This is a genomic window from Novipirellula herctigrandis (genome assembly GCA_007859835.1).
In the GTDB taxonomy this organism is placed as follows: Bacteria; Planctomycetota; Planctomycetia; order Pirellulales; family Pirellulaceae; genus Novipirellula_A; species Novipirellula_A herctigrandis.
The window spans coordinates 4,915,104-4,998,141 of sequence record SJPJ01000001.1 but is presented as its reverse complement, the minus strand read 5'-3'; the positions used below and the strand labels follow the sequence as shown (position 1 = coordinate 4,998,141).

47 protein-coding genes and 1 pseudogene (1 of these 48 running past the window's edge) are annotated in these 83,038 nt (G+C 52.5%); 22 read left to right on the top strand and 26 right to left on the bottom strand.

Translation table 11 applies throughout. From position 1 onward, the window contains the following. From CA13_RS18165 to CA13_RS18155, 3 genes and pseudogenes are all read right to left on the bottom strand, one after another. A pseudogene (locus tag CA13_RS18165) lies at window positions 1-16,646 on the bottom strand (hypothetical protein); the annotation flags it as partial. A gap of 442 nt (window positions 16,647-17,088) precedes the next feature. Then, window positions 17,089-18,522 (bottom strand): sigma-54-dependent transcriptional regulator, encoded by a 1,434-nt coding sequence (locus tag CA13_RS18160; RefSeq protein ID WP_146398978.1) that lies wholly within the window; start codon window positions 18,520-18,522, stop codon window positions 17,089-17,091. Next, a complete protein-coding gene (locus CA13_RS18155; RefSeq protein WP_419194526.1) occupies window positions 18,519-19,874 on the bottom strand; it encodes a sensor histidine kinase in 1,356 nt (451 codons plus the stop codon). The genes CA13_RS18160 and CA13_RS18155 overlap by 4 nt, the downstream gene beginning before the upstream one ends. A gap of 267 nt (window positions 19,875-20,141) precedes the next feature. Here CA13_RS18155 and CA13_RS18150 point away from each other — a divergent pair, with 267 nt between their 5' ends. Continuing rightward, window positions 20,142-20,999 (top strand): sugar phosphate nucleotidyltransferase, encoded by an 858-nt coding sequence (locus CA13_RS18150; protein ID WP_146398976.1) that lies wholly within the window; start codon window positions 20,142-20,144, stop codon window positions 20,997-20,999. Further along, window positions 20,996-24,313, top strand: a complete 3,318-nt coding sequence (locus CA13_RS18145; protein ID WP_146398974.1) for a UTP--glucose-1-phosphate uridylyltransferase — start codon at window positions 20,996-20,998, stop codon at window positions 24,311-24,313. Before CA13_RS18150 ends, CA13_RS18145 begins: the two co-directional genes overlap by 4 nt. Window positions 24,314-24,322: 9 nt before the next feature. On the opposite strand, the gene CA13_RS18140 is transcribed toward CA13_RS18145, so the two are convergent. From CA13_RS18140 to CA13_RS18125, 4 genes are read right to left on the bottom strand one after another with little or no spacing between them, the layout of a single operon-like run. Next, the gene (locus CA13_RS18140; protein ID WP_146398972.1) at window positions 24,323-25,486 is read right to left on the bottom strand and encodes a hypothetical protein; all 1,164 of its coding nucleotides are present in this window, start codon (window positions 25,484-25,486) and stop codon (window positions 24,323-24,325) included. A gap of 41 nt (window positions 25,487-25,527) precedes the next feature. Continuing rightward, window positions 25,528-26,436, bottom strand: coding sequence for a ThuA domain-containing protein (locus CA13_RS18135; protein WP_146403745.1), 909 nt, complete (start codon window positions 26,434-26,436; stop codon window positions 25,528-25,530). A gap of 26 nt (window positions 26,437-26,462) precedes the next feature. Next, window positions 26,463-27,407 (bottom strand): universal stress protein, encoded by a 945-nt coding sequence (locus tag CA13_RS18130; protein ID WP_146398970.1) that lies wholly within the window; start codon window positions 27,405-27,407, stop codon window positions 26,463-26,465. Between the two features lie 15 nt (window positions 27,408-27,422). Next, on the bottom strand, window positions 27,423-28,802 hold the full coding sequence (locus tag CA13_RS18125; protein WP_419194525.1) for an ArsB/NhaD family transporter: 1,380 nt from the start codon (window positions 28,800-28,802) through the stop codon (window positions 27,423-27,425). A gap of 197 nt (window positions 28,803-28,999) precedes the next feature. On the opposite strand from CA13_RS18125, the gene CA13_RS18120 reads away from it, so the two are divergent. Further along, window positions 29,000-30,160: a lactonase family protein gene (locus CA13_RS18120; protein WP_146398968.1), complete on the top strand. Its 1,161-nt coding sequence runs from the start codon at window positions 29,000-29,002 to the stop codon at window positions 30,158-30,160. Window positions 30,161-30,306: 146 nt separating this feature from the next. Further along, on the top strand, window positions 30,307-30,762 hold the full coding sequence (locus CA13_RS18115; protein WP_419194524.1) for a Crp/Fnr family transcriptional regulator: 456 nt from the start codon (window positions 30,307-30,309) through the stop codon (window positions 30,760-30,762). 26 nt (window positions 30,763-30,788) lie between these two features. Here CA13_RS18115 and CA13_RS18110 read toward each other — a convergent pair whose 3' ends face one another. Next, entirely contained in the window at window positions 30,789-31,847 is a 1,059-nt protein-coding gene (locus tag CA13_RS18110; protein WP_146398964.1) for a GGDEF domain-containing protein, read from the bottom strand. A gap of 1,006 nt (window positions 31,848-32,853) precedes the next feature. Between CA13_RS18110 and CA13_RS18105 the strand changes: the two genes are divergently transcribed. After that, complete coding sequence (locus CA13_RS18105; protein ID WP_146398962.1) at window positions 32,854-35,763, top strand: bifunctional fucokinase/fucose-1-phosphate guanylyltransferase; 2,910 nt, start codon at window positions 32,854-32,856, stop codon at window positions 35,761-35,763. 85 nt (window positions 35,764-35,848) lie between these two features. Here CA13_RS18105 and moaA read toward each other — a convergent pair whose 3' ends face one another. From moaA to CA13_RS18090, 3 genes are all read right to left on the bottom strand, one after another. Further along, window positions 35,849-37,198 (bottom strand): GTP 3',8-cyclase MoaA, encoded by a 1,350-nt coding sequence (gene moaA / locus CA13_RS18100; protein ID WP_419194523.1) that lies wholly within the window; start codon window positions 37,196-37,198, stop codon window positions 35,849-35,851. A gap of 224 nt (window positions 37,199-37,422) precedes the next feature. Next, on the bottom strand, window positions 37,423-37,809 hold the full coding sequence (locus tag CA13_RS18095) for a hypothetical protein (protein ID WP_146398960.1): 387 nt from the start codon (window positions 37,807-37,809) through the stop codon (window positions 37,423-37,425). Window positions 37,810-37,824: 15 nt separating this feature from the next. Then, entirely contained in the window at window positions 37,825-38,247 is a 423-nt protein-coding gene (locus CA13_RS18090) for a metal-dependent hydrolase (RefSeq protein ID WP_146398958.1), read from the bottom strand. A 236-nt stretch (window positions 38,248-38,483) separates the two neighbouring features. Here CA13_RS18090 and CA13_RS18085 point away from each other — a divergent pair, with 236 nt between their 5' ends. Next, complete coding sequence (locus CA13_RS18085) at window positions 38,484-39,416, top strand: universal stress protein (RefSeq protein ID WP_146398956.1); 933 nt, start codon at window positions 38,484-38,486, stop codon at window positions 39,414-39,416. Between the two features lie 3 nt (window positions 39,417-39,419). Further along, complete coding sequence (locus CA13_RS18080) at window positions 39,420-40,394, top strand: universal stress protein (RefSeq protein WP_146398954.1); 975 nt, start codon at window positions 39,420-39,422, stop codon at window positions 40,392-40,394. A gap of 31 nt (window positions 40,395-40,425) precedes the next feature. On the opposite strand, the gene CA13_RS18075 is transcribed toward CA13_RS18080, so the two are convergent. After that, entirely contained in the window at window positions 40,426-42,114 is a 1,689-nt protein-coding gene (locus CA13_RS18075) for a hypothetical protein (protein ID WP_146398952.1), read from the bottom strand. Window positions 42,115-42,301: 187 nt separating this feature from the next. Here CA13_RS18075 and CA13_RS18070 point away from each other — a divergent pair, with 187 nt between their 5' ends. Together CA13_RS18070 and CA13_RS18065 are read left to right on the top strand one after the other, a co-directional pair. Further along, on the top strand, window positions 42,302-45,514 hold the full coding sequence (locus CA13_RS18070; protein ID WP_146398950.1) for an amidohydrolase family protein: 3,213 nt from the start codon (window positions 42,302-42,304) through the stop codon (window positions 45,512-45,514). Then, a complete protein-coding gene (locus CA13_RS18065; protein ID WP_146398948.1) occupies window positions 45,511-46,824 on the top strand; it encodes an amidohydrolase family protein in 1,314 nt (437 codons plus the stop codon). Before CA13_RS18070 ends, CA13_RS18065 begins: the two co-directional genes overlap by 4 nt. A 14-nt stretch (window positions 46,825-46,838) precedes the next feature. Here the strand turns inward: CA13_RS18065 and CA13_RS18060 are convergent, their stop codons facing one another. Then, a complete protein-coding gene (locus CA13_RS18060) occupies window positions 46,839-48,002 on the bottom strand; it encodes an SGNH/GDSL hydrolase family protein (protein ID WP_146398946.1) in 1,164 nt (387 codons plus the stop codon). A gap of 149 nt (window positions 48,003-48,151) precedes the next feature. On the opposite strand from CA13_RS18060, the gene CA13_RS35350 reads away from it, so the two are divergent. Continuing rightward, entirely contained in the window at window positions 48,152-48,313 is a 162-nt protein-coding gene (locus CA13_RS35350; RefSeq protein ID WP_419194522.1) for a hypothetical protein, read from the top strand. On the opposite strand, the gene CA13_RS18055 is transcribed toward CA13_RS35350, so the two are convergent. The 4 genes from CA13_RS18055 to CA13_RS18040 all read right to left on the bottom strand — a co-directional run bounded on the left by CA13_RS18055 (window position 48,302) and on the right by CA13_RS18040 (window position 54,145). Then, window positions 48,302-49,087 carry a 3-keto-disaccharide hydrolase gene (locus CA13_RS18055; protein WP_146398944.1) on the bottom strand — a complete coding sequence of 262 codons (786 nt, stop codon included), beginning with the start codon at window positions 49,085-49,087 and terminating at the stop codon, window positions 48,302-48,304. The genes CA13_RS35350 and CA13_RS18055 overlap by 12 nt on opposite strands. A gap of 203 nt (window positions 49,088-49,290) precedes the next feature. Then, window positions 49,291-50,574: a glutamyl-tRNA reductase gene (gene hemA, locus CA13_RS18050; RefSeq protein ID WP_146398942.1), complete on the bottom strand. Its 1,284-nt coding sequence runs from the start codon at window positions 50,572-50,574 to the stop codon at window positions 49,291-49,293. Next, complete coding sequence (ccsA, locus tag CA13_RS18045) at window positions 50,571-51,446, bottom strand: cytochrome c biogenesis protein CcsA (protein ID WP_146398940.1); 876 nt, start codon at window positions 51,444-51,446, stop codon at window positions 50,571-50,573. Before ccsA ends, hemA begins: the two co-directional genes overlap by 4 nt. 140 nt (window positions 51,447-51,586) lie before the next feature. Then, entirely contained in the window at window positions 51,587-54,145 is a 2,559-nt protein-coding gene (locus CA13_RS18040) for a ComEC/Rec2 family competence protein (RefSeq protein WP_146398938.1), read from the bottom strand. Window positions 54,146-54,296: 151 nt separating this feature from the next. Between CA13_RS18040 and CA13_RS18035 the strand changes: the two genes are divergently transcribed. Next, window positions 54,297-56,441, top strand: coding sequence for a prolyl oligopeptidase family serine peptidase (locus CA13_RS18035; RefSeq protein WP_146398936.1), 2,145 nt, complete (start codon window positions 54,297-54,299; stop codon window positions 56,439-56,441). An 11-nt stretch (window positions 56,442-56,452) separates the two neighbouring features. Here CA13_RS18035 and CA13_RS18030 read toward each other — a convergent pair whose 3' ends face one another. Further along, complete coding sequence (locus CA13_RS18030; RefSeq protein WP_419194521.1) at window positions 56,453-57,424, bottom strand: hypothetical protein; 972 nt, start codon at window positions 57,422-57,424, stop codon at window positions 56,453-56,455. 71 nt (window positions 57,425-57,495) lie between these two features. After that, complete coding sequence (locus tag CA13_RS18025) at window positions 57,496-57,993, bottom strand: hypothetical protein (protein ID WP_146398934.1); 498 nt, start codon at window positions 57,991-57,993, stop codon at window positions 57,496-57,498. 123 nt (window positions 57,994-58,116) lie between these two features. On the opposite strand from CA13_RS18025, the gene CA13_RS18020 reads away from it, so the two are divergent. Then, window positions 58,117-59,142: a lysylphosphatidylglycerol synthase transmembrane domain-containing protein gene (locus tag CA13_RS18020; RefSeq protein ID WP_146398932.1), complete on the top strand. Its 1,026-nt coding sequence runs from the start codon at window positions 58,117-58,119 to the stop codon at window positions 59,140-59,142. 95 nt (window positions 59,143-59,237) lie between these two features. On the opposite strand, the gene CA13_RS18015 is transcribed toward CA13_RS18020, so the two are convergent. Both CA13_RS18015 and CA13_RS18010 read right to left on the bottom strand, forming a co-directional pair. Then, window positions 59,238-60,650 (bottom strand): PQQ-binding-like beta-propeller repeat protein, encoded by a 1,413-nt coding sequence (locus CA13_RS18015; protein ID WP_146398930.1) that lies wholly within the window; start codon window positions 60,648-60,650, stop codon window positions 59,238-59,240. A gap of 185 nt (window positions 60,651-60,835) precedes the next feature. Continuing rightward, window positions 60,836-61,576 carry an alpha/beta hydrolase gene (locus CA13_RS18010; RefSeq protein WP_146398928.1) on the bottom strand — a complete coding sequence of 247 codons (741 nt, stop codon included), beginning with the start codon at window positions 61,574-61,576 and terminating at the stop codon, window positions 60,836-60,838. 134 nt (window positions 61,577-61,710) lie between these two features. Between CA13_RS18010 and CA13_RS18005 the strand changes: the two genes are divergently transcribed. The 6 genes from CA13_RS18005 to CA13_RS17980 all read left to right on the top strand — a co-directional run bounded on the left by CA13_RS18005 (window position 61,711) and on the right by CA13_RS17980 (window position 70,806). Next, entirely contained in the window at window positions 61,711-62,364 is a 654-nt protein-coding gene (locus CA13_RS18005; protein WP_146398926.1) for a tetratricopeptide repeat protein, read from the top strand. 337 nt (window positions 62,365-62,701) lie between these two features. Next, window positions 62,702-65,278: an ATP-dependent Clp protease ATP-binding subunit gene (locus tag CA13_RS18000; protein ID WP_146398924.1), complete on the top strand. Its 2,577-nt coding sequence runs from the start codon at window positions 62,702-62,704 to the stop codon at window positions 65,276-65,278. A gap of 237 nt (window positions 65,279-65,515) precedes the next feature. After that, a complete protein-coding gene (locus CA13_RS17995; protein WP_146398922.1) occupies window positions 65,516-66,967 on the top strand; it encodes a DUF3108 domain-containing protein in 1,452 nt (483 codons plus the stop codon). A gap of 12 nt (window positions 66,968-66,979) precedes the next feature. Further along, window positions 66,980-68,917: a sensor histidine kinase gene (locus CA13_RS17990; protein WP_419194520.1), complete on the top strand. Its 1,938-nt coding sequence runs from the start codon at window positions 66,980-66,982 to the stop codon at window positions 68,915-68,917. After that, entirely contained in the window at window positions 68,914-69,600 is a 687-nt protein-coding gene (locus tag CA13_RS17985; protein WP_146398918.1) for a response regulator transcription factor, read from the top strand. Before CA13_RS17990 ends, CA13_RS17985 begins: the two co-directional genes overlap by 4 nt. A gap of 192 nt (window positions 69,601-69,792) precedes the next feature. Next, on the top strand, window positions 69,793-70,806 hold the full coding sequence (locus CA13_RS17980; protein ID WP_146398916.1) for an acyltransferase family protein: 1,014 nt from the start codon (window positions 69,793-69,795) through the stop codon (window positions 70,804-70,806). Window positions 70,807-70,809: 3 nt separating this feature from the next. Here the strand turns inward: CA13_RS17980 and CA13_RS17975 are convergent, their stop codons facing one another. After that, window positions 70,810-71,544 (bottom strand): 3-keto-disaccharide hydrolase, encoded by a 735-nt coding sequence (locus tag CA13_RS17975; protein ID WP_146398914.1) that lies wholly within the window; start codon window positions 71,542-71,544, stop codon window positions 70,810-70,812. 148 nt (window positions 71,545-71,692) lie between these two features. Between CA13_RS17975 and CA13_RS17970 the strand changes: the two genes are divergently transcribed. After that, window positions 71,693-72,268 (top strand): esterase/lipase family protein, encoded by a 576-nt coding sequence (locus tag CA13_RS17970; RefSeq protein WP_146398912.1) that lies wholly within the window; start codon window positions 71,693-71,695, stop codon window positions 72,266-72,268. 57 nt (window positions 72,269-72,325) lie between these two features. Here CA13_RS17970 and CA13_RS17965 read toward each other — a convergent pair whose 3' ends face one another. After that, window positions 72,326-74,968: a BatD family protein gene (locus CA13_RS17965; protein ID WP_419194519.1), complete on the bottom strand. Its 2,643-nt coding sequence runs from the start codon at window positions 74,966-74,968 to the stop codon at window positions 72,326-72,328. Window positions 74,969-75,033: 65 nt separating this feature from the next. Further along, window positions 75,034-76,140 carry a hypothetical protein gene (locus CA13_RS17960; protein WP_146398908.1) on the bottom strand — a complete coding sequence of 369 codons (1,107 nt, stop codon included), beginning with the start codon at window positions 76,138-76,140 and terminating at the stop codon, window positions 75,034-75,036. Between the two features lie 183 nt (window positions 76,141-76,323). Between CA13_RS17960 and CA13_RS17955 the strand changes: the two genes are divergently transcribed. Genes CA13_RS17955 through CA13_RS17945 form a run of 3 tightly spaced genes read left to right on the top strand, consistent with a single transcriptional unit; the run spans window position 76,324 to window position 79,162 of the window. Next, window positions 76,324-77,307, top strand: a complete 984-nt coding sequence (locus CA13_RS17955; protein WP_146398906.1) for a prenyltransferase/squalene oxidase repeat-containing protein — start codon at window positions 76,324-76,326, stop codon at window positions 77,305-77,307. Further along, window positions 77,304-78,338: a DUF362 domain-containing protein gene (locus CA13_RS17950; protein WP_146398904.1), complete on the top strand. Its 1,035-nt coding sequence runs from the start codon at window positions 77,304-77,306 to the stop codon at window positions 78,336-78,338. Before CA13_RS17955 ends, CA13_RS17950 begins: the two co-directional genes overlap by 4 nt. 17 nt (window positions 78,339-78,355) lie before the next feature. After that, entirely contained in the window at window positions 78,356-79,162 is an 807-nt protein-coding gene (locus CA13_RS17945) for an SDR family NAD(P)-dependent oxidoreductase (RefSeq protein WP_146398902.1), read from the top strand. A gap of 55 nt (window positions 79,163-79,217) precedes the next feature. On the opposite strand, the gene CA13_RS17940 is transcribed toward CA13_RS17945, so the two are convergent. Both CA13_RS17940 and CA13_RS17935 read right to left on the bottom strand, forming a co-directional pair. Next, window positions 79,218-81,131 carry a DNA gyrase/topoisomerase IV subunit B gene (locus CA13_RS17940; protein WP_146398900.1) on the bottom strand — a complete coding sequence of 638 codons (1,914 nt, stop codon included), beginning with the start codon at window positions 81,129-81,131 and terminating at the stop codon, window positions 79,218-79,220. Window positions 81,132-81,137: 6 nt separating this feature from the next. Next, window positions 81,138-83,038, bottom strand: partial view of a DNA gyrase/topoisomerase IV subunit A gene (locus tag CA13_RS17935; protein WP_146398898.1) — the 3' portion only. The gene runs 556 nt beyond the window's last position; 1,901 of the gene's 2,457 nt are visible here — the last part of the coding sequence; its start codon lies beyond the right edge, outside the window — the gene reads right to left on this strand; the stop codon is at window positions 81,138-81,140.

Sequence of the window (83,038 nt, the reverse complement as noted above, 5' to 3'; positions counted from 1 at the left end):
GGCGCTCCGACGATCAGATCATCGATCCGGTCGCCAGTGATATCGAATGCCGTGGGCGCTAACCATCCCAGTGCATCATTGGTTCCCAGCCGAGTCAACCGCATTACGTCGTGGCGAGCATCACCGATCGGATCATTGATGTCACGGATTGCCGGTCCCGCCATCACGTCATAGACAATCGTTATCGAACTGTCACCGCCACCGGCATTGGGCTGGCCAATCGCGAGATCTATCTCTCCGTCACCATCAAAGTCACCTGCCGAGACATCAACGCCAAACAGACCAGCAAACCGATCCGTAACACCGCGCAGTCGTTTATCGGCAGTCGCTGAATTATCCGCCTTAACCGAATCACTCGACAGTGTTTCGCCGCGATAGACCAACAACGCATCGTGGAACAAGTCGCCGTTCTCGACTTCGCGTGCGACGATCAGATCATCAATACCATTGCGGTCTAGATCCGCAACCGTCAGCGGCGTGGTGGTGCTGATCGCTCCGAAGCCGCCACCTGTATTCACTTCGTAATGCTGTAGCACAGTCGGTGCGGTGTTGCTGCGACCAAGCGACAAATCCAAGTCGTCCGCGCCAGCGGTATCCAACAAATACGTCCGCGACACGATCAACGGTTCCCCTACCGTCACGGAATCGAACGTCCAACCGCGTGGTTTTGTCAACGCGATTTCATCCATGCCATCGCCATCAAAATCGCCCGCGACAGCGTAGATGTCGTCCGAAAATGGCGTTGCACTATCGAGGTCATTGTCGATCAAACCGCCAATCGCAGCACCCGATTCTCGGTCATCGTTGATGAACACCAATCGGTTGTCACCACTCGGCGCACCGACCAAGTCCTCGGCAAGCAGAGCACCATCGTAAATGTATCCGTACCCCAAATTTGCGGATGATACGGGGCTTTGCACGATCGGTGTTCGGGAAATCGCCATCAGATCAGGCGTCTGGTCGTCGTTGAAACGCAGCCAAGCAAAATCAATCGCGGTGATGGTTGTGTCTGTTCCAAACGAAACCACGCGGCGAGACAGGGCGTTGGCATCCAAAACTCGATCTCCTGGGTCGATGCTTGGGAAAATCGTCGGCGCATTCACAAGATCGTTACCGAGCAAAATCTCGATGTCTACAAATCCGCCGGAAGGACTTTGCATCCAAAACGCCAAATCGTTCAGTCCGTCGTCATCCAAATCGACCACGCCAGGAATCGGCCTCAGACCATCGCTGATATCCAACACAAAGTCCGCGGTGTCACTTGCCGTCACCACCGTGGCCATTGGGTCGAGATCACCCAAAAATACGTAAGCCGTATCATTTCCGACCAACATGAAATCATTACGCAAATCTCCATTGATGTCGCCGATCGAGAGTATCTCGCCAAGTTGCTGCTGTGAAGTGTCACCTTCAATCCGCAGCGCATCATTCAAGTCGGGATTCGGCAGCGAAATATCAATCGGTGTCGCCGGAGCCACATAGCTAATGTCCGCGGTTGCAAGTTCATACTCATACGGAATCGCATCTAGCAAAACGTCTGTGCTTGGCGGCGGGAATGCAACGCGTGTACCAATCGAATACTCACCCAACGGGCCTGCCGGGCGGTCGTTGGTTTGCCCATCACTGAAACCCAAGAACCGTAGGTTACTGGCGAAATTACCTTCGACAATCAAATCGGCGTTATTGAGCGATTGCAATATCAACCGATCTCGCCCTTCGTCATACGCTGCGAACAGCCGATCGTCGATATTGGCATCTCGGATCTCGGTTTGCAAAAGATCCGCGATTTCTGCGCCCGACATGCCGGGTGCAATGCTAATGCTCAGCTTCTTCGGCAGCGAAAACGGTCCATCCAAACGCACAAACGCATCGACGTTGACGGGGTTGCCCAAGAACTGTGGATCCGTTCGCGGTCGAGTGTCAGCGATGATCGCAGCGTCAAGCGGATTACGAACATGCAGCAAATAGACATCCGGTTGGCCCGATGTTGGTACATAATACCGACCGCTTGCATCGGCCACGGCAGGGAACAGTTCGAGTGTTGGTTGGTCGTATTGCAAATCGAACAGCGTCTGACCGATCGAGTTGGAATCGTCGAACTGAATCCCGATCGAGTCTACATCGAGCGGTTCGCTCGGCTTCGGCAAGATATACCAATCCCCTTCGTCGCCGTCGTGCAGCGTCAAACCGGTCGCGATACCACTGCTTAAGTCCAACCAAACGGCCGCAACGGAGGAATCGTTCGATTGGGGCACTCCATCGATGCTTGTCACTTCCAATGGGTCGAACAGCGGCACGTTCGACGCCGGTTCGCCGCCAATCAACAAATCGCGACCACTATCGCCGCGAATTGAATCGCTACCGCCGTTGCCAAGCACCAAGTCAAAACCGCTGCCGGCGTCGATCGTGTCGGCATACGGCGAACCAAAGATGCGGTCGTTTCCATTGCCTCCGGAAACAGTAAATGAAATCGCCTGGCCACCCGCTTGTTTATCGCCAAGATCAATGCCGTAAGTTTCGGTCGTATCGACCGTGCCATTGGGCAACGGGAAGTTGTAGCCTGATTCCAAATGCAATTCATCATCACCGCTGCGCAGATCAAACTCAGTCGCTTCGACATTGCGTGCACGATAACTCGCCGTATGCATTAAAAATTCATCGCCGGCGTCGTTCGTCATGAACCGCTGGTTGGCCGTATCCCAAACCAAGGCCGCCAATTCGTAGCGAGCTAAGTTCGCGTTGTAGCGAAGTGCAACATGATCGTTCACCGGCCGACCGAACGAATCAAGGTTACCACCCAAAAACAGCACTCGGTCATAGCCCTCGCTGCCATCCATCTCATCGGCAAGCGTCAAATCCATCTCTTCCATCGCTGACGGAATGACTTGGAATACGTCATCACCAGCTTCCCCGATCAAGATGTCGCTGGCGTTTCCGTCATCGCCGCCGGAGATGACATCGTTGCCACTACCGCCTATCACCCAATCTTCGCTCGGTCCGCCGCGCAGCAGATCCGCACCCGCACCGCCAACAATCACATCCCGTCGGAGGAACGTATCGGATTGGACGCCTAGATTTTGCGTGATCAACCCCAACGGTGAGCCTTCGCCCAAGTCGATGCCCAGGTCGTATTGGGTCGGAATTTCCGCATCGCTGGTAACACGGATGAAGTACCGGATCGAATCGTCGTCGGTGAACTCAATATCTCTATCGAACTCAATCGAAACTCGAGTCGACTTGTTAGGATCAATCGTTGCTGTCTCGCTCGGCTTGCCCGTTTCGATCAATTTCAAAACATCGTCACTGAGTTGATAGAAGTCGAGCGTCAACGCATCATCCGCCGAGATGGAATCGACCACGATCGCGCCGCCTTCTGCGATGGTTTGTCCAGCGAGATCCAATTCATACCAATCCACATCGCGAGGATTGTCGATCGTCAAATTTGCGAACAATGTGGTCTGTTCAAATGTTGGCAATTCATAAGCATTCGACGGATCGTCCGCGTCACCCGCCACTTCGTTGCGACCTTCGGTATCGGCCAAATCGACCAACAACGGTGTGCCAGTAGAGAATTCAACTCGGTCATCACCTTCCCCCGCAGCGACCCAAACGCTCCGCTGAACAGTCGGTCCTACGTAAACTTGGTCGTCCCCCTTACCTGCGTTAACAATAATCGCCAAATAGTCGCCTTCAGGCGGTAAGAGACCGCCTGAAAGTGCAAGCGTTTGCGTCGCGAGTTCTCGCTGGTCCTCATCTTCGATCGACTGAACTTCTTCCAACTTGTACACCAAATCGGATGGATCCCAGACCAAGGAACCGTCGGGGTTGGTGGCGGCGAAATCAAGTTGCACTTGCGCGTCGAAGGTGAACAGACCGTTGTTCTCAGTAAGCCGTGTGATCAAGTGGTGATCGCCCAGTGCGCCCGGTTCGGTCACATAGTCGACGGTGATGATGTCATCCGCACCACTGCCGCCGTAGTACCAAACCGAATCCGTCTCGCGAGCATATTCGAGCCATTCGTCTTCCTGGGGCACGCCAATTCCAAACTCGATCGGCACACCATCGACTCCGTGCAGCGTATCATCGCCATCGCCGCCATACATAAAGTCCAGCCCCGTGCCGGCGTACAACAAGTCATCGTTATCGCGGCCCAGCATCCGGTTCAATCCCGTTTGCTCCAATGGACCATTCGGTGTAAAGATGCCGTAGTTCGGTCCAGGATCGCCTGGAAAATCGGACCAAGCGTACAGGTGATTGATGCCGACACCACCGAGCAAATCATCGTTACCCGGTCCCGCGAACAGAATGTCCAAATCGCTCGACGCACCGATTCCCGAATCACCCCAAAGTCGATCATCACCACCAAAACCTTTTAACGTATCGCTACCGCGTCCACCGTCGAGCCGGTCACGACCGGCGGCACCAAGCAGCGTGTCATCGCCTGCGCCGCCGTTAAAGACCCCGACCCAATCGCGGCTACGCTGGGCCAAATCGCTCAAATCCAACGAAGGTAGAAAACCGATCATATCGTTTCCGTCAAAGCCATCGATTTGGAATTGTTCGACCAGCGTGTTACCTTCGCTGTCACGAATGATTGCCGGCAATTCGATTCCGTTGTAGTCCACAACTAAATTGCCTGCCGAGTCACCGCCGAGCAGAATCACGTCATCTTTCGCAGTCCCAATTGTTCCAGGAATCACTAGAATATCAGTGGCAAGATCATCGGGCGTGCGAATCGTCTCCTCAGGCGAATTTCCAAAGTGCCCGTCGATCGTATCGTTACTTGGACCGTACAGCACATCGAATCGGACAAAGTCGATTCCGCCACCACCGTAAATCCGATCCGTCCCAGCGTGGCCTTCAATTTCGTCGCTGTTGCCGCCGCCCCAAATCTCGTCGTCACCGCCGCCGCCAAGCAGAAGATCGTCACCAAACCCACCAACGAGAAGGTCGCCGCCGCCAGTCGTAAATGGACTCTCATTTGCACCATAGTTTGGCCCATCAAGCCCGTCGCCTTCTATTCGGTCATCGCCCATCCCACCTTCAATTCGTTCGCGACGCACATTTCCAAACAAATCATCAGCACCCGAGCCACCGTCCAGGAAATCACCCAGCAGCTGTGATTCGTTCGAAGCATTGCCCGCGTACGCGTACAGCATGTCGTTGCCCGAGCCACCGAACAACTTTTGGCCATAGAGAATGGAACCGACACCGGCATCACCGCGAACCTGATCATCACCGCCGTCGCCATAGATGAAATCAAGATGTCCGCCGCCGCGCAGGTCATCGTCACCGTCGCCGCCACGAATCACATCTTGATCGGGTCCGCCACGAACGATGTCGTTTCCTCGTCCCGCATCCAAATAGCCCGCTCCCGCACCGCCATCGATATCGTCATTGCCGCCGCCACCGAAGACAATGTCGAATCCATCGCCGCCGCGGAGCAAATCGTCACCGTCTTCGAGTGAGCCTTCGACCGGCCCTCCTGCGACGGCGCTCGGTACGAGTGGTATTAGCGAAACTTCCGTTGTCGCTTCGTCATATTCGGCTGGATAGACCAAGCTCGAAAACAACGTCGCCGATGCGGCTTCTTCGCGTCCGCCCCAAATCACATCGTTGCCCGCTTCGCCGCGAACCGTATCGTTACCGATGCCTGCTATCAGAATGTCGTCGCCGTCGCCGCCGCGCAGCTGATCATTACCGCTGGCGGTATCGACAAAGTCGTTGCCTCCGCCTGCGGAAACAACATCATTACCCGCGCCGCTGATCGCCACATCATCGCCACTGCCCAGGCGTACGCGGTCATTGCCGATGCCGGTCGTAACCACATCATTTCCCGCTCCGGATGACACGTCGTTGTTTCCGTCGCCGGCGCTAATCACGTCGTTGCCGCCACCGGTGCGAATTGTATCGCTGCCGCCGGCGGTCGTGACAATGTTGAAACCTTCACCAATGTCGATAAAGTTATTGCCGAGTCCTGTTACCGTAATAATGTCATCGCCGCTATCGCCCAAGATACGATTGTTGCCACCACGGTCGGTCACTTGCGAACCAAACGAATTACCAGTTCCGATCGCTTGCGGACGTAGATCAATCAAGTCCGTGCCGACACCGGCGATGACGATGTCAAAACCAGCGCCAGTGTAAACTTCGTTCAACCCGTCGCCGACATCAACAATATCTTCACCTGCACCAGAGAAAACAATGTCGTTTCCATCACCGAGCGTGATCGAATCGGCTGATTCATAGGTGCGCACGATATTCAGTCCGAACAAATCGTGGACCGTATCGATCCCAGCGGTTCCGGAAATCCGGTCGTTCCCTTCGCCTCCGTCAAACGTGTGGCTATTGGTGTCCAGCGTCGGTTGCAGCAAGTCAAAATCAGGATTATCGCGAGTCGTCGTTGCACCGACGAGCAAGTCGTTGCCTGGTCCACCAAATAGATCATCTGCACCCGGACCACCGAAAAGTTCGTCGTTTTCGGCTCCGCCATCGAGTCGATCGTTGCCGATGCCACCTTGCAGAAAATCGTTTCCGCTGCCGCTGCCGTCCGCTGCCTCGCCGTACAGAGTATCGTTGCCATCATCGCCAGTAAGAACATCGTCGTCGTCACCGCCATAGAGCAAATCAGCACCTCGACCACCGCCGAGGTAATCGTCGCCACCATTGCCGTGGATTTGGTCATTACCATCGCCACCTTGCAATTGATCGTTTTCTTCACCGCCAAAAATCTGATCGTCACCCGCACCTCCGTCGATCAAGTCAACGTCGGTTGTCACAATCAATATGGGTGGCTGTCCAGGAATCTCGACCAATTCGCTGCCGATGGTGTCAGTTCCATTGCCATACAGCCGATCGTTCCCGCTGCCGCCAAAAATTACGTCGTTGCCGCCACCACCATAAGCCGTAAGCGGTCCCGCACCACCGGTGATTTCGTCATCGCCCGTTCGGCCATAGACGGTTACCGGCAGCGCATAAGCTTCTTCGACGTAGATGTTGTCGTCGCCCCGTCCCGAGTCAACGTAAACGCTTGTTATACCGCTAAAGCGTTGGTCGGTTCCGTAGCCGGTGATGATGGTTTCACCAGTGTCTTCGTCCTCACTGATAAAGATTATGTCATCGCCATCGCCCAAATCACCCTCAACCCGCAGCGATGCGTTTGGCCCCGCATGAACCACCAATCGCCCATCCGCTTCGACATGCCCCAGTTCTGGGTTGGCCGGTTCGGGACGGGGGAAGTCAAAATTCACGAGCACTTTCGGGCCGAGCGTCGTCTGAACCCGAATACCGAACGCTTTGGCGTAGGCGGTCAAGAACGCGTCAAGCTGGCCCGATGCATCAAAAATCCACAGTGGCCCAAGGCCGGGTGCGTTTCCTAGTTGCAGGTTCTCTAGCACTTCGGCAAAACGAATCTTGCCGTCCTCGTTCGGATCATTCAAGTCCAGCAGCAGTGAGGCACCGATGCCGACTTCCACGCCCGCTTTCGCAACTTGCAAATCGATCTCGCCACCCGCGGTCACTGCAAAGCGGAATGTCAACTCCGCGACATCGCTTTGTTTCACTCCGTTCGCATAAACCGCTCGGTCGTCAAAATAGAATCCGTCCAGCAAATCCAACGCACGGCCTGTGTCGGCAAACTTAAAGATCCCCGATGTATCGTAGCCAAACGCGAAATCGATAATCGCTTGGAATTGGCCACCGAAGACAATACTGAATGCCGGGAATACCGGTATCGACGCACTAAATTGAAAACCAGCCTCCAACTTCGGAGCCTGGTACTTCAAAAGATCCACGTCGTTCCCGAACAGCAACCCAATCGCACTAGCCGGGTCTTTCAGCAACGGGATGCTGAATTTGCCGGGCGTCGTCATTAATTGACCACTCGAATCAAACTCCGGTTCCTCTTGCGGGATGTTTTGCAAGTAGTCACGCATCTCGGCTAAATCTTCATCGACGCCATCGAGAAAATCGTCCAAGTTGGTTTGCCCGCTGATCGGCATCGGCTGCAGCTTGCCGGTGACCGAGTCAACCACCGTCTCGAAATTCCCGAGCGGCAAGATGATCGAATCGGCGTTCGTGGGAATGTCGATCAAGGTGACTATGTTGGAAACCGCATCGACAAACTCGACCACCGTATCACCCCCTTCGCCAAACAGCCGGATGAAGTCGACATAGGTGGTCGGCCCAATCAGATCACTGAGCACTGGAATCGGTGAAGTAAGCTGCTTTAGGATCGGACGAATCGGCTCCAAAAATTCGTTAACAGGTTCAAGCACCGGTGCCAGCACGTTGCTGACGAACGAACCGAGATCCAGCCCCACGTTCGATAGCGAAATGCGTGGCGCCGTGATGCTGGTTAGCACGTCCGAAAACGAACCGGTCGCTCGATCGAAGTTCAAATGTAAATCACCGACGATGGTCGGTATTCCGTCGATCGATGTATTGATTCCGGTATCGATATGAGCGTGAATCGAACCGACAAAATTCACATCGACATCAATTAGCGAAAAAGCACTACCGATATTGCCCAACGTATATCGACCCGCGGGGAAATCGATTCCAAAGTTGCCGCGAATCGCATTGACCGCTTCGGTTGCAACGTTGTTCTCGTCAATACGAGCATCCTTGCGCTGCTGTAAGGTCAACTGATCGGCGTCGATCGTCGAGACATTGATTGCTAGTGGCCCCAGCACTGCTTCGCCCACAAGATCGTCGACGCCTGCGTAGAAGTCGATGGCAATTTCATTACCGTCGCCGAACTCGACGAATGGTCCATCGTCCAGGTTGAATCCCACAACCATGGCGAGTCCATAACCTGCGTTGATGGCGACATCCCCAGTCAGTTCCAACCCGAGAGCATTGCCGCCGACATCCAGGTTGATCGGCGTTTGCCGAGCAATGCCATTTCGACCAATGTTGATCACATAGGCAATCTCGTTTTCCGCATCGATGGAAATACCAACATCGGCCAGCGTGATCGAGCTGTCGCCGTTGGCATCGCGAAGTACGTTCAAGCCGTTTCCGCCTATCCCCGGACCAAGCGTTTCAAATAGAATCCGTTGACCAGCGGCCGAGATCACTTCGCCTACGCCTGCACCCTGGCTCAGTCCATCAGAAAGCGGTGCGACAAAGGTTTCCACAAAGCTAACGGCTCCGTCCAACGCATCGCCGATCAACGGCATCGGAATCCCCAGCACTTCATCGCCTAAGAAATCGTCGATATAGCCGAACAATCCTTGCAGGCCTTCGGCCAACGCGATCAAACCATCGGCGAGTGTCAAGTTGCCAATCGCGGCTTGAAGATCAGGCACAGCGATGATGTTCGGCGCGGTACTCGTCGAATCTCCGATTGTCTCGCCGGCGCTGAGCACATCGAAGGCGAACGAATCGAGATGGTTCCATTGGACTTGCAGTGTTTGCGTATCGCCCAGGAACGTGATCGGTAAATCGACACCAAGCGATGCCGAGTCACGGTCAAAGTTCAATTCAAAATCTTCCGCCGTTAGCGACGTCAGCGGCTTGCGACCGCCGGCCCATTCCCCGCTGGCTGCAATGCTGATTTCCGCATCTTCTTCGTTTTCAGGCGTGCCATCGAAATTCAATCCGTCACGATCCAATGTGATTCGGCCTGGGCCGACATCGACACCAAGTGACAAGATCGATGTCGAGAAGGCGATATCATCCGCTGTAATCTGCGCACCGGCAAACAAACCACTGGTGTCATAGACGAACACAAGCTCATCAAAATTAGTGTCGGTCAAGGCAGCAAAGTCGAGCCCAAAATGAGCCCGCAATTCAGCTGACGCACCGATGTTGACATTGCCGCTAGTCGTGAGATCGACCAAGCCATCCAGTTGGCTCAAGTCTAGATCGGCGAGGTCCAAGTTGAACGAAGCGTTGGTATCAGCGTCGAGTCCCAAATTCAATTCGATTCGCAAGGTTTGCGTTTGCAAATCCAGCAACAATTCAAACTGATCGGGTTGTAGCCCCAACAAACCTGCGATCTCGGTTTCCAGTGTATCCAGCGTACCATTGGGATTTTCCGTGATTCGATCGACAATCTCATTCACTCGGTCGACCGTATCAAGCACCTCACCGAGTGACGTGTTGACTAGTGGCAACGGTTTGTCGAGCAAAGTTTCACCCGCCAAACTCTCAACAAAATCAACCACTTTCCGAATCAAATTGGTGATGTCTTGAACTGACAACCGACCGATATTGATCAGATTGTCAAAGTTCTCGGTCACGAACATGAAGTTTTCGGGTTGTAGACGCAAGCTGGGATCGGTTGTGATGAGGTTGTCCCATGTCACATCAATTCGTGGGATTGCGTTCGGATCGGCTGGCTGGTCATTCAGCCCAGCCAGATCGACGAAGAGCTCGCTGCCGAATGCCAAATCGGCATCAATGTCGATGTTCAACGATTCACGCGGATTGATGATCGATCGTGCGAGGTCCGATAGCGTTAGATAGTCCTTGCCGGCGGGTGTTTTGAACGACAAATCGATCGACGCTGATCCACTGGCGTCGCCATCTTGAAGTCCGACTGCCAACAATTCCCCGATACGAGCCGATGCGTTTAAGTTCGACGCTTGGAATCCGATGGCGGCGTGCAGCGTCGGTGGTTCGGTCAGCTTGATACGAACACGGTCGTCAATCGATTGGTTCGTCGTATTGAGATTCGAGCCGGTCAGCGTCCCGTGATCACTTTGGTCTATTCCGGTTAGCCCGAGCATCAACGCGATCAGCGCCTCGGGTGGCGGATCGGATGCGACATCGGCGACAACACTGAAGAAAAAATCTCCAGTCGGGTCGGATAGATCCGTCATTACGAAACGAAGTTCATCACCGCCGATGAGAGTTTCTTTTTGAACGAGTACCACGTCCATAATCAGGTTGCCGTTGTCATCGTAAACATCGAAATTCTCAGCGAGTTCTGCCAGAGTCATGCTGTCGGTCATCCGAACGAAGAACGTGTCGATCGTTCCATCTCGTAGCGTGTATTCGGCTTGGTATCGAATCGGGTCCGCGATCAGGTTGCCCATGCCTTGCAGACGCAGATAGTCGCCGAGGGTTGTCGAAGGGTCGATGCGACGAGCAGCGTTCTGGAGCGATACGGGTGCGGAAAAGAGCTGGCCATCGCGGTCGCGGTCAAACAGTTGGTCGAACCATCGCGAGATCAGCGGTTGTCGCGGGTGGATTTGCATCGAGAACGGTTCCGCATTGATGGCGACATCGGTCAGGTCCGACAAAATGAACCGGCCGTCCTCGAATCGAGTCGTGATTTGCTGTCCCGGTTCCGTCCCTATAAACGAGAAAGCGTTGGCAACATCTTGCAGCGTCGAATCGGGAGTGAAATCAGGTAGATCCAAACCGAAGTACATTCCGTCACCGAACGACATCAAGCCACCGCCCGTCCCCGCACCGTCGATGATGTCAAACAGCGGCGAATCGTCACCAACAATTGCACCCAGCGTCGCCTCTGGCGTCAGCGACTGCACCGTCAATGAACCACTTTGAACAATCCCGTCACCATCGAGATCGCGCGGCACGAAATCTTCAAAATCGATGACGTCCATGAAACGGAAAAACAGGCCGTTGTCATCTGCAATGCCTTCTTCGTCGAGCGTAAAGATGTTACCGTCGATTGGATCGGAAAGGTCTTCGAGCCGAAGTGCATCGCCATCGAGCGACGCCCGCAACAGCCGTTCGCCGTCATCACCGGCGATCGACAATCGGCCAAGCAACTCACCCCATGTTGTCTCGCCGGTAATCTCGCCGGTACTGAGTGTCATGACCGTGCCGTCACGAAGACTCATGCGTGCGGAACTCGTCCGCGTATCGTTTAAGTTGCCGCTCAGTCGTGGTGTATTGAGTACCAGTGTGTCAGGCGTAAGCGGCGGTATGGATAGGCTCGGGAGACTTGGGATGAGCGGACGCCCGACCGTCTTGTGTCCATTGCTGCTGCTCGACTCGCCGATCGGCACAAATTGTCCCAGCCACGCCAAATCGCGGGGATTGGTCGATGGGACTTGCTGGATCACCAACGCACCTTGGGCGTCACCCAAATAGGTCACTTCGATCCGTTCGTTGACGATCTCCGCCCGAGTCAACATTTTGCCATCGCGTCGGATCGTCAACGATTCGAGTAATCGATCCAGTGTTAGCTCTTCTGGACTGGGTGCCGAAACGCCAGTCGATTGCCCATCCGGTATCGAAATAATCAAACCGGCCGATGGCGTGCCGCGAAACGGACTATCGATGGGCATGAACTGATCGAGCGTCATCGAGCCACCGAAATCGAGCCGGCTGAAATTGAGTTGTCCCGGCAGAATCACACCTGGCACGTCCGCTGGCAAAGTGTCGTCAGCAATTCCAATCGCTCGCGCCCAGAACGGCCCGACGGCGGAAACAATCGCGGGTGTTTCAGTTCCGGTTGTGTAGTCAACGAACGTCAAGCCGTCCTCGTCGAATTTCAACTCTGCTTTCAGTTCACTCGCGGACGTAATAAATCGATTTTGGATCACCGCGTCAGCCAGTGTGACACTGCGAGGGTTGCTGACACGCAAGGTGACTTCGGAACCGTCTCGCAGTCGCACCACAGCGGTTTGTGGTTCCGACGGATCGCCACCGTTTCGCTCGACGATCGTACTGACACGAGTCCACGAGGGAACCGACTGGGCGGTGTCCACGTAGATGGCCGGTGCAGCGAGTGGTTCAATGCGGTTGCCGGGAAGGTTTGAAAGCGACGGCCCCAGAATTCGCCCGTCGCCATCGGCATCCACGACCGGTTCGACAAACGAATCCCCGCTGCTTTGGCCAAACAACACGCCGTAGAAACCAAAGTCGTCCGTTGTATCGAGAATCGAAAACGGACTGTCCCCTTCGCTAGAGGCGATGTCCACCAGAGTTACGCGATCCGAATCGGAATCGATCCAGGCGCTCACGCGAATGTTCTCACCCGATTCATCTTCCACCAACAATGTGTCGAGAACGTCGGCAAGCGTGCGGTTGGGCGTCAGTGGCCCCGAGGTGATATCGAACGTTTCACCGCTGGGCATCGTCACTGTCGCGGTTGATTCAAAACCAAGCAGCGATTCATAGGGCGTGCCATCGAGTAAACGCCCTAGCGTCGTTGTAGGGTCGATGGGCGATTCACCATCGTAGGGGACCGGCACAAAGATTCGATCGGTGAGCAATTCGGACACGCCGTCAGCTGCCGCGCCGATCGGAACCAACTGACCAATCTCACGCAGGTTCGGACTGCCCGAATCCACCCAGGCGATTGAAAACACGCCATCGCTTGCAGGCGTTGATTCGTCGATGAACCTCAAACCGCCAACGGTGAACCCGATCGACAAATTAGGCGTCGCATCGGCAAAGTCGAACAAGTCGCCCAGGGTTGCGTCGTCAATCGTGCCAAGATCAAGAAACGCGGTGGTTCCATTGCGAAATTGAAACTCCAGTGTTTCAAGTGGTCGATCAAATTCAACCGTATCGGTAAACACAAAGTTCTTTAGCGGAACCGAATCATCCCGCAGAGCCGCCTCCGCATTAAGCCTAGGTGACTGTAACCCATCGGCAGTGGTATCGAAGAAGCGGCTCCAAAATTCGCTCGTCTGGAGTTCGTACAATGACGTCTCAGCAGGCGCGATTGGCGTGTATCCGATGTCTTGCAAAACACCTAGCGTTGTCGGTGTGATCGCCGTTGGTTCGGGCGCTAGCGGACTCGGTGCTGGCAACAACAATTCGCCGAGTGAGTTGTAGTCGGCCGGTGCAAAATGATCGATCGACGAAAGTTCCTCATAAGGCACCGGAGTGTATATCGACGGAGCGGGATTGCCCGAGACAACATTCGCCGCTTTGGCATGACTGCCATCGAAGGAAACCAAGTAGTTCCCATCCAGAACATCCAACCGTTCGGCTGGCGTCAGATCGACATAGGGAGTCCGCTGACCGAACCCACGGATGTCCTCGACAGTCAAGAACGTATCGTAGACGGCGGGATGCTGGTCAAAACGGAAGTTTCCATTGCGATCAAAACCAACGAGCGCACCAGAGCCGTCAAAGATGGCTTGCCCCGGTTTACTCTCGCTGCCGACGCCTAGCCCGTGGACAATCTCGTGTAGCATCGTGGTAAACAACCGCTGACGCCCTGGCACGATCTCTGCCGCGACGCCGTAATCAAAGTTGGCGTTTAGATTGTTAAAGTACGCCAAAACATCCGGCTCGGCCGCCTCTCGGGGCTTCAGTTCGAGCTGTTTCGCCAGCGTCGGCGGATAAACCACCGAAGCCGGATCGGTGCTCGCGGGGAACACAAGATTCGGCTCGGCCGATCCGGCGAAATCGGGGTCCCCGATATCATTGAACTCCGCACGAATGATCCATTGCTCGCCATCGTACGCTCGAGCAAAGGTTGACTCCAAATAGTTTTCGACTTGCCCCATCACCCAGCGACGAGCTTGGCCAACCGTTTCGACTTCGGCTGGCAAATCCGCACTCCGCTCGTCAGACGTCAATAGTCGTGGGTCATCAAATCCGGTGTCAGGCGTTGAAACAAGGTAATCGACCACCACATCAACCGGATCTTGGGCGACAACCGGTGCGGTTGTGTAATCGCGCACCTCGACGCGGTCTGTCAAATCGAAATCGTTCGCAGCTGGATTAAACGCGTCAAACTCCCTCAGCACTAACTCCATCACGACTTCGCCATTGCGGACGACGCGGCCTCGCTCGAGCCACTCGCCGACTGAAGTCGTTGCATCGACCGTGCCCATATTCGCCGACACCACACTGCCGTCGCGAAGTTGGACTTGTAGGATCTGCGTCTGATCCGACAAATGTGCCACTCCTAAACGCTCGAGCACGTCGAGCATCGAAGCCCACGAGCGAATGTTCTCGCGCGGGTCGGAGACGAGTTTGTTGTTCTCGTTCACGTTGACGATTTTCTCGGACTTTACATTTCCCGAAAAATCAATCTGTAATTGCAAACCGAACGACAAATCGCGTGTGACTTCTAAGCGGTTGTTGATCCCCGCTTCGCCCGGCGTTATTTGCACCGAGGCGATTGGCGAAGCGTCAGCGCCCGCAATCAGAGACAAATTCGCTTGAGTCACGATCGGATCAGGACTGCGGAAGAAATCAAGCGACAGCGTAATCAACTTCGTCTCGGGATCGTATGTGAGCGCATCGCTGTCGGTCAGACTACTCACGCCTGGGATCAGTTCAGCGAGTTCCTGAATAGAATCGAACGAGGGCAAACCGTCACCATCGGTCAAAAATTGCAGCACCGCACTGCCGTAGCCCTCGGCCAATCCGAACGCTTCGCCGAGCGTCAAATCGCTGGCAAGCGGAACAGGGAAATCCAATAGCGACCCTTGTTCCCAGGCTCCGAAGACGCTGCCAAGTTGGTCGAGCGAACTAAGCACGCCCGTCCCATCAATCGAGTGAAAGCCAAGAATCGACTCAGCTGAGTAGTCCGCACCATCCGGAATCCGCAAGCCAAATTGGGGAAAGACATCGTCGAGCGGATTGTCGTCACTGAGTGTGAAGATTGGTAACAGATCGCCCGGATCAAAACCGGATAACGAAAAATCAAACGGCAACTCAACATTCAAACCGTCGCCAATCATTTTCAGGTCAATCGCATCGCTAATGTCGATTGCTGAAATCTCACTGAGCGTTTCCAGTGAGATTAATCCTGCCAAATCGCTGGTGTCGAGCGATGGGTCGCTAAACAATCCACCAAAGTCCAACTCGAAGCCGATGTCTAACTCGATCGCTCCGCCGACGACGCCGCCGGACAAAAAGCCGACATTAGCCGCAAAGTCGATCGGCGGTAAATCCGATCGTGACAAGTCCAACGAAAACTCCGGAATCGAAATCCCCACTTGGTCAGCAGCATCACGAATCACATCGAGTGAAAAATTGTCGAGTGAGAGATTCACTGGCAGCTCTGTCGCCAATGCATCACCATCGACCGCATCGATCAATCCACCAACCCTGGCCGTGATTGGTTCCAACAGTGCCGCCACGCTGCTTTCAAATTGCTGAGCCAAATCTAAATTCAGCCGCACTCCTTCAAGTCCACCGGCAATACCCGGTACCGGATCTAAAAAATCGAATCGTGCAACCAATTGCGACGGAGACGCATTTGGCACCAAATCCAAAAATGCTCGCAGCGGCTCAGCCACGTCCTCTTCAAACCGATCAGCTAGGTCAAACAACGCACCAATCGAAGCAGTATCGATGACGGCTGAATTCCCAACATCCACCGGCAGCAGCGACCCGAGATACGGAATTTCTTGCCCTAGTTCACTCGACGCACTAATCGCTCCCACGACTCGAGAGATATCATCAACCGCCGCGCGCAGCGATTGTCCAAACGAATCGATGCTACTGAGGTTGCCTGTCAATTCACCTTCAGCGAGTCTCGCGATTGAGGCGGGACCTTCATCGAATTCTGATGCGAGAGGTTGCTGGTCGAAAGTCTCCTCGACCGACCCTAAGTCGCCGGCAAGCAAGACACGTTCTTCGAGTTTTTCTGTTAGGTGCCGACGTTGATGCGCAGCACGGCGTTTTGCTTTTGAGATTCGACTGGATCGACCACGAAGGTTACGACAAGTTGTTGAGCCTGAGTTTCGCATGATGAGTAGCTTGGCTGAGAGAACTTGATGAGTTGCGATCACCGTGAATCTGCGGCGATCAGGTAAAGACAATCGTCCGAGCGAACCGCGAACCAGGAAATCCAACTATCCCTAGATAGAACAGGAAGACAACGCATCAACCATTGATGGTTCATCGCTCCGGTCCAAAGTCGGTTCTACTCACCCCCCCATACTAACCAATCCACCCACACATTTGGGTTAAGAAGAATCCTTACACGGCGTTTTTTTGAGCCGAAATAACGGTGTTTTATGAAATCGGCGTGATAGCGTGCAAGCGAAGCGATCAAGACTCAAATCGACGCGACTCGTAAATATTGCTTTGGCAGAGTTCGCATAGCCTGCCGGTGTTCGCATAGCCAGCCGGTGATTGCCCGTCTCGATTCAAGGTATCTAAAACGCCAATGCAGATGATTCTATATCGCTAATTTTGCGTCTTGGCGGATTCATCGATACCGTAACTTCGCAAGCGATCTCGTAGGGTCCCTCGGTGAATGCCCAAAAGTTCTGCAGCTTTGGCGCGATTGCCGTCGCTCGATTCAAGGGCGACTTCGAGAAGCGCCGGTTCTGCAGCGGCTAGGAACTGGGCGTGTAGTGGCTCGGATTCGGGTGTTCGATGTTGAATTCTATCGAGTCCCCATGCTCGAACTGCGGCTGCGAGCATGGATGCGTTCGACTGCGTCTGTTCGCCACGAGATGGTTTTGGTGGTGGAAAGTCGCTCGCTTGCAGTACTCGTCCACGAGCCACGACGGCTGCGTGTTCAAGGGCGCTTTTGAGTTCGCGAATGTTGCCAGACCAATCACGCGATTGAAGCATCTCAAGAAGCGATTCATCGATTGCCAGATCGGCTGCGGGGTAATCCATTTCCTCAAGAAAGTGATCACATAGTAGTGGGATGTCGTCACACCGCATACGCAGTGGGGGCAAATGAATTTGGACACCCGACATTCGATGAAACAAATCTTCGCGAAAATCGCCTGCAACAACCGCGTCATGTAGATCGCAATTGGTCGCGGCGATAATTCGGACATTGGCTTGTCTTGGCCGCACGTCTCCAACGCGAAAATATTGCCCTTGTTCGAGCACTCTCAGTAACTTTGCTTGAATCGCTAGCGGCAGATCGCCGATTTCATCAAGAAGCACCGTGCCACCTTCGGCCTGTTCGAACAATCCCGCTCGATCGTCGCTAGCCCCGGTAAACGCGCCTTTCACATGCCCGAACAGTTCGCTTTCGATCAAATCAGGATTCAAAGCAACCGGCGCTATCGGAATGTATGGCTGTTGTGATCGTCGGCTGTGTCGATGAATAGCCGCAGCCACAAGCTCTTTGCCCGTACCGGTTTCGCCTGTAATCAAGACAGACAGGTCACTATCGGCGACCAAAGCAATTTGCCGAAACACAAACTGCATCGCCGGTGAGCCGCCGACGAGCACATGGTGACTCCGTGCGGTCAATTGAGTGGCGGCCGGTGCGAGACGAGGCGTTGATTCACGAAGCGTTTGCCGGCACGTCCGCAACGCATCTTCGAGCTTGAACGGTTTCGTCAAGTAATCGGTCGCTCCATTTTTGACCGCGGCAACTGCGGTCTCGAGGTCGCCAAAGGCTGTGATGATAATCACCGGAGCGTTGTTGGTTGCTTTCAGATACTTCGGTAACGCCGTGATACCGTCCTCTTTGGGTAAACGAACATCCAAGATGACCATGTCCGGTTTCTGTTGTTCGACCTGCTGTAACCCTTCTTCGGCCGACGAAGCGATCGCAACCGAGTGGCCCTCTTGCGTCAACATTTTTTCTAATGCCCAACAAATGGACGGTTCATCATCGACGACAAGAACATGTTGTGTGGAATGTTTCATTGTTGTGTCTTATCAATGGTGAGCGTTGGAACCGTCAATTCAAACTCCGTTTGCTGGCCTGTGCGTTTCCAATTGACCGCTCCGCCGAACGACTCAGCGGCTCGGCGAACCACGGCTAGGCCTAGTCCCATTCCTTCGGGTTTTGTCGTGACAAATGGTTCAAATACATCGTCAATCATCGTCTCCGGAATTCCTGGTCCATTATCGGATACGGTGACTCGAATCTGTTGATCAATGAGTCTCGCGTCGACGCGAACCTTGTCACCCGCTTGCATTGCGTTTTGAATCATATTCGTTATCGCGGCTACCCAAGTCGGCCCATCCCTGATCGAGTGATCTGCGATGGCCTCATCGAAGTTCCAAGTCAGTTCAATTCGCAAATGTTTGGCGATGGGCGAGAGACTTGATTGGAGGTCGTGAAGACAAACCAATCCGGCCATCGGACGATCCTCGTCTTGTCGCCCCGATGCCACAAGCAGCAAGCGTCGCACGTAGTCCTCAGCCGATTCGATTTGATCAATTGCGATACGGAGTCCTTCATCGTCACGGCTTGGGCAATCAGCCGCGTGAAGTTCCACTGCCATCCGAGCGCCCGTAAGACTGTTTCGAAGTTGATGTGCCATGCCCCCGGCGACTTGATGTAAGAGTTTTTCGCCCTGTTGACGATTCACTTTCTGCCACAAAACACTCAGTTGCCGAGCCATGGAATCAACCGCGTTACCGAGTCGTCCAATTTCATCGCCCCCTGCATCGGAAACTACCGAGTGAAAGTCACCATCGGCGACCTGTTCGACCCGTTGCTGCAATCGTCCGATGCGTCGAACCAAGCGGGAAGTCAACAACAGCGTGACCGTGCTGATCGCCAAAATCGTTGATAAGCCGGTGACCAGCGGCAAGACAGCCGCACGTTTACGATCGGCCTCGATTTGGATCCGGTCAAACAATACGATGACTTCAAACACACTGTCGGGTCGGGTCTCTGCTCCAACGGTGGAAAACGAGCGTGCGAAGAAACGCCTGCCCTCGATGGTGATCGACTCGCCTGCCGGCCGTTGATCCGGAATCGTCCCTTCGAGCGTGCTTTGTTGTGGTTGCCCCTCTCGATCAAGGGTGATGAATTCCGTCTGAGTCAGTTCAGCGAGTGATTGCAGTACCACTTGATTGAGCGGGAAACGCGAATCGGAAAGCGTTTGCTCAATTCCTAGGAATCTGGCTTCCAATTCATCCGATATCCAACGAGATGCCAATTCGTTCGATACCAGCGCAACGACGCCCGCCGCCACAAGTGCCGTGGCAATGATCGGAGCAAGCAATCGCAACCGGAGCGATCGGAAGGGACGAGATTGTTTCAAAGCGAGCCCTGAATGGCAAAGGAATAACTCGGGAAGCTTCCATCGTATTGAAAATTTGGTGCTGGGGAATCCGGTGCGTTAGCAAACCGAGCCACAGAGGACCGTTTTGTTGAGCTTCCACGATCCTCGGAACTGGACAATAGCCTCGGAACCGGACAATAGCCGCGGAACCGGACAATAGCCGCGGAACCGGACAATGGCGCGTCATTTTATTTCTGCTAAGCTACTGAACAATTCACTTACATTCACCTAAAACGTTCCATTGCTATGCAGGTCCAAAAAGCAGTCATTACCGCAGCATCCCCGAGCCAAAACACGCTCCCGCTGCAACAATTAGTTGATCGCCGCGGCGATGTCAAAACCGCTTTGCAGTTGATCGTAGAAGAAACGCTCGCCGCAGGCGTTGAAGAAATCTGCGTCATCATTCGACCGGGCGATCAGGAGGCCTACGAGCAGGCCGCCGGCACTCATCTAGGCAGCATTGAGTTTGTCGAACAGCCGGAACCCAAAGGGTATGCCGATGCCATTCATCAAGCGAAAGCGTTTGTTGGCAACCATCCCTTCCTGCACCTCGTAGGCGATCATTTGTATCTCAGTTCGACCGAGGTGCCGTGTGCAAAACAATTGATCCAAATCGCCAACGAGTTTGAATGCTCGGTGTCCGCAGTTCAATCGACTCGCGAGAACAAATTGCCATATTTTGGAATCGTCAGCGGTCCGCTGGTTCCTCGACGAAACGATGTGTACGAAGTCGAGTGTGTGGTTGAAAAACCGACACCAACATTCGCCGAACAAGAATTGGTCACCCCCGGGTTGAGGGCTGGACATTATCTTGGTTTCTTCGGCATGCATGTCTTAACCAGCGAAGTGATGACCGCCATCGAACAGCTTCTCGCCGAGCCTTCCGCCGAGAAAGCGACGTTGTCCGACGCCCTTGCAATTCTTTCTTCCCGCCAGCGTTATTTGGCGTATCAAGTCGATGGTACGCGGTACAACCTGGGTCTGACGTACGGACTTTTGAACGCCCAATTAGCAATTGGTTTATCTGGAAAAGACCGCGACCAAATCCTAACCGAGCTCGTCGAACTGCTCGCCAGCCGGACCGAAGGAGAACGCGTCAAGTGAACCGGCTCATTGAAATCATTCAGTCCGACGAAGACTCCGTTCGCGATCAGTCACTCGAATCAGTATGCGGGAACGCTACACTCGATCAACTGCTCGGACATGCATCAGAACTAGACGCGTTTCGTCGACAAGAAAGCAATCTTTATCGACGCGTTCGAGCGTTGTTTTTCATGTCCGCGATCTATCGGTATCATTTGCCTAGCCAGTTGCCTGTACGACAAACGGGTCATATCCCGTTCGAAGGATACGAACATCTGCTGTCACGGCGTTTCAAAGAAGCGATCGATTGTTTTCTAGCGGCTCAAACAACCGATGGCCCAAGTGATGCGCTCGCCAGTGCACTTGCCCAAGCTTATCATCAACTTGGTTTTCAAACGTTGGCGGATCAAGTTCGCCATAGTGTTCGAACGGTGCGCGGCAACCAGTGGATGTTCCGCGTTGGCCATCCTGATGATCATCCACTGCGAATTCGACCGGAATTAACCCAAGTCGATCCGGCGACCAATACGACGCCACTGCTAAAAGAAACGACTGCCGTGCGAATGGATTTTTCGCACAGTGCATGGAGTGACATTTTTTTCCTTGGGATGGACTTTCCCGAAGGCGCACGCGTGCTGAATGTCTCGGTCGATCTCGGCGTTCGCGGTCGCGACTCGCAAACCAAACCACCTATCGAAACCTATTTGCGAGTGATCGATGAGCCGGTGATTCGTTTAGCCAGTGTGGATCTCGGCGCAACGACGAGATTGGAATCGATTTCGGACACTTTTGATTTTGCTCGCGATTATTTGGGCCTATTAAAGGCAGCCTTGATCGCATCGGGGATCGTCCCACCGGGACTGGAGGGATGCCGTGAATCGATCGCGGATCTTCTCGGCGTGATGCTTGGCCCAGGGCGGGGGTTGGAATTGGTTAGCAAAATCAATGACATTCCCAAAGGATCGCGACTTGCCGTCTCGACCAACTTACTCGGCTCGCTGATTTCGATCCTGATGCGAGCGACCGGTCAAGTTCAATCGCTCACCGGATCACTGGGTGAAAACGACCGGCGACTGGTCGCAGCACGCGCGATTCTCGGCGAATGGATCGGCGGCAGCGGCGGTGGTTGGCAAGATTCAGGAGGCGTTTGGCCCGGTATCAAGCTGATATGCGGAACGACCGCCGAAAAGGGGGACCCCGAATTTGGCATCAGCCGCGGACGGTTGATGCCGATCCACCATGTCCTCGACCATGAAACGATCAGCGACGAGACGCGCGAAAAAATTCAAAAAAGCCTCGTCCTCGTGCATGGCGGGATGGCCCAAAACGTTGGTCCCATTTTGGAAATGGTCACCGAGCACTACTTGCTGCGAAGCAAAAAGGAATGGGACGGTCGCAAAGAAGCGATGGAAATTCTTGACGAAGTGGTAGACGCCTTGAAGGCAGGCGACATTAAGCGCGTGGGCGATGTTACGACGCGTAATTTCGAAGGACCACTTCAAACGATTATTCCTTGGGCCACCAATCGTTTTACCGATGCACTAATCGAACAATGCCGCGATGCCTACGGCGACAAGTTTTGGGGATTTTGGATGCTCGGCGGAATGGCGGGCGGTGGCATGGGATTCATCTTTGATCCCAAGGTGAAAGATGAGGCGCAGCAGTGGCTTGGCCAAAGGATGCTGCAAACGAAGAAGACGCTCGCAACATCATTGCCATTTGCGATGGACCCGGTGGTTTATGATTTTTCGATCAACGACAAGGGAACCAGTTCCGAATTATTGACGGGAAAATCGGCGATGTTGCCGGATCGCTACTACGCATTGGTCTTGCCCTCACTACTACGTACGCCACTGCGTGACTTATCGCTTCGAACACGAAGTGAACTCGAACGCATTAGCGAGCGATGCCGCCATCACGAATCGGGAAGCGACACAGCGGGACTGCTGTTGGGCAGTGTGTTGCCGTCAATATCGACCGACGTGCAGAAAGAATCGTCCCTGCAAAAGGTACTCTCGGAGATTGGTTTTGATCGTGAACAACACGAACAGATTCGAGCCGATTTGCTAAGTGGTCGTATCGGCTTGTCTCAAAATCGGTTGCCTGCGAACACCATGATCGAGGATGTCCAACCTGGACAGGTCGTAGAATTGCGAGAAGGAATTGAAACGAAATACGTCGATCTCGGTAAAAAAGCGATCCAGGATGGCTCCGTCGCCGTGGTCACGTTGGCGGCAGGCGTGGGCAGTCGATGGACCGAAGGAGCCGGCGTTTGCAAAGCATTGCACCCGTTTAGCCGGTTCGCCGGCCGCCACCGCAGCTTCATGGAAGTCCATTTGGCAAAGAACCGCGCGATCACGGCCAAACATGGTGGCCGCATCCCTCATGTCTTTACCACCAGTCATCTGACGGACCAACCGATTCGCGAATTTTTGGACCGAAACGATTTCTTTGGCTTCGGCGGAGACGTGATTGTGTCGACCGGTCGAAGCGTGGGCCTCCGGATGATCCCGACCGTTCGGGATTTGCGATTTCTATGGGAGGAAACATCTCAACAAATTCTCGATGAGCAACAACAGAAGGTCCGCGAAAGTGCAAGAACCGCGTTGATCGACTGGGCCAAATCAGCGGGAGAAGCGAGCGATTACACCGACAATGTGCCGAGCCAGTGTATTCATCCGGTGGGACATTGGTATGAAGTTCCTAACTTGCTCCGTAGCGGTGTGTTAAAACAATTGATCGACCGAGAAAAGCATCTTCGTTATCTGATGCTTCACAACATCGACACCCTCGGGGCGAACGTCGATCCCGGTGTTCTCGGGCGACACATCGACGGTGGCACCACGCTCTCCTTTGAAGTCATCACACGCCGACTCGAAGATCGTGGTGGGGGACTCGCCATGGTCAACGGACACCCGCGGTTGGTCGAAGGTCTGGCGATGCCCAACGAGGAAATCGAGTTTGAATTGCCTTTCTACAACACCATGAATACGTGGATTGATATTGATGGATTGCTCAAAACGTTCGGGTTAACTCGAGCCGATTTGTCGAACCAACAACGTGTTGATGAAGCCGTACGAAAGATGGCGTTGCGTTTGCCAACCTACATTACACTCAAAGACGTTAAAAAACGTTGGGGCAATGCCCAAGAAGATGTTTTCCCGGTTGCCCAATTCGAAAAACTATGGGGCGACATGACGGCACTTCCCGAAGTGAGTTGTGCCTTCTTTGCCGTCCCGCTGCGCCGAGGCCAACAACTTAAGGCCCAAGCTCAACTCGATCCGTGGAAACGCGACGGCAGTGCTGACTACATCGACTCGCTATGTAAGTGGTAATACTGTCGCTCAGGGCGTCCTATTATCGTTCCTGCCTAGATCCACCAACCGATTCCATTGCTCTTGAGTCGCGACGTGGTCTCGAGGAATGAAATAGGACGCACCTGATTCGGTTGTCAACGTGACGAGATTGTCTTCCATTGTGAAGGTACTTATCTTCGTCGTTGGCATTCGCACGGCCGATTCGTTGTTGCAACTGGCAAACTCATCGGGACTGATCCATCCATGTTGGTGCCACACTTGCACCGATGTTCCTTTGAAATAGTTCCACCATGTGCGACAGTTGACCGTCAATGCGAAAACGGTATAGATGATTCCACTCCATAGGAAAATGGGATGGATGGAATCTCGAGCAAACCAGAATAGACAACCAGCCAGAACCGGACTCACCAATTCGGCACTAGCCTGTTTTCGAAGTTGAGGAGTCTTCATCGGTTGACGAAGCGTCATTTGACCACGAAACCGAATTGCGTCCGCCGGTGGATGACTGACTTGATTCCAAACATCGAGGTAGAATGGATCCTCATCGGTCGTCTTTTCGTTGGCGAGTCTAATCCAAGTTTGCTTTAGCGGTGCCGCAGAAAAGATGCTGTAGCTCTCAAACAGTCGGTTGGTAAAGGCCAAGTACCGATAGGGGCTGCCATCAACGCTAAATCGGATTCCTTTCTTGGAAACCCCGACGTTCACCAAGCGAGACGGGCCAAACCAGTACTGATAGGTTCCGTCATTGAAAAGCAAGCCGGATTGGGAAAATTCGCCACGCGCGGTGCCTAGTAGATCCGGATGCTTTTTGAGATGTCTACGTGTGATCCCCTGTTTGCCAATTCGTCTCTGAATGAACCAAAGTCCGAGTCCAATCAAGACACAAAAAGCAAAGTTAGCAAGTCCAATGAGCAGATTTCCAGTGGAAACAAAAAAGAGTCCCGCACTTCCCACGAAGAGGATCGTGATGGTCAACAGCGCGGCGAGTACCAGATAGAGAATTCGCTCCGAATGATTCTGCGGAAGCAAACAGCGGTAATCGTCCGGCTCGATCACGCCATTGAACCGCAGAATGTCCTCCGGTAGTGAATTTCCATCAACCGGCTGTGCTGGTTGATAGGGATTGGGTTTTGAGCTGTCGATGGCGACTATCCGGCACTCGAAGACAACAATCAGCGAACGGTCCTTCACACATCCTTTCGAAATGACCGTTGCTCATTGGCAACCTACTCTTAGCGTTGTGAAACTTCGACGGCTGCAGGGGCAAATTTTTTGAGATTGGGCAAATCGCTTTGGACACCTTCCTGTGGCACCTCCCGGTTAGATGTCCAAACAATTCCGTTGAGGATGAACCGTCGCAAATTTTCTTCATTCCAGTTCTTAAAAAAGTGGGGCATCACGATTCCGAAGCCCCGTCCGCCACTGCCATCCGGTTTATCGCGTTGCACACACCACGCAACGACTTGTTGACTTGGGTCTTCCGGCGGCAGCATCGATGTTGCCAAGGCCGTCACGTTCGGTGCCAATTGATTATTCTCTTTGCCGAAATAGTTATCGATATAGGGTTCGTCGTGAATCGTGAACTCCGACCAACCACGCGAGATAGGATGAAGGGGGGCCGCAGGCGTGATTGTGGCGGACGGAAAGATTTTGGCGATACCTTGATGGTGAGGACACGTTTTGTTGGCAAAGTAGCCTCCCAACCAATGCAGTAGCGGATGTTCGCCGTCGGCTGCGACGTCCTGTCCTAACAATCCAGTAGCGTAGTGGACACAAACTATCCCACAGCCACGTTGCATCATTTGACTGAGCTTCGCCAGAATCGCATCCGTATTCTGCAGCCGTTGTGGCGGAAACGTGTCGCCCATGAAGACAATACTTGCAGCCGAATCGAGCAGCGCGTCATCTTCGGGCCATCCTTGGACAACCGTTGCTTTGAACGATTTGAGATTGTCCGCGCGTTCCAAACAATGGGCCATCAATCGCCCGCCCGCGGCAACTTCGTGCGATCCGGGGGGATGCGTGCTCGGACCGACAATGATTAACACCTGCGTTAGCGACGGTTCCAAATCCGAGGTTTGTGCAGTGACGGTTGAAGCGGTCGCCAATACTAGAAAGCTCAGGATCAAGCATCGTTTCATGGTCGAGTAACTGTGTGTGGTATGAATCATTGGGGCGCGTGTCCAGGGACAATAAGAACCGGGTGAGGACTTCGGCGGATACGGTCTTGAACAAACCCTTGTCCAAAGCGGTCATCCACTTCAAGCGGCATCACCAGAAGCATTTTTTTCGCCTCTTTAAGCGGGTTAGGCGGTGCCAACTCGCCTGCTTGAGGCCGTAAATGATAAGTCAAATTTCGTTCGCTAGCGGTTTTGGCCATCGCCGCGTGGATCGCTTGATGTGTCTTCGCCATCGCTTCGCTGAACTGCTCTGGTGCAAGCTTCTTCTCAGGATCCATTGCCTCAATGATGCTTCGAAAATTTTCGTATTGTTCTTTTTCGATCACGAGGTTGAGCAGCACTGTCGCCTTTTCGCTGGCTAGTCCGAATGCCCACGCGGCCGCGCGATTCGCCATGTCGCATTCGCTGCCAATCACTACTGAGATTTGATCAAGGCACTCCGCAAGCAATTGATCGCTTCGGCGAATCACAAGAACCGGTTTAGAAGATCGAGCAAGTAATACGTCGATCACAGTCCCTGCACTATCAGTTCCAACATGCTCAAACGATCGGCCAAATGGGCACGGCACCACAACCAAATCCACGTCCAGAGCGTCCACCGCCGCAAGAATTTTCTCGTAAGCTTCGCCCTCGGATGGTTGAATCGGTCGAGCTCCTGATACTTGCTTTGCTCGGTCAGGAGCTTGGTCAGAAGTCGCGTTTGATGCATCGCGTGCATCGAGAACAAGCGTTTCGACGTTGAATCGATCACGCAGGGTTTGAATTGCTGATTGGGATGTATCGTCTTGGTCCGATCCGTCGAGTATCCACATCACTCGTGACGGCTGTATCGGACGGATCGATGCCGATTGACCCACTTTTGATCGCTCAAACATACGCATCGATTCATCGACGTCGCGGTCCAAGTTGGTTGATTCTGATTCTTTGCTCATGTCACATTTCGTTTGTTAATCAAGTGTTGGGATCCACCCCATATTGTAGGCAAGCATTACGTACAAAATCGCACCAATCACTTGAATCACCATAATAGCACCTCCAAGTTTAAGGAACGTCCCCCATCCAACATGCACCCCCGCTTCACGCTTGAGTGCATAGATCGCGATGACACATGAAATCGAGCCAATCGGAGTACCGTTCCCACCAAGATTGCAACAAATGATCAACACCCACCAAAGCGGTTCCACCGGAACGTTCCCGCCCGAGATATCTTGGACGATCGGGATCAACGTCGCAGCTACGGGAATGTTGTCGACGATCGAGCTGGCGACGGCCGAAAAACCACCTAGCAGTGGAAGCAACAACTCAAGCCGATTGCCCGACAAATGAATCACTTGCTCGGCCACCCATCCCAAAGCACCGGTCTGTTTCACGCATCCGATGATCACGAACAGACCCATAAAAAATAAAATCACCGTCCAATTGACTTTGTGAATCGCGTCCTCGACCCCTTTGCCAGCGAACAGCAGCGCTGCGGTTGCGCCGACCATCGCGACGAAATCCATTCCCACACCAAGTTGTTGGGCTAGCGCAAAACCGATCACCGTCAAGATCAGGATGGTAGCGCTACGAAGCAAAACCTTGCGGTCTTCGACCAACGCCCATGGATCAAACGTGTCAATTTGTTCTCGCAGTGCAGTCAACTCGTCAGTCGACTGTTTCCATGGCAAATCGTCGCGAAAAAAGAAACGTAGACCCGCAATCGCGATCACCAAACTGACCGCTGCATAAGGCAACGCAATTTGCAGAAAGTGCATGTAGGGTATTCCCGCCGCCGTGCCAATCATGATGTTCGGCAACCCGCTGGCAAAGGTTGCAATCGCGCCACTGTTCGCACAAATCGCAACACTGAGCAGTAGCGGCATTGGCTTGTAATCGAGCGATCGACAAATCACTAACACTAGCGAACTGAGAATCAACATCGCCGGGACGATGGTCAATACAGAAACGAACAGAAAGGTAACGACACAAAGCGTTAAGAATAGCGTGGACGCTTTGCCATCGGTCAGTCGAACGATCCACATGCCTAGAAAATGAAACAAACCGCTCTTTCCAACGACATCGACCAAAATTCCGGTGCCAATAATGACACCAAAAATGTTGAGGTCTTCCTTTAGGAAATCGTAGATCTTTGGATATTCGAAAAGGTCAAGCGCAATTCCGAGGACAATCAAGACCGCCGCGCCGCACAATGCCGCGACGGTTTTGTGAAATCGCTCGACCGCAACACCAACGTACGTCGCCATCATCACCGCAGCGAACAAAAGCATGATCCAAGCCGCGGCGGGTTCGACGGGCGTATCTTGGAGTGCAGACGCGAATAGCAACATTGGCGTTTGGTTCTAAGAGGACAGAGGTGGAATAACAGGCTGCGGTGCTGCCCAGTGTGTTTCGTCAGCCTAACAGCTATCACAACAAAATAAACCCGAGTCGTGAGCAACCCGCTACAATCGTTCGGATACAATTAGCGATAACATGACTGTAGTCTCCCCCATTTCAACCCACCAACCATTTCGACGCAACACTCATGCTGACCCTGAACCAATCGTTTTCTCGCGTGACCTTTCTACTTTGTCTTTTTTTTCTCCTAACGGGCAACCAAAGGGCGGCACTTTCCAATGACACGGCGGTTGTGGATGTTTGGATTGGCACGAGTTCGGCAAAGCCAAGCAAGGGGATCTACCACTGTTCGCTCGATACCGCGACCGGAAAATTGACCGAGTCCGAATTGGTCGCCGAAATCAATGGGCCTGGATTCTTAGCTTTGCATCCAAACGGGAATGTGCTCTACGCGGTTGGAAAGCTCAATGGAACACCATCGGTGGTCGCCTATCGAATCGAACAGGGCGCGAAATTGGCATTACTCAATTCGCTACCGATTGGCGATGGTGACGCCGCTCATGTTTCGGTAGATTCCAAAGGCAAAATGCTGCTCACGGCGCAATACGGCAGTGGCTCCACGGCGGCATTTTCGCTCAATCAAGACGGATCGTTGAAAGAGCGGACCGCTTTGATGAAGCATGAAGGTGGATCACAAATTGTTGCTAATCGCCAAGCAAGACCGCATGCCCATTGGACAGGTTTTTCGCCTGACGAGCAATTCGCATTCGTACCGGACCTGGGATTAGATAAGGTCGTGATTTATAAGGTTGACACCGATACGGGAACGCTTTCGCCCCACGGTTTTGGCCAGGCCCCTTTAGGCGGTGGACCGCGCCACATGAAATTTCACAACAATGGCAAATGGATCTACGTTCTCAATGAACTTGACCTCAGCGTGACAGTATTCGACTACGATGCGGAGCGGGGAACGATGATGCCGAAACAGACGATCCCGACGGTATCAAAGTCGTTACTTGCGAAAGAGTTATTTAAGAGTTCTTCGGAAATACGAGTCCACCCAAGCGGCAAGTTTGTCTACGCAGCAAATCGCGGTCACGACACGATCACCGCAATGAGCGTTGATCCGGCAACGGGTGAATTATCCGTGATCGAGCTTGAAAATATCCGTGGCGCAACGCCACGTAACTTTAATATCGATCCGACCGGGAAGTGGGTAGTCGCAGCAGGACAAGATTCACATACGCTTGCCTGCTTCGCGATTGAGCAAGGCACCGGTGAGCTGACCTATAACCAAAGTATTGTCCGAACGCCCGCTCCGATTTGCGTATTGTTTGGAAACAAATAGCGAAAATTTCGGTTTGCCAACGTCAGCCAGAGGCGGTAGAACAACGGGTTCGAGCAACCGCACTTACGGGGCTTTCGTATTCACGCTGACCTGCAACCGCTATGGGGATCCGCATGTTGGAAACGCGAACAGAATTGTTGCGCAAGATGGCAGTATTCGGGGGACTGAATCCGAAAGCCTTGCAGATTATTCTCGACAACGCATCCGAGCTTGCTTTGGCTTCAGGCGATTACTTTTTTCATGAAGGCGATCCTGCCGATTCTCTATTCGTGATTGAAGCAGGAACCGTCCTCATTCAGCGATATTGGAATGGCGAGCCAATCATCCTCGGACGGCTTGTTCATGGCGATTGCTTCGGCGAAATGTCACTGATTGATTTTCAGGGTCGCTCGGCATCCGTGGTCGCAGAATCTCATTGCCAGGCAATTGAAATACCAGCCAAGACATTGCGAACATTGTACCAACACGATCTAGAGCAATACGCGATGATCATGATGAATTTGGGTCGCGAAGTCAGTCGACGATTAAGGGCCGCTGACGAATGTTTGTTTCGATTGCAGCAAGATCCAACTTTGCCTGTCGAAGCCCCATTGATCCCCTAAGCGTCCCTGCATGATGCAACGAGAATTCAATTGATTTTGCGTTCCACCATCGCTCGATTGCGACCACCGTTTTTCGCGTCGTACAGCAACTTATCCGCGCGCTGAAACCAACTTTGCTCGCCATCGTCTTCGCGAAGCAGCGCGCCGCCGATCGAGGCGGTCAGCTTTCCGATCGGTTCACCCGTGTCGTTAAGGGTTAACTTGTTCTGGGCAAACGACTGACAGATCGTTTCGCCAAGCTCCATTCCCTTGGCTGAATCAAGCGTATTGAAAAAGATCGCGAATTCGTCACCACCATACCGAGCGACTGACGCATCAACGGCGATCTGTTCAATGTTCGATGCCGCAAAACGCAGCACCGTATCACCCGTCGCATGCCCGAATGTATCGTTAATCAGTTTGAATTTATCGAGATCCACCAACAGCAGTACGAAATGTCGTTCGCCTCGTTCATGATGCTCAAGTGCATTGGACATCATCGTGTCAAAGAAAAGCCGGTTACCAATATTCGTCAACGGGTCCGTCATTAACTTCCGCTGCGAATCCAAATAGCTTGCTCTCAATTTCGTAACTTGACTTCGAGATTCTTCTAAACGCACACCCATTCGATCAAGTTGATCCTGCATGCATTGATTGCTCGCTAATACGGATTCAATACAGCTCTTCAATTCCTCGACGGTCGTTTTCTCTACCGACAAGTTTTCACTTGCTTTGTGGACCGAGTCTTTGAAGGTATTCCCAGCCGAAAGTTGCTCGTGAATGATCGAATCAACCGTCCCTATGGTGGTCGCCAAATCTTCACCAAGTTTTTGAGTCAGTTCACGCTCATCGCTACCGGCAAAAAATTGCTGATGTAGCAGTTGCAACTGCTCGTAGCTGACCGACTTGGCTTCGTTTACTGCATGCGAAAGTTGTTCACGCAGTTCCCCAGGTTCACCCTCAACATAGTGATACCAAACCTTGTAGATGTCAGGCGTTGGTGGCGTGCGAAATTTCGTCACATAATCGAGAGCCTCCTTTGCAATCGCGAAAGCCGTCAAAGGGTCACGCTCGGGGGGACCGGTCCGATTTCTGAGGTTCGCCAACGAAATCTCCAAATGTGAAAATATCCTATTCGCCACACCGTTTAGTTATCGGAATCGAAACTGCCCTGTCCAAACATGCTTGTAGTATTTAATCCATATTGTCTGCGGTGTTAGTCAAGACTGCAAACTGATTCGGCACAAGAATGGTAGTCAACCTAAACAGAAGAACACACATGATCGTCGCGTTGACAAAATCAGTTCAACCTAAAGCCCTTTGAGGAACAACAACGTTCACTGCGAGATTACCCTCACTGGAGATTGCTGCCTGCGCGAATTAGCAATTTCCAGAGGAATTGCGAATAGAAATTTCTCGTTTGACTGTCGAAAAAATCGTGTCTGATTTTTGAACCGTTCGCCACGCGACCAACATGATCCCTGGGCGGACGCCGTTGGTTCAGGTTCGCTTCCAACTTTACGGGCTTTCCACCGATACAGCGACTCTCATATTAGTTCCGGTATGCATCGAATGTTAAATGATCGGCCTGTTCCGCTTGCTAACAGTCAGAGGTTTGGGGCCATGAATGCGAACCAGGATGGCTATGGATCGCGACTGGTCCAACAGCCGATTGAAGATGTTCGACGACAAATTTTGTAACGACATTTCAAAGTATCGCTACAACCATCAAACAACGCTTCCTGAGCAGATCGCTTTGCTCTGCGCACCAGAATGCTCTGCACATCCGAATTCGCATTGGGCAAAACCTGGTTGACCTTGATCATTGGCACATTGACGCAGCAAACACGGACGCCGATCGCTGAGCTGACCATGGCGGAAAAAGAGGGTCCTATCGCAACGGGATGATCCTAAGTGTAGCCTGCGCGAAGTATCACTCCGCCAAGGACGAGAAAGTGGGATCGTGGATGCCAGTAAGCCTTTAATTGGGATGACCAAAACTACCAATGGCAATGCATCCCACACATTCGAAGTACATATTCGCTGGCTTTAGACAATCATCTTGTTATATTTTGACTTCTCGCCCGCTAGAATTTGGATGTTCGATATTCGATGAACCAACAACCTGAACTATTACTTTCGCTTCCGCCGCAAATGGCCAAGCAGTTGAAAAACTGTTATCCGAAACTGGCCCAGCGATGCTTCGCGACATTCGATCCGCCACAAACGCAACTTGGTTCCGGTGGCGGAACGGCACATGTGCTACATGAATCGTGGCAAAACGATGGTCAATCTGCCTTCTCGGATTGGATCGACGAACAACGCCGCATTGTCATTCACGGAGGCGGGGAAAGTCGACGGCTTCCGGCTTACGCGGCGATGGGGAAGTTGTTCATCCCAATCCCAACATTGCGTTGGGCTAGGGGCCAGCGATTGGGGCAGACGCTGCTCGATTTGAACGAACCATTTCTGCGGAGTGTTTTCGATAAAGCTGATTCCTGTTCGCGCTTGATGATTGCCAGCGGCGACGTGCTTTTACGCAGCGGCAAGCCACTCAGCCCGCTACCGGCTGCTGACGTGGTCCTGCTTGGGATGTGGGCAAATCCGGAAATTGCGACCAACTTCGGCGTCATGTTCGTTGACAAATCCCAACCGGACAAACTTCAAACTTTCTTGCAGAAGCCAAGTCCTGACGAGATCCGTGATCGCTCCCGCCAATCTGCCTTCTTGATCGACATTGGCGTTTGGTTGCTGAGCCGCCGGGCGGTAGAGTGCTTGATGGCCCAGTGCGGTTGGAACGCAAAAACATCCTCTTTCAACGATTTAGAGTCAAACGCTTCAGAGCATCCACAAAACTGTGATCTATACGGACGCTGGGCGCTGAGTCTTGGCGAGAATCCACAAGTGGAGGATGCGTCGATTTCAGAACTTTCCGTCGCGATCGCGCCCATCTCGCAAGGTGAGTTCTATCACTTTGGAAAAACGAACGACGTGATTGACTCCATGTACGAGTTACAGACGCTCGTCCGCGATCAAACCGAGCTCGGCTCGGTGCCTTCCTTGGCCCAACCAAAACAATTCATCCAAGACGCCAAGTTTGGTGCCCCACTACGTCGACAAGAAAACGAATCTCTATGGGTCGAAAACTGCTACATTCCTGAATCGTGGCAATTGTCGCGTCGGCATTTACTGACGGGCGTCCCACCAAACGAATGGAGATTAAAACTTTCAGAAGGAACTTGCCTCGATATCGTTCCAATCGGACAAGACAAACTGGCCATTCGGGCTTATGGGTTCACAGATTCTTTTCGCGGACCAATCGGCGAGACTGCAACCCGTTGGCTTGAACAATCAGCCCCGCATTGGTTTTCCGCCCGAGGTTTGACTATCGCTCAAGCCAACATCAATCCACAAACGGATCTACAAGCCGCCGAATTATTTCCTGTCATTCATGCCAACGAACTGGCCGGCGATTTCATTCAGTGGATCATTGATGGTGATCCGCAACCGAACCTCACCCACCGCGCCAATTGGCTGGCGGCCACGCGTGTTTCGGCTCGCCAATTGGCGCAGCAAGCGTCACTCATGCGAATGGAAACGCAACGCCATCAACTTCGCCAAGACATCCTTCCCGTGATGGCATCGCATGGCAATCGCAGCGTTTTCTACAATTTAGATTTGGCCGATGTTGCCAGCATGTACGCGGATTCATCGGCCGCTTTGCCACCTGCATGGGACGAACAGGACGATACGATCGTCGCTGTTCACAACCGTATGTTTCGATCCGAAGTCATGCGTCGCCGTGACGACGAAAACTGGCTCAAAGAAGAGCAATCTTGCTTTGCTCTTTTGGAGCAGTCAATCGTCACAAAATATGAACGAGAGCCACTGCAGCCGAAGTTTTGTTTGGCGGAAGATCAAATCGTGTGGGCACGCAGCCCCGCACGAGTTGATATCGCGGGGGGTTGGACCGATACACCACCATACTGTTTGGAATACGGTGGCAGCGTGGTCAACATCGCCCTCGATCTGAACGGGCAGCCGCCGGTGCAGGTGTTTGTACGTCGTTGTGAGGACCGTTCCATCACAATTCGATCGATCGATTTGGGCAGCAGCGAAAGGCTGACGAGCTACGACCAAGTGGGCCAGTACCGCGGGCTTGGCAGCGAATTTTCGGTGGCGAAAGCTAGCCTAGCTTTGGCCGGATTTCATCCACGATTCAACGGCGATGCGTTCGGTTCGCTTGAGAGTCAATGCGAACAATTCGGAGGCGGTATTGATGTGTCAATGTTAGCGGCGATTCCAAAAGGATCGGGCCTCGGCACCAGCAGCATCTTGGCGGGCACCTTGCTCGGAGCACTCAGCGAGCTGTGCCATTTAGGCTGGGACGCTCACGGAATCGCAGCCCGCGTGAGCGCCGTGGAACAAATGCTCGGCAGTGGTGGTGGTTGGCAAGATCAATTCGGAGGCGTTCTGCATGGCGCCAAGCTGATTCAGACGAAACCTGGATTGGGCCAAGCAGCGTCGGTTCGTTGGCTACCGAGTGATTTTTTTAGTTCACCAGAATTCACCGCACGCGGATTGTTGTACTACACCGGCGTCACTCGTGTTGCGCACGATGTGCTCGGAGAAATCGTACGTGGAATGTTCTTGAACGATCCCGAGCGGTTGCGAGTATTACAGAACATTGGCAACAACAGCCTTGATTGTTTTGACGCTGCCCAACGGGGCGATATGGCTGGTTTTTGCCGCTCGGTTGAGCGAAGTTGGCAATTGAACCAACAGCTTGACGAAGGGACCTGTCCGCCATCCATTCAGGAATTGGTCAACCGGATCGAGCCGCATGTCAGTGCTATGAAGTTGGCTGGCGCAGGCGGCGGTGGATTTCTCTACATGATTGCCCGCGACACAGAGCATGCAAATCGACTTCGCGACGATTTGGAAAACGAACCACCGAACTCCCGAGCTCGGTTTGTGGATATGTCAATTTCGAACACGGGGCTACGAGTGACCCGAAGTTAAACTAGATTGACACTTGTTTGCAGCCCCGACTTTCCGGCCTCCGAAACGCGTCCGAAACTTCCTCGCCAAAACGATCACATCAACTTTATCCACCGATGGAATACATCGGCCGCGTGGGGCGTAGGAATGTCAAGTCATCGGTGCCGTGGCCAGCCTTCTTAGATGAAACTGCTGATCGAATTCGATCCGCGATCGCTGCGTCATCGGATCCATTGCGAAGCAGAACACGTACATCACCCGAATCTTCGCCGAATAGACAATTTCGCAGCTGACCATCGGCGGTTAAGCGAAAACGATTACACGTATCACAGAATGGTTCGCTGACAGAGGGGATGACACCAATAGTCCCAAGACCATCATCAAATTGGTAATCCGTGGCTGGCGAATCGTTGCTTGTCAGTGGTACTAGCGGACGTATCGCTTTGGAAAATCGAGCTAGAATTTCGGCACCTGTCAACACACTTGCTGAATCCCATGTACCATCGGTATCAAGCGGCATGAATTCGATAAAACGAATGGGAATTTTCGTCTCGCGAGCGAAATGGCCAAACGCTTCGATGTGCCGTTCTGTGAAACCACGCAGTGCAATCGCGTTGATCTTCACTTTCATTTGACGTTTCCTCGCTGCCGTGATAGCAGAGAGCACTTTGTCCAAACCGGGCCGCCGAGTCGCTTCGCGAAAAGAGGCCGCATCGAGTGCATCGAGACTAACATTGACGCTTCGCAAGCCGGCCGCAAACAGGTCATCAAGCTGAGCTTCCAACAACACTCCGTTGGTAGTCATCGACATTCTTCGAATGCCATCGATTGCGTTAATGCGTCCAACCAACTTATGTAGTTCAGCTCGCACCAGCGGTTCACCGCCAGTCAACCGGACATCATCAACACCAAGTTCGACCGCAATCCGAACGAATCGTTCGATTTCTTCAAACGTCAAAATCTCCGTCCGCGATTCGTAGTCCGGCGTTTCAGCTGGCATACAGTAAGTACATCGCAAATTGCACCGATCGGTAACACTCACGCGAAGACTAGTATGTAGGCGTCCGAAAGTATCAATCAGCATAAGGGGACATCGATAAGGTGACGAGCGATCAAGCGGTACATTTACGGCGGAATTTGATCCGACTTTCACAACAGTACGTAGAATCATGGTCGATAGCGAGAAACGAGGGAACCACCCTATTTCCCCCTGGCACCAATCACATCGGTCATCGATTTGACGTGGCGAAGCAAAAATACCGTGATACCAGTTGCTCCGATCGGCTACCAAGATCAACGTAATCGAGACCGGCAACTGAATTGCAAAACTCATTAACAAGGGAAACTCGACCGTACTACATATCGCGATACTTGTCACGAAGATCGCAGCCCAAATCAGTTCAAGATTTCGCCGAATCCGAAACACATTGCAGAATAGAAAAAAGTGAATCAGCACGAATGGTATAAGGTAGGTCAACTGACCCATGATTGGAAAGCTGAGCCACGTGACTATCATTGAAACCAAAATAGCCAATCCCTCTGTTACAGAAAATCAAAAACCATAGCTCGGCTGATAGCGTTGTTTCGACATCTTGTCTCTACTAAACATGAAGGTCTGCGGATTTAACCTGTCGATGATCGTCCAACTTGACATTGCGCTGGCCAAAGGTCGTTTCCAAGTTACGAGCTTCGGAGGTCGCGACATTCCAGTTCGTAGCCGCTATCGATATTGGTCGAAGACACAGCATGGTACCCCAATGTCAGCGCATGCATGACACGAAACTCCGCTAACGAATTGAGTACGTCGTGCCAGGCATGATCCTCCATCGTCATGGAACGCCGGCAAGATGATTTTGGTTTGAACAGATTGAAGTCAATCACTTCGATTTCTTGCTCACTTGCTTGGCAATATCCAAAGAACAACCAAGGAATCACCGCACTTGGGATTAACGATTCAAAAGAATTGTCGAGCCACTTGGCAGCAAGTTGACGTAAAACAATTTTCAACCCAAGGTAAACAACGGCTACACCGCAATAGACGATCGAGATAAGCGGTGATGGCCACATCCCGGAACCTGATTGTCACCCAATGAAGACCAAGGCAGTAATGGTCATCGTGATCAAAGGAACATCGTTAAAGAACGACCATTCGGCACAAAACCGGCGAGAGGAAAAAGGAAGCCAGCACTTTACACCGAAAATGTTCGTGTAGTCCAGCATGATATGCAGCAGCATTCCCAATGCGATTCCCAATCCACACCAAGTGAACTGCAAATTAACAAATCCAAGACCGATTGGGACTGCACCGACCGCCATAACGACTCCCGCACAATGAGTAAAGGTTTGATGCCAGAGCAAGAACGCTCGTTTTCCAAACAAACGGCTCAACGCGTCAATGTCTGGCAAGACGCTGCCAATGACGAAACCGGCTGAGACTTCAGGGGCAAAGATTAGCCAGGGCCCCGTGATCGCGGTTCCCATCATCGCATGCGTGACAATGTCCATCGCAAAATCTTCCTGAATTGACTTGAATTTGATCGTTGCGACTGTTTCGATGGGCAAGCGATTCGATAAAACAAACGGAAAATTCTCGACGATTATAGTGTGCACCGACGCCCAGGGTGCGCCAAAACCGCACAAAACGATTTGCCCAATAGACACTCAATACGAATAATTGGAAGTGGCATCTTGATTGCACTCGCATCTGAGTATTCCTTCTCTCCATTAGCCGAGGACTTCCGATGAGACGAGTTTTATTGGCAACGGATGGCTCACAGTGCGCCCAACAAGCAGCGTCGTTTTTAGCTCACGTTCCGCACCGCCAAAAACTGAATTTGACGGTGATGACGGTGTTGCAGATGCCATCGATTAACCGTCGGTACCCAGTGGAAGGATTGATGTCATCGTTCGTCGCGCGTGAACGCGAATTCGCTGACGCGACTTTTGAAAAGGTGAAGGAGATGTTCGATGGTGCCGATGTGGACATCGAACATGTCTATGGCGAAGGACACCCGAGTCAACGAATCATCGAGTTCGCAAAGGAGCGTGACGTGGACTTTATCATTGTCGGCGCACAAGGTCATTCGGGGATTCGGCGCATGTTGCTTGGCAGTACCAGTGACGAGGTGGCGACGCAAGCACATTGCAGTGTCTTGGTGGTTCGCCCAACTGGCATTGGGGAAACGGTTCGCCCGTTGCGAATAGCGATTGGCTACAAAGATACCGAGCCGGCGCGAGCAGCGATTGAAGCATTTTGTGAAACACGTTGGGGCATGCAAACGGATATTCATGTTGTCACGATCGCGTCCTACATTTCAGCCTTTTTAAATGAAATCGTGCTAGACCCTTCGGTGGTTAAGGACGAAGCAACGGCTGCGTTGCACGAAGTTGCTGATCGTCTTCGCGAGGTTGCACCGCACACGGTGGCGCACTTAGTAGAGAGCGATCATATCGGCGAAGGATTGGTGAAGTTCGCTGAAAAGCATACGTCCGACATTCTAGTCGTTGGCGAGACGCCACACGGAATGTTCGGCAATGTATTGCTAGGAAGCGTGAGTCGGTATGTGCTCCGTCACGCTCCTTGCAGCGTTTGGATTGCCCGCGGCAACGTCGAGCAAAGTGATTCCCCAGAGCTTTCCAACTTCCATGAATCTACCTTGGCAAAATGGAGCTAGGTTATGAAACGATTTAAAAATATCTTGGTCTATGCTGAGGCTGATCAGCATGAAACGGCGGTCCGTCGAGCCGTCACTGTGGCATCCGAAAACAACGCCGATGTCACGCTTATGGAGGTCATTAAACCAATTCCACACGCAGTCGGGTATGTGACCCATGCAGCCGAGCCTGAGGAATTGCAGCGACTGATTGTCGAAGATCACCGAAAACGCTTGCTAGAGATTGCAACAGAGTACCTCAATACGGGCGTTCCGATTGACGTATTCGTTACAGTCGGTGATTCAGCATGCGAAATGGTTCGACAAGTTGTCAATGACAAACACGATCTAGTCATCAAAGCCGCCGACGGCTTGTCACTTTCAGGCCGATGGTTCGGCAGCATATCGCGTTCGCTGCTGAGGATGTGTCCTTGCCCAGTTTGGATTCTGAAGCCCGAGGTTCACGGCGACTTTGATCAAGTCGTTGCAGCGATTGATATCGATACCGGTGAGCCAAAGCATCTCGCTTTGAATCGCAAAATTCTTGAGCTCGCTTTCGCGATCGCTGAACGCGATAACGCTGATCTGCATGTTGTCAGCGCTTGGGACCTGTGGATGGAAAAATCGCTTCGAAAGCGAGCTGGGGATGCGGAAGTTGATTCAACGCTTTCCGGCTACGAAAAAAGGCTGCGTACCGTACTTAACGAACTGGTAAGCAAACAGGAAGCGAAACCGAAATCGGTCCAAATTCATTTTATTCGCGGCAACCCATCAAAAATCATTGAGGCCGTTAGCCAAAAAGTCGAGGCTGACCTTGTGGTAATGGGAACCGTTTGTCGCACCGGAGCGGCAAGCTTCCTGATCGGGAATACTGCCGAATCGCTGCTTGAACATGTAACGTGCTCTGTCTTGGCGTTAAAACCAGAGGGGTTCGTTTCACCAATAACATTCGATGATAGCGATGCAAATACCAGCAAAGAAACGCTACCAATCGTCTAACCAATTTTCCAAAAATTGGCGAAGAGTTCGGTCACTCTTCGCCAAACTTAGCAGCCGTGCTAAACGCGGTGCTCGCACCCAGAAAAAGCCACAACAAATCAAAGAGGCCACACACCGCCTGTATACTCCCTAGGAAGCTACCGTCGGTGCCTAACTCATCCATTGCCTCTTCGAGTTCCTGCTGAGCTAGTTCAGCATCTATTTCTTGCCCCAGCCAATCGGGATGTCGGCCTCGCGTATCGGCGACTAATGCTTCGCGCGATGCTTGGTCCATCAAAGCCAATTCCTTGCCAACCGCTTGCTGCAACTGGACTTCGCGCTGATCATACTCCTCATCCGATACGGTCTCGAAGTAATCAGAATACTCATCGTTTAATTCTGATTCCAATGTCGCCAACGCATGTTCCGATAAGCCACCAGCAAACTTTCCTTCGTTTGCCATTTTCTCCATCATGGCCGTCTTAGCATTGGGGAATGGATCCCACTCGGGGTAGCGACCTAATGTAGCGCAAATGGCTTGGTCACGCTCCAGTTCACTCATCGATCGGATCTGCTGAGCCGCTTGTTTACGCAGTTCTGCGCGGCGTCGGCTCAATTCCTCAGGAGCATTCGATTCGTAATATGCTTCATCCCACGATCCATCGAGTGACGCGAGTTCACTTTTGGCCTGCGCCGCCAAGTCATCACCTAACGATTTGGAGTCGTTTAACATTTGGTCCACCACAGCCAAGTAAAGGTTGTTGTCTTCAATCCATTCTGGATGACGTTCTCTGGCAGCCGCAATGAGTTGTTCTCGTTCGGTTGGGGTTTTTGGTTCGAGTTCGCTTTGGATGCGTTCTTCAACCTGCTCGCTGACCTGGTATGCTCCTTCCGACAATTCCTCATCGTCGGTATCCGAAAAATAGGTTGTAACATAATAGTTCGCGTACTCCTTTTCGGCACCCTCGAACTCGCCATCGACAAGCATTTGATCCGCCATGGCGTGCGATTGTTTCATTGCTTCGGGGGTGAAATTGGCGAATGTTTCCATGAAGTCCGCACCCACACTTAAAAGCATAATCGCAGTCGCCATGATCAACTTTGCACCGACAAAACTCATGCCTGCGATTCCTGCGGCCAAGCCACAATAAACCGGCGATGGGTTACGACCAATCGCACCGGCGACCAAGCCAATGACACCACCAATACCCCATGCCAAAATCCCTAGCTCATAGCCGCTAAAAGCAACGACTAACAACCACACGGCGGTACAGACCATTGCCACGATACTGGCAACCACCAAACCCGCGACCGAGCGTCCCGCCGAAGGGGAACCGGTCGTCGATGCCGTTTGAAGATCCGTTGCCTGTGACCGGGGCACATCCGGTTGGCTAGACCCGCCAGACGCGACATTGGCGGTACTTGAGGAAGACAATTGGGGTGAAGGGGATGTTGGTGGCAAGTTATCAGAACCGACCAAATCGCCGGTCGAGGGCGGTCCCGCAAAATGATTGGGGGTAACCGATCTTTCCGAAAGTGATCGTTTAGGACCCAAGGAATCATCACTTCGAGGGGTTCGATGGGACTGTGGCGTTGGGTGCAACAAAGGAGGCTGCGTGGAAGGTACCTGCATCTTTTCCTTACAACCGGGGCATGCGATGGTTTTGCCGGCATGTTGTGCTGCGACGGCAAGCGTTTTCTGACAGTGAATACATGGGAATTGGATTTTGTCGTTTGCCATTGCAAAAACGCCTTAAGGAAAGAATGCGTACTCGTGAGGAGAGTAAGTTTACACCAGTCAAACCGCCGAACGCAACTTTTTCGGTCCCTCGATCGAACGGAGCGATTACCATACAACCATTCCAGAAAACGAGCCGCCGAGGCTGGTTATTTTGATTCGATGTCGCTCATGGCCGAGATGCCCTCTTATGAAGCCCACCCTATGGTTCGCGGTCGCTTGGATCACTGGTTTTGCAATACCCGGCTCGGCAATTCAGATTGTCCATGCCCAACGGTCCACGATCACTCAGCAGTCCACGACAACGCGCCCCATCGTCGGTTTGCGAAAAGCCGATCCTTCGCCTGTTCTTTTGGTCGGAGCCGATGTTGTCTGCGATCCTGATTCGCCGTCAAAACCCGCATCGATTTTGATGCATGGAGCAACCATCGTCGCAGTCGGCAACAACATCCAGGTCCCCGCCGGAACGGAGACGCGAACCTTATCCGGCAAACGGATCTATCCAGGCCTGATCGACGCGATGCATGATGTCGAATTACCCGAGAATTTACCAACGGACAAAACGGGATATTGGAACAAGAATGTTTCGCCCGAGTTCCGCGCGGCATGGGCAACCACGTCAAATGAGAACGAACGGAAAAAACTTCACAGCCAAGGGATTACCGCTCAACTGAGGGCCCCAAAAGATGGAATCATCAAAGGAGCGAGCTGTGTCGTGTTGGCTCTCACCCCCGATCATCCACAATACTTGCTGCAACGTGACGTCTTTCAACACCTTGCCTTGACGGTCCCCCGTGGTAAACGACGTGATACCTACCCCAATTCACCGATGGGAGCTGTTGCACTGGTTCGGCAAGCATTTTACGACGCGATTTGGTACGACAAAGCAAATCGTGTTTATCAGAACAATCAAACGGTCCCACGTCCTCGGCCCAATCTATCGCTCGAGGAACTTTCACAAACGCTTCACTCAGGCACGTTTGTCGTCGACGCACCGAACGAACGATTCGCGATCCGCGCCGGAAATCTTGCGGATGAGTTCTCGATCGATATGATTCTGCGAGGCTCGGGTTTCGAGTATTGCGAATTGCCAGCGATTACCCGACAAGGACATCTCGTTCTATTGCCTGTCGACTTCCCTGATACGCCTGATACTACGACCCTCGAATCGATTCGCGAAACGCCACTTCGCGAATGGCTTCATTGGTATTTTGCACCCGAGAATCCTGCCCGCCTCCATCGCGAGGGTGTTCGCTTTTGTTTGACGACCGACGGACTCGACGACACTTCAAGTTTTTTGAAACACGTTCGAATCGCTGTTGATCGTGGCTTAGATTCCCGTGTGGCATTGGCTGCGTTAACCACCGTGCCAGCGGAACTGCTCGGTGTTGAGAAGCGAACCGGCAAGATCCAGCCGGGAATGATGGCAAATCTCGTCGTCGCTGACGGCGACCTGTTCGCGAAAGAAACAACGGTAACAGAAACTTGGGTTGCCGGAGAACGTTTTGAAATCGAAAAAGAAAAACCGCTAGCGGATGATCCTTTGATCGGTTCATGGAAAGTGACGTTGCCGGGATCGAAACAGCGGATTAGCGCTGTTTTGGTTTTTGAAAAGAAAGACGATAAGACCACTGGCTCGATTCGATGCACGAAATCGCAATCGACGGACGAGGATCCCAATGCCCAGCAGCGCGAAGAAAAACCAGAAGAGACGCGCGTTGAGTTGAAAAACAATGTCCGTCAGCGAGAGAAATTGTCAACTTCCGTACAACTGAGCAAACTCTCCGATGCATTCCCCGAGGGAGTCTCGCAATTGACGCTATTGATCGTTTCCAATGTCGATCATTCAAAAGAGTCTCCGTTGGTTTTGGCAACACTCACAACTCCCGACGGAAAGTCGCAATCGGTACCCATTCGCAGGGTAAAACGGCAAGATAAACCAGAGCAGGAAGTCTCCCCAACGCCAACCGCAAAAGAAACATCGGATTCAAATGTCGAATCTTCCGAGCGAAAACCGATCGAGATGGTTTACCCTCTCGGTGCTTACGGATTGGCCCAACGCCCAACAAAGCCAAATGCCGTTTTATTCCGTGGCGCGACGGTTTGGACAAGTGGCCCAAAAGCCAAAATCGACGATGCGGACGTACTTGTCATCGACGGCAAGATCGCTGAAGTAGGCAAGAAATTGGTCGCGCCCAAGAAGTGTGTCACCATCGACGCGCGCGGCAAACATCTCACCCCCGGTTTGATTGATTGCCACTCCCACATTGCAACCGACGGGGGAATCAACGAATCGGGGCAAGCGATCACGTCAGAAGTGCGGATCGCTGATTTCATCGACAACTCTGATATCTCCATCTATCGACAACTCGCCGGAGGTGTCACCGCGTCGAACATATTGCATGGTTCGGCCAACCCGATTGGCGGCCAAAATCAAGTGATCAAGATGCGATGGGGAGGCTCGATGGAGGATTTGAAATTCGCTGACGCACCTGCGGGCATTAAGTTTGCTCTAGGAGAAAATGTTAAACGAAGCTCGGGTCGCTATCCCAACACGCGTATGGGTGTCGAGCAAATCATTCGCGACCAATTCTTGGCCGCTCGTCAATACGACGCCGATCACAAAGCATGGCAGGATGGGGCCCGCGACCGATTGCCTCCGAGACGAAATTTGCAACTCGATGCATTGGTAGAAATTCAAACAGGTGATCGATGGATTCATTGCCACAGCTATCGCCAAGACGAAATTCTCGCGACTCTCGATGTGCTCGAAGAATTCAACATTCGCATCGGCACGCTACAACATATCCTCGAAGGGTACAAAGTCGCCGATCGAATGGCTTCTCATGGTGCAATGGCATCGACGTTCGCGGATTGGTGGGCTTACAAGTTTGAAGTCTACGACGCGATACCCTACAACGGCGTGTTGATGCATGATGCGGGAGTCGTTGTCTCCTACAACAGCGATGATGCGGAACTCGGTCGGCATCTGAACGCCGAAGCGGGCAAAGCCATAAAATACGGAGGCGTGCCGGAGCAAGATGCCTTGGCGTTTGTGACGCTAAATCCGGCGAAACAACTTCGCATTGATGATCATGTTGGATCGATCGAAGTGGGGAAAGATGCGGACCTTGCCGTTTGGAGTGGACCGCCACTTTCGCCTACGTCACGTTGCGAACAAACATGGATCGACGGACAAAAGTACTTTGACTTAAAGACGGACCGCATGCTACGCGCTCGCGACAAAAGTCTTCGTGCCCGATTGGTTCAATTGGCTCTGGAAACGGACAATCAACCTAAGTCGGATAAGACAAAGGACGAGGAAGAAGTCAAAGAAGCCGACCGTTGGGAGCGAATCGATGTGTACTGTAACGCGGGACGAAGCCAAGGAGAATCACGATGAACCGAGTAGGAACCCACTTTTTTGTCGCCACGGTTTTATTTTTCGCGTTGCCATCAATCGCAATGCCAAACGACCAAGTCCCTGGCGCACCGCAAACATCTCCGATTCTCATTCGTGGTGCGGTACTACACCCAGTTGATTCGCCGGTGATTGTTCGTGGCACGATCCTGCTAGAGGAAGGTCGAATTACGGCAATTGGCAAACACATCGAGTCGCCGAAGGGAGCCCTGATCATTGGGGCCAAAGGGAAACATATTTACCCCGGCTTGATCGAATCCTACACCGATCTTGGACTGCGTGAAATCAGTGCGGTTGATGTGACTGTCGATCGAAGCGAACTTGGAACTCGCAATCCGAATGTTCGCTCGTGGGTTGCGGTGAATCCCGACAGCGAATTGATTCCCGTGGCGCGTGCCGGCGGTGTGCTGCTAGCGCACGTTACCCCCGGTGGGCGTTTTGTCCAAGGGCAATCGGCATTCATGCAAATGGACGGATGGACCGAGAAAGAAATGACCTTACTTGCTCCATCGGGGTTGTGTGTCAATTGGGATGCGATGCAACCGCGTGAAAAGGACTCGACCAAACAAGCACAGCAGCGCGATGAGAAGTGGCAAGAGTTTGATGAATGGGTCGAACACGCCAAACGTGAATCGTTACGACAGGCCGATGCAGCGGATTCCATCTCATCGGATCTAAGGCTCGAGGCACTAATGAAAGTGATTCGTCGGGATGTACCTTTGGTGGTTTCAGCCAATCGCCAAAGTTCGATCGAGGCGGCTGTCGCTTATGCAGCCAGCCACAAACTTCGGCTGATCATTTACGGTGGGTATGACGCACAAGCGTGTGCGGAGTTGCTAAAACACCACGACGTTCCGGTCTTGATTGCTGGTACCTACCGTTTACCGCTGCGTCGCGATGATCCCTATGATTCGGCCTACACGTTGCCCGAACGTTTACGTCGCGCAGGTGTTCGCTTCGCTATTGGTGGCGAAGCACCGGGTTATCCCGGCGGAGCATCAAACGTACGCAATTTGCCGTATCATGCAGCCTGTGCGGTTGCCTATGGATTGCCGCGAGAACACGCGGTGCGATCGATCACTCTTTCACCAGCGGAAATTCTCGGTGTTGCTGACCGTGTCGGATCGTTAAGCGTAGGAAAAGACGCAACACTTATCGTTGCCGATGGGGATATTTTGGAGCCGCAAACCAACGTTACCGCAGCGTGGATTCAAGGTCGCAAAGTCGATCTCTCGAGCCGGCATACAATGCTATTCGAGAAGTACAAACAGAAGTATCAAAGCGGAAATTAGCCAGCTGACTGTTCTCAGTCCTTGATCTTTTTTCTTGTTCGATGAATCGCTGCTACGGTGGCCATTCCGACCAATAGCACAACGGCCCTCGGCTCAGGAACAGCAGCGGGTGAAATGACATAGTCAGCATAGGACTTGCCAGCAAGCGACGATGCGAGTGTGTCCTGATCGTACTGTGCTTCCAGAGTCGGCCCTCCCAACGCCAAAATCTCTTCTTCGGAAAAGAGCATGAAATTGTCGTTGAACTCTTGATTGAAAGCCGTCATGAAGACATTCGCAAAAAGCCCGTTGATACCCGTATTGGGATGAAAACCATCATGGACAAAGGCGTCTGCAACGTCATCCGTTGGCGTGCCTGAGAATGTCCCCAATTGCAGAAGTTGATCCAAATCGACGCCACCGGTCCCTTCGAGATCAAAGTCAACGCCGCCTATTGTGAAGATGTTATTTTCCTGTCCATGATCACCCCACATATCCTTGGTCAGCGTATAGAGATCGACAACTGGGACACCGACTTCCGTCGTCAGTCGCTGGATTGCGTTCACATTGTAAAGCTCCATAACATCATCGACCAAATCTCTTTGTGCTGCATCGGGGTACAATCGTTTGGCAACCGGTGTGATGCCATAGTCTGGTGCGCTCGCAACGATTAGATCCACCCCAGTCGCTCGGATTGTCTGCGCTGCCGTGATCACATCATTGACCGCTTGCGATGCAAAGTCTTGAATCTGAGAAGTAGTCGATAACCCTTCGTAGATCGCTTGGTAAGGACCGGAGGGCCCGTCGTTTAGAAGATCTAGGTTCGGTATTGCGGGGAAAAGATCATTCGAACCGACGATCAACACCGCTTTGGTGATTCCAGCCGTCGGAATTTGGGCGGCAAAATTCAAATGTTGCCCGCTGGTAATCAGGCTACCGGTGGTCGATCCGGCGAGTGCCCAATTGTACTCGTATCCCGTCCCGCGCGTGTCACCCCAATCATCAATTAATCCAAGATCGATTTGACTCTCGGCACGCATCAACTCCAGTGCATTCATCGAGTAGCCGAGAGAAACACCAAACCCTGTTTGGTCAAAATGCTCATCAAGCAAACTGTCGCCGACCGCACCCATTTTGAGTTGAGCCTGAGCCATCGAACCGCAGAGGAACATAACCATTAGAGAATACAAGCAACGCATCGTAGACCCTTTCTCGAGACTGGGAATCCGTGTAGGGGCAACTGTTACCACCCCTCACACTATCGATTCCTGCGTCTCTGGGCAAGAATATTTTCCCGTTTTTCGGTCGCAAGTACTCTGGGAACGATCACCCTCATGTTTTTAACGACATGAAGCGTCGCAAAATTCGTGACACCGTTTTCAAGACGGTGATTGAGCAAATCCTGTATTCAAAAAACGTGGCCGACGTCAGGGGATCACAAGCATGGCTCGATACCGACCGTCCGTCGGACCATTGGTTGCTGCCATCGCGTGTCACTTCACTCCGATGAAAGGTCTTTCACTCGAATGTCCTTAAATAGAACCTTTCCCTTGGCCCCTTTGTGGATTTGTAGGCCAAAGAACCCCTTCGAATAGATTCCATCGCCGATCCAGTGGGCTGCGGGAATGCCATTGACCCACGTTTTAACCACGTTGCCTTTGGCCGAGATGGTAATTCGGTTCCAATCCTCTTTCTTGATCGCTGATCGAACTTCGGCGTGCTCTTTCAGCCATAGAGGATAGAAATAACCACCACAACTTTGGCCGTAAACACCGCCGGACCATCCGCGATCATTCGTAATTCCTTCCATTTCCGCTTGTGGGCCATAAACCACAATTCGATCGCCTGCGGTTCTCTCTTTCGCCCGGAACATCACACCGGAATTTCCGTCGATTTCCCACTTGATGTCACACGTGAAGATAAAGTCGGTGAAGTCCGACTGGTCTGTTGAAAGGTACGTGCTGTCGGATTTAGGAATACACGTGCCTACGATCATTCCATCATAAGCTTCGAACTTACAAGTGCCTCCTTTTGGTGTCCAACCGGTCAAGTCCTTTCCGTTGAATAACGATTCGAAACCGTCGGTCAGGTTTGGTTCGGTATCCGTGTTAAGGAGCATCTTATCGACATCAGGGATGTTCTCTTGCGATTTGTATTTCTGGTACCAATCGCTTTGTTGCGGGTCCACCTCACCGGCTCGAACATTAGGGGCCGCCGCGACAGCAAAGAAAACGAGGCAGGAGCAGGCGAAAAAGAATCCGGCGAGTCTTGGATGAATGTGCATCAGAAGTGTCTCAAAGGTGGGTTGGATCGACAGAGTACGGACCGACAGATATTCGGATTACGACACAGTGTACTGCAAAACACCGTCTCGGTGAAGATTTGCAATAGGCACGTCAAACTTGAGGACGCAATGGAGTCAAGTTGTTTTTTTGCATCGAACCGCACGCTTTACATCACCTATTGATCTGCGTCACTTGATTCGCGTTACTCGTCCCCGAGTTTGAACAGATGTCGCAGCGCCTCGAGCAGGCCTCTTTGGTGGCCTTCGGCGGCGTCGTCTCGTACGGATGCGAGCGGCGGGTGCAATAATTTGTTGGTCAGCCGCCCAAATGATTTTTCAATCTCGCTTAGCACGGCTTGATCGACGTTCATTTGCTGCAACTTGTTCTGCAACCGCCTCAGTTCCTCGCGTTGGATTTCTCCGGCGTTTTCTCGAAGCCGTTGGATCACGGGGCCTGTCGAACGGTGGTTGATGGCAAGGATCAACTTTTCCGTTTCCTCGGCAATGATCCGTTGAGCCTTCGGATACTCCTTTTCCCGTTGGTGGCGATTGCGTTCGCACGCTGCTTTCAGGTCATCGATTTGGTAAAGATAAACATTTGAAAACTCACCAAGATTTGGATCAAAGTCACGTGGCACCGCTAAGTCCAAAACCAACAACACTCGCCCATAGCGTTTGCTTTCGATTTTTTCGAACATCGCTGCATCGACAATCGGTTCTTGAGCACTTGTGGTACCAATCAACAAATCAGCTTCGATCAATTTTTCTTCAAGCAAACTCCATGGCGCTGATGTGGCACCGAACCGTTGGGCCAATTCATCGGCTCGTTCGGCGGAGCGATTGATGATTGTGATTCCTGTCGCGCCGGCTTGCTTGAGGTACGGCAACGTCTCTTTGCTCATCTCACCCGCACCGCAAATCAAGACGTTTTTATCGCTGAGCGAGTCGAAGACTTCGGGGACGACTTCGCCCACCGCAACACTCGGAACACTGACGCGGCGCCGGTGGATCGACGTTTCTTGCTGAACGCGTTTCGCCGTCCGATTGGCTGCTTGAAACACCGCGTGGGTGAGCGGGCCCACCGAGCCACTGTTGCATGCCAAATCGTAGGCTTGTTTCACTTGTGACAAGATCTGAGCTTCCCCAAGGACCATTGAATCCAAACTCGCCGCGACGGTAAAGAGATGCTCGACCGCTTCGGGACCGATCCGATAAATCATTCGCTCAATGACTTCGTCCGCCGACACTTGGTGCTGCTCAGCCAAGAAACCAGCGACAGCCTCACGGTCGAGGGCGGCGGTTTGGTCATTGGACGAAGCATAAAGTTCGACACGATTGCACGTACTTAGCAGCACGATCTCGGATGAGGGAAATCGAACGCGAAAATCCTGAAGGGCTTTGCCAATCTGGTCGCCGGAAAACGAAATACGTTCTCGGAACTCAACCGCTGCATCTTGGTGGCTACAGCCGATCATTTGCAAATTCATGCTGCGTCCTCCGATACCACGCTCGCTTGATCAACCGGAACGGTTCGTCCATGCGGCGAGTTGAGAACACCAAAGAACGCTAACACCAAGAAACCTAAACTGGCCAATGTCAAGTAAAACGCTTTGCGTCCTTGACTAGCCGGAGCATAAAAGTACTCAACGCATGTTGCCACAGTGAGCCACAGCAACAGGCCAAAACTGAATAACACTCCACCGCTCGTCCAACCAACTTGCCCCCAACGGTTCAAATTCATCACGGCGCCGGCAATCACGCCGACTGCCACCGCCGTCGTGCTGACGACCAAGCATTGTCGATTCAATCGAGCCAAAGTTTCGAGCGTTGGCAATCGTAGTGACGAGCCAGCACGCTTGTTCTTCAGTCGCCATGATTGGGCCAAGTACATCACGCCCGCCAAAAAACCGATCAACACACCTCCGGCCCCTACAGCCATCGATATACCATGGATACTGCGCCAAACATCGGCCGCTTCGGAGCGAGAAAACGGAGCCATCGGACGAACCGCCAACGAGAGCCCAATGGTTGCCAGCACCAGCGGCATGAAGAAGATCCCGATCACCGTATCGGGACGACGGAGGTAGAAAATCAAAAAACAGATCGCCAATCCAAGGGCCACCAATAACGACCAATCATACCAACTAGCCAACATTCCAACGTCGCTCGTTGCACCGCGGGCCACCGCTCGCAGGACGAGGTAACAAATGTGAGTGAACAATCCCAAACTCATCATCACGATGACGGCTAAGCCACGGCCGGGAATTTTGCCAAAAAACCTTAGTAGTTCGAGAATAAGCACGACAATGTAACTCGCAAAAAAGCAAGTCACACTAATCTTGCCGAGAAAGACGAGCATCGTGGTGTTTTTTGGGGGTGATTTAGAGCGGAACGAGGAATGCCATGTTTCCCTCTATCCTACACGTTTTCCGAAAAAAGTCAGCCGAGTGCTGACCGAAGAAGTGGAGATTGTTTTCGCCCGGTCGGTGCGTTTGGCCGTCACCAACCGCCATCGGCCCACGAGTCAATTTCGATTTCTCCGTCAGCATGGATCGTTACGCGAATCGCCCCTACCGCAGCGGTCACGTGGACGCCTGATCCGACAACATTGAGCATCCGTCGAACCTCTGGTTTCTTCGCCCGTTTCCCCCCACTGACAATCACCTCCGACGGTCGGGACCACTGCAAAATCGACTCCGCATCCATCGTTAAACTGCCGTGATGTGGCGCCATCAAGACGCCTCCGGGCGGCGGACGCATCTTGTTGATTAACATCTCCGTTCCCGGTGGCTCCAAGTCACCCGGCAGAATCAACACGGTTCCACCATGGTCGATTCGCAACACCAAACTATTGGCATTGTCGCTTCCATCCATGCCGGATCGCGGCGGATGCAAAATCGAACAGCTGCCATCGAGCCCGCCTTTTGTCTCACTTGTGACATCCGAACCATCGAAAAGCTCGACGGTCGGTACCCCCGACGTTTTGATCGCGTTGCGAATCGCAATCAAACCGATTTCATTCTCGGTCAACATTCCCGGTGGCGTTACAATTTGTTCCACACTGAATCGCCTTAACACACCCGGCAAGGCGTTGTAATGATCCGAATCCGCATGTGACAAAAAGATCGCATCGAGATGTGTTGCGCCGATCGACCATAACGTCGAATCGATATCTCGACTGCTGCCGTTGGCATTAGCGAGCCGCCCGCAATCATAAAGCCAAACATGTCCCTCGGAATCTCTAAGCACCACCGTCGTGCCATGTCCCACATCCACAAATGTCGCTTCGAACGATCCATCGCTGATCGGCGAAGCAGTCGTCGCCGTTATCCAAGCGACGAGCCCCCAAACCGGAATCCATCCGTAGCGGAACCATGACGCTCGCTTCTGGCGGATAAACAGCGAACCGACCATCACAATATAGAAGACGATTACCCACCAAGTCGGCGGCGATGGTAGCCAAAAGTGACCAAGCGGAACGACCGCTGCGACATCGATAATCGATCGCATCGCATCAAGTCCCAGTCCACATAAGTAACCGGGAATGATGGCCAGTGGTTCCAAAATCCATCCACCGACAACCGTTGCAACACCCATCGCCAAGGACCAAAACAGAAACGGACTGAGCACGACATTCGTCACCACACTGACAAACGACACGACGTGGAAATAGTGCCACACCAAAGGAAGACTCATCGCAGTGACACAACCGCTATACCAAACCGCGCGACCGATTTTTGCCAAAGCCCAACTTCCTATCCGGTAATACCCGGGCTGTGCCGATTGGATCAATTGATCGAGCTGAGATTCGTTTTCGATCGCTACCTCGGCACCTCGCGACGACGCGATCGATCGCAACCCACAAAGAAAAAAAGTTCCCACGGCGAGGAACGACAATTGAACACCAACATGAAAGAGGTTTTCGGGGTTGATCAACATCAGGATCAACGCTGCGAGCGACAACGTATTGAACGGTTGGGCGGGACGCCGAAACCAAAGCGACAACATCACCACGGCGACCAAAACAGCCGCCCGCATGACTGGCGGTCGTCCGCCTGTAATCGCTGTGTACAGACAGCAAACCGCTAAAATCCAGGCGATGCGAAGCGTTAGTGGAAAACGAAGCAAGGTCGCTGTCCAGCTTGCCAACACGATCACGATCGCTAAGTGCAAACCGCTGACGCTAAGCAGATGAGCCGTCCCGGTGACCAGCAGCGAATCACGCGTTTCTGAATCAACAAACTCGCGTTGTCCTATCACCAGCGCCACGGCCAACGGTCCCATCGTTTCACCAACATGCCGAAGTAAAATTTCGCGGCTCCGAGTCGACAACGCTGCAATCGGACGGCCATAACGGAACGTCTGACTTTGGAGGATAATTTGGTCTTCGCTGTCAACGTCGACGCGAGCATGGACGCCACGGTGACGATATACCTTTCGAAAATCGATTTCACCTGGATTCGTCGGAGCATTGATTTGTTGCAGTTGGCCGTGAACGCGGATCTTATCACCAGGGCGAAATTGTTCGAGCAAGCCATTGCTGACAACCATCAAATGACCTCGGCACGGTTCAAACGTATGACCGTTGCGAATCGCTGTCATGTCGATACGAATCATCGACTGCCAAGGCGATTGATCCCTTCGGCTTGGTAAATCGCCAAGCGGATTGCGGCGAATCACCACCGGCTGAGTAATCGTTCCGTCAATGATCGCCGGTTCTCCATCGACGTCGGCAATCGATAGCACGGGGGATGTGTCATAGCGAAAACCGCGGTGCGCGTGACAAAGACCGCCCAAGGCGGAAAACAGAACGACGATCGCTGCAAGGCGAACCCGGTTCCTAGTAAATCCGAACAACAACGCACCGCAAAGGCTAATCACAATCCAAGTCGCTAGTCGTGATAAAAAAGGGATAGAAAGGAGGTCCACCGCGGCCGCATCGATCGCGATACCGGTTGCCGTCCCGATCGCGAGAATCAACAGCGGATGGCGAGCCCAGAAATCGGCAAATCGCCCATCATCGGCGGTATCAACCATGGCATCCAAAACCGTTGCCAACGAACCATCCCTTTGCGTTTTCGGATAGAATCATGCGATCGCTGGTGTCCAGCCTCAAGGCACCCAAGGTGCTCGGCGGGCTCGTGCTCTAGGCCACTGGAGCCTGGAAACCAGCGAAATTCCAATACTCAATCAACATTAACAAGTTCCCATGTTACACCTTTTTAGTAAACAAATGTTTCGCCCGGTCGCGTGCGTCTTTGCTCTGGCTTCCCCGATTCTCTACGCACAAGAACAACCTTCTCGACTGGCTGCAATGCAATACCCTGAAACCAAGTCCATTGACGTGACCGACGACTATCACGGCAATAAAGTCGACGATCCCTACCGCTGGCTCGAGGACACTGAAAGTGACGAAACCGCCGCCTGGGTTGAGGCTGAAAATAAGGTGACGCAGGGGTATCTGCAATCGCTACCTCAGCGGACCGCAATGCGCGAGCGACTCGAAAAACTATGGAATTACGAACGTTTTGGACTGCCCAGTGCAAAAGGTGACCGCTACTTCTATAGCCACAACGACGGTCTTCAAGATCAAAGTATCCTCTACACAGCCGCGTCGCTCGATGCTACGCGTGAAGTCTTGATCGATCCGAATCAATTGAGCAAAGATGGCACCGTAGCATTGGCGGGAACCACGATCACCAAAGACGGCAAACTGTGTGCTTATGCGTTGGCCGATGGTGGCAGCGATTGGCGTACGTGGAAAATCCGCGATGTCGAAACCGGTGAAGACTTACCGGACACGATTGAGTGGGTCAAATTCAGTGGGATCGCTTGGATGCCGGACGCTAGTGGTTTCTACTACGCTCGCTATGCTGCACCGGTCGAGGGCGAAGAGCTTCTTGGAACCAATGAAAACCAAAAGTTGTACTATCATCGCCTCGGTGACGATCAATCCAAAGACCAACTGATCTTCGAACGACCAGACGAACCGAAATGGGGTTTCATGCCTGCGGTCACGGACGATGGAGACTACCTCGTAATCCAAAATTGGAAAGGAAGCGAACCAAAGTCCCAAGTGTTTGTCAAAGATTTAACCGACTCCAATGCAACCGTCGAGCCTTTGATCACCGGATTCGATGCTGAATATGAATGTGTTGGATCGACCAATGATGTTTTGTACTTTGTAACCGACAATGAAGCACCGAAACGGCGCGTGATCGCGGTAACCTTTGGCAAGCACGATCGCGCGAACTGGAAAGAAATCGTGGGTGAATCCGAGGATGTTTTGGAAGTTGCCAGTTTGTTTGGCGAGACGTTTTACCTGCAATATCTGAAAGACGCCAAGAGCCGAGTCGCTCGCTATTCCATCGCTGGCGACTACGTCGATGATCTACCGCTACCCGGTGTCGGTTCCGTCTCTGGCTTCGGTGGACGACAAGATGCAACCGAAACGTTTTTCGGCTTTACCAATTATGTCACTCCCAATGCGATCTATCGCGTCGACTTGGCCACAGGCAAAACTTCACTTTGGCGGCGTCCCGACGTTGCGATCAATGTGGACGATTACATCACCGAGCAATTGTTCGCCACCAGCAAAGATGGGACGCAAGTACCGATCATTGTGACCCGGCATCGCGATTCAAAACTTGATGGAAACAACCGAACGTTGTTGTATGCCTATGGCGGATTCAACATTTCGATCACGCCGTCGTTCTCACCTGCCAACGCAGCGTGGATCGAAAGTGGTGGGATCTATGCTGTCGCGAATCTTCGTGGCGGCGGCGAATACGGACGTGAATGGCACGAAGCGGGCATGCGACTGAAAAAGCAAAATGTCTTTGACGATTTCATCGCCTCGGCGGAACACTTGATCAAACAAGGCTACACGAAGAGTAATCTGCTAGCCGTACAAGGACGCAGTAACGGCGGTTTGTTGATCGGAGCGGTCATGACCCAGCGTCCAGATTTGTTTGGCGCTTGTTTGCCAGGCGTTGGGGTGATGGACATGTTACGGTTCCACAAATTCACCATCGGTTGGGCCTGGGTCGCGGAGTTTGGTAGCAGCGATGAGGTGGATCAAATCGAAAATTTGCTTTCGTATTCTCCGCTCCACAACATTAAAAGTGGCACATGCTATCCGGCGACATTGATCACCACCGCTGATCGCGATGATCGCGTGGTTCCAGGACACAGCTTCAAATTCGCTGCAGCACTGCAAGCGGCACAAAGCGGTGACCAACCGACACTCATTCGGATCGAAACACGCGCTGGACATGGAGCGGGCACGCCAGTGAGCAAAAAAATCGACGAGTACGCCGATGCTTGGTCTTTCTTGATGGAAAACCTGAAGTAGGTTAAACGTGCTTAGAATTTCAATCCGGCTTGGACGAATAACGCGTCGTCCAAGTCGATGTCCTCTTCGGTTTGCTCGTACTCAATCGATCGATTAAATGCGTAGCCTGCTTCGAAGAACCCTCCGCGATTCCCTTGTCGGATTTCTTCCAAACCAAACAACAATCGCAAATCGCTGAGCGTCAACTCATCATCGGCACCACTGTCACGTGTCACAGCCCATGTGTTGCCACCAATCGTTCCACCAAAGTAAGCCCAACCTTCGGATTCACCACCGTTTTTCCAGAGTCGACGTGAGATTCGTGGACGCGGTAACATGGCATCGAATTTCCACCATGGCGTCGGAGTCCAAGTAGCACCAAACGCAGGCAGCAGAGGCAAGTCGGATCGGCCGAGATAGACCACACCGAGCGAAAGACTCAAGTCGGGACGCTTTTGCCAATTCACTAGCCCTAGCCCAAATAACCGAAACGCGTTTTTACTTGTTGTGAAATCGCTGCGAATCGAAGGGGTTAGCATCAAGGTGGATGAAAACCGTTCGGACCATTTTTTTTGGTTAAATAACGAGACGCCAGTGTTATACAACGACTCGGGTGCGTCGATCACGGTCGGCCCGCGTAAGTGATCTGCTCGAAAGTAGGGGCGAAGCGCCAGGATGTTATCCATACTGCCAAGCGGCACGCCAAAGGCAACGCGTGCCTCCTCGAACGTGGTATCGATACCGCCTGCTTTGTCGCCAAGACCACCGAGATACCCACCAAGCACTTCCGCGCCTTGGTAGAAACTTTTTCGATAACGCTCTATCGGTATCTCCCCGTACGCTCGTTCGGTATTGCCGGAAACACGCTGCTGGATCGAGTCGTTAATCACGACCGGGCTATTAATGACGGCCGGATTATAGTCTTGAGCGAAAACACCACTCACTATCGTTAAAACAGCAGTCAGCACAAAAAGATGGCGTTGATAATCAGGTGGCGTTTGCATTCTTGCTCCGAGACCATGGGTGGATACCGGAAGTACCAAAGCAAACCACGAGACGTAAAGAGCGAACTTGACTACCCGGCTGTGATCGTACCGCGAAGCCGAGTCAGTTTCATGCGCACGGATTCGTAGGTATAGGGGTCATCGGGATCGGCGGGAGCGTCGGGCTTTTCAAAATGAGGGCGTTCGAGATACATTCGACCCCACTGGGAATCGATATCGTTGACAAAATTGCGTCTTAGCTGCTCGTTGCTAATCAATTGGTCGATTAATGCCGCAAGCGCCGCGATTGGTTTTTCATAACCAAATTGGTACACCGTCTCGCTGGTTCGGTACCACCGCAGCAGCACGATTTCGAGGGCGCCTTCGGTATCGATCAAATTTTGTTCGAGATAGCGTTCGACTTCGAGTTCCGCTCGCTGCTTTGTCGTAACTGGCGAAGTTCCCTTTAACAGCCGCTCGCCCCCCATCCGGCCTATTGCGTCGGCCAAGCGGTACCCGCGGCTGGCAATTATTTCGCTTTCAATCTGAGCGTTCTTTCGAATATCGGCTTCGTTTTTCTTTTCGTTCATGGTCTTCGTCCTAACAGAATTGGGGACATTCCCCAAGGCGTTTACCGTCTGCAAATCGCTTTCCACCCAAGTTTATCATTCTGCCGCTTGGAGAGTTGGGCGCGGACCATTATTCTGCTGGCCATGCACCCTTCTGCGAAAACGATCGTTTGGACTGCCGCAAAATTTGCTGTCCCTGTGGCCATTATTACATGGCTGGGCTTTTTCCATATCGACTGGGCCCAATTATCGCTCCAGCCGAAGAATTACGCGCTGCTCGCCTGCGCGCTGATTGTCGCACTTTGTGGCGTCAGTTTGTCGTTCGCTCGTTGGTGCATGTTGGTTCGGTGCCAGGGAATTTCGCTATCCATGGTCGAGGCTTTTCGAATCAGCTCGATTTGCTATTTGTTCAATTTCATTTCGGCCGGCAGTGTGGGCGGCGATTTGTTCAAAGCCATCTTCTTGGCAAAACGTCGTCCAGGCAGACGAATCGAAGCGGTCGCGTCGGTGTTTGTTGACCGCGGTGTCGGTTTATTCGGGTTGGTATTGTTGGTCGCAATCGCCATGTGGGTTGCTGATCCGCCCGGTTCGAGCGATGAAAACCGCGACCAGCTGGGCCAGATCAAACTCGTCGCCGCGGTGCTGGTCGGCGTCGGGACCGTCGTGCTCAGCGTGTTGGTATTTGGTGGCAAAGGGGTCGATCGATTGGTTCGCTGGGGAAGCCGATTGCGTTGGGTTGGACCGTTGATCGGTAAAGTGGGCGCACCGCTGCGTATGTTTCATCGTCATCCGATCGCTTTCTTTTTTGCGATTGTGATGAGTTTGGGAGTTCACACGCTATTGGTGATCAGTATGTATCTGATTGCGAAAAGCTTGTACCTCGATCCACCAACGTTGCTAGACCATTTTGTGATTGTGCCAATCGGGATGCTTGCCGCGGCGCTTCCGATCACTCCCGCGGGACTAGGTGTTTACGAAGCTGCCATCGAGTGGCTTTACCGAATCATTCCTGCGACCAAAACGACCGCATCAGGAACACTGGTCGCATTGGTCTTTGAAATCGTCAAGGTGGTCATGGCCGTGATCGGCACGCTATTTTATTGGACCGCCAACGCAGAGGAACGAGAAAGCATCGAAGCTGCCGAACATGTTGAAACCAAAAGCAGCTAGCGAAGTGGGCCCCATTCCGCCGCCCGCCTATTGGTTTCGCCCGCCTATTGGTTTCGGCTGGCCGATAGGAGCTGGCCCTAATCCTGATATGCCAGCTATTTGGCGATGCAATAGAGATGTGATTTGCCACGCAAAAAGATCTCGTCATCCACAATGGCAGCCGATGCATCAATCTCGTCATCCAGTTTGTTGGTGGCGACGATCTCGAGAGCATTGCCGTGTTTGATCACCAAAGTGGTTCCGTCGCGGCCAGTGAAGAAGATATGGTCGGCCGCAGCAACCGGCGACGCATACATCATAGAAATGCCCTGTAGACGCGTTTGCCCTATCAGCTCCTCGCCTGATTTCGCATCGCGCGATATCAACACACCGTTATTGGATTTAACGAAGTAAAGTTGGCCTTTGTAAAGAACCGGGGAAGGGACGTATGGGGCGGCATCTTCATTGTACCAAGTGATTGCATCGGTGCCGGTAATGTCGCCTTGGGAACTCAGTGGGATCGAGTAGACCGCATTGCCACGATACCCGGTCATCACGATGACATTGTCTTCAAAGCGGACGGGGGTCGGGACGGGGTTGCCTGCTTGACCACCACATTCCCAAATCAGTTCACCGTTGTGAAGGTCATAGCTGCGGACTCGAGTGGTACCGTTGGTGACGACTTGGATTCGGCCATCGTATTCCGTGATTAACGGCGTCGACCAAGTGGTTTGCTCGTCACGGGCCACTCGCCATTTTTCGTTCCCCGTTTTGGCATCGAGGGCGACGATGAACGAATCCCCTTCGTGATCCCAAGGCACAACAAGAGTTCCATCGTGTACCGCTGGGGAACTTCCCTCACCGAATTGAGCTCGCGTTTGCATTTTACCGAGCTGGACATCCCAAAGTTGCTTGCCATCAAAGTCCAAACAGAAAACCCCGCGCGAGCCGAACGAGACGTAAAGTCGCTCGCCGTCGGTGACCGGCGAAGCGGAAGCAAACGTGTTGGTGTTGTGGCCGGATTCGTGTGGGATTTGTTCGGTGACTGTCGTTTGCCAAATTTCCTTGCCGGTGGCACGATCGAAGGCAAGCACCACGAAATCGTAATAGTTCGTTGGCGATCGACCGCCGCCAAAGCCGCCTCGGCCACCACGCCGACGTTGACCGGGGCGATTACCACTGGTGCGTTCTTGGGGTGCCACTTCGGTAGTTGCCGACGCTTCGCTCGCAGCATTTCCTTCGGCGACTCGCTCGGTCTTCACTGCTGTACTAACGTAGATACGGTCACCCAAAATGATTGGCGTGGAGCTTCCAGCACCGGGCAAATCGATCTTCCATTTGATATTTTCCGTTTCACTCCATGTGGTCGGCGGGTTGGAATGAACCGCGACACCGGAACCGTCAGGACCACGCCAGTGGGGCCAATCTTTGACGATTTCTTCTCCTGACGCTGGAACGAGTGCCAAGATTCCTGACGCAAAACAACAAACGCTGACGGAGAGGATGAGTCGCAAGAGTAAGGTTCCCATTTTGGAGTTACCGGACAGATCACGTTTAAAACGCAATAGAATTCTATCGGTAAAACCCACCCAAATGGCGTAAGTTCCGATCGGGAAGTCAGATAACCTGGCCCACTTTGTCATGAATCAGTAGACCGGGACCGGTAAAACCATCAATTGGCCGCTTGCCGACCAACTTCATTGGGATTCCTTCTTTACGGGGATTCGGCGACAAGTTCTCGCAGTAGTTGTGCCGTCCGGATGATCGAGTCGGTATCGATCGTGTGCGGTCCTTCGAATCCGTGAAATTCGGCTTTCACACCCGCATTTTTGAGAATTTCCGACAATTCGACGGCACTTGGGTAAGGCAATATCGGGTCGAATGTACCGTGCGCTTGGTAGACACGTGTGTTGTTAAGTCTCGTTAACGCCTTTTCCCACTCGTCTTTGCATATCAGCGTTCCCGAGTAGAGCAGCAGCAATGACGGCGGATCGATCGGGCCACGAAGGGTCGCGTCAAGCGTAAGCATCGCTCCTTGGGAGAATCCACCAAGGACAAGCTGAGTCGACTCACCACCCAACTCCGCTTTGATTTCGGCAATTGCTTTGCACAAACTTTCACGGGCTTCGGTAATCCCGTCGGGCTCGTGCTCATGCATGTCGCTGAAACGTGACGCTTGGATCGATTCGGCCAATTGAGCCATGTTGATCGGCCACCAAGCCCGTCCGTCGGGCATCCCCAGTTCCGCAAGTGTCAACGGAGCGGCAGGAAAAATAAAGCGAAATCGTCCAGCATCCTCGCCCAGCAACGACATCCATTCGAATGCCAAACCCGCCAAGTCGGTGCCGGGTGCACCATAGCCGTGACAAAGGACGACGGGAATTGATGGGGAATCACCGCCATCGACAACGATACAATCAAGTGAACCGTAGAGAGCAGGACGTGGTTTCAGCATTGGGAAGTTCCGAAAGAGAAAGGCAAAGTCGAGCTGAAAAATAGCAAATACCAACGTGAGTGCCTAGCGAAAGCCCTAACGGCATTCTCCTTTCAGCCTTGATTCGGACAGTGCAATCCGCTTAGAAACTCGCTATGAGTGCAAGCTTGTATCTATCGTGTTTATGGCCGGGGTTGCCGGAAATTTGGTGGCGTGGCCGTTTGGCGTCGCTGCCGCTAGCGATTGGCTTCGCCCTAGCCGTCAATCTATTCTTGATTGTCGGTTGGATTTACCCTGACTGGTTGTCCGGCGGGCTGTTTTGGATGGGCACCCTGGTCGGCTTCGGCGTTTGGGGCTACTACGTCGCCCGAGGGCTTCGTGAATTACCGGAATTGATCAGCCCGCGTACCGTCAGCGAGGAACCCGATCGATTTGGTGACGCCCATTTGGCTTATCTAAAAGGTGAGTGGCAGAGCTGCGAGAACTATCTCACCACAGTGCTAGCAATTGAACCTCGCGATCCGCCGGCACTGATCATGTTGTGTGCCGTTTATCGGCACCAGGGTCGTTACGAGGATGCTGACCTGTTACTCGGCGAAATCAGTCGCCTCGAGGTTGCCGATGCGTGGTGGGTCGAATTGGATGCGGAGCGAAGGCGATTGAGACGCCAAATAGCTGCGAAATCGGAATCAGAGGAACATCCGAAAACAGACCAAAATGAGAAACAGAATGCAAGCAATCCTGCCGATCTGACAGACTCAGCAGCGAATTTGGATGTGCAGCCTGATTCGCGATCGGCGGCTGCATAACCCAATCCACTGACCTTGCATAAAAAAACCGCAAACTGTCCCGCTTTTGTGCCACTTAACGGTGGAGTTTTGGAAAACTTGTTCCTGTTTTTCCTGGGTTTCGGCATAGATGAAGGGTTTTTAACTGTTATCACACCCGAGACGCCTATCCCCTGACTTTGACGTAACCGATAGAATCCACCGTAACCCGAAAGACCCCGCGTTTGGATCTCACCAAATCGCCGCTAGTCCAATTCGATTTTTGTACGCTAACCGGATGTGGCGTACCGTTTGCTTATACAGTTAGTCGCGATAACGAGTCGCCAGTCTGACAGCCTGCGTAACGAGATAATTTGATATGTACGAACGATTTACTGACCGTGCCCGAAAAGTCATGCAATTGGCGAATCAGGAAGCTCAGCGGTTTAACCACGAATACATTGGAACCGAGCACATCTTGCTCGGCCTCGTCAAAGAGGGGAGTGGCGTCGCTGCCAATGTCCTGAAGAATTTGGAGGTCGATCTGCGAAAGATTCGGCTTGAGGTGGAGAAATTAGTTCAAAGCGGGCCGGAAATGGTCACCGTTGGCAAATTGCCACAAACGCCACGAGCGAAGAAAGTCATCGAATACTCGATGGAAGAAGCTCGTAATTTGAACCACAGCTACGTCGGCACCGAGCACATTCTGCTTGGGTTGCTGCGAGAGCAGGAAGGGGTCGCAGCCCAAGTGCTGATGAACCTCGGCCTGAAACTCGAAGACGTTCGCGAAGAAGTCTTGAACCTTCTTGGCCATGGTCTCGAAGGAGCCGAAGTGGGCGAGCGAGGCGGTCGTAGTGGCGAAAACGAAGGCGGCGGAAGTCCTTCGGGTAAGAGCGGCAAAAGCAAGACACCGGCACTCGATAGTTTTGGCCGTGACTTAACCGAATTGGCCAAGAAGGGTGAACTTGACCCCGTGATTGGTCGTGAACGAGAAATCGAGCGAGCGATCCAAATTCTTTGCCGCCGAACAAAAAACAATCCTGTGCTTCTAGGGGAAGCGGGCGTTGGCAAAACCGCGATCGTCGAAGGTTTTGCACAACAAGTCATTTCGGGTGAAGTCCCTGAAATTCTTGCCGACAAACGAATCGTCGTACTTGACCTTGCGATGATGGTCGCGGGAACCAAGTACCGTGGTCAATTTGAAGAACGTATCAAAGCGGTGATGACCGAAGTTCGCCGAGTCAAAAACACGATCCTATTCATTGACGAATTGCATACGCTCGTTGGTGCCGGTGGCGCCGAAGGCGCGATCGACGCAGCGAACGTGCTGAAGCCCGCACTCTCGCGAGGTGAAATTCAATGCATCGGAGCCACGACACTGGACGAGTACCGTAAGTACATCGAAAAGGACAACGCATTGGCACGGCGATTCCAAGAAATCATCGTTGAGCCAACTGGCAAAAAAGAAACGGTTGAAATCTTAAAGGGACTTCGCGAGCGTTACGAAGAGCATCACCGCGTTCAATTCACGGATGACGCACTCGTTGCGGCCGTGGAGATGAGCGAACGGTACATCACGGCTCGTTGCCTACCGGACAAAGCAATCGATGTGATCGACGAATCAGGTGCTCGAGTGCGGCTTCGCACGATGACTCGTCCACCCGATTTAAAAGAGATCGACGAAGAAGTCGAAAAGCTGAACAAGGAAAAAGAAGACGCGGTTGCCAACCAAGACTTCGAAAAAGCCGCTAACCTCCGTGATCAGGCCGAAAAACTTCGTAAGAAGAAGGATACGATCACCCAGCAGTGGCGAGAAAAGAGTCAGCAAATCGATGGAGTCGTTGACGAAGAAGTGATCGCCGAAGTCGTTAGCAAGATGACTGGTATTCCGTTGACCCGGTTGTCGACCGAAGACAGCATGCGGCTGATGAAGATGGAAGATGAGCTTCACAAGCGAGTCGTTAGCCAAGAGCAAGCCGTAACGGCCATTGCCAAGGCGGTTCGCCGAAGTCGTAGCGGTTTGAAAGATCCAAAACGACCCACCGGTTCGTTCATCTTCGCCGGACCGACTGGTGTCGGTAAGACGTTGTTGGCCAAAGCGCTTGCAGAATACATGTTCGGTGACGCCGATGCACTGGTTCATATCGATATGAGCGAGTACATGGAAAAACACAACGTCAGTCGATTAATTGGTGCCCCTCCTGGATTTGTCGGGTACGAAGAAGGTGGCCAATTGACCGAGAAGATTCGACGTCGTCCGTACGCGGTGGTGTTGTTCGACGAAATCGAAAAGGCTCACCCAGACGTTTTCAACATGCTGCTACAAGTCATGGAAGAAGGTCGCTTGACCGACTCGTTCGGTCGCAACGTCGACTTCCGAAACACGATCTTGATCATGACGACCAATGCCGGTGCGGAAGCAATCAAGAATGAATCGTCATTCGGATTCCAAAAACCCGATGGCGATGCCAGCTACGATTCAATGAAAAGTCGTGTGATGGACCAGATCGAACGCGTCTTCCGGCCTGAGTTCTTGAACCGGCTTGATGATACGATCATTTTCCGTCACCTGACTACCGAAGACTTGAAGCTTGTGATCGATTACGAATTGTCGAAGGTTCGCGAACGATTGGAAGACCGTGGTTTGTCAATCATTCTGACCGACGACGCCAAGGAATTCTTGGTCAAGAAGGGCAGCAACCTCGATTACGGTGCTCGCCCACTGCGCCGAGCAATCGAGCAGCGAATCGAAGACCCGTTGAGCGAGGATTTGCTCCGTGGTGCATTCGAAGGTCAAGATACGATCGTGATCGATGGATTCAAGGACGAGAATGGCAAGACCACCCGTTTGACCTTCCGTGGCGAAAAGCGGGGTCTACCCGAACCGTCCGAAGAAACCGTTGCTGCCGGTGCCGGTGAAGGTGACTCGGTGGAAACGGACAACAAAGAATCCTAGGCTTCCGACCTAACGGAGCAAAACGAAAAGGCAGGTGAGCAATCACCTGCCTTTTTTTGGTTCGTAACGCATATTTCGAAACAATCGATAGATAATCCTAGGGAGGTAACATTGCGGTAACATGGGCTTCCTAAGCTACACCTGTGACGCTGGCAGTGTCGAAGCGACATTGGCGATAAGTCGAGCCGGTTGGCCTAGCGTCCTGCTACCCACTCAAAGCTTCAAAGGAACCGTAACATGCGACTTACAAAGTTCAATCCGAGATTCCTATTATGGTTGGCCACGGCGGTCTGGTTAACGATCGCTTCGCCTAGTGTATCGGTATGTGCCGCGACACCCGCCGAGCTGCTCGAAAAAGGCATCTACACCGAAGAAACCGTTGGCGATTTGGACGCGGCCATTGCCGTCTATGAGAGGGTCGTCAGCGAGGGGAAGAAGTCCGTGAAGTCTGCTGCCGAAGCTCAACTACGCATCGGTTTGTGTTACGAAAAACAAGGCAAGGCAGACCTAGCCACAGCAGCTTTCCAATCCCTTGTCGACAACTTTCCAACTGCAACGGAAATGGTCAGCCAAGCGAAAAGACACCTGAAGTCGAACACCGAATTGATCGATGTCCCTTGGGGTGATGGCGATGAACTGCACTTAGAGATGAAGCTGCAAACCGGAATGGGCATCGGTATGCAGGTGTGGCGAGTCGCCAAGTCACAATTGGACGGTAAACCCATGTGGGAGTGCAACGCTTGGCAAGTCGTAACGATCAATGGTCAAAAGGGGAAGAGCCAAGTATTCGCTGACCCGAAGACATTTGCACCAGTCCAAAGCACCTGGAAACACAGTCTTCTGGGTGAAGCTCAGGCGAAGTACGAATCAAACCAAGTCGTCATTAAGTTGTTGAACAAGAACGACGAAACCACGCTTAAGACGGAGAATGGGTATTTTGACAATGAGCAAGCAGCCGAAGTTTTTCGTCGACTACCGCTGAAAGTTGGATACAAATCGACGATGAATGTCGTCTCGCCATTGGGTGGCGCGCTCGTGTCGATTGGGTTGGAAGTTCCCAAAACTGAGACGATCGAAGTCCCGGTTGGCACTTTCGAGTGCTTTCGCTTGGAACTCAACATTGGTCAGACCTTTTGGATCTCCAACGACCAGCATCGTTACATCGTCCGATTCGACGCAGGTGGCATATCGGCAAGTCTAGTCAAAATCGCAACTCCCAAGGACGGCGAAACCACAGCATTGAAATCGGATCGCTTCGAGACTGTGTTGCCGCCCGATTGGTTTGCCTACGCGCCATCCAATCCTGCGAAGAACGAAACGGAAACGACTAACTTGATCGACCCCTTGGCCGAACTCGATTCAAAAATCGAGACCCAGACACTTGAATCGTTGAAAACCAAACATGACTCGCCCGTCGCGTGGCTGCAAGCAATAACGGAGGAGTACAAACCGCGTATGAAGGGATTCACACTCGTTTCCGACGGTATTCAGGCGATCAAAGTAGGCGATCGTGACGCAGCGGTCGTGGACATCGAGTTTGACGAAGGCCCCAAAAGAATCAGAGCGCGACGTGTTGCGGTATTCGGTGAATCGTCGGCCGTCACGGTGCGGTACATGGGTCCGAAAGACGCATTCGACCGTTTGCAGCCATCGCTGGAAAACATCGTCGAAAGTCTTAGCGTCCGATAGGAAATACGGATCATGAATAACGATCGCCTCGCGTGGCCTATTGTATTGCTGCTGCTGACGGTACTTGTACCATCGGTGGGGGTCGTATGGATGATGCGTGAGGCGGTCCGCAACGAACGCTTAGCTTCCGATCAACGATTGATGGAAGCCTATCAAATGCAGCTCCAAACCGCTGTTGAAACGGTTCAAGATCGATGGGCGGACCAGATTCGGCGATCGTCCGAGACGGTTCAACAGCACGCCCCAGCAACTGCTTTTGCCGAAATCGTTTTGCAGGGTGATCTGGATGCGGTATTGATTCGCGATGGACAGGGAAACATCACCTATCCAAATCCAACACCATCGAGCCCAATTCGTACCAATGTAACGGTTCGTAGCGAAGAAACCGAGCCGCTTTGGACCCGCGCGCAGCGGCTGGAATTTGTCGATCGCAAGTTTGCCGAAGCGGCTGAAATTTATAGCCAGTTGTCGATCGAGTCATCCGACGCGATTTTACAGGGTCGTTGCCGACAAGCGCAAGTGCGATGTCTTTTGGAACTGGACCGCGACGATCTGGCAATCAAGGTGCTGCAAACACAACGAAAGCGACCACAACTTCGCGACTGGGAGGGTCGATCGTTTGCCGCTGCCGCAGAAATGCGTTTGTTAGAGCTTATGGATGAAGACTCTTCGCAATGGCAGGAAGTTGCAACATCGTTGACTCTGCGGTTGAATGACTATCGCGATGACAAGCTGACTTCGTCGCAGCGTCTATTCCTGATGAATCAATTTGGGCACCTAACAAGTGAATCGATGGATTGGCCTACCTATGCTGCCGAGACATTGGCAAATCAGGCTGCGCTGGTCGAAGAAATTCAACATGCGTCACCACGTTTGCAAGAAACTGCGATCCCTGATGTTTGGTGCCGAGCGACGCCAGACGGTCGCATCGTCGAACTGTATCGAACCGCCACACTCGACCGTCGATTGCGAGAGTTAGCCGACGGACTTCCCTTGCCTCGCGGTGTAACGTTCGTTCTGACACCTCCCAACAAGGTTTCCGACAACCTGATGGACGCTTCATTGAATTCGCAGTTTGGTGGTTGGCGTTTGGGTCTCGCCATGACGCAAGGCGATCTGCGGAACCAAATTTCCCAGGAGCGTCGAGCCATTCACGGTTGGATTGCCTTATTGGTAGTCGCGGTCACCTGCGTGCTCGGTTGGCTGCTCTCGGACGCTCTTCGTCGTCGGTTGCGGTTGGCAAAACTAAAGAACGATTTGGTCACGACGGTATCACACGAGTTGAAGACACCACTCGCGTCGATTCGGTTGCTGGTTGATACTTTGCTCCACGACGAACACGAGCCAAAGAGCGAAACGGCGACTGTTCAGCGACGTGAATATCTACAGCTGATCAGCCTCGAAAACGCTCGATTGACGCGGATGATTGATAATTTCCTGACCTTCTCTCGAATCGAACGTGGAAAGCCCGGTGTTGAGTTTCAGCGCGTGGACATGCGAGATGTCGTCGATCAGGCGGCAACCATTTTTCGGGAACACACCGGGGATGTTGACGATTCGCTGCACATCGATCGGGCACAGTCGGCGATGGTATCGGGCGACTCTGATTCACTAGTCACCGCGGTGGTGAACTTATTGGAAAACGCGTGGAAATACAGTGATGCCCCTCGGCAAATCACGGTGACCACCGATGTTAGTGATGAACGAGTTACCGTTGCGGTACGCGACAATGGGATCGGCATGAACGCACGGGCGATCAGCCAAGCCTTTGACCGATTCTTTCAAGTCGATCAGCATGTATCGCGAACACGAGGTGGTTGTGGTCTAGGGCTTAGTATCGTGCGTGCGATCATGCTGTCACACGGCGGTGAAGTTCAAGTCGTCAGCGAACCCGATGTCGGTAGCACGTTTACACTTTCTCTTCCCAAACCAGTTGAGGTGCTACCGTGACCGTCGCATCACGCGTTTTGATTATCGAAGATGATCCAGTGTTACTGCGTGGGCTGGGCGATAACTTCCGCAATGCTGGATTCGAAATCGCTACGGCCGCGGACGGACAGTCGGGATTGGCCCAAGTGCTCGCTGGACGACCCGACTTGGTTGTACTGGACATCATGCTTCCGAAGCTCAACGGTTACGAACTCTGTCGTCGGGTGCGAAAAGCCAATTTGGATCTTCCGATTTTGATGCTAACCGCCAAAGGTCAAGAAGAGGACATCGTTCGCGGCTTGGAACTTGGTGCCGACGACTACATGACGAAACCGTTTGGCATTCGCGAATTGCTCGCCCGCGCTGGACGACTGCTTCGCTCCCAATCCGCTACACATCCCGATCGTGTTTTGATTGGCGACGGCGTCTTCGACCGTACCGCGCACACGTTCATGCGGGACGGGACGCTCGTTCCACTGACAACCAAAGAGTATCAGTTGCTAGACTACTTCATCGGCCATCCACATCGGGCACTCACGCGCGGAAGTATTCTTGATCATGTTTGGGGACGGTCGTTGATGGTCAGCACTCGCAGTGTCGATCGTTGTGTTGCAACATTGCGAAGCAAAATCGAAATCGAGCCGAGCAGACCCGAATTCATTCACACGATTCGTGATGTCGGTTACCGCTTCGAGTTCCCTTAACAATTCGGTTTCAAATATTCATGGCGTTTATTGAAAAATGGCGTTGAATCCAGGTGGAAGCCTCGTCTGCCCACCAAATCTTTCTCCATCTCAGCCCAAACTCTATTGCGACTATGCCATCAAATTGGTTTTACTGCTTTATTGCCGAAAAACATATCTCGGCTAAATATTCGCAGCAAAGGCACTCAAGCGATGAGCAAGGCACGCATTGATCTGATCGATTTCGTCAAAGGATTTTCCATCCTGACGATTGTCGTGATGCACTACCTGCAAGATCTCGATCTCAGCTCGATCGTAATGAAGCTGAGCGCGTTTGGCGGTGCCGGCGTTCACGCCTTCATCTTCATCTCCGGCTTTGGGTTGTACCTAAGCCACGACCGAAACCCGCTGCCATACCTTTCCTTTTTACGGCGGCGGTTTATCAAGATCTATTTCCCCTACGCGATTGCCGTACTGATCATCGCGGGAATCGATTACTATCTCGACTACAATGAACCGTCGATCTATAAGATCGCCAGCCACTTGCTGCTGTTCAAGATGTTCAACGAAGAACTGATGATCAGCTTCGGCTACCATTTTTGGTTCATCTCAACCATCATCCAGCTCTACCTGACGTTTCCCCTGTTCGTATCGATCCGCGACCGATTTGGCAATCGATGGTTAATGGTGATCACGATCAGCGTTAGTCTGCTTTGGGGCGCAACCACCGCTGCGCTAGACAAACAAGAGATGCGAATTTGGAATTCGTTCTTTTTACAGTACGTCTGGGAATTCGCGTTAGGAATTTGCCTAGCGTCAGTCTATTTGAAGAAAGGCTACGCTGTCTGGGAAACAAGATGGCCAAAGCTAATCGGCGTAACAGTCGTGGGATTGGCTCTCTACGGTGCTCTGCCAATCGCATTTGGCGAAGTCGGAAAGCTCTTTAATGACTTTCCGGCGTTAGTGGGATATCTGGGAACGGCCATCCTATTGTATCGCTGCGCACCAATGCCGATCCGGTCCTTCATGAACTGGATCGGCAGCATCTCGTACGCGTTCTATCTATTCCACTTGATACTTATGGAAATCTTTGGACGGGCTTACCAGAACGGATTCGGACGACCACTCGACTTCCTATGGATGGTCGCCAGTATCGCGATCACGTTGCCGATTTCCGCTTACGCCCAAAAAGGGATTACGTGGTTGTACGCCAAGCTTAAGCTTTGAAGGCTACTTGATTTCGCGCAGTTTGATGTTCTTGAACTCCGTCCACATTGGTTTACCAGCGTGAAGTTGCACGGCGATGACTCCTTCGGATAAAGCTCGCTTGGGATCTTCGTCGGTGAAATCAAGAACCAATTTACCGTTCAAGTAATGCTTGATATGGTTTCCTTTGGCCAGGATGATCACGTCATTCCAATCATCAAGCTTCATGAGTTTTTTGAAGCCTTCTTGGTCGATAAGCGAATTGTCTAGGACCTTTTTGCCGTCAGCCGTCCAAACGGCTTTTTCACCGACGATACAAATGCGTCCACGGCTTCCTTTTTCATCGTAGATAAAGCTCGGCACATTCGGGAATTTTGCTTCATTTCGAATTTCATGTTGATAACCTTTGACCACCCAATCGTTCGATGAGTTTTCTACTCGTTTCGACCGATATTGGATTCCCGAGTTGTTAGCTGCATTACAACGGAAGGAAATTCGAAGTTCAAAATCCTTTAGCGTTCTGTCCTTAAGGATCAGGAACGTGTTACCTTTTGCGGGAACCTCCGCAGTCGTTTCACCATGGATCACTCCGTCGACGACCGACCATAGACGTGGGTCGCCATCCCAGCCTTCAAGATCCGATCCGTTAAATATCGTTTCGAATTCGGTAGAATCCGCGGGCGCCGGTTTGAGCGGCTCGTCCGCTGAAAGGAGGGTGACAAACAGGCTAAGGGACATCAAAATGCAACAGCGAAACATGGTGGGATACACTCCAGAAGTGGAAGGTGGGGAAGTAAAAGATTGGAGTAAAGAGTATGACTCGGATGCGGTCAAAGATCAATCAGTTCAATGAACTCGGTTTTTTCGTGGTTTGATGGCGTCAAAACAAATAAACGGATAGGACGGCATGCGACGTATTTTGTTGGTTCCCGGTTTCTGTGAACCCCGTTTCCTATTGAAACCGCTTCGTCATGCAATTCGCCGTTCGCACCAAAGCGTCGAAATTTGGCGAGATCGCTGGGTCGGCCGTTCGCTACAAACGAGTATCGATCGACTCAAATGCGACCTGGGCCGCGACGCGGATGACGCCGATCACTCGGTCGCGATTGTCACACACAGTTTTGGGGATTGGGTCACCCGCCAAGCGATTGCCGAATTGCCACCAAACCACCACGTCACCCATCTCGTTTCAATCGCTCCGATCATGACCACCAGCCCGATCGCGATGGGATTGGCAGCGATCGGAGGCGGGCTGATTTCGGAAGTCCCCGTGATGGCGAGGAAGAAGCGTGCGTCGATGAACAATCGCTTGAACCCCAATTTGAATCGATTGATCATCTGGGCCAAGGCTGACGTATGGGTGCGCCCCGTTGAATTTTCCAATAAACCAAACCTGAAAATCGAAAGCGTCTGGGCATCCCACCTTTCGGTCGCTTTGCAGCCAAACGTTCATCGCAAGGTATGCGAATTTTTGTTGACTTAGCCGTTATCGCCCTACGCGCCAAGAAACTGTGTTCGTTGGCCCTCTTTGTTGATGCGTCTACGTGTCAATTTGCTCGATGGCATCGAGTGGTATCCAGCCATCCTTCGCATCGCTCGTTCTGACCTTTGCCCACGATCCCCGAACTTGCTTGACGGTGACTTCAGTTGTTTCCGCTAAAGGACCTCCAACGCTTGGACTTTGGTCGCTGTCAGCACTTCGCAGTTTCACCGGTTCCGATGCGATCACAACGGCTTGATTGTCTCGGCAAAAGATCAACTCATGTACAAGCACCGGCAACGCAAAGAGCAGCGTGAGCGACAGTAACATGATTGGCACGGCTATCCCAATTCGCTTGCGCCAAAGAACTCGGATCGTTAACAGCAACCACAATAGGATCCAACTAAAAATGGCCATCCACAACACGAAGCTACGTGGCGCCAAAGAAAACACGGTCGCTGTGATGCGTTTGGGCCATATACCTTCTTGCACGTTCACTTGGTCATGAGACCATCCATTCATCATTGCGGGATTGTCCGGATCCAGTTTGATTGCGCGAAGCTGGTTCGCCATCGCGCGGCCCTTTGATTCATTTCTCCGATAAGCACTGGCGAGATTGGAATAGAGTTTCGCGTTTCGCACACCGGAATCGGCCACCATTTGGTATTTCTGTGCCGCTGTCGCAAAGTCGTCTCGAGCATAAGCATCGTTTGCTTCGTCCAGCAATATCGACAATGCATCGCCCGCGAGTTCGCGACCATTTGGATACTCCGTTGATTGCGCAAGTGAATCGGTCGCTCCGACTCCCACCAACACAGTGGCCAACCACAGGCCGATCGTACGACTCGATCGACGAAGCGACACGGCGGCACTCTCGGCTCGGGGTTCCGCATGATGCTTCGCTTCCAAACAGGTCGAAGCGATTTCCATTGCTTCGACTTTCAAACGGTCAAGCGATTCGCCATCCGTCAATGGCACGCCGCTACTTGCCCGGCGACACGCCTCGAAAAATCCTTCCATCCGGACCGCTAGATCTCGTCGTCCATCGCGACGCAGATTTCCGGCCAATTTCAATTCATTTGCTTCGCTCAGTTTCCATTGATGAGCCAAAAAACGTTGAACGGTTTGGCTAAGCTCTAAGGATTCCTCCGCGGCACTCACTTGTTTGGACAATTGAACAAGAGGGCGGTAACGCCTGCGCACCGCCGACAAAACGTTATCTAGGTTGACCATTAATGCAGCAAGCAAAAAGGCCAGCGGTGGCAAAGTCATCGCCAATATCATGGGCAAACTCAACAGCGGCGGATGCGACGTTTGTGCGAGTAATTCCGAGGCGGGATAGAGTATCGGTCCGCCGTTGGCCATTTCCGTCCCAGTAGTCGCTGCATTGTCGGTTGGCGAATCCGCTTGGCTCAGACGAGGTGCACCCGAGACAATGCTGTCGAGGGCCAACACTGCGGCTGGTTCAACCTTGATTGCGATTGGATCACTTGCAACAGCGACAAACTGCTCTTTGTCAGGATCAAAGTAGCTCAACCGAATCGGCGGAATCTCGGTTGTCTTTTCGGACAAAGGACGAATCGTCGTCGTGAACTGTTTCATGTTATTACGAACCACGCCCGCCAATGGTTCCTCGGATACCTTGAAGTTAGCGGTGAGCGTTTCGTCATCACTAAGCAGTGGCGGTTGGAGCAAGTCCATCGGTCCATCCCCCGCGATCGTGATATGTAAGGTGATCGGGTCACCAACTTGGACCTCGGTTGGGATCGCTTCGCTAGCGATCTCGTACTTGCCGACCGCACCTCGATAGTCGCTTGGACGGTTGGCGGTCGGGACCGGTTTGACCTTGATCGAATCGACGTTCGCGTCCGCGACGATCGGACGTGCTGCTGTGATGGCAAGTTGTGAACCGAACGATCTATCAAATGGGCTTGAACTGCCGAACGGAAAACTATCGCTGTTGAACAAGCTTCCAAAGGAACTGCGCGAACGGCCCAATTCGGTAGGGTATTGGACCACCACGCGGCAATCGTCGCCCGATATGCTGCCCGGCGCCTGCGGATAAACACTCGCATCGATTTCGTATAAATAGTAGGTTGCTAAGTTCCCGTCCGCGTCTTTTCGTTGTACTTCTTCCCCACCGGGTCTTTGGTTATTTTCCGCCAATTCCTGCATCCGATCCGAAAAAACACCCCAATCGGTTTGCTTCGAAACGAGTTGCCACATATTGCCTTCGGAAAGAGTGACACCAAGCTCGGCATCATGAAAAGGCTTGATCCAAATTTTTAACGTCAAGTCGATTGGTTGACCAACATAAACGCTCTCTCGATCGCCAACGACTTCGACGAACAACAAATCGCCGGTCTCGCTTTTGGTCGCTCTGATTCGAATCGCGGTGGTCAATTCTTTTCGCCCATCGTAGCTGACCGTGATCGGCGGGATCACAAATTCGCCTGCTTGCATCGGCGTGACTAAGAAGACGTAAACGAGCGAATTGCTTTGACTTACGCGACCATTGAAGACGCTTCTTTGCGAGCTTTGACGTTGCACACCTTTCGATTGGATCTTCAACCCGTCGACATCAGGTAATTCCGGCGGTTCATGCTTATTCACATTCTGAAAATGCAACTGAATTGTCACGGGCAATCCAACGTAGGTTTCCTCGGACGACAATTGAACCTTCACGTCACCTGCTATTGCCATGGAACTTAGCAGGAGGAGAGACAGGATGATTGGTATTATGTTTTTCATCATTGATACTTGCTTGATTACCAGTCCTTGTCGACAGGAATATGACGCCTGCGCTGCATCTGTTCGCGGCGAAGTTCGCGTAGCAATTCTCGGTCACGAATCGCTTGCAGCATCTTGTTCGCTTCCACCTCGGTCATTTGACCGATAACAACAGGTTCACGGTCCTCGGAGTCACCCGATTGGGTTTGTTGTTGGTTCTGTGGGTTGGCGGCGGAGAGCTCTCCTTCGGCATTCGAAGGTGATTCGGACGAAGACGGTTGCGAGTCGGATTCCGGCGGATCCGTTTCCGATTGTCTTTGTTGTTGTGAACCCGCTTGCTTTGAATCATCCTCTTTGGCCCCAGACTCACTAGCCTCGGAATCATTGGACTCCGAAGACTCTTGATCTTGCTGTGACGATTCCGAATCCGATTCCGAATCGCTTTCCCCCGAATCTTGTTGTGAATTGTTTTCGTTAGATTCACTTTGCTGAGAATCGTCCTGCTGGGATTCGTCCTGTTGTTGTTGTGATTCGCCGTCTTGCGAAGATGAGGGCTCGGATTCTGATGACTCAGATTCTTCGGATTGCTGCTGTTGATCCTGTTGGGAATTCTCTTGTTGCTGTTCTTGCTGTTGCTGATTTAGCAATTGCATCGCCAATTCAATATTGGCTCGGGCATCTTGGTCGTCGGGTGCGATTGCCAGAACTTCACGGTATCGACCAATTGCTTTGAGTAGATTTGCGATTGCCGATTTGGGGTCCTGGTCCGTTTGGGCGACAGCATGCTGATAGTGGCAACTGCCAAGATTGAAGCGGGCTCGCGCGGCGATTTCGCTTGAATCGGCACCAACGAGCCGTTCGAATTGCTGAGCGGCTTCAAGGAAATCACCCGATTGGTAATTTTCGACGGCTGCGTTGTAGCGGTCCACATCAAGGCCCTCGTCTAGACCCTCGTCAAGTTCCTCGTCAAGTTCCTCGTCTAGGCCCTCATCATGGACCTCGTCTAGAACCTCGCCAAGTTCCAATTCTTGAGCTGCGACACCGCATTGCTCCCCCAGCACTGCCGACGCGAAGACAGCCACGAACACGGCCGCGATGAGGGCGGACGCCGTGATTTTCGATACAAGATTCAAGATTGATTTCATTTCACAAATTCTTCGACGCAAAGCACCGGTTTTTAAAGCAAAGCTAACGGGTAACTTTGTCTTGCCACAAAACTGGACAAAACGTACCATGGCGGAGATGCGGTCACACGGCTAGGCCACCGCAACCCTCCATTGCACTACAAAACGTACTATACGTCGTCCCCTGTGGATTGGATCGTGCATATGGATTTACCATCAAAACAGACGTCAACGCAACTCATGGATGTGAATCTCTCTGATTGGCTCGTTGAGCAAAAAAAGAGGCTCGCGGCTGAACCGATCGGCGGATACGCCCCGGGTGAATCCCCGATGGCCGAGCCGGTCGCGTTGGCGGCCATCACGGCCTGTGCGTACGACTTGAGCGAGACTGCATCGACGCTTTGCCATTATATGCAGCAAGCCCAAAACCGCGATGGATCCGTCTCTGTGGGCCTCAATACCGAGGGGCCGTTTTGGACGACATCACTGGCGTGCATCGCTTGGCGTCAATTCGAGCTTCATTGGCCCGAATTGGCCAACCCCTGGTGTCGTGATTCCTACCGACGAGGTCTCGATTTTCTGTTTCAGATTCGCGGCGAGAAGGTTCTTGGTGGGGATACTTTTGGTCACGACACTCAATTGGTCGGATGGCCTTGGGTTGAAGGAACGCATTCGTGGATCGAACCGACTGCGATGGCGCTAATGGCGATGCGTCATTGTGGTGCGGCGGACCATCCGCGAGCGATCGAGGCATTCAAGTTGCTCTCGGATCGGCAATTGCCCACTGGCGGTGCGAATTATGGCAACACGTTTGTACTGGGTAACAAACTTCGGCCGCATGTTCTGCCAAGTGCCATGTGCATCGTTGCGGTTCACCGCGTCACTCCGATCCCGGAATCGTTCGATGCGACGATTCGCTATTTGGAAAACGAACTGAATCGCCCGATGGCGGCGATCTCGTTGGCGTGGACGATCCATGCCCTCGTTTCATCCCGCTGGAACAACGTGACGCCATTCGACCTCGAATTAGATTGGCCGCTACGCGCCGCCATCAATCGATTAAGAACGATCGAGGTAAATCCCTATCGGCAAAATCTGTTGATGTTGGCTGCCCGCATGCAACAGTCACCTTTGTTGGCGGTCGAGCCAGATTCATTTTTCGGCTTGGCAAGTGGCGTGAAATCATGAGCGAGCCATCTTCCAATCCAAACCTGAATTCTAACCAACAAGACCGACGAGGTTTCCTGATCACCGGCGCGGCAACCGCAGCCGTGATCGCTGGAGCGGCCTATTGGCATCATCGGTCCAAGCCAAACAGCGAAGTCTTCATCGCGAAGAACCAAAAATACGGCGGCGAGTTGGTCCGCACCATTCGCGATGGACTGCTGGCGTGCGAATTCGATCCCGAGACGATCCGTGGCAAGCGTGTACTTCTAAAACCAAATTTGGTGGAGCCTTCACGATTGTCGCCGCACATGACTACACATCCAACCATGATCCAAGCGGCCGTGGAAGTGTTTCGCGAGTGGAATGCGGAAGTCACCGTTGGCGAAGGACCCGGCCACGTTCGAGATACCGAACAAGCGTTGATCGAATCAGGCGTGATGGAAGCACTCGGCGACGTGCGGATGTCCTTTGAGGATCTGAATTACCAAGAGATACGCGCCGTAAAAAATGTAGGGAAAGCCTGCAGGCTCAGCAGTTTCTATTTTCCGCGTGCGGTGATCGAAGCTGATTTGGTCGTCAGCATGCCAAAGATGAAAACGCATCATTGGATGGGTATGACCGGCGCAATGAAGAACATGTATGGAGTCATTCCAGGTATCAAATACGGATGGCCCAAGAATGTCCTTCATTACAATGGCATCCCCGAAACGGTTTTCGATATCAATGCTTCGGTTGGCCGGCGAATTACGATTGTCGACGGAATTGACTGCATGGAAGGCGATGGTCCTATTTTAGGGACGCCAAAGCCGATGGGTTTGGTTCTTGTAGGGACAAACTTGACCGCGGTCGATGCCACGATGGCTCGATTGATGGACATCTTGCCTAATCGCATACCCTACCTAGCACTCGCAGCGGATCGACTCGGGCCGATTGACGAGACGCGCATCATCCAACGTGGTGAAAATTGGCAACCACTCGCTGATCCGTTTATGATACTTGACCGAAATCATCTTCGAGTACTGCGAGACAACCATTCCCATTTCGTGACGTAAAGACAAGTGAATCTTCGATGCAACGGCTTCAAGAAATATTCAACACCGATTCGCCCGTTGCATTGATTACCGGCAGCGGTTCGCCGCGAGTCGGTCAAACGATCGCTAGTTGGTTGGCACGGCAACGATGCCGCATCGCACTCCATGCCAACACCAGCATTGAAAAGGCGGAACAAGCTGCGGCACAGATGCGAACCGAATATGGGGTCGACGTGATTATCACCCAAGGGGCACTTGGCGAAGACGGCACGGCCGAAAAAATCGTCGATGAAACCGCTGGCCATTTCGGTCGAATCGATGTTCTGGTCAACTCGGCCGCGATCTGGCATCCCACCAAACTCGAAGCAGTCACCGCGGATGAAGTCCGTCGTTATTTCGAGATCAATTCACTCGGATCTTTTCTTTGTGCAAAAGCAGCGGGACTGCGAATGGTCGATCAGCCATCGGGCGGTTCGATCGTCAACATTGGCGATTGGGCGACCGCACGTCCCTACCTTGATCACGCCGCCTACTTTCCGAGCAAAGGGGCCATTGAAGCGATGACACGATCGTTGGCCGTCGAATTAGGAACGCGTAACCCGCGAGTGCGAGTCAATTGCATACAGCCGGGCCCCGTTTTACTTTCCGAGGATATGAGCGAACTCGACCAACGTCGCTTGGCCGAAACCATGTTACTCGGCCGAGTCGGCACACCGGAGAGCATTGCTCACGCCGTGCTATTTCTTTGTGAAAATGACTTCGTCACTGGCGTGTGTTTACCCGTCGACGGTGGCCGTACCATCTATGCGTCTGACGGAGTCCAAATGGGAATGAATACGGGATGATGTACTTCGAACTGTCCGACGTTTTGCGCGGCTAAAGCCTGAACACCAACTACTATTAGACGTCGATCTCTTCGGCGTCTTCGGCTCTTTCCATGATGAATCGGAACCTAGCTGAGGCGTCGCGGCCCATCAAATCGCTAATCACCCGATCGGTTTCCAAGTGATCGTCCACTTCGACTTTCAAAAGTCGCCGCGTTTGTGGATTGAGCGTCGTTTCCCAAAGGACTTTGGGCATCATCTCACCGAGACCTTTAAATCGCGTAATCTCAGGATTCGCTCGGCCCGCATGTTCTTCGAGAATTTGCTCGCGGTGCTCTTCGTCATTCGCCCAATAGGTTTGCTTGCCAATATCGATTCGGTACAGCGGAGGAACGGCGATAAACAAGTTCCCTTCCGCTATCAATGCGGGCATGTGGCGGTAAAAGAACGTCAACAGCAACGTCGTGATGTGATGTCCATCCGAATCCGCATCAGCAAGCAAGATAATTTTTTTGTAACGCAACGAAGCGAGGTTAATATTGGGACCGATCCCACAGCCAAGTGACGCGATCATGTCCTGAATTTCTTTGTTCTCCGTGAGCTTTTTGAGCGTCGCGTTTTCGGTATTGAGGACCTTTCCACGCAGCGGCAAGATCGCTTGGTAATTCCGGTTACGACCCTGTTTTGCACTACCGCCCGCCGAGTCACCTTCGACGATAAACAGTTCCGATTCTGACTTTCCGCTGGCCAAACAATCACTCAGTTTGCCCGGCAGCATTGTTCGCTTAGCGCCCCCTTTTCGAGATACCGCATCCGATGCGGCTCGCGATGCGGCTCGTGCCCGCGCCGCAGCAATGATTCTGGCAATCACCATATCGGCAACCGATCGGTTATTGTTCATCCACTGCTCCATAGCCGGACGCGTCGACGCCTCGACTAATGCTTGAGCTTCTGGATTGTTGAGTCGGTCCTTCGTTTGGCCCTGGAATTGAGGTTCGGCAATGAAGATTGAAATGATCGCGACAAGTCCTTCGCGAATATCTTCATGAGTGATTTTGACACCGCGTGGTGTCAGGTTGTGGGTGTCGATGTAATTGCGAACGGCTTTATTGAGTCCGCTACGAAGTCCACTTTCATGAGTTCCGCCGCTGCCGGTTGGAATACCATTGACGTAGCTACGGACATGTTCGTCGGTCGATTCGGTCCACTGCAGCGTCAATTCCATTCGAATATCGTCATCCTTTCGCAAAATGAAAGGCGTATCATGGATGGGCCGTGCTTTGCGATCTTTTAGCACCTTGGCCAAAAAGTCAACGATCCCCTGTTCGTGCAGAAACGTTTCCTTTGTCTTTGCGGTTTCATCAATGTAAGTAACCTTCACGCCGCGATGCAGAAAGCTGACCGTTTCAAGTCGAGCTCGAATCGTCGCACTGTCAAAATCGATTTTCGGAAATATCGTTGGGTCTGGCGTAAAGGTGATCGTCGTTCCTGTGCCGCGGGCGGGCCCTTTCAATTTTTGCAGCCCCGTCTTCGCTTTACCTCGTTCGAACATCATCCGGTACTGGGAACCGTTGCGGCGCACCACTGCGCTCAATTCTTTCGAAAGAGCATTGACCACCGACGCGCCGACACCGTGAAGTCCACCAGCGGTTTTGTAGTTTCCACCGTCAAATTTCCCACCGGCATGAAGTACGGTGAGTACCATTTCGAGTGCTGGTTTCTTTGTTTTTGGGTGTCTGTCAACAGGGATACCGCGACCATTATCATAAACGGAAACACTCGTACCATCTTTATGCAGCGTTACCGATATCTCGGTCGCATGACCGTTCATCGCTTCGTCAACGGAATTGTCGACGATTTCCCAAATCAAGTGGTGTAGCCCTGACATCCCGACGCCACCGATGTACATACCGGGTCGCTTTCGAACCGGATCAAGCCCTTCCAGCGCGGTGATGTCTTTAGCGCTATACGACTTCGTAACAGTACTCATAAATGCTTATTCTTCAAAGGTTACAGGTGCTTCGATTGGCGCCGTAATGATTTCGGCGATCTTTCCGTTCTTTTGTATCTCGTTGCCGCGTCCACCTCGCGAGGTGACTCGGTATTTAGCAGTTGAAATCGTTTTCTTTGCACCACGGTTGGTTTGAACGGTTAACAAATCACGATCGCCAGTGGACGCTTTGAATCCAAGCACACGGTCATCCGCTGACAAGCGAATCAGCGTTACCCCTTTTCCAGCGCCTGATAGATAGTTCACTTCTTCGGCCGAACAAATCATCGCGCGACAATTCGCTGTGACTGCCAAGATCACTTCCATACCATGAACCGGCGCGACATCGATCACTTCGGCACCCGCTTTCACACGAGCGAATTTGCGTCCGTTTCGTGTGGATGGTTCTACGAAACTTGCCAACCCGAAGCGAAGAGCAAATCCGTTGGATGTGACGGCCATCGCATGCGTTTCGGGGCACAAATCGGGCTTTTTTGGGTCTTCGCGGATGTCGCCGATGATTCGCGAGTCAAACGACATTACCGCAACAATTCGCTCGCCATCTTTGAGTTTAAACAATTTTTGAATCGGCTCACCGAAACCGGTGGAGGCCGGTATGTCGATCATTCGGACGGTGTAACAAACGCCTAGTGAAGAGAACAAACCGATCGTTTCCCTTGTGTTGCCAGCGACACACGAAAGAACTTTGTCGCCTTGTCGCACACGGCTCTTGCCCGGGTCGGCTATCTGCTTTTGCCGTTTCACCCAACCATCTTTGGTGACCATGACATGACAATCTTCGGCAACGATAAAGTCTTCTGCCGTGTACTCGGGTTCTTCTGCGATCGTTTCGATAGAAGATTGCCGTTTGGCTCGCGGATCTTTGTTGTAGTCGTTGATTAGCGACTCGATCTCACCGCGAATAATTTGCCATCGACCCGAGGCCATGTAATCCTTTGTATCATCACTGAGAAGTTTCTTAATCTCACGTGCTCGTTTACGCTTATCTTTAAGCTCATCGAGGATCATGTTGATTTCGAGTCGAGCAAGCCGATAAAGTTTCAGCTCAAGGATCGCATCGGTTTGTTCCTCATCGAGCCCACCTTTAGCGGCTGGGAACCGTTTCATTATCTTTTGGGCTGCGTCCGCTTTGCCATCCGATTTTCGAATGATCGCAATGATTTGGTCTAGCGCGTCAAAGATTAACGCAAAACCTTCGAGAATATGTATGCGGCGTTCTAGCCCCGCAAGTTCATTTTCGAGTCGCTTGGTAAGCACACTCATGCGGAAGTGTAAAAAGTGCCATAACACTTCTTTCAGTCCCAATCGTTCGGGCCGGCCCACTTCGGGATTTTCCGTCGGAACCAAACAGGTCAAGTTGACGCTAAAGTTCTTTTGAAAATCGGTGTGCTTGTAAAGATAAGCGAGCACCTTGTTCTCGTCCGCGTCTTTCTTCAACACCAAGTCGATGCGGATTTCATCGGTCGACAAATCTCGAGCTTCGATGACCAAAGGAAACTTGCCGGAGTAAACCAATTCGTTAATTCGTTCAACGAGCGCCGACTTGTTTACACCGTACGGAATCGAATCGATTTTCAGTACGTTGCTACTTCGCGACTTCGATTTTAGGGTTGCCGTTCCACGCAACTTCACTGTCCCTTGACCAGTGCTGTAGATATCTCGGAGCTCGTCCTTGGTATTGATGATCTGGCCACCGGTGGGGAAGTCCGGCCCACGGACGGCGTCATTGGCAACAAGTTGGTAATCCTTGATTTCGGGATCACGCAGTAGTTTCAGAAGCGCCTGGCAAACCTCTTTCAAATTGTGTGGCGGTATGTTGGTCGCCATTCCGACCGCGATGCCGGTCGCACCATTGACGAGCAAATTGGGGACGCGACTTGGCAAGA

Excerpts from the sequence above, each read along its gene's own strand:
- CA13_RS18160 (WP_146398978.1), bottom strand. The coding sequence starts at position 18,522 with ATGAAACATTCCACACAACATGTTCTTGTCGTCGATGATGAACCGTCC.
- CA13_RS18150 (WP_146398976.1), top strand. The coding sequence starts at position 20,142 with ATGCAGGTCCAAAAAGCAGTCATTACCGCAGCATCCCCGAGCCAAAAC.
- CA13_RS18135 (WP_146403745.1), bottom strand. The coding sequence starts at position 26,436 with ATGAAACGATGCTTGATCCTGAGCTTTCTAGTATTGGCGACCGCTTCA.
- CA13_RS18130 (WP_146398970.1), bottom strand. The coding sequence starts at position 27,407 with ATGAGCAAAGAATCAGAATCAACCAACTTGGACCGCGACGTCGATGAA.
- CA13_RS18125 (WP_419194525.1), bottom strand. The coding sequence starts at position 28,802 with ATGTTGCTATTCGCGTCTGCACTCCAAGATACGCCCGTCGAACCCGCC.
- CA13_RS18120 (WP_146398968.1), top strand. The coding sequence starts at position 29,000 with ATGCTGACCCTGAACCAATCGTTTTCTCGCGTGACCTTTCTACTTTGT.
- CA13_RS18115 (WP_419194524.1), top strand. The coding sequence starts at position 30,307 with ATGGCAGTATTCGGGGGACTGAATCCGAAAGCCTTGCAGATTATTCTC.
- CA13_RS18105 (WP_146398962.1), top strand. The coding sequence starts at position 32,854 with ATGAACCAACAACCTGAACTATTACTTTCGCTTCCGCCGCAAATGGCC.
- CA13_RS18095 (WP_146398960.1), bottom strand. The coding sequence starts at position 37,809 with ATGTGGCCATCACCGCTTATCTCGATCGTCTATTGCGGTGTAGCCGTT.
- CA13_RS18090 (WP_146398958.1), bottom strand. The coding sequence starts at position 38,247 with ATGGACATTGTCACGCATGCGATGATGGGAACCGCGATCACGGGGCCC.
- CA13_RS18085 (WP_146398956.1), top strand. The coding sequence starts at position 38,484 with ATGAGACGAGTTTTATTGGCAACGGATGGCTCACAGTGCGCCCAACAA.
- CA13_RS18080 (WP_146398954.1), top strand. The coding sequence starts at position 39,420 with ATGAAACGATTTAAAAATATCTTGGTCTATGCTGAGGCTGATCAGCAT.
- CA13_RS18075 (WP_146398952.1), bottom strand. The coding sequence starts at position 42,114 with ATGGCAAACGACAAAATCCAATTCCCATGTATTCACTGTCAGAAAACG.
- CA13_RS18070 (WP_146398950.1), top strand. The coding sequence starts at position 42,302 with ATGAAGCCCACCCTATGGTTCGCGGTCGCTTGGATCACTGGTTTTGCA.
- CA13_RS18065 (WP_146398948.1), top strand. The coding sequence starts at position 45,511 with ATGAACCGAGTAGGAACCCACTTTTTTGTCGCCACGGTTTTATTTTTC.
- CA13_RS18060 (WP_146398946.1), bottom strand. The coding sequence starts at position 48,002 with ATGCGTTGCTTGTATTCTCTAATGGTTATGTTCCTCTGCGGTTCGATG.
- CA13_RS35350 (WP_419194522.1), top strand. The coding sequence starts at position 48,152 with ATGAAGCGTCGCAAAATTCGTGACACCGTTTTCAAGACGGTGATTGAG.
- CA13_RS18055 (WP_146398944.1), bottom strand. The coding sequence starts at position 49,087 with ATGCACATTCATCCAAGACTCGCCGGATTCTTTTTCGCCTGCTCCTGC.
- hemA (WP_146398942.1), bottom strand. The coding sequence starts at position 50,574 with ATGAATTTGCAAATGATCGGCTGTAGCCACCAAGATGCAGCGGTTGAG.
- ccsA (WP_146398940.1), bottom strand. The coding sequence starts at position 51,446 with ATGCTCGTCTTTCTCGGCAAGATTAGTGTGACTTGCTTTTTTGCGAGT.
- CA13_RS18035 (WP_146398936.1), top strand. The coding sequence starts at position 54,297 with ATGTTACACCTTTTTAGTAAACAAATGTTTCGCCCGGTCGCGTGCGTC.
- CA13_RS18030 (WP_419194521.1), bottom strand. The coding sequence starts at position 57,424 with ATGCAAACGCCACCTGATTATCAACGCCATCTTTTTGTGCTGACTGCT.
- CA13_RS18025 (WP_146398934.1), bottom strand. The coding sequence starts at position 57,993 with ATGAACGAAAAGAAAAACGAAGCCGATATTCGAAAGAACGCTCAGATT.
- CA13_RS18020 (WP_146398932.1), top strand. The coding sequence starts at position 58,117 with ATGCACCCTTCTGCGAAAACGATCGTTTGGACTGCCGCAAAATTTGCT.
- CA13_RS18015 (WP_146398930.1), bottom strand. The coding sequence starts at position 60,650 with ATGGGAACCTTACTCTTGCGACTCATCCTCTCCGTCAGCGTTTGTTGT.
- CA13_RS18010 (WP_146398928.1), bottom strand. The coding sequence starts at position 61,576 with ATGCTGAAACCACGTCCTGCTCTCTACGGTTCACTTGATTGTATCGTT.
- CA13_RS18005 (WP_146398926.1), top strand. The coding sequence starts at position 61,711 with ATGAGTGCAAGCTTGTATCTATCGTGTTTATGGCCGGGGTTGCCGGAA.
- CA13_RS18000 (WP_146398924.1), top strand. The coding sequence starts at position 62,702 with ATGTACGAACGATTTACTGACCGTGCCCGAAAAGTCATGCAATTGGCG.
- CA13_RS17995 (WP_146398922.1), top strand. The coding sequence starts at position 65,516 with ATGCGACTTACAAAGTTCAATCCGAGATTCCTATTATGGTTGGCCACG.
- CA13_RS17990 (WP_419194520.1), top strand. The coding sequence starts at position 66,980 with ATGAATAACGATCGCCTCGCGTGGCCTATTGTATTGCTGCTGCTGACG.
- CA13_RS17980 (WP_146398916.1), top strand. The coding sequence starts at position 69,793 with ATGAGCAAGGCACGCATTGATCTGATCGATTTCGTCAAAGGATTTTCC.
- CA13_RS17975 (WP_146398914.1), bottom strand. The coding sequence starts at position 71,544 with ATGTTTCGCTGTTGCATTTTGATGTCCCTTAGCCTGTTTGTCACCCTC.
- CA13_RS17970 (WP_146398912.1), top strand. The coding sequence starts at position 71,693 with ATGCGACGTATTTTGTTGGTTCCCGGTTTCTGTGAACCCCGTTTCCTA.
- CA13_RS17965 (WP_419194519.1), bottom strand. The coding sequence starts at position 74,968 with ATGGCAATAGCAGGTGACGTGAAGGTTCAATTGTCGTCCGAGGAAACC.
- CA13_RS17960 (WP_146398908.1), bottom strand. The coding sequence starts at position 76,140 with ATGAAATCAATCTTGAATCTTGTATCGAAAATCACGGCGTCCGCCCTC.
- CA13_RS17955 (WP_146398906.1), top strand. The coding sequence starts at position 76,324 with ATGGATTTACCATCAAAACAGACGTCAACGCAACTCATGGATGTGAAT.
- CA13_RS17950 (WP_146398904.1), top strand. The coding sequence starts at position 77,304 with ATGAGCGAGCCATCTTCCAATCCAAACCTGAATTCTAACCAACAAGAC.
- CA13_RS17945 (WP_146398902.1), top strand. The coding sequence starts at position 78,356 with ATGCAACGGCTTCAAGAAATATTCAACACCGATTCGCCCGTTGCATTG.
- CA13_RS17940 (WP_146398900.1), bottom strand. The coding sequence starts at position 81,131 with ATGAGTACTGTTACGAAGTCGTATAGCGCTAAAGACATCACCGCGCTG.